This window comes from Paenibacillus sp. FSL R5-0749 (assembly GCF_038595085.1).
GTDB lineage: Bacteria > Bacillota > Bacilli > Paenibacillales > Paenibacillaceae > Paenibacillus.
Window position 1 is genome coordinate 461,371 of sequence record NZ_CP152005.1, and the last position, 115,343, is coordinate 576,713.

At 47.6% G+C, this 115,343-nt stretch carries 104 protein-coding genes, 1 pseudogene and 2 riboswitches (2 of these 107 only partly in view); of the genes and pseudogenes, 78 read left to right on the forward strand and 27 right to left on the reverse strand.

Annotated elements, in window-relative coordinates; all coding sequences use genetic code 11:
• Nucleotides 1–680, forward strand: partial view of a hypothetical protein gene (locus MKY85_RS02195; protein ID WP_339258493.1) — the 3' portion only. Its footprint begins 655 nt before the window's first position; 680 of the gene's 1,335 nt are visible here — the last part of the coding sequence; its start codon lies beyond the left edge, outside the window; the stop codon is at nucleotides 678–680.
• Nucleotides 681–731: 51 nt separating this feature from the next.
• Entirely contained in the window at nucleotides 732–1,004 is a 273-nt protein-coding gene (locus MKY85_RS02200; protein WP_091018402.1) for a hypothetical protein, read from the forward strand.
• A gap of 139 nt (nucleotides 1,005–1,143) precedes the next feature.
• Here the strand turns inward: MKY85_RS02200 and MKY85_RS02205 are convergent, their stop codons facing one another.
• The 4 genes from MKY85_RS02205 to MKY85_RS02220 all read right to left on the reverse strand — a co-directional run bounded on the left by MKY85_RS02205 (nucleotide 1,144) and on the right by MKY85_RS02220 (nucleotide 5,839).
• Nucleotides 1,144–1,920 (reverse strand): YcnI family protein, encoded by a 777-nt coding sequence (locus MKY85_RS02205; RefSeq protein ID WP_342571669.1) that lies wholly within the window; start codon nucleotides 1,918–1,920, stop codon nucleotides 1,144–1,146.
• 464 nt (nucleotides 1,921–2,384) lie between these two features.
• Nucleotides 2,385–4,100: a copper resistance protein CopC gene (locus MKY85_RS02210; RefSeq protein WP_342571670.1), complete on the reverse strand. Its 1,716-nt coding sequence runs from the start codon at nucleotides 4,098–4,100 to the stop codon at nucleotides 2,385–2,387.
• Between the two features lie 250 nt (nucleotides 4,101–4,350).
• On the reverse strand, nucleotides 4,351–5,007 hold the full coding sequence (locus MKY85_RS02215; protein ID WP_150365287.1) for a response regulator transcription factor: 657 nt from the start codon (nucleotides 5,005–5,007) through the stop codon (nucleotides 4,351–4,353).
• Between the two features lies 1 nt (nucleotide 5,008).
• Nucleotides 5,009–5,839 (reverse strand): histidine kinase, encoded by an 831-nt coding sequence (locus tag MKY85_RS02220; protein WP_342571671.1) that lies wholly within the window; start codon nucleotides 5,837–5,839, stop codon nucleotides 5,009–5,011.
• Nucleotides 5,840–6,143: 304 nt separating this feature from the next.
• On the opposite strand from MKY85_RS02220, the gene MKY85_RS02225 reads away from it, so the two are divergent.
• A complete protein-coding gene (locus tag MKY85_RS02225) occupies nucleotides 6,144–6,311 on the forward strand; it encodes a hypothetical protein (RefSeq protein ID WP_017691019.1) in 168 nt (55 codons plus the stop codon).
• A gap of 132 nt (nucleotides 6,312–6,443) precedes the next feature.
• On the opposite strand, the gene MKY85_RS02230 is transcribed toward MKY85_RS02225, so the two are convergent.
• The 3 genes from MKY85_RS02230 to MKY85_RS02240 form a co-directional block, all read right to left on the reverse strand.
• Complete coding sequence (locus tag MKY85_RS02230) at nucleotides 6,444–8,276, reverse strand: diguanylate cyclase (RefSeq protein WP_342571672.1); 1,833 nt, start codon at nucleotides 8,274–8,276, stop codon at nucleotides 6,444–6,446.
• A 311-nt stretch (nucleotides 8,277–8,587) separates the two neighbouring features.
• Nucleotides 8,588–9,178: a DUF5317 domain-containing protein gene (locus MKY85_RS02235; protein WP_339261285.1), complete on the reverse strand. Its 591-nt coding sequence runs from the start codon at nucleotides 9,176–9,178 to the stop codon at nucleotides 8,588–8,590.
• A 241-nt stretch (nucleotides 9,179–9,419) separates the two neighbouring features.
• Entirely contained in the window at nucleotides 9,420–10,841 is a 1,422-nt protein-coding gene (locus MKY85_RS02240; RefSeq protein ID WP_342571673.1) for a hypothetical protein, read from the reverse strand.
• A gap of 277 nt (nucleotides 10,842–11,118) precedes the next feature.
• Here MKY85_RS02240 and MKY85_RS02245 point away from each other — a divergent pair, with 277 nt between their 5' ends.
• The 14 genes from MKY85_RS02245 (at nucleotide 11,119) to nfsA (ending at nucleotide 25,251) form a co-directional block, all read left to right on the forward strand.
• Nucleotides 11,119–12,150: a BMP family protein gene (locus MKY85_RS02245; protein WP_017691014.1), complete on the forward strand. Its 1,032-nt coding sequence runs from the start codon at nucleotides 11,119–11,121 to the stop codon at nucleotides 12,148–12,150.
• Nucleotides 12,151–12,483: 333 nt separating this feature from the next.
• Entirely contained in the window at nucleotides 12,484–13,983 is a 1,500-nt protein-coding gene (locus MKY85_RS02250; protein ID WP_342571674.1) for an ABC transporter ATP-binding protein, read from the forward strand.
• On the forward strand, nucleotides 13,980–15,047 hold the full coding sequence (locus tag MKY85_RS02255) for an ABC transporter permease (protein WP_017691012.1): 1,068 nt from the start codon (nucleotides 13,980–13,982) through the stop codon (nucleotides 15,045–15,047). The genes MKY85_RS02250 and MKY85_RS02255 overlap by 4 nt, the downstream gene beginning before the upstream one ends.
• Nucleotides 15,031–15,954: an ABC transporter permease gene (locus MKY85_RS02260; RefSeq protein ID WP_074093220.1), complete on the forward strand. Its 924-nt coding sequence runs from the start codon at nucleotides 15,031–15,033 to the stop codon at nucleotides 15,952–15,954. Before MKY85_RS02255 ends, MKY85_RS02260 begins: the two co-directional genes overlap by 17 nt.
• 46 nt (nucleotides 15,955–16,000) lie before the next feature.
• The gene (locus MKY85_RS02265) at nucleotides 16,001–16,672 is read left to right on the forward strand and encodes a sulfite oxidase-like oxidoreductase (RefSeq protein WP_210109989.1); all 672 of its coding nucleotides are present in this window, start codon (nucleotides 16,001–16,003) and stop codon (nucleotides 16,670–16,672) included.
• 1 nt (nucleotide 16,673) lies between these two features.
• The gene (locus MKY85_RS02270) at nucleotides 16,674–17,441 is read left to right on the forward strand and encodes a nucleoside phosphorylase (protein WP_342571675.1); all 768 of its coding nucleotides are present in this window, start codon (nucleotides 16,674–16,676) and stop codon (nucleotides 17,439–17,441) included.
• Between the two features lie 502 nt (nucleotides 17,442–17,943).
• Nucleotides 17,944–18,129, forward strand: a complete 186-nt coding sequence (locus MKY85_RS02275; RefSeq protein ID WP_036616704.1) for a hypothetical protein — start codon at nucleotides 17,944–17,946, stop codon at nucleotides 18,127–18,129.
• A gap of 122 nt (nucleotides 18,130–18,251) precedes the next feature.
• On the forward strand, nucleotides 18,252–18,743 hold the full coding sequence (locus MKY85_RS02280; protein ID WP_342571676.1) for a GNAT family N-acetyltransferase: 492 nt from the start codon (nucleotides 18,252–18,254) through the stop codon (nucleotides 18,741–18,743).
• A gap of 167 nt (nucleotides 18,744–18,910) precedes the next feature.
• Nucleotides 18,911–19,267 (forward strand): metal-sensitive transcriptional regulator, encoded by a 357-nt coding sequence (locus tag MKY85_RS02285; RefSeq protein ID WP_342573253.1) that lies wholly within the window; start codon nucleotides 18,911–18,913, stop codon nucleotides 19,265–19,267.
• 60 nt (nucleotides 19,268–19,327) lie between these two features.
• Nucleotides 19,328–19,528 (forward strand): copper ion binding protein, encoded by a 201-nt coding sequence (locus tag MKY85_RS02290; RefSeq protein WP_339258509.1) that lies wholly within the window; start codon nucleotides 19,328–19,330, stop codon nucleotides 19,526–19,528.
• A gap of 227 nt (nucleotides 19,529–19,755) precedes the next feature.
• A complete protein-coding gene (locus MKY85_RS02295; protein WP_342573255.1) occupies nucleotides 19,756–22,233 on the forward strand; it encodes a heavy metal translocating P-type ATPase in 2,478 nt (825 codons plus the stop codon).
• Between the two features lie 353 nt (nucleotides 22,234–22,586).
• Nucleotides 22,587–23,747: an ABC transporter permease gene (locus MKY85_RS02300; protein ID WP_339304551.1), complete on the forward strand. Its 1,161-nt coding sequence runs from the start codon at nucleotides 22,587–22,589 to the stop codon at nucleotides 23,745–23,747.
• A 168-nt stretch (nucleotides 23,748–23,915) separates the two neighbouring features.
• A complete protein-coding gene (locus MKY85_RS02305) occupies nucleotides 23,916–24,515 on the forward strand; it encodes a TetR family transcriptional regulator (RefSeq protein ID WP_091018425.1) in 600 nt (199 codons plus the stop codon).
• Nucleotides 24,508–25,251, forward strand: a complete 744-nt coding sequence (gene nfsA / locus MKY85_RS02310) for an oxygen-insensitive NADPH nitroreductase (protein WP_339239237.1) — start codon at nucleotides 24,508–24,510, stop codon at nucleotides 25,249–25,251. Before MKY85_RS02305 ends, nfsA begins: the two co-directional genes overlap by 8 nt.
• 280 nt (nucleotides 25,252–25,531) lie before the next feature.
• Here nfsA and MKY85_RS02315 read toward each other — a convergent pair whose 3' ends face one another.
• The 5 genes from MKY85_RS02315 to MKY85_RS02335 form a co-directional block, all read right to left on the reverse strand.
• Nucleotides 25,532–26,338, reverse strand: a complete 807-nt coding sequence (locus tag MKY85_RS02315) for a TatD family hydrolase (protein WP_342571677.1) — start codon at nucleotides 26,336–26,338, stop codon at nucleotides 25,532–25,534.
• Between the two features lie 105 nt (nucleotides 26,339–26,443).
• Nucleotides 26,444–27,352, reverse strand: a complete 909-nt coding sequence (locus MKY85_RS02320; RefSeq protein WP_342571678.1) for an ABC transporter ATP-binding protein — start codon at nucleotides 27,350–27,352, stop codon at nucleotides 26,444–26,446.
• A 39-nt stretch (nucleotides 27,353–27,391) separates the two neighbouring features.
• The gene (locus tag MKY85_RS02325; RefSeq protein ID WP_342571679.1) at nucleotides 27,392–28,150 is read right to left on the reverse strand and encodes an ABC transporter permease; all 759 of its coding nucleotides are present in this window, start codon (nucleotides 28,148–28,150) and stop codon (nucleotides 27,392–27,394) included.
• On the reverse strand, nucleotides 28,150–28,440 hold the full coding sequence (locus MKY85_RS02330) for a thiamine-binding protein (protein WP_017690996.1): 291 nt from the start codon (nucleotides 28,438–28,440) through the stop codon (nucleotides 28,150–28,152). Before MKY85_RS02330 ends, MKY85_RS02325 begins: the two co-directional genes overlap by 1 nt.
• Nucleotides 28,441–28,664: 224 nt before the next feature.
• Nucleotides 28,665–29,705 (reverse strand): ABC transporter substrate-binding protein, encoded by a 1,041-nt coding sequence (locus tag MKY85_RS02335; protein WP_342571680.1) that lies wholly within the window; start codon nucleotides 29,703–29,705, stop codon nucleotides 28,665–28,667.
• A 219-nt stretch (nucleotides 29,706–29,924) separates the two neighbouring features.
• Nucleotides 29,925–30,037: riboswitch (TPP riboswitch) on the reverse strand.
• Nucleotides 30,038–30,281: 244 nt separating this feature from the next.
• Here MKY85_RS02335 and MKY85_RS02340 point away from each other — a divergent pair.
• Nucleotides 30,282–31,682, forward strand: a complete 1,401-nt coding sequence (locus MKY85_RS02340) for a phospholipase D family protein (RefSeq protein ID WP_342571681.1) — start codon at nucleotides 30,282–30,284, stop codon at nucleotides 31,680–31,682.
• 206 nt (nucleotides 31,683–31,888) lie between these two features.
• Complete coding sequence (locus MKY85_RS02345) at nucleotides 31,889–32,323, forward strand: hypothetical protein (RefSeq protein WP_342571682.1); 435 nt, start codon at nucleotides 31,889–31,891, stop codon at nucleotides 32,321–32,323.
• 360 nt (nucleotides 32,324–32,683) lie between these two features.
• On the opposite strand, the gene MKY85_RS02350 is transcribed toward MKY85_RS02345, so the two are convergent.
• Nucleotides 32,684–33,919 carry an MFS transporter gene (locus MKY85_RS02350; RefSeq protein ID WP_339239245.1) on the reverse strand — a complete coding sequence of 412 codons (1,236 nt, stop codon included), beginning with the start codon at nucleotides 33,917–33,919 and terminating at the stop codon, nucleotides 32,684–32,686.
• A 388-nt stretch (nucleotides 33,920–34,307) separates the two neighbouring features.
• Between MKY85_RS02350 and serS the strand changes: the two genes are divergently transcribed.
• Nucleotides 34,308–35,606, forward strand: coding sequence for a serine--tRNA ligase (serS, locus tag MKY85_RS02355; RefSeq protein ID WP_342571683.1), 1,299 nt, complete (start codon nucleotides 34,308–34,310; stop codon nucleotides 35,604–35,606).
• Between the two features lie 230 nt (nucleotides 35,607–35,836).
• Here serS and MKY85_RS02360 read toward each other — a convergent pair whose 3' ends face one another.
• Nucleotides 35,837–36,040, reverse strand: coding sequence for a hypothetical protein (locus tag MKY85_RS02360; RefSeq protein WP_339239248.1), 204 nt, complete (start codon nucleotides 36,038–36,040; stop codon nucleotides 35,837–35,839).
• Nucleotides 36,041–36,220: 180 nt separating this feature from the next.
• Here MKY85_RS02360 and MKY85_RS02365 point away from each other — a divergent pair, with 180 nt between their 5' ends.
• The 25 genes from MKY85_RS02365 to sdaAA all read left to right on the forward strand — a co-directional run bounded on the left by MKY85_RS02365 (nucleotide 36,221) and on the right by sdaAA (nucleotide 61,818).
• Entirely contained in the window at nucleotides 36,221–37,327 is a 1,107-nt protein-coding gene (locus MKY85_RS02365) for an Ig-like domain-containing protein (protein ID WP_342571684.1), read from the forward strand.
• Nucleotides 37,328–37,707: 380 nt separating this feature from the next.
• Nucleotides 37,708–38,259 (forward strand): GrpB family protein, encoded by a 552-nt coding sequence (locus tag MKY85_RS02370; protein WP_339258528.1) that lies wholly within the window; start codon nucleotides 37,708–37,710, stop codon nucleotides 38,257–38,259.
• A gap of 4 nt (nucleotides 38,260–38,263) precedes the next feature.
• Nucleotides 38,264–38,671, forward strand: a complete 408-nt coding sequence (locus MKY85_RS02375; protein WP_342571685.1) for a DUF2809 domain-containing protein — start codon at nucleotides 38,264–38,266, stop codon at nucleotides 38,669–38,671.
• Nucleotides 38,672–38,699: 28 nt separating this feature from the next.
• Nucleotides 38,700–39,257: a GNAT family N-acetyltransferase gene (locus tag MKY85_RS02380; protein WP_339258532.1), complete on the forward strand. Its 558-nt coding sequence runs from the start codon at nucleotides 38,700–38,702 to the stop codon at nucleotides 39,255–39,257.
• A gap of 51 nt (nucleotides 39,258–39,308) precedes the next feature.
• The gene (locus tag MKY85_RS02385; protein WP_339258533.1) at nucleotides 39,309–39,638 is read left to right on the forward strand and encodes a DUF952 domain-containing protein; all 330 of its coding nucleotides are present in this window, start codon (nucleotides 39,309–39,311) and stop codon (nucleotides 39,636–39,638) included.
• Between the two features lie 67 nt (nucleotides 39,639–39,705).
• Nucleotides 39,706–40,296, forward strand: a complete 591-nt coding sequence (locus tag MKY85_RS02390) for a DUF1572 family protein (RefSeq protein WP_342571686.1) — start codon at nucleotides 39,706–39,708, stop codon at nucleotides 40,294–40,296.
• Nucleotides 40,293–40,886, forward strand: coding sequence for a histidine phosphatase family protein (locus MKY85_RS02395; RefSeq protein ID WP_339239256.1), 594 nt, complete (start codon nucleotides 40,293–40,295; stop codon nucleotides 40,884–40,886). Before MKY85_RS02390 ends, MKY85_RS02395 begins: the two co-directional genes overlap by 4 nt.
• A complete protein-coding gene (locus MKY85_RS02400; protein ID WP_342571687.1) occupies nucleotides 40,887–41,720 on the forward strand; it encodes a DUF2785 domain-containing protein in 834 nt (277 codons plus the stop codon).
• Between the two features lie 37 nt (nucleotides 41,721–41,757).
• A complete protein-coding gene (gene pxpB, locus MKY85_RS02405) occupies nucleotides 41,758–42,474 on the forward strand; it encodes a 5-oxoprolinase subunit PxpB (protein ID WP_342571688.1) in 717 nt (238 codons plus the stop codon).
• Nucleotides 42,471–43,505 (forward strand): biotin-dependent carboxyltransferase family protein, encoded by a 1,035-nt coding sequence (locus MKY85_RS02410; protein WP_342571689.1) that lies wholly within the window; start codon nucleotides 42,471–42,473, stop codon nucleotides 43,503–43,505. The genes pxpB and MKY85_RS02410 overlap by 4 nt, the downstream gene beginning before the upstream one ends.
• Nucleotides 43,502–44,299: a 5-oxoprolinase subunit PxpA gene (locus MKY85_RS02415; protein WP_342571690.1), complete on the forward strand. Its 798-nt coding sequence runs from the start codon at nucleotides 43,502–43,504 to the stop codon at nucleotides 44,297–44,299. The genes MKY85_RS02410 and MKY85_RS02415 overlap by 4 nt, the downstream gene beginning before the upstream one ends.
• Nucleotides 44,296–44,754 carry an NUDIX domain-containing protein gene (locus MKY85_RS02420; RefSeq protein WP_339258540.1) on the forward strand — a complete coding sequence of 153 codons (459 nt, stop codon included), beginning with the start codon at nucleotides 44,296–44,298 and terminating at the stop codon, nucleotides 44,752–44,754. The genes MKY85_RS02415 and MKY85_RS02420 overlap by 4 nt, the downstream gene beginning before the upstream one ends.
• 641 nt (nucleotides 44,755–45,395) lie before the next feature.
• Complete coding sequence (locus MKY85_RS02425) at nucleotides 45,396–45,812, forward strand: pyridoxamine 5'-phosphate oxidase family protein (RefSeq protein WP_074093246.1); 417 nt, start codon at nucleotides 45,396–45,398, stop codon at nucleotides 45,810–45,812.
• 475 nt (nucleotides 45,813–46,287) lie between these two features.
• The gene (locus MKY85_RS02430; RefSeq protein ID WP_339239261.1) at nucleotides 46,288–48,537 is read left to right on the forward strand and encodes a bifunctional 2',3'-cyclic-nucleotide 2'-phosphodiesterase/3'-nucleotidase; all 2,250 of its coding nucleotides are present in this window, start codon (nucleotides 46,288–46,290) and stop codon (nucleotides 48,535–48,537) included.
• 216 nt (nucleotides 48,538–48,753) lie between these two features.
• Complete coding sequence (locus MKY85_RS02435) at nucleotides 48,754–49,812, forward strand: EAL domain-containing protein (protein ID WP_339239262.1); 1,059 nt, start codon at nucleotides 48,754–48,756, stop codon at nucleotides 49,810–49,812.
• 173 nt (nucleotides 49,813–49,985) lie between these two features.
• On the forward strand, nucleotides 49,986–52,076 hold the full coding sequence (locus tag MKY85_RS02440) for a methyl-accepting chemotaxis protein (protein WP_342571691.1): 2,091 nt from the start codon (nucleotides 49,986–49,988) through the stop codon (nucleotides 52,074–52,076).
• A gap of 187 nt (nucleotides 52,077–52,263) precedes the next feature.
• The gene (locus MKY85_RS02445) at nucleotides 52,264–53,556 is read left to right on the forward strand and encodes an arsenic transporter (protein ID WP_342571692.1); all 1,293 of its coding nucleotides are present in this window, start codon (nucleotides 52,264–52,266) and stop codon (nucleotides 53,554–53,556) included.
• Nucleotides 53,557–54,581: 1,025 nt separating this feature from the next.
• On the forward strand, nucleotides 54,582–55,508 hold the full coding sequence (locus MKY85_RS02450; protein WP_339258548.1) for a phosphate ABC transporter substrate-binding protein PstS family protein: 927 nt from the start codon (nucleotides 54,582–54,584) through the stop codon (nucleotides 55,506–55,508).
• Nucleotides 55,509–55,650: 142 nt separating this feature from the next.
• Nucleotides 55,651–56,559, forward strand: a complete 909-nt coding sequence (pstC, locus tag MKY85_RS02455; RefSeq protein WP_100528178.1) for a phosphate ABC transporter permease subunit PstC — start codon at nucleotides 55,651–55,653, stop codon at nucleotides 56,557–56,559.
• Nucleotides 56,560–56,561: 2 nt separating this feature from the next.
• The gene (gene pstA, locus MKY85_RS02460) at nucleotides 56,562–57,449 is read left to right on the forward strand and encodes a phosphate ABC transporter permease PstA (protein WP_339242887.1); all 888 of its coding nucleotides are present in this window, start codon (nucleotides 56,562–56,564) and stop codon (nucleotides 57,447–57,449) included.
• 12 nt (nucleotides 57,450–57,461) lie between these two features.
• Nucleotides 57,462–58,217 carry a phosphate ABC transporter ATP-binding protein PstB gene (gene pstB / locus MKY85_RS02465; protein WP_339239266.1) on the forward strand — a complete coding sequence of 252 codons (756 nt, stop codon included), beginning with the start codon at nucleotides 57,462–57,464 and terminating at the stop codon, nucleotides 58,215–58,217.
• Between the two features lie 185 nt (nucleotides 58,218–58,402).
• Nucleotides 58,403–59,434: a phosphotransferase gene (locus MKY85_RS02470; RefSeq protein WP_342571693.1), complete on the forward strand. Its 1,032-nt coding sequence runs from the start codon at nucleotides 58,403–58,405 to the stop codon at nucleotides 59,432–59,434.
• A 353-nt stretch (nucleotides 59,435–59,787) separates the two neighbouring features.
• Nucleotides 59,788–59,910, forward strand: a riboswitch (glycine riboswitch).
• Entirely contained in the window at nucleotides 59,905–60,099 is a 195-nt protein-coding gene (locus tag MKY85_RS02475) for a hypothetical protein (protein WP_339258552.1), read from the forward strand. It overlaps the preceding riboswitch by 6 nt.
• A gap of 62 nt (nucleotides 60,100–60,161) precedes the next feature.
• Nucleotides 60,162–60,851, forward strand: a complete 690-nt coding sequence (sdaAB, locus tag MKY85_RS02480) for an L-serine ammonia-lyase, iron-sulfur-dependent subunit beta (RefSeq protein WP_253429474.1) — start codon at nucleotides 60,162–60,164, stop codon at nucleotides 60,849–60,851.
• A complete protein-coding gene (gene sdaAA, locus MKY85_RS02485) occupies nucleotides 60,841–61,818 on the forward strand; it encodes an L-serine ammonia-lyase, iron-sulfur-dependent, subunit alpha (RefSeq protein WP_339239269.1) in 978 nt (325 codons plus the stop codon). The genes sdaAB and sdaAA overlap by 11 nt, the downstream gene beginning before the upstream one ends.
• A 173-nt stretch (nucleotides 61,819–61,991) precedes the next feature.
• Here sdaAA and MKY85_RS02490 read toward each other — a convergent pair whose 3' ends face one another.
• On the reverse strand, nucleotides 61,992–63,752 hold the full coding sequence (locus tag MKY85_RS02490; RefSeq protein ID WP_342571694.1) for an alpha-glycosidase: 1,761 nt from the start codon (nucleotides 63,750–63,752) through the stop codon (nucleotides 61,992–61,994).
• A 243-nt stretch (nucleotides 63,753–63,995) separates the two neighbouring features.
• Here MKY85_RS02490 and MKY85_RS02495 point away from each other — a divergent pair, with 243 nt between their 5' ends.
• From MKY85_RS02495 to MKY85_RS02515, 5 genes are all read left to right on the forward strand, one after another.
• Entirely contained in the window at nucleotides 63,996–64,679 is a 684-nt protein-coding gene (locus tag MKY85_RS02495) for a response regulator transcription factor (RefSeq protein WP_253429484.1), read from the forward strand.
• Between the two features lie 56 nt (nucleotides 64,680–64,735).
• The gene (locus MKY85_RS02500) at nucleotides 64,736–66,247 is read left to right on the forward strand and encodes a HAMP domain-containing sensor histidine kinase (protein WP_342571695.1); all 1,512 of its coding nucleotides are present in this window, start codon (nucleotides 64,736–64,738) and stop codon (nucleotides 66,245–66,247) included.
• Between the two features lie 85 nt (nucleotides 66,248–66,332).
• Nucleotides 66,333–67,247: an ABC transporter ATP-binding protein gene (locus MKY85_RS02505; RefSeq protein ID WP_339239272.1), complete on the forward strand. Its 915-nt coding sequence runs from the start codon at nucleotides 66,333–66,335 to the stop codon at nucleotides 67,245–67,247.
• Nucleotides 67,244–67,960 carry an ABC transporter permease gene (locus MKY85_RS02510; protein WP_339239273.1) on the forward strand — a complete coding sequence of 239 codons (717 nt, stop codon included), beginning with the start codon at nucleotides 67,244–67,246 and terminating at the stop codon, nucleotides 67,958–67,960. Before MKY85_RS02505 ends, MKY85_RS02510 begins: the two co-directional genes overlap by 4 nt.
• Nucleotide 67,961: 1 nt before the next feature.
• Nucleotides 67,962–68,696 (forward strand): ABC transporter permease, encoded by a 735-nt coding sequence (locus MKY85_RS02515; RefSeq protein WP_342571696.1) that lies wholly within the window; start codon nucleotides 67,962–67,964, stop codon nucleotides 68,694–68,696.
• Between the two features lie 95 nt (nucleotides 68,697–68,791).
• On the opposite strand, the gene MKY85_RS02520 is transcribed toward MKY85_RS02515, so the two are convergent.
• Entirely contained in the window at nucleotides 68,792–69,352 is a 561-nt protein-coding gene (locus MKY85_RS02520; protein WP_342571697.1) for a DapH/DapD/GlmU-related protein, read from the reverse strand.
• Nucleotides 69,353–69,692: 340 nt separating this feature from the next.
• Here MKY85_RS02520 and MKY85_RS02525 point away from each other — a divergent pair, with 340 nt between their 5' ends.
• Entirely contained in the window at nucleotides 69,693–72,401 is a 2,709-nt protein-coding gene (locus tag MKY85_RS02525) for a PAS domain S-box protein (RefSeq protein ID WP_342571698.1), read from the forward strand.
• Between the two features lie 155 nt (nucleotides 72,402–72,556).
• Here the strand turns inward: MKY85_RS02525 and MKY85_RS02530 are convergent, their stop codons facing one another.
• On the reverse strand, nucleotides 72,557–73,510 hold the full coding sequence (locus MKY85_RS02530) for an L-lactate dehydrogenase (RefSeq protein ID WP_339258566.1): 954 nt from the start codon (nucleotides 73,508–73,510) through the stop codon (nucleotides 72,557–72,559).
• 542 nt (nucleotides 73,511–74,052) lie between these two features.
• Here MKY85_RS02530 and MKY85_RS02535 point away from each other — a divergent pair.
• The 3 genes from MKY85_RS02535 to MKY85_RS02545 all read left to right on the forward strand — a co-directional run bounded on the left by MKY85_RS02535 (nucleotide 74,053) and on the right by MKY85_RS02545 (nucleotide 76,108).
• A complete protein-coding gene (locus MKY85_RS02535) occupies nucleotides 74,053–74,739 on the forward strand; it encodes a hypothetical protein (RefSeq protein ID WP_342571699.1) in 687 nt (228 codons plus the stop codon).
• A gap of 137 nt (nucleotides 74,740–74,876) precedes the next feature.
• The gene (locus MKY85_RS02540; RefSeq protein WP_342571700.1) at nucleotides 74,877–75,698 is read left to right on the forward strand and encodes a protein kinase; all 822 of its coding nucleotides are present in this window, start codon (nucleotides 74,877–74,879) and stop codon (nucleotides 75,696–75,698) included.
• A gap of 161 nt (nucleotides 75,699–75,859) precedes the next feature.
• The gene (locus MKY85_RS02545) at nucleotides 75,860–76,108 is read left to right on the forward strand and encodes a hypothetical protein (protein WP_342571701.1); all 249 of its coding nucleotides are present in this window, start codon (nucleotides 75,860–75,862) and stop codon (nucleotides 76,106–76,108) included.
• Between the two features lie 317 nt (nucleotides 76,109–76,425).
• On the opposite strand, the gene MKY85_RS02550 is transcribed toward MKY85_RS02545, so the two are convergent.
• A complete protein-coding gene (locus MKY85_RS02550) occupies nucleotides 76,426–76,635 on the reverse strand; it encodes a hypothetical protein (RefSeq protein ID WP_017690946.1) in 210 nt (69 codons plus the stop codon).
• A 206-nt stretch (nucleotides 76,636–76,841) separates the two neighbouring features.
• Between MKY85_RS02550 and map the strand changes: the two genes are divergently transcribed.
• Entirely contained in the window at nucleotides 76,842–77,588 is a 747-nt protein-coding gene (map, locus tag MKY85_RS02555; protein WP_342571702.1) for a type I methionyl aminopeptidase, read from the forward strand.
• Between the two features lie 174 nt (nucleotides 77,589–77,762).
• Nucleotides 77,763–78,776 (forward strand): NADP-dependent oxidoreductase, encoded by a 1,014-nt coding sequence (locus MKY85_RS02560; protein WP_342571703.1) that lies wholly within the window; start codon nucleotides 77,763–77,765, stop codon nucleotides 78,774–78,776.
• A gap of 120 nt (nucleotides 78,777–78,896) precedes the next feature.
• Here the strand turns inward: MKY85_RS02560 and MKY85_RS02565 are convergent, their stop codons facing one another.
• The gene (locus tag MKY85_RS02565) at nucleotides 78,897–79,382 is read right to left on the reverse strand and encodes a cytochrome c biogenesis protein CcdC (RefSeq protein WP_338590424.1); all 486 of its coding nucleotides are present in this window, start codon (nucleotides 79,380–79,382) and stop codon (nucleotides 78,897–78,899) included.
• Nucleotides 79,383–79,599: 217 nt separating this feature from the next.
• Between MKY85_RS02565 and MKY85_RS02570 the strand changes: the two genes are divergently transcribed.
• From MKY85_RS02570 to MKY85_RS02580, 3 genes are read left to right on the forward strand one after another with little or no spacing between them, the layout of a single operon-like run.
• Complete coding sequence (locus MKY85_RS02570; RefSeq protein WP_342571704.1) at nucleotides 79,600–80,754, forward strand: HEAT repeat domain-containing protein; 1,155 nt, start codon at nucleotides 79,600–79,602, stop codon at nucleotides 80,752–80,754.
• Nucleotides 80,735–82,177, forward strand: a complete 1,443-nt coding sequence (locus tag MKY85_RS02575) for a glycosyltransferase (RefSeq protein ID WP_342571705.1) — start codon at nucleotides 80,735–80,737, stop codon at nucleotides 82,175–82,177. Before MKY85_RS02570 ends, MKY85_RS02575 begins: the two co-directional genes overlap by 20 nt.
• 53 nt (nucleotides 82,178–82,230) lie before the next feature.
• A complete protein-coding gene (locus tag MKY85_RS02580) occupies nucleotides 82,231–83,361 on the forward strand; it encodes a hypothetical protein (protein WP_342571706.1) in 1,131 nt (376 codons plus the stop codon).
• An 818-nt stretch (nucleotides 83,362–84,179) separates the two neighbouring features.
• On the opposite strand, the gene MKY85_RS02585 is transcribed toward MKY85_RS02580, so the two are convergent.
• From MKY85_RS02585 to MKY85_RS02595, 3 genes and pseudogenes are all read right to left on the reverse strand, one after another.
• Nucleotides 84,180–84,572 (reverse strand): TetR-like C-terminal domain-containing protein, encoded by a 393-nt coding sequence (locus tag MKY85_RS02585; RefSeq protein ID WP_342573257.1) that lies wholly within the window; start codon nucleotides 84,570–84,572, stop codon nucleotides 84,180–84,182.
• 51 nt (nucleotides 84,573–84,623) lie between these two features.
• Nucleotides 84,624–84,752, reverse strand: a pseudogene (locus MKY85_RS02590) (TetR family transcriptional regulator); the annotation flags it as partial.
• Nucleotides 84,749–85,480: an MBL fold metallo-hydrolase gene (locus MKY85_RS02595; protein WP_339239287.1), complete on the reverse strand. Its 732-nt coding sequence runs from the start codon at nucleotides 85,478–85,480 to the stop codon at nucleotides 84,749–84,751. The gene MKY85_RS02595 and the pseudogene MKY85_RS02590, both read right to left, overlap by 4 nt.
• Nucleotides 85,481–85,911: 431 nt before the next feature.
• Between MKY85_RS02595 and MKY85_RS02600 the strand changes: the two genes are divergently transcribed.
• A complete protein-coding gene (locus MKY85_RS02600) occupies nucleotides 85,912–86,376 on the forward strand; it encodes an Rrf2 family transcriptional regulator (protein ID WP_339239288.1) in 465 nt (154 codons plus the stop codon).
• Nucleotides 86,377–86,654: 278 nt separating this feature from the next.
• Nucleotides 86,655–87,281 carry a nitroreductase family protein gene (locus MKY85_RS02605; RefSeq protein ID WP_339239289.1) on the forward strand — a complete coding sequence of 209 codons (627 nt, stop codon included), beginning with the start codon at nucleotides 86,655–86,657 and terminating at the stop codon, nucleotides 87,279–87,281.
• A 200-nt stretch (nucleotides 87,282–87,481) separates the two neighbouring features.
• On the opposite strand, the gene MKY85_RS02610 is transcribed toward MKY85_RS02605, so the two are convergent.
• Nucleotides 87,482–88,165: an S-layer homology domain-containing protein gene (locus MKY85_RS02610; protein WP_339239290.1), complete on the reverse strand. Its 684-nt coding sequence runs from the start codon at nucleotides 88,163–88,165 to the stop codon at nucleotides 87,482–87,484.
• A 159-nt stretch (nucleotides 88,166–88,324) separates the two neighbouring features.
• Nucleotides 88,325–89,185, reverse strand: a complete 861-nt coding sequence (locus MKY85_RS02615; RefSeq protein WP_342571707.1) for an AraC family transcriptional regulator — start codon at nucleotides 89,183–89,185, stop codon at nucleotides 88,325–88,327.
• A 235-nt stretch (nucleotides 89,186–89,420) separates the two neighbouring features.
• On the opposite strand from MKY85_RS02615, the gene MKY85_RS02620 reads away from it, so the two are divergent.
• The 6 genes from MKY85_RS02620 to MKY85_RS02645 all read left to right on the forward strand — a co-directional run bounded on the left by MKY85_RS02620 (nucleotide 89,421) and on the right by MKY85_RS02645 (nucleotide 96,338).
• Entirely contained in the window at nucleotides 89,421–90,476 is a 1,056-nt protein-coding gene (locus tag MKY85_RS02620; RefSeq protein WP_342571708.1) for a lactonase family protein, read from the forward strand.
• A 186-nt stretch (nucleotides 90,477–90,662) separates the two neighbouring features.
• On the forward strand, nucleotides 90,663–92,540 hold the full coding sequence (locus MKY85_RS02625) for a rhamnogalacturonan lyase (protein ID WP_342571709.1): 1,878 nt from the start codon (nucleotides 90,663–90,665) through the stop codon (nucleotides 92,538–92,540).
• 433 nt (nucleotides 92,541–92,973) lie between these two features.
• Nucleotides 92,974–94,053, forward strand: coding sequence for a sulfate ABC transporter substrate-binding protein (locus tag MKY85_RS02630; RefSeq protein ID WP_339258586.1), 1,080 nt, complete (start codon nucleotides 92,974–92,976; stop codon nucleotides 94,051–94,053).
• 87 nt (nucleotides 94,054–94,140) lie between these two features.
• Complete coding sequence (gene cysT / locus MKY85_RS02635) at nucleotides 94,141–94,977, forward strand: sulfate ABC transporter permease subunit CysT (protein WP_342571710.1); 837 nt, start codon at nucleotides 94,141–94,143, stop codon at nucleotides 94,975–94,977.
• 67 nt (nucleotides 94,978–95,044) lie between these two features.
• Nucleotides 95,045–95,920, forward strand: a complete 876-nt coding sequence (gene cysW, locus MKY85_RS02640) for a sulfate ABC transporter permease subunit CysW (RefSeq protein ID WP_105601479.1) — start codon at nucleotides 95,045–95,047, stop codon at nucleotides 95,918–95,920.
• A gap of 178 nt (nucleotides 95,921–96,098) precedes the next feature.
• Nucleotides 96,099–96,338, forward strand: coding sequence for a YezD family protein (locus MKY85_RS02645; RefSeq protein ID WP_342571711.1), 240 nt, complete (start codon nucleotides 96,099–96,101; stop codon nucleotides 96,336–96,338).
• Nucleotides 96,339–96,411: 73 nt separating this feature from the next.
• On the opposite strand, the gene MKY85_RS02650 is transcribed toward MKY85_RS02645, so the two are convergent.
• Both MKY85_RS02650 and MKY85_RS02655 read right to left on the reverse strand, forming a co-directional pair.
• On the reverse strand, nucleotides 96,412–97,947 hold the full coding sequence (locus MKY85_RS02650; protein WP_342571712.1) for an extracellular solute-binding protein: 1,536 nt from the start codon (nucleotides 97,945–97,947) through the stop codon (nucleotides 96,412–96,414).
• Nucleotides 97,948–98,154: 207 nt separating this feature from the next.
• On the reverse strand, nucleotides 98,155–100,467 hold the full coding sequence (locus MKY85_RS02655; protein WP_342571713.1) for an AraC family transcriptional regulator: 2,313 nt from the start codon (nucleotides 100,465–100,467) through the stop codon (nucleotides 98,155–98,157).
• A gap of 363 nt (nucleotides 100,468–100,830) precedes the next feature.
• Here MKY85_RS02655 and MKY85_RS02660 point away from each other — a divergent pair, with 363 nt between their 5' ends.
• Nucleotides 100,831–103,542 carry an S-layer homology domain-containing protein gene (locus MKY85_RS02660; RefSeq protein ID WP_342571714.1) on the forward strand — a complete coding sequence of 904 codons (2,712 nt, stop codon included), beginning with the start codon at nucleotides 100,831–100,833 and terminating at the stop codon, nucleotides 103,540–103,542.
• 238 nt (nucleotides 103,543–103,780) lie between these two features.
• Here MKY85_RS02660 and MKY85_RS02665 read toward each other — a convergent pair whose 3' ends face one another.
• A complete protein-coding gene (locus MKY85_RS02665; RefSeq protein WP_342571715.1) occupies nucleotides 103,781–104,668 on the reverse strand; it encodes a hypothetical protein in 888 nt (295 codons plus the stop codon).
• 111 nt (nucleotides 104,669–104,779) lie between these two features.
• Between MKY85_RS02665 and MKY85_RS02670 the strand changes: the two genes are divergently transcribed.
• From MKY85_RS02670 to MKY85_RS02715, 10 genes are all read left to right on the forward strand, one after another.
• Complete coding sequence (locus MKY85_RS02670) at nucleotides 104,780–105,193, forward strand: GNAT family N-acetyltransferase (RefSeq protein WP_339239304.1); 414 nt, start codon at nucleotides 104,780–104,782, stop codon at nucleotides 105,191–105,193.
• Between the two features lie 157 nt (nucleotides 105,194–105,350).
• Nucleotides 105,351–105,728, forward strand: coding sequence for a hypothetical protein (locus tag MKY85_RS02675; RefSeq protein ID WP_342571716.1), 378 nt, complete (start codon nucleotides 105,351–105,353; stop codon nucleotides 105,726–105,728).
• Nucleotides 105,718–106,989: an MFS transporter gene (locus tag MKY85_RS02680; protein ID WP_339261290.1), complete on the forward strand. Its 1,272-nt coding sequence runs from the start codon at nucleotides 105,718–105,720 to the stop codon at nucleotides 106,987–106,989. Before MKY85_RS02675 ends, MKY85_RS02680 begins: the two co-directional genes overlap by 11 nt.
• Before the next feature lie 185 nt (nucleotides 106,990–107,174).
• Nucleotides 107,175–107,312, forward strand: coding sequence for a hypothetical protein (locus tag MKY85_RS02685; protein ID WP_161799395.1), 138 nt, complete (start codon nucleotides 107,175–107,177; stop codon nucleotides 107,310–107,312).
• A 118-nt stretch (nucleotides 107,313–107,430) separates the two neighbouring features.
• On the forward strand, nucleotides 107,431–110,175 hold the full coding sequence (locus tag MKY85_RS02690; protein ID WP_342571717.1) for a lanthionine synthetase LanC family protein: 2,745 nt from the start codon (nucleotides 107,431–107,433) through the stop codon (nucleotides 110,173–110,175).
• The gene (locus MKY85_RS02695; RefSeq protein ID WP_342571718.1) at nucleotides 110,153–110,953 is read left to right on the forward strand and encodes a hypothetical protein; all 801 of its coding nucleotides are present in this window, start codon (nucleotides 110,153–110,155) and stop codon (nucleotides 110,951–110,953) included. The genes MKY85_RS02690 and MKY85_RS02695 overlap by 23 nt, the downstream gene beginning before the upstream one ends.
• Nucleotides 110,950–112,416 carry a hypothetical protein gene (locus MKY85_RS02700; RefSeq protein WP_342571719.1) on the forward strand — a complete coding sequence of 489 codons (1,467 nt, stop codon included), beginning with the start codon at nucleotides 110,950–110,952 and terminating at the stop codon, nucleotides 112,414–112,416. Before MKY85_RS02695 ends, MKY85_RS02700 begins: the two co-directional genes overlap by 4 nt.
• Nucleotides 112,398–114,155 (forward strand): prolyl oligopeptidase family serine peptidase, encoded by a 1,758-nt coding sequence (locus tag MKY85_RS02705; RefSeq protein ID WP_342571720.1) that lies wholly within the window; start codon nucleotides 112,398–112,400, stop codon nucleotides 114,153–114,155. The genes MKY85_RS02700 and MKY85_RS02705 overlap by 19 nt, the downstream gene beginning before the upstream one ends.
• A 262-nt stretch (nucleotides 114,156–114,417) precedes the next feature.
• Entirely contained in the window at nucleotides 114,418–115,050 is a 633-nt protein-coding gene (locus tag MKY85_RS02710) for an NAD(P)H-binding protein (protein WP_339239310.1), read from the forward strand.
• Between the two features lie 196 nt (nucleotides 115,051–115,246).
• Nucleotides 115,247–115,343, forward strand: partial view of an NAD(P)H-hydrate dehydratase gene (locus MKY85_RS02715; protein WP_342571721.1) — the beginning only. Its footprint extends 1,583 nt past the window's final position; 97 of the gene's 1,680 nt are visible here — the first part of the coding sequence; it begins with the start codon at nucleotides 115,247–115,249; its stop codon lies beyond the right edge, outside the window.

A 115,343-nucleotide genomic window follows, 5' to 3' on the forward strand; every position in this document is an offset into this window, starting at 1 on the left:
CGCCAGAAATGCGTCGCCGGGCTGAAGCGGGTGAGTTCGACGGGCAGGTTGTGAACTATGCCAATCCCAGTGATCTGGTAGCCAGCGGAACGCTGGGCGGATATGACCGACATGTGGGATCGACGTACTACATTAATTCCAATTATGAGGATGCAAACGATGGAGTGGGCATTATTGATAAAGCCAAGAACTCATTTGGCGGAGAGAACTATCACAGTCTGGATCAATATAATTTCAAAAATGGATACATATCCAATGATCTGTATGATCCGATTACTGGAGAGAGAGTCCGCTATTCACCACGCCTTATGGATCACATGGGGCCGTTCAGCAAGAACCTCGGTCCGTTAGGTTTCAGGTCTGGCGGCGGTATGGCTCTTGGGGCAGGTGCATCCGGCTTGATTCAGGTAACGCCAGAAGAACTGAAAAGTGTCGCCTCCCGGTGGAAGCAAAATGCACAGCAATGCAATGCTGAGCTGAATCAGGTACGAAGCCGCATGGCTCAATACCTGCATACAAGCCGAAGTCGCAGGCTGGAGCCCATTGTCACCCAACTGGACGCGTCGATTCAAGAACTTAGCACATGGCATATGAAACATACCAGCCAGTTCCTGAACTTTATTGATGAGAAAGCAGATGCCTTCCGGCAGGCGGACGAGAGTCCGGTTCATTTTAATTAGGAATCAGGTTGGTTAGTGTCGCTATCACGTACATGGGGGAGGGGAACGCAAGTGGGTGGACAATTGCTGGTGGAATTGAATGATCTTCGAATTGCGGAAAAAGAACTGACACAGCTGCTTGCCCGTCTGCAAGCCGATGAACAGGAAGCGAGGGCGCTATACAGTCGCCTGAACGATTGGAAAGGGCAGTCTGCTGATTATACAAGGCAGCAGATTGAAGAGTTTTTTGCGGGCCTGTCCAAACGTATTCAATCCATCGAAATGCAGAAGAAAAGCTTGCTGCAATATATTGAAATTATGATCCAGACGGATCAGGAACGCTAAAAGAGTGGTTGGCTGATGCCATATTGCGGATGGCAATCAGCATGGATAGACAAAAAAGAAGCCTATGGTACATCGGGGTTGATCCCGTATGCCATAGGCTTCTTAGTTATCTCAAGTTATCGCGTGCTGCATATCGTTCTTAACGTTTTTTGCGACGTGTCGCCAATGCAATTCCCAGGAAGGAGAGGATCAGGGCCAGAATGGATACAATCAATGTGGCCTGTTGAAGCTTCAATGTACCCGGGTCTGTATCCGTGTTATTCGGCTCACCTGTAACAGTGTCGTTAAGTGCATCGCCCAGCGTAGTGTCATCGTTTGCTTTGCTATCATCGGTAGCTGCATTATCACCAGTGCCTGTTTCTGTACCTGCACTATCATGTCCATCGTTGGCATGACCTCCACCTGCCGCAGCATTACCAACAGCAGCCGGATCTTCACTAATCGTTGTAATACTGTGTGGGTTGGCATCACTTGGCTGGCCTGTCCATTCTACAATACTGCCATCGCTGTAGTATTGGAAGGCATCCCAAGCGACTTCAGCTTCCGCCTTAGGGTTCTGTGCAACAAAGTTGAACTGTTGGAATTGTCCTGCGATGATACCCTCGTTATCGCCTTCAATTTCCCATGTGATCGATGTGACTTCATTGGAATCGTTCTTCTCTGTGGTGATTTTCCAGCCTGCCAGTGGTTGATATTGCTTGAATGCCACACCTTCGGGTACTTTCATGGTGATTTTGGTTGTAGGCAGATCTTTCTCGGATGGAATCTTAATCGTGTATGTCTGCCATGCGCTTGTCTGTGCAACGGATGGGCTAACAGTAACGTGAGCGCTAGCGAATCCGGCGAATAGCATGAATGCCGCGGTACCTGTTGCGATAGTGGATGTTAGTTTGGAAATCCATGATGTTTTCTTCAAAATAAATAACCCCTCTCAGTTCTTATCATATATGATGCGGCCCATTTTCTTAAATGAGTGTCCACGTTCTGCAAAGGTACCCTTTCGGTTACGAATTGTTCTATGGATCACCGTTATTCCCGGATTTTCTTATGCAACTATATCAATTAAACTAAATGAGGTTTACACATACACTCCGATGACAGAATAACCCTCCAATCGCTGTTATCCCCAGATTTTTTTGATTCCCTTTTCTCAAAGGGAAAATCCGGTGATAAAGGCGAACGCTTCGCTTTTTCAGGTTTTTTCTGTCCTCTCCGTTTCAGTGTAAACATTAGTTAAATTTATAATAAGTCAGTTCAAATCCGGGAATAAAGCAGAGAGCTTCGCTTTTCCAGAATCAATTTCGTTCCCTTCACTACACTTGCAGTTCGTAGAAACACTAATTTTAGATTGGGTCACTTTTCAATATCAACGTTGTGTAACTATGGTTTGGCAGTGTCGATCTCGAATTCGGCATCCAGTGCATCCAGCGTTTTGGTAAGCAGATGTACCTTGATATTCCAACGTCCAGGCATGGAGATGTAATCTTCAGCCTTGTATACACCGGTATCGTTTTTCGGAATGGTGATCTCATAGATCCCCATATCCATGTCCAGATGTGTAAGTGACAGTGTGATCTGTTCCAGATCATTAACGATACTGCCATCTGCACGTTTCACATCGACTTCGAATTGGTTCTCTCCTGTCACATTGGGACTCACCTGAAGTGTGATCGCTGAGCCATCTTCTGTAGTCTTCGTCTCCTGATACGGTCCGACTGCTGCTGGTTGCCCCGGTGACAGATGTGTCAATACGGCGGCTAGAGCGAGAATTACAGCACCAGTAACAAGCTCGGCTTTCAGGCTGCCGGATAATCTGCTCCCTGTTGCTGCTCTAGCGAGTCGCGCATGACGCCATGCCAAGATAACCATCACAATCAACAGGACGATCTTGCCGATCAGCACAAGACCATAGGCTGTAGTGAACAAGGAGGTCAGTACCGGCGCTGGTAGAATAATCAGACTGCTATATATTCCTGTAGCCACCAGAGCGGCTACGGCGCCGATCCCCCAAGCGGTGAATCTACGTATGGCAGTCCAGTAGACTTCTCCTCGCACCTTCGAAGGCAGCTTGTCGGCGAGTGGAGGCAGACATATCGCCATGGCAGTCAATGCACCAATCCAGAAAGCGGCACCGATCAGGTGCACGAAGTCCATGGCAATGGCGAGAGCGCGTTGATCCGCCGCAGCCGGATGTCCCGTCATGGCATGAGTGAACAGCCATCCAAGCACGAGCACGAGTGAGCCGTAAGAAGACCAGATGCGAGCACGGATGGATCGATCGCGATCATATCCGGAGAGAATCGTGACGGCCAATAGCATGACAATGAGCATCTGTAACATCCAGATTTGGCCAAAAGATGTCAGTTTGAGCGCACTCCCGATCAGTGCCCAGCTTAGTTCGCTCAGAGCCACACCAGATTCATATAACGTATTCAGTGGCAAGCTGACCAGAGCGGCAAAGGAAGCGGCAGCATAGCTGATCCATAACAATCTGTAGCTACCCGGAACGTCCATAGGTTCTCTTGTCATGGATGTTGGTGCGATTCGCAGCAGCAAGAATGCAAGTGTCCCCAGGATGACAGATAATCCGAGATACTGAATCCAGTCTGTCAGGGATACGATCCATTTCAGCGGTCCACCTGTTGAACCGGAACCAGATGTAAGATCACTGAGTCCGGCAGGAGAACCAGACGGTTCTCCGATATGGAAAACATAGGCGCCTTGAATCGGGTGCCCATCGGCAGATACCGCTTTCCAGTTGACGGCATAAGTCCCGTTCCCGAGTCCGGCCCGCAGGCCAGTCTCCAGAATATGAGGGCGTTCCGCATCGATCTGTACATTTCCATCGTCTGCCTGAGTACCGTCAGGCCCGGTAATTTTGATATCATAAAAAGCCGTCTGCAAGGATTCGTTGAACTCCAGCGTCAGCCGCTCCGGAGCCGTTACGAGTATCTCGTTCTCTCCTGGCGAAGCCTTAACAATATAAGCATGGGCAGATGCCCACTGTGGCATAACAAGGCAGCACACAAGCAACAGGCTGGTGATCAATGCCCAGTGCCGTTTGCCCCATTTCAGGGTAAAGCTTGTCAAAATCAAAAAATCATCACCCTCAGGTTATAGATTTGTAGTCATTCCTGGCCCTTTATACACAATCTATCCCATTATAACTTTGTCCAAAATGACTGCGTATGACTACATTGGGCTATAAAAAAACGATTTGGTCTTCATAATTGTGACAAAAGCATGAATGTGTATGGTGTAGAGCACCATCTCGTCTCATGTTACAAATCTCATATGGGTATGCGATACGTTCGTGCTACCATTCACATATCACCACGAAGCTGCGCTATTTGCGAAGCTTACGTCCCGCAAGCCCACTCTCTAGCGCATAGCGGGTGAGTTGTACCCGGTTTTCCAGCTGGAGCTTCTGCAAAATGTTTTTTAGGTGATTCTTCACCGTCTGGTCTGAAATACCGAGCTGATCAGCGATCTCCCGATTGGTGTATCCCGCGGATACCCATTGCAGAATCTCAAGTTCCCGCGCCGTAAGTGGATTATCTTGCACATCTTCACTGCGTGGTGCGGGAAACTCCTGCAAAATCCGGTAGGCCAGTTCCTTGCTGAGCGGTGCATCGTCGCTGACGATGGCGCGCAGGTATTCAAGCCAGGTAGAAGGCGTCAGATTTTTGAGCAAATAGCCTTGAGCACCTTGCTTTAGTGCTTCGAACAGGAAGGTCACATCATCCGATACCGTGACCATAACAACAATAACATAAGGGAATCGCAGCTTGATCTGACGGGTGGCTTCCAGCCCATCCATCTCCGGCATCTGCACGTCCATCAGGATCAGGTCAGGCATCCATTGTCCGGTAAGCTCCAACGCTTCCTGTCCATTCGAAGCTGTACCAATCACTTCAAACAGGCTGTCCTCGGATAAAATGCTACAGATTGCTTCACGCGCATGCGCATGATCGTCAACAACCAATACACGTACATGTTCCATACTAAGCATGCTCCTTTCCTATCGTCATTCGTGTATGCCCCGGTCTTGAATCGAGGGTAAAAGACCAACCCATCTCGGCAGCACGTTCCTTCGTAATTCGTAGTCCGTACCGATCCTTCAGATGAAGAGGATCTCCGCTTAGTCCATTCCCATTATCCTGAATATAAATGAACCAGGCAATTGGGTTACCCTCCGCATGAACCTGAACGCGGGTAGCCTGTGCATGTTTGCGTACATTCAGTAAACCCTCCCGGATACAGGCGAGCAGTTCCACTTGCTCCTTGGCAGAGAAGGTTACACCGTTCAGATCCCAGTGAATCTGTGCGCCGGGTACGGTTTCCTTCACGAGCACTTCGACCTGCGCATGCAGCGAGATAATCTCGGGTGCCGTGGTAGAGGAGGGAACATAGCGCAACTGGGCAATCGCTTGCCTTACATATGTATTGACTTCATGCACGGTTTTTTGAATCTCCTGGATCTCATGCTCATGTCCGCTCCCTGCCAGACTACGGCCCGCTTTATCGGTCTTCACGGACAGCAGGAAAAGAGACTGAGATATGCCATCATGAAGTTCCCGGGCCAATTGGTCACGAGCTTCCAGAGCTGCTTTCGCTGCGCGTTCCTGCTCCAGAGCAGCCCTGGCACCTTCGAGCATGTGGAACAATCGGCTGAGCAGTGTCACACTGACGAGATAAACAATGACGGGTGTTAACCAGTTCCCGGCGTCCATCGAAAGGTACGGCATCAGAAACTGATGGCGAATATATTCCCAGATGCCAACCGTGAATGTGGGGATCAGCAGAATCATCCATTTAATTTGTTTATAGGACATGAATGCAGAACTCCTTTGACCTAGGATTAGCTTAATAAGGTAATTTATTTATACAGGGATGGGATCATTATAACGCAAGCTTGTCCAAGACCCTAGTCTGTGTCTTTGGAGAAAGCTGGGGAGGATCAGGGAGTATTTAGAAGGATATCTAAGAATGACAAGGGGTGAAATGTTGTCACGCTAGGTGAGGGTTGGTGTGAACAGCTGAGGAAGGCTGAGTCCGTTTTCCCTATCGGAGAAGGTCCTCTATACTTATATAGAACGTGAATTCATTACAAAACATGTTAAGGAGTGAAGCAACAACATGAGTCAAGAAGTATTGGAACGTCGCAGTGAATTGCTCAAAAAGAACATTCACCAGATGCTTGTTCAAGACAATCAGCACGGTATCAGTCGCCAAGACAACATGTTTTTGCAGCAGATGATCAAAGAGCTGCATCAGACCTCACATGAACTGAATACCAAATCTTAATGTAGAATCTGCACGAGAATGAAGCTGTCTGGTGTACGATTCATTCCATGAAAATGAAAATGGCGCTATCTCCGATCAGACCGGGGATAGCGCTTTGACTTTTTAAGAGCATACATAGAAAGCTTCATTATCTTAAAGCAACTGTTGTTGAGCGGTTCTTTTCTCAATATATCGAATGAATAACTCGGCAAGCTCCGGATCAAACTGCGAACCCGAACATGCGCGCAGCTCCCGAATGGCTTCCTCCACGTTCTTGGTCTCCTGATACGGTCGCTCTGTCGTCATGGCATCAAAGGAGTCAATGACGGTCAACATCCGGCACAGCCGGGGAATCTCGTTACCCTTCAGGCCGTAAGGATAGCCCTTGCCATCATAGCGCTCGTGGTGAAGTTCAATATACGGAATCAGATCGGCGAAGCGATCGTTCGTGATCACCATTTTTTTACCCCAGGTGACATGTCCCTTGATCGTTTCCCATTCTTCTGCGGTGAGCTTGTCTTTCTTGTTCAGAATAGACCAGGGAATCTCCAGTTTGCCGATGTCATGAATCAGTGCTCCCAGCACGAAACGGCGTTTCTCCGCATTGTCCAGTGCAAGCAGTTCACTGATATCCAGTGCATATTTGTAGACCCGTTTGGAATGTTTAAACGTATCCATGTCCTTGTATCTGAACAGATTGAGCTGTTGCTCGATGTCACGAACGTCCTGTACCAGATCAATCTCGTGTTCCATGCCATCATTGCTTCCGTGGCGGTGCACGTTGTTTTTGCCCTGTTTCTTCGCATAATACAGTGCTTTATCCGCCTGATCCACGAGTTGGGATTTGTTATACATATCCACCTGATAGGGTGCGACGCCACCCGAGAAGGAGAGACAACCGTGCGGAAACACTTCAACGCCTTCAAACGGCGTGTCATTTAGTTGTTTGCGCAGCTTATTCATAAACTTGTAGGATTCGTCCAATTCCATTCCTGGCATGAGAAGTGTGAACTCTTCCCCTCCATAACGAAAGGCGGTAACAGGTGTACCTTCGGTCTTTCGCATTAGAAAATCCCCCAGCAGGGCCAGCAGGCTGTCGCCTTGGAGGTGGCCAAACCGATCGTTATACTTTTTGAAATCATCGATATCAATCAGTCCCAGACAGAGCGGTGTTCCCTGCGTACGAGCGGCGGTCAGTTCATTTTCCAACATACTTTCAAAATAACTATGGTTGAACAGACCTGTGCGTTGATCCGTGTTAGCTTTCTCCTCAATGGTCTGATACATGACAAACAATTGCTTGAATGCATGGGAGAGCAGAATACTGAGACTTAAGTACAACAACAGACCGAGCACGCCATTGTGTACAACCAGAATCGTCAGGACAAGCGCCAGAATCAGCGTACATAAATAAACCAGCAAGGATTCGGTAACAAATGCCCGCTTCATCTGCTGTAATGCATCTTTCGTTGAGAAATGAAAGAATAAGCCAAGTGTAATCGTGTTGATGATGAAATAGGCCGCAAGCGCTGCAAAATAAGGAAGCAGATTATAGCCGTCCAGCGTTCCCGATTGCCCGCCAGTCCACTCAAACACGGCAGCTGCTCCCGTAATCATGAGACTGTAGATGCTGAAATTGACAATGTGTTTCCACCAGGTGAGCTTGCGCTCTTTGATTAACAGAATGATGGAGACAGGAAGCAGTACAGATAAACTGAAAGCTCCTCCAAACATGAATATACAGGCAAGGTATACCGATGAATCCATGGATTGCTGATTGCCTTTGGGTGGAATCTGAAACGTGAAATAATCCAGAATTAGCGCCGCACCCAGCATGGTATAGACCATGACCCAATCCGCCGTGGTTAGATGAAGGTAAGACCACTTGTTCATGTACAGAAAAACACCGATCCCGGTACAACTAAGCAAAATAACATACAGACTGCTTCGATCTGCCTTATGGATAAGGTTACGAATAAAGTTCATAAAAAATCTCCTGCTTGGGTTTAGTCTACTCTTGATGTGTATATAATGGGTGTTCTTGTATAGGGATATACTATATAGACGTATAACATACCAATTTGCCTGGCAAAAATCCAGAAAGAAAAAACAGGCCGCTGGCAGCCTGTTTGTCTTGTTTGGCGGTATGGATACTAGCCGCCCAGCTTGTATCCCGAAGTTAGTGCTACAACGACAGAAGCCACGATGATTGCGTTGATGACAATGCGGGAATATTTCACACCTTCAAATTTTTTCATGGAGAAGACCTCCCTTCCTTGGAGTCTACCTGGTTCTCGTCAAGCCTGATGAGTTTTAGCAGGTTGCACAGCCTTTTTGTCCCGATTCACCATCATGTACTGGATAAAAAGGAATATGCCAACGTTCATGACTACATCACCGATGCTGATAACTTGAGTTCGTGGATAAGGGCTGGAGAGTGGGATGATATCACCGAGAAAAGGCAAACGTGTAGACGCATCCATCATAAAATGCTTCGATACGGCTCCGCCTTCCCGGAGCATATCTACATAGTAGGGTCCCAATACAGCGGAGGCTTCCACAGAAACCGGCATACGTCCACCGTTGACAGCCATCACGGCAAAATTGAGAAACACACCAATCCAGATGAGCATAAAACCGGTATGGTGCCTATTGAGCCACAAAAATGCGAGCCCTGTAATGTAGACGGCAGCAAAGAGATAACCATTAATAGATGCCACCCATTCGAATCGTTCCTGCAGATAGAAAATAAAGAACTGGATTAGAAGCAATACAGGGAAAATCCAGCCACTTCGCAACTTGAGTGATGCAAACTGATGGAGCCCATGCCGCAGCCCGCCTCGAAAAAATCCAACGATCAAGCCGAGTAAAATACCGTCATATACCATAAGTAACTCCTGTTCATGCGGAGATGTGCAATAGGATTGCGTGTTTGTGTACATAAAGGATTCGACCTGATATTGGTAATTCCTGCATGAGAAAAATGATTTTTTAGAAGAAATTTGCAAAATGCTGAACAAAAAACCGTCTTTACGAACCAAAGGGTCGAAAACCCTGATGAATTCAGTAAAGACGGTTACTTATAATGGCAAAATACGAGCTTTAATTCGGTTGGAAATGGAATTTATTTTATTCGGAACCACCGTTCAGATAGTTGAAGAAAGGCTGATCCACCCAGAAGTCATATGTTGTAATGTCTGCATCAGGAGCGAGTTTCAGGAAACCTTCCCGAATGGATTTGGCATTTTCCTTCAGAGAGAAGGACTGAGCATAGTAATTGCCAAGCGCGATCTTATTATTGGAAATGACCGGATAGTTGGCCAATGCCGTTGGTGAGTAATACAGTGGTTGCCACCAGGAACTGAGAATCAATGGTGATGTAGTGTCACTGTTCTTCTTGGCATATTTCAGAACAATATCATTGAAGCGGACTTTGTCTGCCACATTGTTGAACTCGAACTGAATATCATACTCCTTCGCAGAGGCAATATAGTTACCGTTCTCGATCTGTGTCACTTTATAGTCTGGTGTTTCCTTCGGCTCGCCCCATTCCTTCAAATAAATGAAGGCAGATGTCTTCGGCTGGAATTGTACATCGGCGTCAATGCCTTCGCTACGTAGCAAACCAACCAACTGTACAGCATGTTGAATGTTATCGTGACCGTAGGTAAGTGTCAGTTCATCGATAAAGTTGGAATCAAAACGGCTATCCTTCAGATTATAACCTGTGACGAGATCGTCTCGCAGGGCCTGATCCACAATCTTTCTCAGCTCAGGTGATTCGATCAGATCCGCTGTGCGATATGCAGCATACAGTTTGGAATAGATGTCCGCATCGCCGGAACGTCCAATCTCATGTTTGTATTTCCCTTGACTGACCAGAACACGTCCAAGCAAAGTATTAGCGAAATCTTTACTTGCTACGCCACCCTTTAGGAGAGCGGGGTACAGATTTTCGGGAATCAGGCCTGTATCGATCGCTGCAGCCAGTTCCTGTGCGGCTTGTCCCTGAACACGGTTCGGGCTAATGCCAACTTTGGCAAGTGCTTTGGCCGTTTTCTCGGCAGGATATGTATAAGCGAGTTCCTTGAATCCGGCTGCTTTCACCGCGATGAAGACGGCGGCATAAGTGCTCAGTTGATCCTTGGCACGTACTTCTGTACCTGTAATAACCCCACTATTGAATAAGGAAACGGCAGCATCATAAGAAGAATCACCAGAGGCCAGATCGGTAAAGACAGGAGCTTTGGCTTCACTGTCAATTGCTTGAGTGGCTTCCGTAACGGCTGCAATGGCTTGAATGAAATCACCTTTGGTTATCTGTTGCGGCAATTGAATATTGTACTTTGCTTGCAAGAATTGAGCAAAATCCGCTGCGCTTTCCGTATAAGCGACTGGAGCCTGAGCTAACGGTCCTTTGACACTTTGTGAAGTGGTTGGTTTAGCCGGAGTTGCAGATGCTGCAGAAGCAGAAGCGGGCAAGCTTAGACTGCCGAGTGTTACCGGAGCGGCGAGCAGGGCCGCCAACGTGATCTGGGTGATTTTTTTCAAATGAATAGCCTCCTTAAAATGGGTTGGAAAATGAGTAGCTTTCGGTTATAATTCTGACAAATCCTATCAGAATAGAATAATTGGATTGACTTTAGCACGGAGACGCGCTGGATGTCAACGGAAAAAAAGCTTGCTATAAAGCGGTTTCCAAAGCTTGGTAGAAAGCAAATCATCAAATATATTCTAATTGAGTGTATACGCTCAAAGATTTATTGACAAGGATCGACAGTATCCGCTAGGATAAGAAAAAAGAATATTGAAAAGGGGTATTTTCAAAATGAAAAGAGGTTTATCGTTCGTCTTATCGATCATCATGTTGGCTATTTTGTTGGCAGCTTGTGGGAATTCGGCTTCCAAAGACGAACAATCCGCCCAAGGCAGTGATTCGGAGAAATCTCTTCGGATGGCCCTCGTACTTCCCGAAAAAATAGGGGTTAACCCTTTCTTTGTACAGATGGATGAAGGCTTCAAAAAAGCAGGCGAAGAATTCAAAGTAGACACCAAGACAATTGAATCGACAGACCCGGCAGCATTTGAACAAAATCTGCGTGCTGCGGTTGCCGAGAATTATGATCTGATTATTACAGCAACTTTCCAGGCAGAAGATGCATTGAAGAAAGTCGCTGCAGAAAATCCGGATAAGTCCTTTGCAATTGTAGATACAACCGTGGATCTGCCTAACGTACGTAGCGTTGGTTTCCGTGAATATGAAGGGGCGTACCTGCTCGGTGCAGCCGCTGGATTGTCCACCAAAACAGACAAAGTCGGCATGATCGCAGCAATGGACGTACCATTGATTAAGAAATATACAGAAGGTTTCAAAGCGGGATTGGAATCCGTAAATCCGGATGCAGAATTCCTCGTGAACTATGTAGGTGGATTTAATGACCCGGCCAAAGCCAAAGAATTGGCACTCGTACAATTCGGCAAAGGCGCTGATTTCATCGCTGGCGCATCCGCTGTAGGTGATCTGGGTGTGTTCGAAGCAGCGAAAGAAAAAGGCTTCTATACTTCAGGTCAGGATACGGACCGTACGGTTGAAGACCCCGAACATATCGTATTATCTCAATTGAAATCAACCGATACCGTTGCTTATGAGACTGTGAAAGATTTTGTAGAAGGCAACTTCAAAGCAGGTGCAGTGAACTATGGCTTGAAAGAAGACGGTGTGGGCCTGACTTATGTTACACGTGATAGCGAATCCCCGCTGAATGCTTTTGTTGGACAAGAAGTAATCGACAAAGTGAAAGCAATCAAGGATGATATCGTATCCGGTAAAATCGTAGTCAAAGATCCATTGCAACAATAGTTTTGAATTGTTCTTTTCAATGAATGAGTGATGGAATGGATCAGCCGGCTGCCCGATCAGGCAGCCGGTTTTGCTGCTATTAAATGACCAGTATATGTTCAACTTATCGTTTACACGATAACGAAGAGGACAGAAATAACCTGAAGAAGCTAAGCTAAAAGCTTTCTGAAAGAAAGCTACTTCGGAAGCATACACCTCGCCTTTATCTCCGGATTTTCCCCTTTACATAAAGGGAATCGAAAAATCTGGGGATAACAGCGATCGGAAGGTTGTTCTGTCATCGTAGTGGCGAGTGTAACCTTTTAAGTTGAACTGAGAGGAGCGACGCGAGATATGCTGTTGGAGATGGAGCACATTACGAAGAAATACGGCGGCTTCACCGCGAACCGTGACATCCGTTTTAATTTGCGTGAGGGAGAGATTCATGCCCTTGTAGGTGAGAACGGGGCCGGTAAAACAACCTTGATGCGTATGCTGTACGGTATGGAACAGCCTACGTCAGGAACAATCAAAGTCCGTGGACGCGAAGTGAGCTTCGCTACGCCGTCCCAGGCGATGGCAAATGGCATCGGCATGGTGCACCAGCATTTCATGCTGTTCCCTTCCTTTACGGTGGCGGAGAACATCGTGATTGGACGCGAACCGGCAGCGGCAGGTGTATTTGACCGTAAAAAAGCAGCGGCCCAGGTGAATGAGCTTGGTAAACAATATGGCATGCCGGTTGACCCGTGGAAAAAAGTATCCGAGTGCCCGCTTGGCATGCAGCAGCGTGTTGAAATTCTCAAGGTGCTGCATCAGGGCGCAGACATCATTATATTGGATGAACCTTCGGCAGTACTGACGCCTCTGGAAGTAAAGGAACTGCTAACGAACATGAAATCACTCGCAAAGCTGGGCAAAACCTTTGTACTAATCACGCACAAGCTGCAAGAAGTCATGGATGTAGCCGACCGGATTACGGTACTTCGGGATGGTCAGGTAACGGGTACGCTCGAAGCCAAGGATACACATGTGGAGGAATTATCCCGTCTGATGGTTGGTCGTGAACTTGTGCGTATGGACAAGCAGCCATCGGTTCCTGCCGAAGCGGTGCTTCAGGTGGAAGGGGTCAATCTGTCTGGCGCCAAGGATCGTTCGGCGCTCAAGAAGATCCATATGGAGGTTCGTAAAGGCGAAGTCGTTGGCATAGCCGGTATCTCGGGTAACGGCCAGTCGGAATTGATTCAAGTGATTGCGGGACTGCGTAAGGCGGATAGTGGTCGCGTTGTGCTCTCCGGGCAGGATACAACCAATTGGCCTGTACGGCGCATTCGGGAGCATGGACTTGCTCATATCCCGGAAGATCGTTATATGTGGGGAGCGGCCAAGGATGCGAGCGTTCGTGAGAACGGGCTGATGGGACATCATCATCGCTTGCAATCACGTGGCATTATCAAAGCGAAAGCAGCAAGAACAATGGTAGAAAGTTGGATCAAACAGTTCAGCATCAAGACGGGTTCTGCGGAAACCAAGGCACAGTTTCTGTCTGGAGGTAATTTGCAGAAGCTGATTGCCGCTCGTGAATTCGCACAGGATACACCGTTTCTAATTGCAGCCGAACCGACTCGTGGTGTGGATATCGGAGCGATGGAGACGATTCATGCCGAATTGCTACGTAAACGCAGTGAGGGTGCAGGTATTCTTCTCATTTCATCGGAGTTGTCTGAGATTTTGCAATTATCGGATCGCATTATAGTGATGTATGAAGGCGAAATTGCCGGAGAACTGAGAGCAGAGGAAGCGACGGAGGAACAGATCAGTTTGTTAATGGCAGGAGGGAAAGAGCGGATATGAATCGGGTAAAAGAAACACTTCGCGGACTCGTACAGCCGCTGCTTGCCGTATTCATCGGTCTGATTGCAGGGGCTGTGGCGATTCTGATTGTTGGCGGTAATGTGGTGGATACGTATGCGGAGATGTGGAAAGGGGCCTTCGGCAACTTCTACTTCTTCACCAATACACTGGCTCGTTCCACACCGATCATCCTGGCGGGACTTGGCGTAGCCTTGGCATTTCGTGCCGGATTTTTCAATATGGGAGCCGAAGGCCAGATGATTCTTGGCGGGCTCAGTGCCGCGCTCACGGCGCTCTACCTGCCAGGCCCGGGCTGGTTCGTGTGTATTGCTGCGATTGTCGCAGGTATTGTTGCCGGGGGAATCTGGTCTCTGTTTGCAGGTTGGCTGGATGCTCGTTTCGGCATGAATCTATTGATTACAACCTTACTACTTAACTATATCGCTATTTATTTTGGCGGATACATGGTCTCCTATCCATTCAAGGATCGGACTGGATCTGCAGCGATGGCTCAGACACCTATGATTGATCAGAGTATCTGGTTGCCGAAGTTGTTCCAAGGTATGGGACTGCATGCCGGCTTCATCATTGCCATTGTCGCGGCTATTCTGATCTACTGGTTCACTCACAAAACGGTGACGGGTTACGAGATCCGCATGCTCGGCAGCAACCCGTCCTTTGCAACCTACGGCGGTGTTCGCCGCATTCGCATGATGATGCTGTCCATGGTCATCAGTGGTGGACTTGCTGGACTGGCAGGTGCGGGGGAAGTGCTCGGTACACAGTACCGTTTCCTTGATGGATCGCTATCTTCTGCAAGTTACGCCTGGAGCGGCATTATGGCCACGCTGCTTGCCCGCTCGCATCCACTCGGTACAGCTGTAGCAGCTATTTTGCTGGCTGCGTTACAGACAGGTGCCATGGGGATGGAACGGAATACGGATGTGCCGCTTGAAGTCGGCAGTGTCATCCAGGCCGTATTGACATTATTTGTATCAGCTCAGATCGGTTATTCATTCCTGAAGCGGAGAAAGGAGAAAAAGTCCAATGCAACAACTGTTTGATGCAGCCATGTTTGGCTCAACCTTGCGGATTATGACTCCAATCCTGCTTGCAGCGCTCGGTGGGGCTTTATGTTCCCGTGTCGGTCTGTTCAACGTGGGTCTCGAAGGACTGGTTTTGATCGGTGCATTCTCCGCCATTGTCGGTAATTATCTGTTTGGCAATGTGCTGCTGGCTGTACTCTTTTCCATTATTATTGTGATGTTATTCTCGGCGCTCTTTGCTTTTATAAGTATTAATCTCAAGGCCAACGCCATCGTGGTCGGGATCTCGCTCAACTTCCTGGCTGCGGGGGTGACGACCTTTGCACTGCGTGCGATTTTTGATGTAAAAGGTGCATACTACGACAAAGACATGGTGGGACTTCCCAAGTGGGATATTCCGCTGATTAAGGACATTCCGTGGTTGGGCGATGTATTATCGGGACATAGTCCCTTGGTTTACCTCGGTATTGTGCTCGTGATTGGACTGCAATTCTATCTGTTCAAAAGTGTATCCGGCTTCCGCCTGCGCTCTGTCGGTGAGAATCCGATTGCAGCACAGAGCATCGGGATCAAGGTACGCGGCATCCAGTATGGTGCGGTTCTAATGTGCGGTGTGTTGTGTGCTCTGGCTGGCGCGCAGTTGTCGCTCGGTCAGGTGACGATGTTCACCGAAGGCATGACCGCGGGTCGTGGCTTCATTGCACTCGTAGCAACGATGCTGGGACAAGCGAATCCGCTTGGCGTCATGGGCTCCAGTGTGTTGTTCGGCTTCATGGAGGCATTGAGTATTCGTCTGCAAGGCTTCTCCTTGCCAACCCATTTCACATTGATGTTGCCGTATATTGTGACGCTGGTCGCGATGTTCTTTTTCAAAGACCGTACCTATGCGCAGGATGCACTGAAAGCGGGCGGAAGCTCGCGTTAATTCCTGAATGCCGATGTAGAGGCAGCAAAAGAAGGAGGAATTCCACTTGCATAACAAGGCTGAACGTTTGAAAAAAGGAAAAGCCCCGGCACCCAAAGCGGGCAATGATTATGGAGATCGCTTGCCGCCGGGACAGATGTTGACGGAGAAATTTCCGATTCTGCATGAAGGGGAAGTGCCAGAATATGACCTGTCCACCTGGGACTTGAAGGTATTCGGCGAAGTGGAAGAAGAGAAGGTCTTCTCCCTGGCCGAGTTGCAGGCGATGCCTCAGGTGAACACGGTAAGTGATATTCACTGTGTCACACGCTGGTCGAAATTCGATACGCCGTGGGAAGGCATTCGCTTCTCTGATTTTGTGAAACTTCTTGGCGTTAAACCGGAAGCGAAATACGTCATGATCCATGCGGATCATGATTATGAGACAAATGTACCGCTCGAAGAATTGATGCATGACGATGTGCTGCTTGCATTCAAATATAACGGCGAGCCACTGACGCCCAAGCATGGTTTTCCGTTGCGCATGGTCGTGCCACAACTTTACTTCTGGAAGAGTGCGAAGTGGATACGTGGTTTGGAGTTTATGACCGAAGACCGTAACGGCTTCTGGGAAGTGAATGGTTTCCACCATTTTGCCGATCCGTTCAAGGAGCAGCGCTTCTCGGGTGAAGATCTGCCGATTCCGGAAGATGAGTGGACGAAGAAGGAGTTTGATTGATATGTTGATGCCTATTTTGCAGATTCATTCGGAAGACATGCCGGCATATGCCGTCGTCTGTGGTGATCCGGCACGTGCGGAGAAGATTTCCCGTAAGCTGGAGCAGGCGAGAGAACTGGCGTTCAGTCGGGAGTATCGCACGTTTGTTGGTCTGTACGGAGGGTTACAGATCGCTGTGGTCAGCCATGGTGTAGGGTCACCTGGAGCGGCTGTCTGCTTCGAGGAATTGATTCGAGCGGGTGTAACAACTCTGATTCGTGTAGGTACGGCGGGATCGTATACAGCGGATTTTCCGGCAGGTAGTGTGATTGTGAGTACAGCAGCCGTTCGTACAGATGGGTTGACTCGCCAACTGGTGCCGGATGGTTTCCCAGCGGTAGCGGATATTGGGGTGACGCAAGCGTTGATCGAAGCTGCTCGTGAGCAGGGGAACGCAGCAAATGCCGAATCTGCGACTGCAGCGGGTAAAGTTGGTGTGGGTATCACCGTAACGCTGGATGCGTTCTTTGCAGGCGTGGAAGAGATTCCACATCGCAAGTACAAGCAGGCTGGAGCACTTGCAGCCGAGATGGAAATTGCGGCACTCTACATCGTCAGCACCTTGCGTGGCGCTCGTGCCGGAGCCATTGTCGCGATTGACGGGTTCGCGGACAGCGACCTGGCTGCTGAGTATGATCCGCATACGGATGCGGTTGGACAAGCGGTGGAGCGTGAGATTAATGCAGCGCTACGTGCGCTAGTCGCGCTTGCTCGCCAGGATCAGGCGTAATACAAAGCTAGTAATTTAATCGGTTAAACGTCCACCTGAGGTGGACATAAGGAAAGAGGGCATTCCGTAGGGTCATGAAAATGGTCTGGGGGAATGCCCTTTTTTTGCGCCCAAAAAAGTTGGGGAATTTTATCGACGATAATTGTTTTAGGGATTTGTGAGTATAAGCTGATGTGAGAAGTGGAGGTTATGAATGGTGTACTGTTTCACCTAACGAACCCAGCACGTCTTATTCGAGGGGATATCGCAAGTATGAAAATCTAACGAATCGTTGGCACGCTAATGCCGGAATTAATGCCTGTTTTCAATCCATTATAATGAATTACCGTTAAATAACGTTTCTGAGATTCGTTAAATTTCCACTCCGTCTATATTTGCCAATATAAGGTGTGTAGGATTCGTTAGCCCTGATGTCTATCCCTCGCGAAGAATGATAATGCAGAAAATGGGCACGTTATATAAAGGAACATCACCATGAATACGAAAAAGGGAGGACTCTACGATGACACAGAACAATCAACCTCAGGATGAGGCGGAAATTCGCAACAAGCTGGATGAAGACGGGGATTCCTTGATGGAGAAAAAGAAAATCTTGAGCGGAGTAGACATTGAGCCACAGGCGGACGAATGGGCAGCGAAGCCATCACCTGTTGCTTTTAATGAAGGAAATACATCTTCGAAAAAATAATCAACATGAACATCCTATGGGCTTGATGGAAGGAAGATAAATTTAGCGAAGCAGGTACCCTTATGGTATCTGCTTTTTGGTTGTATAATAATGTAAAATTCAACAGACGAAAGAGTGATGGGATGAGCACGAAGGGGAATGTTAACATTCGAAAGGCAGAACTCAGGGACTACTCTGGCGTGTCATTGTTGATGGATGAACTGCACCAGATGCATGTCGAGGCGCGGCCGGATCTATACAGAGTGTTAGAGACTAGAATGGAGGAAAGGGAGTTTACCGAACTACTGGAAACGGACAAGCGATACCTGTATGTTGCCGAGTCTTTAGAAACAGGCTTGATTCTGGGTTACGGGAGTGCGCAGTTGAGTGTAATTCAGGATAACCCATTGATGGTGGATCGCAAGATGCTGTACATCCATGAACTTGTAGTGGATACCAAGCATCGGGGCCAAGGAACGGGCAAACAGTTGATCCAGGCATTCATCGAGCTAGGAAGAGAGCTTCAGGCAGACAGCGTGGAATTATCCGTGTCGACGTTTAACTGGGACGCACAGGCTTTCTATGAACAGATGGGTCTGGTCGTTCGCAGCAGCAGGATGGAATATACCTTGTAAGATGTACTGCTCTTTATCAATCGAACAAGCAATCATCTATTTTTAACAAAATATCAAAATGAACTTGAATACCCCCATGGGGTATGTTACTCTTAGAAAAGAACGAAAGAAAAGGGGTGTTCATGATGGATCATCAGAGCCATCCCGAGGAACCTTTGCAATCCTCCATGTCCGATTCGACGGAAGCTTCGGCTACAGTTCAAGAAGCAGTATCCTGTCATGTCGAAGGCAGTGATGGGAAGCATGTGCGCAAGAGTCATCATTCGCAGGAGATGAAGAGTAACCTGGTTTCTCGTTTGAACCGTGTGGAAGGTCAGATTCGCGGGATCAAGGGATTGATTGAGAAGGATACGTACTGTGATGATGTACTGACGCAGATTGCGGCGGCTCAGTCTGCTCTTAATTCAGTAGGCAAACTTCTTCTTGAAGGCCATATGAAGAGCTGTATTGTTGAGCGTATTCAAGCTGGTGAACATGAGGTTGTGGATGAACTGCTGGTTACGATGCGGAAGTTAATGAAGTAAGCTGAATCAATTCACCTAATTAATTTTATCATTTTAATATATCCCAAGGAGGAATTTACAATGTCTAATGTTACGTTGAACGTTACGGGAATGTCTTGCAATCACTGTGTGAAGTCGGTTGAAGAGGCTGTGAAGAATGCTGGGGCGAGTGGTCACGTGGATCTGGCAGCGGGAACGGTAGCTGTGGAATATGATGAGCAGAAAGTGAACGTGGATCAGATCAAAGCTGCAATTGAAGATCAGGGATACGATGTAGTCTAATGGCATTACAGGCTTAAACCGAACATGCTCTTGGGTAAAAAGAGGTCAGAGGTCTTTTTTCCTACGAGTCAGGTTTAAGCCTAATTTTCTGTCCGATACATACCCCTTGGGGGTATAATTGATTGCAACATATAATAATTTGAATCGACATGAAAGGAGCTGACATGATGGATAACTCAACGAATAAACCAATGGATACATCATCAGAACCTACACCTTTGCCCCCTATGGCAGACGCGCCTGGACTGAAGACAACACTTCACATCACGGGCATGACCTGTGCCGCATGTTCGACACGAGTGGAGAAAGGCTTGTCCCGCATGGAGGGTGTGCATCAGGCCAATGTGAACCTTGCGATTGAACAGGCAACCGTTTCATATGATCCGAAGACAACCAACGTGAATGCGTTGCGGGATAAAGTAGAGGCGCTTGGCTACGGTACGGTGTCCGAATCAGTAGATCTGAACATCACCGGTATGACGTGTGCTGCCTGTTCTGCGCGGATTGAAAAAGGTCTTTCCCGACTACCCGGGGTATCTCAGGCGAATGTGAATCTGGCGCTGGAGACCGGGCATATTGAATATGCCGCGGGCTCATTGAAACCTTCGGATATTACCGCCAAGATTAAGCAAATGGGCTACGGTGCTGAACTGCAATTGACGCAAGAACAGACTACATCGGTTCGTGAACGTGAGCTGCAACGCAAAAAGTGGAGATGGATGATATCGGCTTTGTTATCGATTCCGTTGCTGTGGGCCATGGTGGGGCATTTCTCGTTCACATCCGGAATCTATGTACCTGAGCTGTTCATGAACCCGTGGTTCCAACTGCTGCTGGCAACACCGGTACAGTTCGTGATTGGGTGGCAGTTCTATGTAGGAGCGTACAAAGCACTACGCAACCGCAGCGCGAATATGGATGTTCTTGTCGCACTGGGTACCAGCGCAGCGTTTTTCTACAGTCTGTATCTGACGTTATCCAGTGGGTACTTGCCTTTTGCGTCGGTGGATCATGGGGCAATGGGAACGGGCACAGCCGCCATGCCTTCGGTAGAACTCTATTATGAGACAAGTGCGATTCTAATTACGTTAATTTTACTGGGAAAATGGTTCGAAGCTGTGGCGAAAGGCCGCTCTTCACAGGCGATTAAAAGCTTGATTGAACTGGCTCCACGTGAAGCCCGTGTCATCCGGGATGGACAGGAAGTTATGGTTCCTGCTGCATATGTTGCGGTAGGGGAGCTCGTTCTGGTGAAGCCGGGTGACAGCATACCTGTAGATGGTGTCGTTGAGGAGGGGCAATCCTCTGTGGATGAATCCATGCTAAGCGGAGAGAGCCTTCCCGTGGATAAAAAACCGGGAGATGCCGTTACAGGTGCTACGTTGAACAAAAATGGCGTATTACGACTGCGTGCGACACGAGTGGGATCGGACACGGCGTTGTCCCAGATCATCAAAGTGGTAGAGCAGGCGCAGGGTTCCAAAGCACCGATTCAACGGATCGCAGATGTTATATCAGGCATATTTGTTCCGATCGTCGTTGGCATAGCCGCGCTGACATTCCTGATCTGGTATCTGTTTGCAAGTCCGGGTGACTTTGCGGGTTCCCTTGAAAAAGCGATTGCTGTGCTCGTCATTGCCTGTCCATGTGCACTTGGGCTGGCCACGCCGACCTCAGTCATGGCTGGATCAGGCCGTGCCGCTGAGTACGGCATTCTGTTCAAAGGCGGCGAACATCTGGAGTCCGCACAACAGATTCAGACCGTGGTGCTCGACAAAACAGGTACAGTGACTCAAGGTAAACCCGTGCTTACCGACGTTATCACGGCTCCGAATTGGACGGAATCCGATCTGCTTGAGCATGTGGGAGCGGCTGAACAGAGTTCGGAGCATCCGCTGGCAGAGGCGATTGTTGCAGGTATCCGTGCCAAGGGTCTGGAGCTGACCTCAACAGAGAAGTTCGAGAACATACCGGGATATGGTGTGCGAGCTTCAGTACAAGGGCAGGAGATCCTGGTTGGTACACGGCGATTGCTTGCGGATGCACAGGTCAATGTCTCTGAGGAAACCGTTCAGCAGATGAACCGACTGGAAGAGCAGGGGCGTACAGCGATGCTGGTAGCGGTAGATGGTCAGTGGGCAGGCATTGTGGCAGTGGCTGACACCATTAAGGATACCTCTCGTGAAGCGATCGGTCGTCTTCAGGCGATGGGGATTGATGTGATCATGATCACTGGAGACAATGAGCGGACTGCTCGAGCTGTAGCGGAACAGGCAGGGATCGGTAAAGTGCTGGCTGAGGTTCTTCCCGAAGGTAAAGCTGCAGAAGTGAAGAAACTTCAGGAGAGTGGCCTGAAAGTTGCGATGGTAGGTGACGGCATTAATGATGCTCCAGCACTCGCTACTGCTGATATTGGGATGGCCATTGGAACAGGAACGGATGTAGCGATGGAAGCGGCGGATATTACCTTGATGCGTGGTGATCTGAACAGCATTGCAGATGCGATTGAGATGAGCCGGCGCACGATGGGGAATATCAAACAAAACTTATTCTGGGCACTCGGATACAACGTTATTGGTATTCCCATTGCGGCAGTTGGCTTCTTGGCCCCATGGCTGGCAGGGGCGGCGATGGCGTTCAGTTCCGTGTCGGTTGTCCTGAATGCGCTGCGACTGCAACGCATGAAGCTGAATAGAAATGGCTGACCGGCCCATGTTTACAGAGATATTCAATGCCTCATTGTAACAAAGTGAGGATATTACATGCGCGGTTCGCTGCAGGCGGGCCGCGCTTTTTGTTGAGAAGAGACAGTTTGAATCGCCAGAGAAGTACGGCCTGAATCGTTGGTCTAGATGTCCTTTTCTATGGAGAAAAGTTGGTATTATGCTATTTTGTGAAAATGAATTAATTACATTCATGAATAAATCTTATATTTTCTGAATATTTCAAAAATGAGTTGACAATATGGTCATATTCACATAAAATTTAAACGATCGTTTGATTCAAACAACTGTTTAAATCAAATTAGAACTATTTTGAGTAATGGAGGACACCTTTTATGTTACAGGCTTTACGTACATTGTTTAAAAAACCGCCAGTGATTGTAGGGATCGTAACAGCACTTATGTTCCAAGTGATCTTTAGCGTGATCTGGATGACCGCATATTCTGGAGTAAATGACCGTACGAAAGAATTAACGGTTGCGATTGTGAACGAGGATGGTGAAATGTCCAAAGGAATTGCGGATTCGCTCGCAGGAACACTGCCTTTCCATACCGTATCCAATCTGAGTGCAGCTGAAGCGTTGGATCAGTTGAATCATCACAAAGTACACATGGTGCTGGATATTCCGGCTGGGTTCAACGAACTGCTTCAGACGGCTGGCTCAACCGCCGAGATTAAATACACCATTAATGAAGCGAACCCGGTTACGATTAAAAGCATGATGCAAGGTGTATCACAAAGTGTGACAAACACGATTAACAAACAAGCTACAGCACAAGGCGTTCAGACGGTGTTAACTGCTTCAGGTGCGCCTGCCGATCAGGCTGCTGAAGCTGCTGCGAACCTGGCTACCCGAGTGGAAGGAACAACAACGTCCATCAACCCAGTTAACGGGATGAATAATCAGATGGTGCCGATGATGATGGTACTGGCTTCCTATGTAGGTGCCATGATTATGGGGATGAACCTGCAGACAGCCATGGGTATGCTGTCATCTACCTATTCCCGCTTGACTTTGTTTGGCGCGAGAGTTGTCATTAACGTGGGTTCTGCATTGGTCGTTTCCTTGTTGGGATCATCGCTGATCGTTGCATTGGGCGGACAGATTGCACAAGGATTCGTTGCGTTCTGGTTGTTCCAGGCACTCTTCCTGTGTACGTTCATGTTCTTCTCCCAGTTCTTCCTGATCTGTTTCGGACCGGCAGGAAGTCTGTTCAACATCATCTCACTGTCCTTGCAACTGGTATCTTCCGGTGCTATGGTACCGCGTGAATTGCTGAACAGCTTCTATAGCGGCATTGGGCAGTACCTGCCTGCAACATACGCCGTTCAGGGTATTCTGAGCGTGCAATTGGGAGGCCCAGGAGTTCAGTCTGCTGCAGGATCTATCGTCATTGTACTGTTGGTTGCTGTTGCTCTGTCACTGGTTGTGACGTTGTTGAAAAAACAACGCATGCCAGCTGGTGCACCACGCCCGGTTCAAGCACACAACTAATACAACAGATACATGTAACGGCTTCATAAGATAGGACAATAGGATAGGACAAGCACCCCGATGATTTTCATCGGGGTGCTTGGTGTAATATAATAGACAGATGATTCGCTGGCTGCTGTCCTTGAGCTAGAGCGAATGAGATGAACGGACAAGAGGGAGCGGGACGGAATGACGGAACCGGAGTTGGATATCAAAACGAGGATATTGCTTGCAGCCAAGAAGCTTTTTGCACAGCAGGGGTATGACGGGACGAGTGTTCGTCAAATCTGTGATGAGGCGGGTGCGAATGTGTCGCTGGTGTCATACCATTTTGGCGGCAAAGAAAAGGTGTTCGAGGCATTATTTGAACATTTCTTCCCCGATCATATGATGAACTCGTTGGCGGAAGAGTCCATGTCCTCGCCTGTGGAAGGTATCCGACGAATTATTGGTGAAGTTGTGAAGTTCACGATGACAGATCGGGAGATGAGCGATATTGTGCAGCTTGAAATTACACTGCGTACACATCGCACAGCGACCGTATTTCGTTTTCTGGACCCCGTCTGGACACGCGTGAGGGAACTGCTGCAAGAAGGAAAGGACCAGGGATTGTTCCAAATCGAGTCCGTATCTTATGCAATGCTTCAGGTTATGGGTGTGGCTTTGGCACACAAACGGGCCAAGAATTCACGATTTGGCTTTGATTATCAACATATGAATACAGACGAGCTCGCGGAGCAGACCATTGAGTTCGTACTTCGAGGATTGGGAGTGAACCGCCATGAATGAAACCATTGAGTTGATGATGAAACACCGCTCTGTACGAAAATTTAAGCCTGACCCGGTAAGTGATGAGCAGCTTGCAGCCATTGTATCGGCAGGGCAGATGGCTTCTTCTTCAAGCAGTGTACAAGCTTACACCGTGATTGCCGTGACTGAATCGGAGCAAAAAGCCAAGCTGGCTGAATTGGCAGGCAATCAGGCCTACGTCAATGAATGTCCCGTGTTTCTCGTGTGGTGTGCTGACCTATATCGGCTGAGTGATGCTGCGAAACGTCATCTTCCTGAGAAGGAATCGTATGCCGATTCGACCGAGAATTTCATGGTAGCCACGATTGATGCTGCTCTGGCTTCCCAGAATGCCGCTCTTGCAGCCGAATCTCTTGGCTTCGGAATTGTATATATCGGCGGGCTTCGTACTCGGATTGAAGAAGTCGCTGAGCTGTTGGGATTGCCGGAAGGCGTATATCCGGTGTACGGCATGTGTATTGGTGTTGCAGATCAGGAAACAGGAATTCGGCCACGCCTGCCATTGAAAGCCGTTCTGCATCATAATCGCTATAATGCCGAGCAGAGCCTTCAAGGTGTTGAGCAGTATGATGAGACTACAACTGCGTACATGAAAGAACGGACCAATGGAGAACGAACGACCCCATGGTCCGAACTGATGGCGAAGCGCCTGACTGAGCCGGCACGGTTGCAGGTGAGACCGTTCCTGGAAGGCAAAGGATTCCTGAAGCGTTAAGTTGAACGGAAGGTAGTTACACCTGCTACTCCGATGACAGAACAACCCTCCGATCGCTGTTATCCCCAGATTTTTCAATCCACTTTTAAAAAGGTGAAAATCTGGTTATAAAGGCGAACGCGTTGCTTCCTCGGGTTATTTCTGTCCTCTACGTTCCTGTGTAAAAATTTTGTTCAACTTATATCTATGTAAATTAGAAGTCAGTCGGGGAAAAGTCGACTGGCTTCTTTGTGTTGTGCTGGCAGGGCAAGCGAGTGCGCTTGCTTCTACCAGATTGTAATCAAGTTAAGCCATAGAAACGCTTTGTATTCTGATAAAAGAGACGGGCGGCCCGGTCGGTTCCCATGCCGGTGATCTCACTCCATGCTTGAATGACTTGTCTGGTCATTGCAGGGTGTGTCATTCGTCCCTGAAACGGCCCTTCGAAGGGCCAAGGGCCGTCGGTCTCGGCCATGACTTGTTCTGCTGGATATTGCCGGGCGAGTTCACGAATCTCATCTTCATAACGAATATCCGGCGTGAAAGAGATGAAATAACCGTTGTCTGCCATGCGTTTTACCGTTTCGCGGGACCCTTTGAACCAGTGGAAATGAGCACGTCGGAAATGATTTTGCTCCAGCAGATCACAGACGATATCCGCATCTTCGTATACAGCATGAAGGACAAGCGGTTTGTTGTGCTTTTTCGCGAGTTGGATGAAACGTTCAAGCAGCTCGATATACCCGCTCTGATCGAAGCTCTTTCCTGCTTGCTCAGCCTCCAGTCGATTGTAATAGGGAAGGCCGACTTCTCCGATAGCTGTGGCTTGTCCCATATGCTGCTCAATCCATTGGAAGAACAGGTCCATCTCTGCGGTGGATGGCAGTTCCTGTTCCGGATGGAAACCGAAGGCCGGATATATAGTGCGTGGATATTGATTAGCAAGCTCCAGATTGGCCTGGGCAGAAGCCAGATTCATGGATACCGCAATGACCGCTTCCACCTGCTGAGACGAAAATGATAGCAACATCTCACGTTGTTCATCAGGGGTATACTGATCCAAGTGAATATGAGCATCGATCAATGGTGCAAAAGCTTGAGAATGCACGAGGGAATTCCTCCTTGTGTTCCTATATATTTTAACTATGTTACGCAGAATTTCTTGTGGTGGATCACCCATTAAAGGAAAATAATAACTTTAAAACCCGCGCTATCAAGATAGGCGGGCTTTCTGCTGTTCTTCTCTCATCCACTGTGCAATCTGCCGTTTACGCTCCAGAAAGGCGGATTCCTCCGTAATTTCTTCTCGTCTAGGGCGATCAAAAGGAACATGTACCTCATGCAACACCGTTGCAGGCCGGTTGGATAATACATAGACCCGATCCGCAAGCAGCAATGCTTCTTCGATATTATGGGTGATGAACAGCACCGAACGACGGTTCTGTTCCCAGATATCGAGCAGCCAGCGCTGCATGTCGCTACGTGTGAGTGCATCCAGCGCGCTGAAGGGTTCGTCCAGCAGCATCAACTCCTGCGGACTAAGCAGGGCGCGCAGGAATGCAGCGCGTTGCTGCATACCGCCCGACAGCATATGCGGGTATGCCTGCTCGAATCCGGCAAGACCCACGCTACTTAACCATTTTCGAGCCTCCGCAAGTGCTTCAGCCCGGGGAGGAGTATCCATAGCTACTTCACCAGCAAGCAGTACATTGTCTTCAATGGTACGCCAAGGGAAAAGGGCAGACTGTTGTGGCATATAACTGATCCTGCCACGTTGGCCCGTAACATCGTGACCGTTCATGAGCACTTGCCCTTCCTGTGGCTTCAGCAGACCACCGATGATATGGAACAGGGTGCTTTTGCCACAGCCGGATGGCCCAACGATAGCGACAAACTCACCTTGCTTCACAGTCAGGGACAGGCCGTTCAACACCGGTAGCCTGCTCCGTCGTTCACGAAATGATGCATGAACATCCACGACGTCCAGTGCAGGTGGAACCGAAGCAGCAGTCGTATATGTCGGTAGCCCGGAATTAGTCGAGTAAATTTTTTCACCGTGCTTTGGTTCCAATGTGCGTGCTCCCCGTTCAGGCTGGACGTGTTCGTCCTGTTGCTGATTCATATGCTGATCACTTCCTAATATATAGACTTACATGCTTTGTTATCGCTTCTGTGGCCGCCAGCGCACGAGCAGCTTCTCCAGCAGCGCGATGAGCAGGAAGAGCAGCAAGCTGAGCGCAACAATAATCATGATCGCCACGAATAAGCGATCTGTGCGATAAGCTGATTTTTGCAGCATCATATAATAACCAATACCCTTGTCTGCACCAATCCATTCGGCAATGATGGCGCCCATCACGCTATAGGTAGCGGCGATTTTGATACCGGAGAATACTGATGGTAGTGCATGGGGAAGCTCCAGCTTCCAGAAGATATGACGACGTTTGGCACCAGCCATGCGCATATAGTTCATCATCGCTGCATCTGTACGGGTCAAGCCGTCCATGGCCGCCACCGCAACGGGGAAAAAGCAGACTAATATGATGGTAATCAGCTTGGGCAACAGCCCGAATCCGAACCAGATTAACAGGAGCGGTGCGAGCGCGATGGTCGGTATATTTTGACTAAGAATAAGTAAAGGATACAGGGCTGACTTGAGAAAAGGAACCAAATGCAGCACCATTGCAATCAATAATCCAACCGCTGTTCCAGCGGCGAATCCGATCAGCGTTAACTGAATGGTTGCGGAGGCATGCATGCCCAGTCGCTCCGCTTGGGATGCCGCTTCGCGGGCGATATCGGACGGTGCGGGCAGCATCCATTTCTCGATGTGGAACAGGGATACAGCTCCCTGCCATATCGCTATAAAGAGAATAACCGCCACGAAGGGCGGCCATACACTTTTGAAATAGGCATTCATTAGCGGTACTTCTCCGTCAGGGTATCCATGCTGAAGCCAGTAGGGCTATGGGCGATTTTAATCTGGGAGATGATGCTTGGGCTGCCAGCCTCGACGAGTACTTCGTGCATTTTGCGGACAACCTCCAGCAGTTCCTCCAGTTCCCCTTCCATCGTGGTGTCGAGCGCGTTCACCTGATATTTTAGGCCGGATTGCTGAATAACTTCAATGGCGCGATCTACATAAGGGTAAGAGTTCTCGCCATTTGGCGTTTTTGGAATAACCTGAATGCTAAGTAATGTGCTTGCCATGAGAGATCACGGCTCCTTTCGTGATATATAAAATGAACTAATGACGGTTACACTTGCCACTTCGATGACAGAATAACCTTCCAATCGCTGTTATCCCCAGATTTTTTTGATTCCCTTTCTCTAAAGGGAAAATCCGGTGATAAAGGCGACCGCTTCGCTATTTCACGTTATTTCTGTCCTCTCCGTCCTCGTGTAAATATTAAGTTCGTTTTATATGAGAAATTTTATTGGGGTAAAAACGCGTTCGTATATGCTTTGCTCACGTCGACCTGTTCATCCAGCAGTTTTTTGCTAAACATCCAGTCAGTGTAGTTCTGCCACACTTCCTGTTTCTGTTCTCCCCAGCGTGGGGCGTCATCCGTGTACTTCGGACTCAACCATTTCTGGCTTGCCAGTACCAATTCCTTGTCCAAATCCGGTACAGCCTTGATTAGAATGTTTGCGGCGTCTTCAGGATGATCAATTGCGTATTGATATCCTTCTGAAGTGGCTTTCAGGAATGCTGTCACCAGCTCAGGATCGTTCTGAATGGTCTGCTCGTTCGTTACGAGCACAGGCGTGTAGTAATCCAGTGCATCTGAATAATCCTTCACATATAACATGTCGATCGGTTCCCCGCGCAGTTCAGCTTCAATCCCCGTCCAGGCGTAGAAAATCCATGCAAAATCAATATCCCGTTTCACAGCGGTGAAAAAGTCGGCATCACCCATGTTAATGTTTTTCACTTTGGATACGTCGGCGCCTTCGCCTTCCATAATGGATTGCATCACGGCTTCTTCCACAGGGGAACCCCAGCCGCCATAGGTTTTGCCTTCAAAATCTTTCGGTGATTTAATATTCCGATCTGCCGGAGCAGCAAATCCGGATGTATTATGCTGAATAACCGCTGCGATGGAGACGAGTGGAACCCCTTGTGTACGGGCTTGAGTTACACTTTCCTGATAACTTACGCCAAATGGCACTTCATTGGAAGCAACCATCGTATCGGCGCCGCCGGCACCTGGCTGAACAATCTCCACGTTCAAACCTTCAGCCTTATAAAAACCTTGATCTACGGCCGCATACAAGCCGGTATGATTCGTATTTGGTGTCCAGTCGAGCACCACTTTAACATCCTTGAGGGCTGCGTTGTCACCTTCATTGCTGCTCTCCGTATTCGTGCTGCCGTTCTGTTCAGCCGGGGCAGCTTCTTTACCGCCACATGCGACCACAGTCACCAGTAGTACACATAAGAGCAACAGTCCCATTGTTTTACGCCATTTCATCTGTGATTCTCTCCTTCGGTATGTCCGGCCAGTGGCACGGGTACTCCTTGGCTTCATATCCAAGCTTCTTGCATAAATCGACAGATTTATACCAGCTATGATCCGGATAACGTCACTTTTTTTAGCTCTCTGGCTATATAAAAGAACATTAAAAAAGCGCCCCGTAATCCGGGACGCGTGCAGGCGTTAGAGAGGTGGCGTTCAGCCATAGGGCTGTGCCATTTCGATATACTCCGATTCCTACGCTGGCATGATCCAGATCAGGTCTAAGGGTTAGTATCTTGGTGGGATACACTCTCAGCCGGCCAATTCCGACTCCCCTGGGAAACTATGAAGTTACGGGCATTACTAGGTGTAATTATAGGCCAGAGGCCCAGTCGTGTCCAGTCAGGAACTGGATGGGAACGGATTTCCGGTCATCGTCTATTTGCTTCTAAGCCGCTTCGGTGATTAGTTTTTGATCGTTTGGCCTTGAGCCGAGCAGCTTGATTCATTTAAACAACATAATTTAGGTACAAAAGGAGATAGTACTGCTATACCAATAAATACTTTTACATAAAAATGGGGGAGTACTGAATGATCCTTAAAACCATAATCGCAATGATTCTGTGTTATAGTGCCTACATTTTTTTCACAGCCTACCTTTTATTTTTGGTTCCGTCTCCATCTGCTATTGAAAATACGGATATGCAAAAATCGTTAACAAGAGGAAGTACAACAGATCGCGTAATGCTCCTGGAGGACGGCTTTCAATCGGGTCAGGTGAGAATCCAGACCATTCGAGAGGCAAAAACAAGCATCGACCTGGCCTATTACTCCATTCAAAAAGGAAAAACATCTCAGCTTTTTTTTGCTGCTTTATTCGATGCGGCTGATCGGGGTGTTCAAGTTCGAATCATTTTAGACGGGATTTTTCACAGCATGCGCGGAGGATTGCGTGATATTCCAGATGCCATTGCAGCTCATCCCAATGTCGAATTAAGATATTATGAACCACTCCACCTATTTATGCCATGGACATGGCATAATCGTCTGCATGACAAGATCCTTCTTGTCGACAACACATATGGAATCATTGGCGGCCAAAATATTGGTGATAAATATATGGCATTGCAACCCCCAAAAGACTATGTTTTTGATCGCGATGTCCTTGTTTACAATGCAAACGATAATACGAACAGCACGGTTGTTGAAATGAAACAATATCTAGATCAGTTATGGAACCATCCATTCACCAAACCAGAAAAACATGCAAAACGTCAGCATCATGCAAAAGGGTTAAAAGAGCTGGCTCAGCTGGCTGATTTATATCAAAAAGCCCAGGCTCAGAGTGATCCTTTTGTGAAAGTGTTGCCCAAGGAATGGGTTCGAGGAGCTCTTCATTCCGACCACGTTGCTTTCATTCACAATCCAATTAAAAGGCTGTATAAAGACCCCATCATGTGGAGGACATTTGTTCATTTCGCCAATGAAGCAAAGTCGAAAGTGTACCTTCAGACGCCATATGCCATTCCCACCAAGAAAATGGAGAAAGCCGTACATCTGTCGATGAATCCAAAAGCAGAATGGGTCATGCTAACCAATTCAATCCAACAGACCCCTAACCCTTTGGCTTTCGCGGGATACTTAAGCTCTAAAAAACGGTTGCTTGATACCAGTCTGGCCATATATGAATACGAAGGCCCTTATTCCATACACGGCAAATCATTTGTCATGGATGATTACCTCAGCATGGTTGGTTCGTATAATCTTGATCCCAGATCTGCCTTCCTCAATACCGAATCCGCTGTAGTCATTTCCGGTTCTGCATTTGCCAACCAACTAACAGAGGCTATGGATATCAAACGTGCACATAGTACACTTGCGGTTAAAGATGAACATCCAGCAGAATCTACGAATCAGAAAGGCTCTGTTTTCAAACGAATAGCAATCACAGCGTTATCCAAACTGTCTTTTCTCTGGAAATTTATGTTGTAGAAAAAAACGTATTCTCTTGAGCTTAACTTTTTCTCCGGTTTATCAAAACTTGAAAATCAGATTTGTTCACGGAATGTTCACTTATGTGGTGGGGGTCATCATCTCTATAATTACGAAGGTAAACAGAGAGGATGAGAGAATTGCCAACGAGCAAGAAGGAACAAATTATTTTCGGCTTAATGATGTGTACAGGAATGGTCCTGGTGATGATGACTTTCAATTTGTGGCACACTGGGATACTTGGCAAGTTGTCCCCGCTTGAGATCCTGTTTCAATTCCTATTGTGTTTTGTCATCGCTTTTCTGGTAGAGTCCTTCATTGTTGGCCCAGTAGCGAGAAAAATTGCATTTTCCTTACCTTTTGACAAGTCCAACAAGATCCTTGGTGTGCTGGTCATGTCATTTTTTATGGTGATTGGTATGGTTCTGATCATGTCCTTGTATGGAATGATCTCGGCGTATCTTGCGGACCAATTAAATGGGGTATCCGTACTTGGTACGTACCTGCATACAATCGCTCGTAATTTCAGTCTGGCACTTCCATATCAGTTGATCATTCTAGGGCCGCTCGTACGATATGTATTCGGTAAATTCATCAAGAGCAACGGGCCTATAATGCCTACTGTTAACAAAAGTGTGTAATTCCGATGGCCTTAAAGTATTTCCTGGGCAATCTTGTGCAAATGAATAGATCGTAACGAATCGAGAACACTTTATTAAGTCGGTTCTTGGGGAATGAAAAATCTAACGAATCTTAGCGGCGTTAATATGCCAAAAAAATGCAACAAGACCTTGATTTGAAGCTAATTATCTACAATAACTTCTCTAAGGTTCGTTAGATTTCGAACATACAGAAATGGAGCAGAATAGCGTGTGCTGGGTTCGTAAAAAACAGAGTAACGCTACCAAAAATGTCTACCGTCAAGTCATGACAGTAGACATTTCGATTTCTTTAATAGGTAATTCTGATTCTATCGCTCTGGACTGTATCACCCATAGCTGTTAAGTCGCTGGATCGACCAAATGTTTGTTCTGCCACTGGTACGTGATCACGCTAATGACAAGCAGGCCAACTGCAAAGATAGCAAGCATCCATGCGGATTGATTAACCGCCAGATGATCAAGACTCCATCCCGTGGTCAAAGGCAAAATGGCACCGCCAACCCCACCTGAGGCAATCAAAATGCTAGGTGTGGATTCTTCGGTTCCAGGCAGCAGTTTACTGGCGAAGACTAGGGCAATCGAGAAAATGCCTGACATGGCAAGTCCGAGTAGCAAGATGATGAGAAACGCAGACCAGATTTGGTCTGTAAATGGAAACACCATTAACAAAAGCACAGATGCAAGACAACTGTACAGCACATAGACGCGGTACTGGAATTTCTCTGCAATATATCCCGCGAAGAGTCGTCCTACAGACATGGCAATCCAGAAGCAGGTGACACTAAGCGCTGCTCCGGCTTCCTTCATGTTCATTTTCTCAATCAGGATCGCTGGCATGAAGTTTGCAAGGCTCATCTCGGTGCCAACATAAAGGAAGAAGAACAGGACGAACAGAACCAGAAGAGTCAGGTTGCGTCCACGATAGGTTGGGCCGGGTATACGGGTATCTGCGGAATGCGGTTCACCTGATGCACTGGCAGTGTGAGTGTGTCTCGAAGCATCGGCTGGCTTCCGTCGCTCCAGAACCTTGTCCAGCTCACCGAATGATCCTTTCGCCCAGAAAGCAAAGGTCAGCGCTGCGCAGATCGCAACAACGAGAAAGGATAAACGCCAGTATCCGGCAGCAATCAGACCGCTGGCCATGAGCGGCATGACCATCGCTCCGATCCCGAATAACACTTCCAGTCGGCTCATGGCAACAGCCGTATTGTCTTTGATTGCAGCGATGATAATGGTGCCAATGACAGCTTCAACCATTCCGAATCCGAAACCGGCAGCGGGTGCGATGACGTACATCCAGCCCCATGGCGGCAACAGCATGTAGGATAATTCTGCGATACAGAGCAATGCTGTCGCGATTAACAGGCCTCCCCTTTTACCAAAGCGTCGGTTCAGCCACGGAGATAACAATACACCGCCCAGGAATCCGGCAAATTGAGCGAAGATCAATGTCCCGCCCTGGCTATAATCTTTGCCGTAATGTTCCAGTGCAACGGGCAGAATGGAACCAAGCACAACGTGGGCAAGTCCAATGAGGAAATAGGAGAGACACCCGATCCAAAGTAATTTTTTCATAAAGAACTCCTTCTACATATATACATAAATTGAGGATCACAATAAAGCGCAACCATGAAGACAAAGTCTATCATAACAGGACAGGTTACGTTGTGCCATGAATTCCTGATCGATACAAAAGGTTGCAATCTGGTCTATCGTTCGTATATACTGAGACACAACAATTACAGATCGGACCATGCCGTTGATGAGCATCCAACTCGGAGGCGTTTTCGCCAGGGGAGCGATATTTCCCCAAGTTAACCGGAACCGCCCGTTATCGCGGACCAAGAGGCTGGAAGCAGGATATCCTGATTCAGCAAGTTGGGTGGCACCGCGAGCAGAGCGCTCCTCGTCCCAAGGGATGAGGGCGCTCTTTGTATTTTTACAGCCAAAGGAGACGGTGACCATGTTGGAAATGAAGTGGATTCGGGCACACGCAGAAGAGGTTCAGGCGGCAGCAGACGGGAAAAAAATCAAGATTAACATTCGCACATTGCTGGAGCGGGATGAGGAACGCAGAGCACTTTTGCAGGAATCGGAAGAAGGGCGCAGATTACGCAATACGTTATCCGCAGACATCGGCAGACTCATGCAAGCCGGGAATCGGGAAGAGGCCGATGGTTTGCGGGCGCAGGTGAAACAGATCAATGAACAGTTGGAACAGGTGGAAGCGAAGCTCGCCCCTGTGCAGGAGGAAGTAACCAGGCTGCAATGGCTGGTACCTAATATCGTATCCCCGGATACCCCGAAAGGCACGTCGGATGCGGATAATGTGGAATTGCGACGTGTGGGAGAGGTTCCAACGTTCGAGTATACCACCAAAGATCACGTGGAACTTGGGGAGTTGCATGATCTGATCGATATTCCCCGTGGCGTTAAGATTGGTGGTACAAGAAGCTATGTATTGAAAGGCGCTGGCCTGTTATTACATCGGGCAGTACAGCAACTGGCGCTGGATCTGTTGCTGAAGCACGGCTTTACACCAATGGAGGTTCCGCTGATGGTCAGGGAGGATGCGCTGGTGAACACCGGATTCTTCCCAACGGGTCGGGATCAGGTCTACGAACTCAAAGGGGAGAACAAGTGGCTGGTGGGGACTTCTGAAGTGCCGCTTGTCTCGTATTATGCGGATGAGATTGTCGATGTGAAGGAGCCGGTGAAGCTGGCCGCGGTATCGACGTGTTTCCGTAGTGAGGTTGGCTCCGGCGGACGTGATGTACGCGGATTGTACCGTGTGCATCAGTTTGCCAAAGTCGAGCAGGTCATTCTCTGTGCCCCTGATGCGGAAGAATCGGAGCGCATGCTGCAAGAGATTACGGGACACGCTGAGGAATTGCTGCAATTACTTGAACTGCCGTATCGTGTTGTCGCCGTGTGCACCGGAGATATGTCGCAGAAAACGTACAAACAGTATGACATCGAGACCTGGATGCCGAGCCGTGGTGCATATGGGGAAACCCATTCGTCGTCGAATCTGCATGATTTTCAGGCTCGCCGTTCGAATATTCGTTGCCTGGATGCCGAGGGTAAGTTGGCCTATTGTCACACGCTGAATAATACGGCGGTGGCATCGCCGCGTATCCTGATTCCGTTGCTTGAGAATCATCAGCAAGAGGATGGAAGCATTCGCATTCCGGTAGCCCTGCGGCCCTATATGGGAGGCGTGGAGAGCTTGATTTTGCCAGAGCAGGATGAAGTGAAGTAGAGAGGTTATGTGACGCTTTAGGCAGTAGAAAAGGGGATGTTCCACACGTCAAGTTACATGTGACGAGGGACATCCCCTTTTAAACGGTAACGCTATTGAATCAACCAATCCCCTAAAAATTTGTGCCAAATTTAACAGATTTGGTTAGTGCTCGGACCTAAGGTATAGCTTACTTTCTTGATCACAAATTTCTTCGTTATATGTAAGTAAATGAAATTATTTCTTAAATGTTAACGCAGCTTCCATTCACGCTCGTTAATGATTTCAATTTGTCCAGATTCAAGGGCCTTTTTGAAACGATTGCGGGCTGTTTTCATCAATAGAACCATTTCGTCTTCAGGACGAATCATGGTGGATGTCGAAGTGACGATAGCTTTCATACGTTTACGATTATTTTTAGGTGAAACCATATCAAGCAAATTCTTTTCGATCATACATATCCCACCCCCATCTTTTAGGTTTATTAAAACAGTATTACGCGACCTTCCCATATTATACAATGAAAATCATGAATTGTTCCAAGACTCCCACTTACGTTATTCAACTTTATGCTAATCGTATCCGATATAATATAATAGAAGTAAAATATTGGATTATGGGAGATGGAGATAGAAATGAGTAGAATCAAACTGGCGCTTCGAGGCACGCTTGCTCTAATTATGACATTAACAATACTTGTCCCTTCGTTGGCCTTGGCGGCTACAGGTGATGTGACATCGATTGAAATAACCAATAACAGTCCGCAGAAGATGAGTGTATCCGAAACAGCTACACTTCAGGTGATGGCCACGGTAGAAGGTTTTGATAATAAGCAGGATGTTACCGAAGGCGTGACTTGGTCCACCAGTAATGCAGCAGTTGCAACGATGGTGAAAGGCAAAGTCAAGGCTGTGGCCGCAGGCGAAGCAACCATTTTTGCAGAAGTAGACGGGGTTAAGGCCCAGTTGGTTGTGCAAGTTCAGGAGAAGATTAAAAGCATCAAAGCTTCACCAAACTCCTATAATTTTGTTAAAGGCAGTGAAAACACCCTCCCGAAAGTAAGCATTACCCGTGCGAACGGAAAGGTAGAGGATGTGACGTCTGAGATTGTATGGTCGGTATCAAGTAGCGCGGCTGTGCTGGAAAACGGTAAAATCAAAGGCGTTACGCCAGGCAGAGTATTGCTTCAAGGCAAATACGGAACAACGATTGTGAAAGTGCCCGTTGCTGTGACGGACGAAATTACCAAAGTTGAGGTTACACCTGCATCCATGCAGCTGAATATCAAGAAGTCAAAAGCATTGAAGGTGATTGGCACCTATGCAAACGGCAAGACGATCAACCTTTCAAAACAAGTGATATGGACCTCTTCCAATACAAATGTAGCTATCGTAAAAAATGGAGCAGTCAAAACGCTGACTGAAGGAAAAGCCACCTTGACAGGAACTTATCAAAATCAGACAATAAAGGCAGAGGTTACCGTTGTACCTTTGCTCAAAAAGCTGATTACAGGTCAGAAAAAACTGGTTTTATCCCCACAGGGAAGTACAACGCTGAGTGTGATGGCCCAGTATGATACGGGTAAAACCACTGTTGTGACTGACAGTGCGGTGTGGAGTAGCACAAAGCCGAGCGTAGCGACAGTAACGAATGGCAAGATTGTAGCTGTAGGCAAAGGTAAAACATCCATAACGGCTAAGTGGGGCAACAAAAAAGTGACCATCCCTGTTACGGTAAAATAAATTTATATATAATGAAGCACTTTGCATCAATCCAAAAATTCAGTACATCATCACGTTAACAGCATTATATGATCAAGGGTATCAGACAATTAGGGGCGTAGACATACGCTCCTTTTTGGATATATAGAAATAGGGATCTGGAATGCCTTCTGTTTTAACAACAATATAACGGGAATGGGTGGGATGAATATGAAAGCTTCGATTATCAGCTCGGACCCTAACTCTAGTGATCTGGCTTACCTGAAATATCTTCTTCTATCCCTAAGTTCCATACTTACATTTCAACGGAGTACTACGATTGAATGCATGAAGCAACGCACCTATGAAAAATACAGAGAAGGTTACCATTTAAGATGTCATGTGGAAGAGGAGATACCTGAATGACAGATCCAATGCAACCGGAAAACTGGCCTGCCTGGGCGACAGAGTCGGTAGAGATCGCTCCGCCCAATCCGAATTGGGACTTGCAGGCTCAGGAAGAAATTCGGCAACTTCAACACCTTTTAGAGCAATTTAATATCCATCAATTCGAACATATTGGAAGTACATCCATACCAGGGTTACCCGCCAAACCCATTATTGATCTGATGGCAGAGGTTCAGTCATGGGATGACATGGATCGGATTGCCGATCAGTTGAATCCGTTGGGCTGGAACTACGTTCCGCCTGAACTGGATGGTCGGGATTATAGACGATTCTGGGTGAAGGTTAAGGATGGCAAGAGATCTGTACACCTTCATCTGATGCGCCCGGGAGAAGAACGTTGGAATCGTCAAATGCAGTTTCGGGATGTGCTCAGAAAACGCCCAGATCTGGTGGAAGCTTACGCCGCCCTTAAGATGAAGCTTGCTGATGAGAATAAGGAAGACAGGGAATCGTATACCGCTGCCAAAACGCAATTTATTTTACAAGTGCTTGATGAAGGCGTGTGATTGATTGAAAATCGTACTTATCAGAGACAGGCTGATCTATTTCTTCGCAGTCATGATGACCATGGCGGCAGGACTCGCATCCAGACACTATGGTGAACGATTGCCGGGTTGGGTGTACGAACATTTCGGGGATGCATGTTGGGCGGGTATGATTTATTTCGGAGTACGCATGGTGTGGCCTCGTCGCAGTTTGGTATGGGCGATGTGTTTGAGCTGTGCATTCAGCTGGATGATTGAGTTCACACAGTTGATTCAGACGCCTTGGCTGATTGAAATACGTTCAACCGTATGGGGTGCACTTATTTTGGGACATGGTTTTCTGGTGATCGATCTGATTCGATATACGGTCGGTATTCTATGCATGGTTATGATCGATCGTTATTTCCTGAGAAATAAGATGGGTGGAACCTGAACTCAAGTGAATCATGGAGGTATGCTGAATGAATGTAGAAAAACTTTTTGCCGAATCACCCGAATTCGAAACACAGCGCTTAAGACTGAGACGTCTTACGATGGATGATCTCGACGAATATTATGCGTTTGCCTCTGATCCAAGGGTGAGTCAGCAAAGCTTGTGGAATTGCCATGAGACGGTTGAAGATTCAATGCAATATATTCAGCGGGTACTGGATAATTATGAACGGAAAACGGTCCATATCTGGGCTTTTGTCCTGAAGGAAACAGGGACGTTAATCGGGAGAGGTGGCATTTTTCATCTCAACGAAGACATGCAAAGTGCTGAATTGGGATACGCGATAGCCAGCAGTCAATGGGGCAAGGGGCTTGCTGTAGAAGCGATGCAACCCATCGTGGATTATTGTTTTCAGGAACTGGACTGCAACCGGCTGGAAGGGAAATGTAATGCAGGCAACATAGGCTCAGCACGTGTCATGGAGAAACTGGGCATGTCGTATGAAGGTTTGCTGCGTAAACAGTTGAAGATCAAAGGTATCTTTACAGATCAAAAAATGTACTCCCGTATCCGGGATGATCTATAATATTTCCAACGACACATAGGGTACATCGCAGAAAATGAAGGAGGCGGAACCATGATCTACAGTATTATTTCCCGTTCATTGTGGGAGGAAGTGTCCAAGGGCAGTGAGTATGCACCAGACAGCCTGGAGACAGACGGATTCATTCATTGTTCCACCAAGGAACAGATTCCATGGGTAGCCGGGCAATATTATGCAGGTCGCACGGATCTGTTATTGCTTAGTATTGATGAGAAGGCGTTAAAGCCGGAACTGGTGTATGAAGATCTATACGAATTGAATGAACTATTTCCACATATTTATGGAGAACTTAATTTGGATGCAGTACGTAAAGTCATTCCATTTGAACCGAATGCTGATGGTACATTCTCATTTCCTGAATAAAGGCAAGTGACGTATCGGGATGAACGTGATCAGGGCGATATTACTTTTTTCGAAGGGTGGTTAACGGATGGATATGAATCAGGTTTTTCTGGAAACGGCGGAGAAGCAATTTCTGTATTACAAGCAGCTCGGGGAAAAAGCTATGGCGCAACTGGAGTCCGAGCAGTTGTTTCAATCCTGGAATGAAGACGCGAACAGCATCGCGGTGATTGTAAAACATCTCTGGGGCAATATGCTGTCCCGTTGGACAGATGTACTGACAACAGATGGAGAGAAACCTTGGCGTGAACGGGATGCCGAATTCGTGAATGATATTGCTTCCCGGGAAGAGTTGATTGCCAAATGGGAGGAAGGCTGGACATGCCTGCTCGAAGCCATTCGTTCATTTACCCCGGAACAATTGTCTCATATCATATATATTCGCAATGAAGGGCATACCGTCATGGAGGCCATTATTCGGCAATTGGCGCACTATCCATATCATATCGGACAGATTGTATTTGCCGCAAAAATGCTTAAAGAAACAGCGTGGGACAGTCTCTCGATCCCGAGAAATGGATCTGCTCAATATAACGGCGGCAAATTTGCCAAGCCAAAGGCACGCAAACATTTTACAGAAGATGAACTTCATATCGAAAAAGGTGAGGAACAACAATGACTGAAATTGCACTGATTCGCCATGGAAGCACAGCGTGGAATAAGGAAAAACGTTCTCAGGGCCAGACGGACAATCCGCTGGATCAGGAGGGAAGGGAACAAGCGGTTTTACTTGCAACGAGACTGGCAGAGGAATCATGGGATGCCATCTATGCAAGTGACTTGGAACGTGCAAGTGAGACGGCTCGCATCATTGGTGATCGCTTGGGCATTCAGGAGATCCATCTGGACTCCAGACTTCGCGAGATGGGCGGAGGACAGGTCGAAGGAACGACGGAAGAGGAACGGTTAGCCAAGTGGGGAGCGGACTGGAGTACCCTGGATCTGGGACGGGAGCTTGCAGATGCAGGGACTGTTCGAGGCAGTGCAGTGCTTGAAGAGATTGTACAGCAGCATCCTGATGGCAAAGTAATCGTGGTCAGTCACGGAGCCGTCCTGCGGAATACATTACGAGGTCTGGTGCCTGAGCTTGATATTAGTGTGAAGCTGTCCAATACATCCATTACGCGGATTGCCAAGAAAGATGATACATGGCAATGCGAACTGTACAATTGCAGCGTGCATTTGAATTCGTCCAAGGATGCACAATAGATGGATGCTCTGACGTTAAAGCAAAAATTGCAGCATATCCAGTCAGCTAATCGGTCCATAAACCATGTGGAACAACCTTACGAATTGGCGCTGCATATGATGAAACATATTGGCAGTCCTGACCCTGTCCTGCGGGATGAATTGATCTATATTACGTTTGCAACCTGGATTGGAAAGGGTGTATTTACGGAAGACGAGCTGAGGCATCTGTTGCAGTTGGCTCTGGATGACCAGCACCTCTTCCATGGCATCGGAGAGCAGGGAACGGACAGTGTGTTTACACGGACGTTCTCCATATTGTTACTGCCTCCAATCCTGAATGTGGATCGAGAGAAACCTTTCCTGAACAAGGTGGATATCGCAGGGATTCATCAACGGTTAATTACATATCTGGCATGTGAAAAAGATCTTCGCGGCTATGTCGATGATAAGGGCTGGGCGCATGCCCCCGCACATGCGGCGGATGCGGTTGAAGACCTGGCTCAGTCACCATATCTGGAGCGAATGGAACTGCTGGAACTTCTGCATGCAATCAGTCGGAAAATAACCGAATCAAGTGACGTTTACATCCATGATGAAGATCAGCGAATAGCGCATGCTGTAGTGACCATTCTTCGTCGCAATCTGCTGGAGCAAAAAGATATTACGTTGTGGATCGATTCCCTTCATCAAGAAACTAAGGCAGTAAACAGATCATTTCTGGATACCAGTCATAGGGACCTGAATGTGCGTCTGTTTTTGCAGACACTGTATCTTGCGATACGTACAGAAGAAGACGAGCCGTTTCCGGCGGTTCGTTCACTAGTATTGCTGACATTGGAGAGAGATAAATAACGATACGCTAAACGTGTGGACAGAGGGGAGATCGCGAATGAGCGAATTACCGTATGCTTGGACAAAGGAGATTTTGTTTCCGCTGGGTGAGACAGCCGTTATCATCGATTGCGGGGATCACTTGTCTGTCGCGGTACAGCGCAGAGTGGCGTCTGTATGTGCTTTGCTGGAAAAAAGAACTCTGCCTGCCATGATCGAATGGGTGCCTTCATACACATCCGTTACACTATTTTATAATCCGTTCATCTCCCCGTACCCCGAGTTGTGCCGCGCTCTGCTTCAACAGTTGAACCAATTGAAGGAATCCGTACAAGACAAGCCCAGAACGGTCACGATTCCCGTATGTTACGGTGGCGAATGGGGGCCTGATCTGGACTATGTTGCCAGTGAGCATGGACTGACCTCAGAGGACGTTATTGCAATTCATACATCCGGGGATTATCTGGTCCATATGATTGGATTTGCCCCAGGTTTTCCGTATCTCGGTGGGTTATCTGAACGGATTGCTACGCCCAGACGGGCAACGCCAAGGCTTCGGGTAGAGGCCGGTACAGTAGGGATTGGGGGCAAACAGACGGGAATCTATCCGGTAGATACACCCGGAGGATGGCAATGTATTGGACGAACGCCCCTCCGGTTGTTTCGGCCGGATGAGAAGGTACCAAGTTTGCTGGCAGCAGGTGATCGGGTTCGATTTGAACAGATTACGAAGCAGGACTATCTGGCGTTGAAGCGGATGGAGGATGAACGATGAGTGTTGAAGTGATTCGTCCTGGGCTGTTATCTACCATTCAGGATGAAGGCAGAACCGGCTATCGCCGGTATGGTATTCATCCTGGCGGGGTCATGGACACCTTTGCAGCCAGAGCCGCCAATATGCTTGTGGGCAATCCCCGAAATGCAGCACTGCTGGAGATGACGATGACGGGGCCGGAGCTTCGATTTCAGGAGAGCCAGCTAGTCTCATTATGTGGGGGGGATCTGACAGCAACGGTGGATCATCTGCCTGTACCTTTGTGGCGTCCTGTGCTGGTGCGGGCTGGAAGTGTAATGAAATTTGGCCCGTGTCGTCATGGCTTGCGTTGTTATCTGGCGTTAGCGGGTGGAATAGCTGCACCGGAAGTGATGGGCAGTCGAAGTACAGATCTTAAGACAGGTATTGGCGGTGTGGAAGGAAGAGCCCTGCGTGCGGCAGACCTGTTATCTACAGGTGAACCTTCTGGTGAAGCACAAGTATGGATGAAACGTATGGAGCAGCAGGTAGAAGAAAGTGAGCGGGGCCGCCGAATATTGGCACCTGCGTGGTTCTTATCTGAACGTGAAAGACCTGACTATTATGGGAGAGCTGTTATTCGTGTGATGGAGAGCAAGGACAGCTCGCTGTTCAGCGAGGCAAGTCTGGGACATTTCTATGCCGAAAAATACGTAATCTCTCCGCAATCCGATCGGATGGGCTATCGCCTGCAAGGCTCCAGACTGGAGCTGAATCAGCCGCTGGATCGGCTGTCAGAAGCCGTTACCTATGGCACGGTGCAGGTGCCACCCGATGGTCAGCCGATCATCTTGATGGCAGACCATCAGACGATTGGAGGTTATCCTGTCATAGCACAGGTAGCTCAGGTGGATATGCCAATCCTGGCTCAGGCTAGGCCGGGAACCCGAATTTCTTTTGCACAGATTACGCATGATCAAGCCCGACAGTTGTACATGGAACAGGAGATCAATATGCAGCTCATGGATAAGCTGATACGCAGAAGAATGGCAAGAATGGAGGGCGCTCAATGAATACCTCAAAAACCTTGGATATCAATTGTGATCTGGGCGAAAGTTATGGTATATATCGCACGTTATCGGACGAAGCCATTCTGCCCTTAATTACGTCAGCCAATATAGCCTGCGGGTTTCATGCAGGGGACCCGGCTACGATGCGGATCACGGTGGAGAAGGCATTGGAGCATCAGGTGGCAATTGGCGCTCACCCCGGATTACCGGATCTGCAAGGGTTTGGCAGAAGACGTATGGACATTACGCCACGGGAAGCATATGACATGGTGGTGTATCAGATCGGTGCGCTGGATGCCTTTGTCCGTGCAAGTGGGGGGCGAATGCATCACGTGAAACCGCACGGCGCCTTATACAATATGGCTGCAGAAGATACGAAGCTTGCTGAAGCCATCGTGGAGGCGATCTATCAAGTACAACCCGAGCTATATTTGTATGGTCTGGCGGGCAGTAAGCTGATTCACGCTGCGGATCGCATCGGTCTGCGCAGTGTGAGCGAGGTGTTTGCGGATCGAACCTATGGGGCGGATGGTAAGCTAACCCCTCGAAGCCAAGCGGGGGCTGTCATTGAAGAGTCTGGACAAGCGATTGCTCAAGTGCTCCAGATGGTGAAAGACGGCGTGGTTGTACACACGGATGGCACGCGGGTTTCCATGAAGGCAGAGACGGTCTGCATCCACGGTGACGGAGCGAATGCTCTAGCATTTGCTCAAGAGATTCGTCGTGTGCTGGAATCGGAAGGCATTCAGTTATCCGCGCATAATTTTGAAATGACAAGGAGTGAAAGAACAGAATGAAACCCATACGCAACTCGGCGAAGGCCGTTATTGTGCAGGATGGACGACTGCTGGTCATTCGGCTGGAAGACCAATATGGTACCGCTTATGTGTTCCCGGGTGGAGGACAGGAGAAAGGTGAAGAACTCAAGGATGCGGTCGCACGTGAATGTCTGGAGGAGATTGGCCAGGCTGTGAACGTGGGAGAGTTGTTGCATATTCGAGAGTATATCGGAAAAAATCATGAATTCGCCGAGTGGGATGCAGATATCCACCAGGTTGAATTTTATTTTGCGTGCAGCCTGATCAATCCGGAGGCAACTATTTTTGAAGGCTCCAATCCTGACGACCATCAAGTCGCCGTGGAATGGATTGCTCTGGAAGAGCTGTCTCAGGTTCGTTTATATCCAAAAACCATTGGTGAGCTACTGCTTCAATTAGGCTCATCTTCTATTTATCTTGGAGATTTGAATTAAAATGATCATAGGAGCCATAAGGGCTAATCCCTGTATGTAAACATTTTCATAAAGGACTTTTCCAATTTTGTCACGTTTGCAAACAGGTTCATGGGATTCACCATAGGTGAGGTGGGTACACTATAAGTACAGGCTTATTACAGAGCAGCATTAAGCTGGCGCTAGTGATAAGCGATTAATGAACTGTCATTAAACAAAAGAGAGAGTAACAACTACACTTCTCTTGTACTTTTTATTATTCACCCTTAATTGGGAGAACGGTAGACGTAGTGGAGGGGACGGAATCGATTCTGAGGAAGCGAAGCGTTCGCATGTATCTTGAATTTTTATTCATATATCCTTTGGAATTAAGCATTCACACGATAACGGAGAGGACAGAAGAAACCTGAAAAAGCGAAGCGCTCGCCTTTATCACCGGATTTTTCCCTTTGAGAGAAGGGAATCAGAAAATCTGGGGGTAACAGCGATTGGAAGGTTGTTCTGTCATCGTAGTGCCAGTGTGAATCGGTTTTAATCCAATGTATATGAGGAAGAGATCAGGATCATCGTGAGATAACAGCGATCCAAAGAACGATCCGTACCCGGAACGGCCGCCTACATAGTCCTCCCAATATTCCCCCAAACCGAAAGGAGCACTTCCCATGAACCAGACTGAATTGGAACAAAACATTGTAAAAGCATTGGAAAACAACCCTTTTTGCAGCTTCTCGACTGTAGAGAATGGTAAACCGAAATCCCGCTATATGGCGCTTTTCAACGATGGACTGAACATTCATCTGGCAACGAACCGCCGTACACACAAAGTAGAGGAACTGGAGAATAATCCGAATGTTAGCCTGCTGCTTGGTTATGAGGCTGGTGGTTCCAAGGAAGTCGTTGAGATTGAAGGAACCTGTGAAGTGACCAAGAACGAAGGTTTGCGTGAGCAAGTATGGAATGACGAACTGAAGGCGTGGTTCGATGGACCTAATGATCCGAACTATGTCATTCTGGACATCACTCCGACTCGTATTGAATATACAGGGAAAGATCATGAACATCATGTGTGGGAACAATAATCCAACGATGAAAATAACCTCTGCCAAATAGCGTCCTTATGCGGAATGCGCGCAGAGTTCACTCCAACCGTGAAAGCCTTTAAGGTTTCACGGTTTTTGATATGAGTGAATAATGATGAATGGATATACATGTAAGAAACATGTAATATACGTATTTTAAAGCTAGTGAGCACTAAATACCTACTAAAATGTTGAAAAAAATGTCGAAATCACGCATGATAATGTAAACCGGCCTAGATATGTGCGGGTAATGTAAAAAATAATGCTTTTCAATGGCTGAACATTGCGTTATGATTTGGAATGTAAACGACAAGCACAGACATAAATAGATGTTCATGTGAGATAAACTTACCTGAAATTCGGATGCATGTCATCAGAGCGTCAGTACGCACAACCCATGAAATCTATCTTTTTTCTGCGCTCTTCGTTTGCCCAATAATGCATGATTCAATGTACATAACCGGGAGGGGTTATTTTGAAAACGAGTAAAAAAGTATTATCAAGCCTGACTGCCGCTTTGGTTGCATTAAACGTGCTTGCGGTGTTTCCGGTACCTGTATCGGCTGCGGATGCTGCCAAAGTTAAACTGCGGATCATGGAGACAACAGACATTCATGACAATCTGATTAACTACGACTACTATTCCGACAAAGAGACAGACCAGTATGGACTTGCCAAAACAGCTACACTGATCAAGAAAGCGCGTGATGAAGCCAAGAACAGCTTGCTGTTCGACAATGGTGATCTGATTCAGGGTAACCCGCTGGGAGACTATGTGGCGAAGATTGATCCACTGAAAAAGGGTGAGACTCACCCTGTATATAAAGCGATGAATCTGCTCGATTATGATGCAGGTAACATCGGTAACCATGAGTTCAACTATGGTCTGGACTTCCTGGACATGACGCTGGAGGGAGCGAACTTCCCTTACATTAATGCCAATGTCTATGTAGACGATGGTGATGATGATGAGACGAATGACAAGAATTACTTCACACCGTATGAGATTTTGGATAAAAAAGTAACGGACGAGACTGGCAAGGAACATACGATCAAAGTGGGTGTGATCGGATTTGTACCGCCACAAGTCATGCAGTGGGACAGTGCTAACCTTGAAGGTAAAGTCATCGCCAAGGATATTATTGCTACCGCTAAAAAATTCATTCCAAAAATGAAGGCCGAAGGTGCGGACATTATTGTAGCTATTCCTCACTCCGGATTTGAGGATATCCCTCAAACGGACCTGATGGAGAACTCCGTACTGTACCTGAGTCAGGTAGAAGGCATTAATGCCATTCTGTTTGGACATGCTCACAAAGTATTCCCAAGTGCTGATTTTGCCGGCAAAAAAGGGGTAGACCTTGAGAAAGGCACAATCAATGGCGTTCCTGCTGTTGAGCCAGGTTTCTGGGGTGATCATCTGGGTATTATCGATCTGGATCTGGAGCTGGTAGATGGCAAATGGAAAGTGGTGGATTCCAAAACGGAAGCACGCCCGATCTATGACACTGAGAACAAAAAGCCACTGGTAGATGCGGATAAAGACATCATTGATGCGGTTCATGAAGAGCATGAAGGTACATTGGAGTATGTTCGTGGTCCAGTAGGCGAAACGACAGCACCGATCAACAGCTTCTTCGCTCTGGTTCAGGATGACCCATCCATTCAGATCGTAACGAATGCACAGAAATGGTATGTCGAAAAACATATGCAAGGTACGGAGTATGAGAAAATTCCTGTATTGTCTGCAGGTGCTCCATTCAAGGCCGGTGGACGTTCAGGCGCTTCATATTACACGAATATTCCTAAAGGCACCATTGCGATCAAAAACGTTGCTGACCTGTACGTGTATCCAAATACGGTACATGCTGTAATGGTTAACGGCGCAGAACTGAAAGAATGGCTGGAATGGTCTGCAGGCCAGTTCAACCAGATCGACCCGGCTAAAGGTGGACAACAGCAACTGATCAATAATGACTTCCCAACTTACAACTTCGATGTTATCGATGGGGTAACGTATCAGATTGATGTGACCCAACCAGCCAAATACGATGGCAAAGCTGCGATCGTTAATGCATCTGCAAGCCGGATTAAGGACCTGAGCTTTAACGGCAAACCGGTTGACCCAGCGCAAAAATTCATTGTAGCGACAAATAACTACCGTGCTTCTTCATCCAAACTGGCTAACCCGGACGGCAAACGGATCGTTCTGGCTGCACCGGATGAGAACCGTCAAGTGATTATCGACTACATCCGTGAAAACAAAACGATTAATCCGGCAGCGGACGGTAACTGGTCCCTGGCACCAATCAAACCATCTGCGGGTGTAACTGCAGCGGCGTTGAACGATCTTGAAGTTGTGTTTGCTTCTTCCCCGGATGCGAAAGGCCTGGTTGAAGCGAATCCGGCGATGTCGTTCATCGGTACGAACAAAGAAGGTTTTGCAGAGTATGGCTTGAAACTGACAGGTGAAGCAACGACAACACCTGAAACAGGTACGGAGCCAGCACCGACGCCTAAACCAACTCCAACACCAACGCCTAAGCCACAACCTGAGAAACCGGCAACTAGCAACAAGGTTGTATACGTGGTGAAAAAAGGGGATAACCTGTACCGCATCGGTTTGAAATATGGTGTGGACTGGCGCAAGCTGGCAACAGCTAACAAAATCTCAAATGTGCATAACCTGAAAGTTGGACAGAAAATCGTGATTCCCGCTTCATAACGTTTAATAAGCGGAGAGGAGGAGACCGACAGTCATCAGACTGTCGGTCTTTTTTCTGCAAATTTTGAATATATTTGTTTCAACAACCGTCATATACGAAGTCATCAAAACAGTAGAGATTAATTTTAAGACCCATGATATAATATTTACAAACTTTGGGTATATAACAGTAATCATTAATGGACATGGAATCATAAATTGGCAAGGGGGTCCTACATGAATTGCAGTGGCTGCAGTCCAATCTATCCTATAGAGGGCCAAGGTACCTTGTACCTGCGTCCCATTTCCCCCGCTTTGCTGGAAGCGCTGCAAACGCCGGGAAGACTTATCGAGACGTCGGATGATATGATGTGGATGCATTTTTCGAATCTTGAGGCGGTTCAGAGCTTAATAGAAAAGATCAGCGAAATGGATTCGACATTACGTGATTCCCTAACCGTTCAGATTATGCCTTTATACGAACAGGCGAATGAAGAAAGCTGGATTAGTCTAAGCATGCAGGAGTCACGTTTCAGGCATGCGGAGCTTGTTTCCATTATTCTGGAGCATGAATTCAGCAGTCATATGCAGCCCATCGTTGATGCATCGGAGCAGATTATCGGATACGAGTTTTTGCTTCGTCCTGCTGAGAATGGAAAATCCTTCAGTTCCTATGAATTATTTGAAGTCGCACGCGAGACTGGACTACATTCTTTTCTGGATCGAATGGCGCGAATTACTGCCATTGAGACCAGTGCTGTTTTTTTGCCGCATGGTGTGAAACGCTTCGTAAATTTCCTGCCTTCCTCCATATATAATCCCGAATATTGTCTGACACATACGTTTGAAGCGATTGAACGTCTTTCGCTGGACCCTAAAGATTTTGTGTTTGAAGTCGTGGAAACAGAGCAGATCCAACATATGCCCATCTTGCAGCAGATATTTGAGGTGTATCGTTCCCGTGGAATGTCGGTTGCACTGGATGATGTGGGTGCTGGATATTCAACAATAGAGTTGATGAATCGGTTAGAACCGGATTTTGTCAAAATAGATCGAAGTCTTATTGATCGTTGTGATCAGGATTCGACCAAACAACAGCAAATTCTTCATATTGTTGAGATGTCGAGTCGATTTGGAGGTCAAGTCCTTGCCGAGGGGATCGAACGGATGGAAGAGTTTGAATTCTGTCGCTCCATAGGTATTGAACTTGCACAGGGCTACTATTTTGGTAAACCCTCGGCACAACCTCCAGGCGATCCGTACTCTAATACTTCATCTAATACATGGAATAATTAGTAATCCGTACCTTGTACAAGTCACTTCTGATCAGAGGTGGCTTGTTTGGCGTGCCTGCACATTTTTCTCTCAAATAAATCCCCTCATTTAGCCGATATATAAGATAAGCCTTTTAGATTGATTCATACATACAAAGAAAGAGGGCATTTTTACATTTAGAGGGGGATAAAGACATGAGTGAAACTCAGGATAATACACCAATGAAAGCAGCGAAACCTGCTAAACCAAAACATAATCAAAATAAAAAGAAGAAGAAAAAGAAAGGTTTCGTCTGGAATATAAGGAACAAACTATTGGTCTCCTTCCTGGCCGTTCTGCTCCTGCCAAGCTTGGCGATCGGCTTGATCACACTAACGATGGCTGAAGATGGCGTACAAGGACAATTAGTGGATAGTGCCAAGCAAAGTGTGAGTACGGCCAATACCATTGTAGAAAGCCAAGTGAACTACAAGATCCATGACATTAACTATTTTGCGGATGCCCTTGATCCGAGCTTGGTCAAAGGGGAGAACGATAGTCCAGAGCTTCAGTTGAAGCTGGAGCAATATCTGGGCTTGCATCCCGATGCCATGAACATTTTTGTGGGAACAACGGAAGGAGTCATGGTTCGGGGTAAAGCAACAGCAAGCAGTACGCGGGGAGATGCATATGATCCTAGGGAGCGGGAGTGGTACAAACTAGCGATGGAAAAGCCGGGTACAGCCGTTGTATCCGCTGTGTCTGTTAATACCGATGGCGTTGCCGTTGTATTTATCTCCAAAACATTAAAGGACCAATCCGGTGTTGTCGGTTTGTCTCTGGATCTAACAGACCTGCAAGAGCAAGCATCCATTAAGGTGGGTAAAGAGGGCTACGTCATTATTTTGGATGCAAACAAAAATTATGTCGTATCGCCTGTAGCAGATGCAGGTACACAGGAAGCTAGTGGTTTGCTGGATGAAATGTATGAGGGTAAAGAAGGTCAATTCGATTATGTATTCAATGAGCAACCGAAAATGATGATCTTTGCTACCAATGAAGCAACGGGCTGGAAAATTGCCGGCACGATGTTCAAAAACGAAATAACCAATGCGAGCAAGGACATTCGCATGATTACATTTATAGTGATCCTGGCGGCCACGTTCCTTACGCTCATCTTCATTATCTGGTTTACACGCTCCATGCTGCGTCCAATCAAACGACTTCAGGAATCGGCCAGAGCGGTAAGTAAAGGTGACTTGACCGTGAAAATGGAAACTGGACGTAAAGATGAAGTCGGGGAACTGGCAAAATATTTTGAACGTATGGTCGATAACCTGCGAATGATGATTCTTGGTGTACAGGAAACGACAGAGCAAGTATCTGCTTCTTCTCAAGAATTGTCTGCCAGTGCTGAACAAACCACCAAAGCGATTGAACATTCAACACAGGCCATTCAGGAACTGGCCGAAGGTGCTGAGCAGCAGGTAAACAGTGTGAAAGATGGATCGGGACAGATGAGCCGAATGGCCGAAGATGTTCGGATGATGTCGGAGCGTGTGCAATCCATTACGGCGAATATGCGGAATACGTCCGGAGCGGCTTCTTCTGGTAATGAGGCAGCAGGACAAGCTGTAGAGCAGATGAACAGCATTCAGGAAACCGTAGAGCAGCTAGGGACGGTGGTTCAATCTCTGAATGCCCGTTCCGTTGAGATTGGTAGCATGGTGGATGTCATTGCATCCATCTCCAAACAAACGAACTTGCTCGCATTGAATGCTTCCATTGAAGCGGCCAGAGCGGGTGATTCGGGGCGTGGGTTTGCTGTTGTAGCCGGAGAAGTTCGCAAATTGGCAGAAGAATCCGGAAGTTCGGCAGCGCAGATCGGCGAGGTCGTTCATAATATCCGTCAGGACATGGATGCCGCTCTAATCGCCATGAATGCGGCTCAGACGCGTGTGGGAGAAGGGATTCAGGCCGTGAATACGTCTGGACAATCCTTTGCCCAGATTCGGGAGGCGGTGGAAGAGGCGGTTCATACCTTGGATGACTTGTCTGAAACAACGAAACAACTGGAGAGTGGGGCATCCCACGTTGCCAAGGCGATGAGCGATATCTCGAATGTGACCCAGGAATCGGCTGCGAATACAGAATCCGTATCTGCATCTTCGCAAGAACAACTGGCATCGGTAGAAGAGATTGCATCCTCATCGGCACATCTGAACAGTATGGCGGAACAACTGCAGGGATTGCTTGGTATGTTCAAGATGGTAGAGGATACGCCGAAAGATAAAGGCAAAGAATAAATCCCAACACTTTAAACCATAATTTACCACAATTTTTATAATAGAAGAAAAATAAAGATAGACAATGTTCCTGTAGCCCTGTATAAATATATCGTCTGGTTATTCCGAGCATATAGCGGTGTAATCTAACAACATAAGATTGAATAAACGAAATAATATATGAATACAGGGTACAGCAGGAGGCTTTATGGTATACGTAGCAATACTGATTTTTGTAGTGACAATCACTTTGGTGATCTGGCAACCTCGTGGGTTGGGAATTGGTTGGACTGCATCGGGTGGGGCTTTGGTTGCCTTGCTGTGTGGAGTCGTAAGCTTGAACGATGCCTCGGATGTAGCGTCCATTGTATGGAATGCAACGTTGGCCTTTGTCGGTATTATTATGATTTCTCTCATTCTCGACGAGACGGGTTTCTTCGAATGGGCCGCTCTTCACATGGCTAGACTCGCTGGAGGAGACGGTCGCAGATTGTTCTTCTACTCCATTTTACTCGGTGCTGCAGTGTCGGCCCTGTTCGCAAATGATGGTGCAGCGCTCATCCTGACACCAATTGTGCTGGCGATGGTGCGTGCATTAAAGTTTGATGAGCGGATGGTACTGGCTTTTGTAATGGCGAGTGGATTTATCGCAGATACCACATCGTTGCCGCTGGTCGTCAGCAATTTGGTTAACATTGTGTCTGCCGATTTCTTTGGTATTACCTTTGTGGAGTATGCGGTACGCATGGCCGTGCCGAATCTGATCTCGATTGTAGCGAGTACGGGAATGTTATTTTTGTTCTATCGCAAAAGCATCCCCCTTCGCTATGACATCTCTGCGGCTCGCGACCCGAAAGAGGCAATACGTGATCCACGGATGTTTCGCATTGCCTGGTTCATGCTAGGGCTGCTATTGGTGGCTTACGCATCCAGTGAGTTCCTGCCGATTCCCGTGTCGGTGATTGTGGGCTCGGTTGCACTGCTGTTCGCTTTACTGGCACGCAAGAGCGAGGCAGTTGATCTGAAACGGGTCATCAAGGAAGCACCGTGGTCGATTGTGGTGTTCTCCGTGGGTATGTACATCGTCGTATATGGACTGCGTAATGCAGGATTAACGGCTCATCTGAGCCGCTGGCTAGATGCCATAGCAGAGCATGGCCTGCTGGCCGCTTCGCTCGGAATGGGCATTATAGCGGCCGTATTGTCATCGCTGATGAACAACTTGCCTACCGTATTGATTAACCTGCTAGCCATCCAGGGTGCGCACACCGAAGGGATCATCCAAGAGGCATTCATCTATGCCAATGTCATTGGTTCCGATCTAGGTCCCAAAATGACGCCGATTGGTTCACTTGCCACATTGCTATGGCTGCATGTGTTATCCCGTAAAGGTGTGAAGATCACATGGAGGTATTATTTCAAAGCAGGTATCATCCTGACCATTCCAACCTTGTTCATTACCCTAGCAGGTCTGGCATTGTGGTTATGGATTCTGGGTTAGAAAAAGTAGTTTTACAATAGGAACATCTAATAATCATTCAATGTATTGTAAAAGGCTGCTCTCCAGCTGGTGCTACGCACTGGCAGCGAGGCAGTTTTTTTGTTCCTCTTCTGTTTCTTCTATAGAAGGAATGAAAATTCTCTATTTCTATTATGCACCTAACCAATTACATAAAGGGCTGTCTCAAAAGGAATTCTGCTTCGCTCCAAGCGCTAATGAACCTACCGCACCTTAAAAGGCGGATCATCAACGGTTGCGAGATTTAACGAACTTCAGTAACGCTATTTCGTCATAAAAGGACTTCAAATCCTAAAAAATCAACTAAATCGACGAAATAACGTGTCTGAGATTCGTTAGTTTTTAGATCTGGGCAAATGGGAGCGAATAGCGTGTGTCAGGTTCATTACAATAACACGAAATGAGGATGTCCCCCCGTCATATTCATGACGTATGGGACATCCTCTTTTTTGCATACTAGCCAGGCAGATCATTGATATGCCTGAGATACAACGAGCGCTGACACAGCGCAGGGAACGGAACGATTGTATTGCGTTTTTGCCTGTAAGAAAAGAATGATATGTTCCTTGAATCTTAATGTGCAGATAAAACCACGAGCGTAGTGGAGGGGACGGAATCGATTCTGAAGAAGCGAAGCGTTCGCCTTTGTCTCCAAATTTCAACAATCAAATTGTTGATCAGAGAAATTTGGAGACAACAGCGATCAGAAGAACGATCCGTAACCGGAACGGCCACTCATGGTATCAGCTACTTTATATATCTATAAGTAAATTTCTTTCTTGTGAATCTGGACATAATACGGATTGAAACAACGTCCGTTACCGAAGCGCCCGCTTCAGCGCAAATTTGTCTCAAATGATTTTCAATATACAGCCGATATTTTTAACATTGCGTTTACAAAACACTGATTTTAAGATGACATACCGAAACTACAATGATTAAAGAGTTGATGGTGAACAAACAAATTCACAAAACGCCATCACTACATTGGGGGAGGAAAACAAAACATGTTTAAAAAGTTGCCGTTTATTTTGATGACCTTAACGTTCGTACTGGTGCTCGCTGCATGCGGATCGAAAAATGACGCGGGTACAGAGGGTGCTGCAAGCAATGGTTCAGGGGAAGCTACTGCTGAGCTTAGCGGTAACATTCTGGCAGTCGGATCGACAGCATTGTTACCTCTGGTAGAACAAGCTGGACAGAAATTTATGGCAGTTGATGAATATAAAAACGTAACGGTTCAAGTTCAAGGTGGCGGTAGTGGTACTGGTTTGACACAAGTATCTGACGGACAAGCTACAATCGGTAACTCTGATGTATTCGCAGAAGAGAAGCTGGAGGACGAAGCCAAAGTAAAAGAACTGGTTGACCATCAAGTAGCCGTAGTAGCTATGGCTCCAGTTAGCAACAAAGATGCAGGTGTAGAAGATTTGACGAAGCAACAACTGGTCGACATTTTCTCCGGTAAAGTGACGAACTGGAAAGACGTTGGTGGCGCGGATAAAGCAATTGTTATTGTAAACCGTCCAAGTAGTTCCGGTACGCGTGCAACGTTCGAGAAGTATGCATTGGGTGCAAAAATGGATGATATCCAAGGTTCGATTCAAGAAGATTCTTCTGGTAACGTAAAAAAATTGGTAGCTGAAACACCAGGTGCTATTGGTTACCTTGCCCTGTCTTACTTGGATGACAGCTTGCAAGTGTTGAAATACGAAGGTGTAGAAGCAACAGTTGAGAACGTAGAAGCAGGAACTTATCCAGTGTGGGCTTACGAGCACATGTACACCAAAGGTGAGCCGGATGCGGCAACAAAAGCGTTCCTGGACTATATCTTGAGTGACGAAATTCAACAAAACGACGTGACAGAACTTGGATACATTCCAATGTCAGGCATGAAAGTAAAACGCGATGCAGCAGGTAATGTGGTTCAATAATCTTTGAACTTGCGCATACAGCGAAAGAGGCGGACTTAGGTCCCGCCTCTTTACGCGGTTTGCTCTGAAATAATCCCATATTTTGCATTAATTCTACTATAGAAGGATGGTTGTTATGGAACAGACCGAAGGGGGAACGGTAATGAATAACAAGTTGAAACCGCGCCGGCCCTTAAAAGAAAAACATTATTGGGAAGAGTGGACGGGACGGATCTATACGTCGATTTGTGTCGTTTTCCTGATCGTTGTCATGTTTTCCATTGTTTATTTTGTAGCGTCCAAGGGACTGTCCACATTTTTCCAAAATGGAATAAGCATAAGCGAATTCCTTGGTGGAAAGACGTGGAATCCAACTGGAGAACCTGCGTTCTACGGGGCATTGCCGTTCATTACAGGTTCTTTCATTACAACCTTGCTTGCAGCATTGATTGCTAGTCCACTTGGTCTGTGTGCAGCACTCTTCATGACAGAGATTGTACCCGGTAAAGGGAAAAAGATATTGCAACCTGCGATTGAGCTCTTGTCCGGAATTCCGTCCGTTGTGTATGGATTTATCGGTCTGAGTGTCATCGTACCTTTGCTGCGCAGTATCTTTGGTGGAACAGGCGTCGGGATTGCAGCCGGATGTCTTGTTCTCGCGGTAATGATTCTTCCTACGGTAACAAGCATTATGGCAGACGCTTTGTCCGCGTTGCCTAAAGGATTGCGTGAATCCTCGTACGCACTGGGTGCCACTCGCTGGCAAACCATCTACCGTGTCATCATTCCAACGACTTTGCCAGCTTTGTTGACAGGTGTCGTATTGGGTATGGCCCGTGCTTTTGGTGAGGCCCTTGCTGTGCAGATGGTTATCGGTAATGCACCGCATGTTCCAACATCCTTGCTTGAATCGGCTTCAACATTAACAAGTGTAATTACACTCAGCATGGGTAACACCACGATGGGTTCTGTTCATAACAATGCACTGTGGAGTATGGCGCTTGTCCTGCTGGTGATGACATTTGTCTTCGTCATTCTGGTTCGCCTGCTTGAAAGGAGGAACCGGGTATGAAAATGAAGGCAAAGACGGTAGATAAAATTGCAACATCCGTTATCGTTGTATTGGCCCTGTTCATTGTTATTATATTGCTCGGTCTGCTTGGCTTCATCATGTATAGAGGCATTGGACATATTAGCTGGAACTTCCTGACGAGCGCACCCCAGTTGCTTAAAGGTGGCGGGGGGATTGGTCCACAGCTCTTTAACTCCGTATTCCTGTTGATTCTGACGTTGATTGTGACCATTCCACTCGGATGGGGTGGTGGGATTTACATGGCGGAATACGCCAAGCCAGGCAAGATCACCAGCTTCATTCGTCTTGTCGTTGAAGTGTTGTCATCATTCCCTTCCATCGTTATCGGTTTGTTTGGTCTCTTGTTGCTAGTCAATCAATTTGGTCTTGGTTTCTCCCTGATCTCGGGTGCCCTGGCTCTGGCGATCTTTAACTTGCCACTGATGGTGCGGACAACGGAGCAGGCCTTCCGGGCCGTTCCGAAGGAACAGAAGGAAGCAGGTCTGGCACTTGGACTATCCAAGTGGAAGATTATCACTTCCATTCTGCTGCCTGTGGCATTGCCGAGCTTGATTACGGGTACGATTCTGGCATCGGGCCGGATCTTCGGTGAGGCGGCAGCATTGATGTTCACCGCAGGTATGAGTAGTCCGCCATTGGACTTTACAGATTGGAATCCGACGAGTCCGAGATCACCGCTTAATCCGTTCCGTCCGGCAGAGACACTTGCTGTCCATATCTGGAAAGTGAACAGTGAAGGCATTGGACCAGATTCCAAAGAGGTGGCAGCAGGGGCATCCGCCGTGCTTGTCATTCTCGTGCTGGCGTTCAATCTAAGTGCGCGCTGGATCGGTCGGGTTGTATTCCGCCGCATGACAGCTTCGAAATAAGGAGGAACCAACATGGCCATACCTTTTGGTACGGAACAGTTAAGCATATATTATGGACATTTTCAGGCGGTCAAGCAGATCAGTCTGACGTTTCCGGAATCGAGCGTAACGGCGCTCATCGGGCCGTCTGGGTGTGGTAAATCTACGTTCCTGCGGTCGCTTAACCGAATGAACGACGAGATCGCCGGTTCCCGCACAGAGGGACATATCTGGATGGACGGTAACGATCTGAATGAGCCTGGAACCGATGTAATCAAGCTTCGCCAGAAGATTGGCATGGTGTGGCAGAAGCCGAATCCTTTTCATAAGTCCATCTACAACAATATCGCGTTTGGCCCCCGCTACCGTGGTACGAAGAGTAAGAAGGCACTGGATGAGATTGTGGAAAAAAGCTTGCGTCGTGCTGCGCTTTGGGACGAAGTGAAAGACAGGCTGAATGAATCAGCCTTGTCTCTCTCAGGTGGACAACAGCAGCGGTTATGTATCGCCCGCGCCCTGTCTGTTGATCCGCAGATTCTGCTACTCGATGAGCCTGCATCTGCACTAGACCCGGTATCCACGGGTAAAGTTGAAGAATTGATTACCGAGCTCAAGAAGGAGCTGCGGATTGTTATTGTTACCCATAACATGCAGCAGGCAGCACGTATTTCGGATTATACAGCTTACTTCTATCTGGGCAGCATGATTGAGCACGGGGATACAGAGCATATTTTCACGAACCCGGACAATCGTCTGACGCAAGAATACATTATGGGGCGTTTCGGATAATTGGATCATGGAGTGGAGTGTCACATAGAGCAACAGACAGAGAGATGAAGAAATAAATAGAGACAGAAGCACAATGCCTGGACGTTTGTTCGGGGGTTGTGCTTTTTATTTTATAATTACAGTGGGGTTTTCTGTATGCAGGATCAACATTATGCTACGATATTTAGTACAAAGATAGCGTTTACATGAATTTAAAGGAGATGTTGATAATCACTACGGATCAGAGGTCTTACGACCATGTGGCAGCACAGGTCATACAGAATTACGCGATTGAAAAACCTGTCGTTTCCTATATTCGTCATAACGAGAATCTGACGTATCATGTCGTTGATGAAGCAAGCGGGCAGGAGTATCTGCTCCGTATCCATCAAGCAGCATATGCAAGTATGTCAGGCATTCAGCACACGCCTTCTGCATTGGAGGCAGAGATGGACCTGCTTCATGAGTTAAATGCAACAACAGCATTACGCGTCCAACATCCGGTACGCAATGTATCGGGAGATTGGGTCACGTTATGGACAAGTGAAGAAGGTAAAGAAATCTGCTGTACAGTACTGGAATGGATTGAGGGCAGGGACATCCAACAGGGAGAACGCCTGACAACAGAGCAGATATATGATCTTGGTGCTCAGCTGCAGATGCTTCATCAATATGGACGTGTGCAGAATCAGACAGATCGAACTAAGGTACGCCCGGCATATGGTAATGTCCATGAGAATTTGGTCATGCTAGGGCAGCTGGAAGAGGGAGTTCGATTGGGAATTTTTACAACGGAAGACTTCGATCTGCTTCGGGAGACGTTTGAGAACATTAACGAGCAGTTAGGAGCGTACCCTCTCCATGAAAAGACCTGGGGCGTTATTCATGGAGATATTACTCGCAATAATCTGCTGATCACGGATCAGGGGATGTCCATGATTGATTTTTGTCTACACGGTTATGGTTATTATCTTTTCGATGCCGGAGGGGCAGCGCTTATGTTCAGTCGGGAGGAACGTGACATATTCTTATCTGGATACACCAAACAGATCGCACCACTGACGAATCGAGATATCCGTTTAATGGAAGGGTTCATGCTGATCTTTACACTTGGTTATTATGCTTTTCAGATGGCGAACGAGTCTAGGCACGAATGGATGAAAGATCGCATGCCGAAGTTATGCAGCAAGTATTGCAGACCTTATGTACAGAACGAGAGTATCTTCTACGAACTGTGAATTATAATTCAGATGTGCAGATCCGGAAGGGCTATGAACAGGTAGTGCAAAAATTATGGTTGCCTGAATACCCGAACAGTTTCGTGGATAATATCATAAATAGTAGTAAGCGCTTTATGAATTGAAGGGAAATGAAATAATCTGTTTAAAAAGTTTATTTTACCGAATTAATGTGATGAAAGCTGACAAAATATTCTGGTTTTCATCGAATCAATCGAAAATGAAGGAAATACATCCAAAGAAATCGTTAAGTTTGTTGACACTGATCTTCCGGTCGATTAATCTTAATGAAGAAGAATGAACGATTTCCATTACTGTTCTGACATACGCTCAGAATGGTTCCATACAGCGGATGATAACGAGCGGGAGAGACCTGAGTTAGCCGAGCAATGGCTAGTGTTCAGGCACCGAAGGAGCAAGCTGCTGCGCACCCGGCCCAGTGGTTAATCTCTCAGGTAAATGTACCATCGTTGGACGCAACTCTGGAGAGTGCGCGAACTGCGCCACCCAAGGGGTATATGATCAGTCAGTCTGGTGACTTGTCTGCAATTGCAGGGCATGCACCTTGTCGTGAGACACTGCTGATCGTGAAACTCTCAGGTATCGAGGACAGAGAGAGGGCCTGTGGCCTTCTTCTGTCCTTTTTTGATGTCATCATTCAGTAATAAAGGAACATTATGGCATGGGATCTGGATGGAAATGACGAATACAATTGGAGGGTTATGAGGTGCGATTTAAAGATGTTTTCTCAATTATTGGTCCGTCGATGACGGGGCCTTCAAGTTCACATACAGCTGGAGCAGCAAGACTGGGAAGAATTGCGCGTCAGTGGCTAGGTTGTACGCCTGAACGTGCCCGGCTGACGCTCTACGGTTCATTTGCTGATACGTATCAGGGCCACGGAACAGATCTGGCACTGATCGGCGGTCTGCTGGATTATGTTACAGACGATCCGCGCATCCCAGATGCGGAGCAATACGCAGAGGAAGCGGGTATGGAGGTTGAGTTTTATACAAGCGGTCTGCCTGCTCCTCATCCCAATACGGTCAAAATTGAGTTGTGGCATGAAGGGCGTACATGTTCCTTAATCGGTGCTTCTATTGGTGGTGGTAGTGTGTCGGTGCATGCGATGAATGATTTTCGTGTCCAGATTAGTGGTGAGTTTCCGACACTCGTGCTGCGACATGCAGACAAGGCAGGGGTGCTTGCCTCGGTAACGTCCACGATCAGTTCATCTGGGGTTAACATCGGGTATATGCAGGTGGATCGTAAAGCCCGTGATGGCGAAGCACTTACTGCGATGGAGATGGACGGCGTGCCGAATCCTGATATGCTCAAGCGTCTAAAAGAGCTGGATCATGTACTGGACATTCGTGTCATCGATTTGAAGAGAGGAGTTGATTCGGATGCGATTTAAACATTTACATGAACTGAATACGATCTGTACAGCGGAATCCAAAACGATTGCTCAATTGATGATCGAGGAGCAGGTTCAGGAGACCAATACACCGGAAGCGGATGTTGTGAAACAGATGTCTGAATATTATCAGGTGATGAAGGAAGCGGTGCGTAAAGGGTTAACGGAAGATACCACATCACGTAGTGGATTAACGGGTGGAGACGGTAAAAAAATGGCCGAGTACATTCGCAAAGGTGAGACTTGCTCAGGAGATGCTTCCGCACTTGCCATGGCGTATGCCCTGTGTGTATCTGAAGTGAATGCCTCTATGGGCCGGATTGTGGCAACACCTACAGCCGGTTCCTGCGGCATCATCCCTGGTGTTTTTATCAGCTCACAGGAGCGATTTGGCTGGACGGACGAACATTTGGTGAATGGGTTGTTCTGCGCGGGAGCGATTGGTTATGTTATTGCCAACAATTCATTTATCTCTGGTGCAGAAGGTGGCTGTCAGGCAGAAGTGGGTTCCGCGATCGGCATGGCTGCGGGTGCCATGGTTGAACTGCGTGGAGGTACACCGGAACAGGTCGTTCATGCCGTTGGTCTAGCGTTAAAAAATACACTGGGCCTGATCTGCGATCCGGTCGCAGGTCTCGTTGAAATTCCATGCATCGTACGTAACGGACTGGGTGCCGTTACGGCGCTGGCTGCGGCCGACATGGCATTGGCCGGAGTGCGTAGTGCTATTCCGTCAGATGAAGTCATCGACGTGATGCTGGAAGTAGGCAGTGCGATGCCGAGCCGCCACCGGGAGACAGCCCAAGGTGGGTTGGCTCAGACACCAACGGGTCGCAAAATGATGCAGAAGCTGGCTAAACCGAAGGCCAAGCGTGCAGAGCCTGAGACGGAGTCGAAGCCAGCGGATGCTGACACAACTACAAGTGGGACGGATACTGTTCAAGCGGAAACGGATCCTCAGGTTTAATCTGAACGGGGGTCACCGAGGAATAACCAGTGACATGATGATGTATAACGGCGATATAAAAACAAGCGTCCGCGAACCCGAATTCGGGTTCTGCAGGACGCTTGTTTAATGCCGCCAAATGATGTGAAGCTAGGCTACTTATAAGTGACTTCAGATATATTTGTATTATGAATCTAGTCCTGGCTTACAGCCGTACTCAGTACGGCATATCCATACGCGGGCAATTCAATGGCAAACACGCCATCATCCTTGGCGGTACGATGGTTTCCACCGAATAGCTCGGTCCATTCCTCGTCACCCGCCTCCAGCTCGACAATAGCCGTCTCTTCCGAGCGATTGAACAGAACCAGAATGCGTTCCTCTTCATTCTGCCGTTCGAATACCAATTGGCTGCCATCCGAGCGAGCCTGCAGGAAACGAACGGTGCCTTCTGCACGCAGGGCAGGATGAGCATGACGCAGGGAGATCAGTTTCTGATAAAAGTCGAGCAGCTCACGGTCCTGCTTCGCTTCATCCCATTCCATGCATTTACGGCAGCCCGGATCATGGTCACCGTCCATGCCAATCTCGTCTCCGTAATAGATGCACGGCGCGCCCATGTAACTGAACTGGAATAACGCAGCTAGCTTCATCTTGCGCTGGTCGCCTTCACATAGCGTGAGCAGCCGCGGGGTATCGTGACTGTCCAGCAGGTTGAATGCAACTTCGCTGGCTTGAAGCGGATAACGGGATAATTGCCGACCGATGGAGTTCGCGAACTGTTCGGCATGCATTGTATTTTTTACAAAGAAAGCATTCACGGCATCGGTAAACGGATAGTTCATGGACGCATCGAACTGGTCGCCTTGTAGCCAGGAAGAAGACTCGTTCCATACTTCGCCCAGAATGTAGGCATCCGGATTAGCGGCTTTGACCACACGGCGGAAATCACGCCAGAAGGCATCATCCACTTCGTCGGCAACATCCAGTCGCCATCCGTCTGCACCCACTTCCTTAATCCAGTACTCGGCAACCTCCAGCAGATAGGCCTTAACCTCGGGATTCTCCGTATTCAACTTAGGCATGTGCGCTTCGAATCCGAAAGTCTCATACGTAGGAATGCCGTCTTTCACGTCCAGCGGGAATTCATGTACATGGAACCAGTCCTTGTATTTGGATTGTTCTCCGTTCTTCTGCACATCCACAAACGGGGCAAACGTCTTCCCGGAATGGTTGAACACAGCATCCAGCAAGACGCGAATTCCACGTGCGTGGCACAGCTCGACCAGTCGCTTCACGGTATCTGCGTCACCAAAATGCCGGTCTACCCGCAGGTAGTCTTCGGTATCGTATTTGTGATTGGTGGTAGCTTCAAAGATGGGTGTGAAGTAGATCGCATTAATGCCCAGATCACTGATGTAATCCAGATGGTCGATCACACCCTGAAGGTCACCGCCGAAGAAATTGAAAGGTGTCGGCTCGCCACCCCACGGTTCCACCTTTTCCGGACTAATATCCGGGTTGCCGTTCGCGAATCGTTCAGGGAAAATCTGATAGAACACGGCATCCTTAACCCATGCAGGGGGTGTGAATACAGCTCCTGCATGAATATAAGGGAACTGGAACATACGACCCGGATCGTCCGGTTCTTCTTCCTGGAAGTCCGTCTCGGTCATCCAGATCTGTTCATCTCCACTTTTGAGAAGAAAAGAGTATTTTAGTCGGTGGTAGGGAGGTTTCACCTCGCCCTCGAAGTAATCGAACATCGAGTCAGAGGTGAACTTTGTTAAAGGAACCAGCGCTTTGGTTGCATCCCATGCATATTTGTCTCCAGTCAGGGCATGTACCTCAGTCAGATCATTCTTTTTGGCGCGCAGGCGCAGATGAATTGTGTCTTGGTCATAGGCATAGGCCCAATTGCGTTTCGGTTGATGATAGATGGCTTCCAGCAGCATAATGAAATTCCTCCCGTCAGGTGTAGGTATAATATGTACTTGGTCGATTTGATTGATATAACATTCCCCACGTTAATGGATAAGCTATAATTAGAATGTGTGGTAACGTAAAGGAATTCAACATGGCTTCAACAAGATAACAAGATAACAAGATTTGAATCCATCTGTTATAGATAGCTTTTTTATGATGATGCTCAGATATATCATTAACCCAATGGGGGCGGAAAGGAAACGAATATTCGAATGAAAACCAAACTGTTATACATTGAAGATGATACGGAGATTGCAACTTGGGTCAGAGCCGATCTGGAGGAGCGTGGTTATGAGGTGGTATGGCTCGGCAGTGGTGAAGGTGCAGCGGAGGCTGCTGTTGGTTGCTCACTCATTATTCTGGATGTCATGCTGCCCGGGCTGGATGGATTTACGGTGGGCCAGCGACTGAAAAAAGAACATCCAGCCGTGCCCATTGTCATGCTCTCGGCGAGAACGTCCATTGACGACAAGTTGCACGGTCTCGATTTTGCCGATGACTATGTAACGAAACCATTTCACCCCGATGAACTGGCTGCCCGGATTGAGGTCCAACTGCGTAAGGCGGGAACTGCGGTCTCATCGGATACAGCTCTGAAGCTGGATCATCTCTCCATCTATGAGAAGGACAACCGCATCGTCAATGAGGAGACGGGGGATGAAATTGTTTTATCGGGGAAACAGTTCCACATCTTCGCTTACCTGCTACGACATATGGGCATGATTCGAACCAAAGAGCAGATCTATGAAGCCGTCTGGAACGAGCCTTATCTGGATGGGGACAAGACTTTAATGGTACATATTCGACATCTTCGCGAGAAGCTGGAGCTTGACCCGGCCAATCCAGTCGTTATTCAGACGGTCCGCGGTGTGGGATATCGTGTGAAGAAGCCATGATCCGACGGTTCAGAGCACGGAAGACGATGAATGGAGAACGCAAAGGAGAACCGCGCATGGTTCCTAAGCATAAGCAAACCAGGCAGGGCAAGCTACGCTTTGGGCGGTCCTTGATGTCCAGATATATCATCCTGATTCTGGCGGCCGTATTATTCGTGCCCGTCGTTCTGCCGATCATATCCATCATATATGTTGTCGTAGTGAACAACACAAATACGAATCAAGCGGCACCGTACGGTGATGTTACCCGGATCAGTAACCTATGGTCGCGTGAAGCGGTGAACCTGAATGGTGCTTCAGATGAGGAGATTAAGGCCCGTTTGGAGCAATTACATGCATCGTACCCCAAGTCTTCCATGTATCGTGTGAATGCGAGCGGTGAGACCCTCTTTATTCTCGGTGGTGAAGATGTAACGCTTCTGAATTCCACATCGCCGGATGGCGGGACAGACACGACATTGAGATGGTCACTGGATTCCGGGAAAACGGCAGAGACTCGAATTCCGGCCATATGGAATGTGAGCAACACGGTTCAATTCATGAAAGAAGCTTCCTATCGAGATCCGCTAACCGTAGTTACATACATCGGTGGAGGTGAAAAGGACAAGGGACAGGGCTTCATGATCATAGAAGTGCCGCGATCACTTCTGCAAACGACACAGAGTAACTGGCCGATGGAGCTCCTGTATCTTGGCATTGTGATGACGATCATCTTCATGATTTTCATCATCATGTCGATTCTCTTCTTCGCGCGCATTCGCAAACGACTTATTCGCTTACAGACGGCGATGATGACCCCGGGCAAGGAGGGCATTCCGCTTCCGGTTGATATCCGCCGGTCAGATGAGATCGGTCAACTGGAGGAATCATTTAACCAGATGGTGCATCAACTGTCCGATAGCCGCCAGCGTGAGCGTGAGGAAGAACAATTGCGCAAACGTCTGATTGCGGGGCTTTCCCACGATCTACGCACCCCGCTAACGGTGATTCGTGGACATATGCATGCTTTGCATAAGGAAGCGCTAAGCGAGCAAGGTGACCGTTCATTACATCGCATGGAAGCGAAGATGGAGGATCTCGGCGGGCTCATTGACAACATGTTATCCTATAATTTGCTCACGAGCGGTAAATATACGCTGAAGCTGGAAGAGAAAGATATGCTGCGGATTGTCAGAGAAACGGCAGCGGCCTGGTATCCGGTCTGGGAGAAAGAGCAATTCGAAATTGATATTGATCTGCCGGATGAACCGTTGATCTGGCATATGGATGAACAAGGCATGCGCCGTATTCTGGATAATCTGTTCCAGAACGTGATCCGCCATGCCGCCAGCGGGAAATATATTGGCATCTCAACCCGGGAGATTCAGGGGGAGACGGCTATCGTTATTCAGGATCTCGGTCCGGGAATGCAGCAGGATTCCGACACCAAAGGCACAGGTCTGGGTTTATCCATTGTAGACCTGTTAATTCGTGAGATGGGACTGCGCAAGCGGGTAGACAGTTCCGATACGGGCGTTCGGACATACATCTACAGTGGTAAGGGAAGTAAGGACACAACGAACCCTTAAGATCTCTTTTTTAAACTAAACTTAAACTGGAGACCACCTTGGCTTTAACCTTGGAAGGTTACGATAGTTCCGAGGTGATCATACAGTGAGTGAAAATATTATTCAAACAGCGAATCTATGGAAAACATACCGGGACCGTGCAGCGGTCCGTGAACTTGATCTGCATATTAAAAAGGGAGATATCTACGGCTTCCTCGGTCCCAACGGTGCCGGCAAAACAACAACGATTCGCATGCTTCTCGGCTTGATTAAACCAACCAAAGGCGTGATCCGTGTCTTTGACAAGGATATCCGCAAGGAGCGCATGGACATTCTGCGCCGTGTGGGTTCCCTAGTGGAATACCCTTCTTATTACGGACATCTGAATGCGGTAGAGAATCTCGAAACTTTGCGCCGCATCCTCAATGTCCCGAAATCAAGAATTGCTGAAGTGCTGTCCATTGTAGATCTGACTAAGGATGCCAAACGTTCAGTGAAGGGGTATTCCCTTGGCATGAAGCAACGTCTGGGTATTGCCAGCGCTTTGCTGGGTGAACCGGAGCTGCTGATTCTGGACGAACCAACGAATGGGCTTGATCCGGCCGGTATTCAGGAGATTCGTGAACTGATCAAACGCATGCCTCTGGAACATGGCATTACCGTTCTCGTTTCCAGCCACTTGTTGAGTGAAGTCGAACAGATGGCAAGTCGTGTCGGCATTATCCGTGAAGGCAAGATGGTGCTCCAGGATACCATTGCGAGTCTGCATAGTCAGACGGGTAGTTCTATCCGCTTAACGGTTTCCGAGCCGGAAGAGGCCATGAAACTGGCGAGAGAGCAGGGGCAATTTGGTCAGCGACAAGGTTCTGCGTTAACGTTCCCTTATATGGATAACCCTTCGGTTGCACTGCTTGTGCGCCGATTAATTGAACAGGATCATGATGTGTATCGTGTTGAGGAACAGCGTCAGTCGCTGGAAGATCTGTTTATGCGGGTCATTGGCGAGGGGGCTTCCATATGACCGGACGTGCATTATCCTCGGACTGGCTCAAGATTCGGGGCAAGGGAATTTGGTTTCTCGTTTTTCTGGCCCCGTTTGGATTGACAGCGATGCAGGCGCTTAATTTTGGCTTACGGTTGGACTATCTGAAAGAACAGTATGCGGATAACCTGTGGGGCGGATTGCTCGGCAATGTAGTTGTCTTTGTACCGTTGTCCCTGATGCTGGGAGCAACCATTCTCAGCTCCATGATCGCGAGTGTCGAGCATGAACAAGGATCGTGGAAACAGTTGCTAGCGATGCCAATTTCAAGACCGGCCGTGTATCTGGCCAAGTTCTTGCTGGCTTGTCTGCTGCTGGTAATCTCCTGCCTACTACTAACCGCAGGAATTATAGGTCTGGGTCTGATCCTCGGATTCCATGCCAGTGAGATCCCTTGGACGCATGCCATCAAGCTGGGGCTGTTGCCATTAGCTGGTGCGCTTCCCGTGTTGTCGTTGGAGTTATGGCTCACAATGGTCAATAAAAATCAGGCGCTTCCCGTCACTCTGGGAATTGTTCTCGCGATAACAGGCATGTTCGCGCTCAGTATCTCACCGTATTTTCCACTTGCTTGGGCACAGATGGCTTGGAATGGACCTAATCCATATCTGTATGCAGGCATGGGGGCAGGTCTGGGTCTCTTGATCCTGTTGTTGGGTATGGTGCATTTTAGCCGGAAGGATGTGGCCTGATATGAGCTTTGCGACAACGTATTTTCGCATTCTATCGGCTGAGCGCTTGAAGATGGGCAAGTCACCCATATGGCTCCTGATTCTGTTAAGTCCACTTATTGCACTGCTCATCGGACTGTTGTCCACTCCATCAGGGAGTTGGCAGGTTTTGATGGGCACCATGGTCTTCTTGCACGGATTACTCCTGTTGCCGATGCTGACTGGCGTGTTTACGTCCTTTGTCTGTCGTTTCGAACATGCAGGAGGAGGGTGGAAGCAGATGCTGGTTCTGCCGCTCACACGTTCAGGTGTATACGCAGGCAAACTGACGATTGTACTTATGCTTCTGGCGGGTACACAAGTGTTGTTGTTGATATCCATTCTGCTGGCAGGCATGATCCATGGCATTACGATGCCAATACCTTGGGGATTCTTGGCGAGCAAACTGCTGCTTGGGCTGTTGGCCTGTGTACCACTGGCTGCCCTGCAGATGTTCGTTTCTCTCGTGTGGAGCAGCTTTGCTGCACCGCTCGCATTGAATTTTGCACTGACCGTGCCCAATATCCTCATCGTCAACTCAGCGGCATATGGACCGTATTATCCTTGGGCGCAACCGATGATTCTGATGACACCCGTAGACGGCGGAGGTTTCGGAGCCTATAACGTACCGCTGCTGACGCTGTTGTCAGTCGTTGGGGGCAGTGCTGTCATTTTCATAGGAATTGGTATGCTGTATTTTGCGAAGAAAGAAATCTGAATAATTGAATATATCCCTAGTTATCCTATGGCCAAGATCCTCTTTTAAGCAAAACATGCAACGTTCTATTGTATGTGAGCTTGAGGGGATTTTTTCTAATGTCTTACCCAACCGTCATGAATGGTCAGTTCCCGAATGATTTTGGCCGGCGCTCCGGCTACAAGTGTATTCTCGGGTACATCTTTGGTCACCGTGCTTCCAGCTGCCACGACGGCATTCCTGCCAATTGTCACGCCGGGCAGAATGAGCGCGCCTGTACCAATCCAGGCATTATCCTGAATGACAATTCGCTTGGCAGTCTGGCTCCCATCATCCAGTGAATCAATTCGGTGATAAGCACTGTCAAATATGCTTGTTCGAGGCCCGATCATGACGTTATTACCGATGGTCACCTCTACGTTGGCGGCGATCCCCACACCGGCATTAATCATGACGTCATCGCCAATCGTTAATCGCGCCCCTTTGACCACAGTTAGTTGGGTTCCCCAAGGTTTACCTATGATGTTAAGCCGCTTTCCCACCTGCAAATCACCATGTTTATTGAGATATACTTTTCCCCTGATCCGTGGCAGTAGGCCCATTGAGGGCTGAATTTTACCAAAAATGGTCAAGCCTCTTAATTTGCCATAGGCAATTTTAACTCTGTTGGGCAGCATGATTCATTCATCCTCACCTTCGTCAAAAACGTTTTTTAACGATTATAGCCTGTTTGATACAAAATGTATCGTTAATTTTATGTCGTGGCTTTCTACCTTATATAACTTACATGCATTAGGAAACGCCTTCTAAGCAAAAATTAAAATTCCAAGTATTACATCACACAACATGTGAATTAAATCATAGATTGTAAGCAAAATGAGACGAGAATCTGGTAAAATAAAAAAAGCTGTTTCTAGGCAGGCTTACATGGTTATTCGAGGGTAGGCCCATTTCGGCAAGGGATAATATATCCCTGTTGTTAGATGAAGATATTGGCTGAGAAAAGAGGGGTAAGCCTTGGATATTAATAAAACGGAAACCCTGAAGCGCATTATTTCTGAGGGAAGTTCTTACCAATCACTGTTTTTTAACCACCCGGATGCCATTTATGTGATGGACATCCATGGAAATTATATTGATGCTAATCCCTCGGTGGAGCGGATGTCGGGGTATACACTGGATGGCTTGATTCGTATGAATCAGAATCAGCTCTGTCCTCCGGACAGTGCAAATTTACGCAATGAATATATTAAAGAGGTACTGGCTGGACGTTCAGTCAGTAATTCCATTACCTTTTATCATAAAGATGGTTCCCTGAAACAAGCAGAGATCACGTATGTGCCTATAACGGATGGAAACGAAGTTGTAGGAATCTATGGTATTGCCAAAGATGTTACCGATATCCTGAGAGTGCAACGTGAGCTTAAGGAGGCACAGGAGAAATATCAGGTGCTGGCTGACCATGCACAAGATCTGATTACGACTTGTGCTATAGATGGAGAGTTGTTATATGTCTCACCTTCTGTGCACACCTTGCTGGGTTATAAGCCGGAGGAAGTCACAGGAAAGTCCTTCAAGGATTATTGTTATCCGGGAGATTACCCGGACCCTATGGATCTTTCCAAGATCGGCAATGGCTGCAAGATGCGTGTGTTGCACAAGAAGGGACACTATATCTGGATGGAGACCTTGGCGAAGCCTGTGACCGAAGAGCGTGGCAAGAGTGTCCAGATTGTAAGCATCAGCAGGGATATTACCCAGCATAAGGATGCGGACAGACGTCTTCGGGAAAGTCGTCAGCGATACAGATCGCTGTTCGAACATAATCCGGCAGCTGTGTATTCGTTGAATCTGGAAGGCAAGTATAGTGCTGTGAACAGCAAACTTGTGCAAATGCTGGATATTCCGCGTAATAAGCTGATTGGCAAATCTTTTCTATCCAATCTGGATAAATGTGAAGTGCAGTACGGCGAACACTATTTTGAAATGGTGAAGAAGGGTGAACCTCAGTATTATGAGACCCGAATCGTCAATTCCAGAGGTCGGAAGATTGAAGTATCCGTTACGAATGTGCCCATTATTGTGGATAAGGAAATGGTAGGCGTCTATGGTATCGTGTCCGATATTACCGAACGTAAGGAATACACGGAACGGATTCAGGAGCTAAGCAAGCAACATGAGCTGATCCTTAACACGGTGACAGAAGGAATATATGGTTTGGATGCGGATGGAGTCACCATGTTTATGAACCCTGCAGCAGCCTCCATGTTCGGTTATGAGGCGCAAGAGTTCATTGGCAAGAATTCACATCCGATTATCCATTGCACTCGTGCAGATGGAAGTCATTTCCCAATAGAAGAGTGCCCGATCCACATGACCGTGCTGGATGGACAAAGTCGTTCAATCAAAGAAGATGTGTTCTGGCGTAAAGATGGCAGCAGCTTTCTGGTGCAGTACCAGGTGACGCCGATTATTGAACAGGGACAGATTCAGGGCGCGGTGGTTGTGTTTAATGACGTGACTGGCGAGCGTGAAATTGTACGTGCTAAAGAGACGGCTGAGCTGGCAGCTCAGGCCAAGTCGGAATTTCTGTCGATGGTCAGCCATGAGATCCGGACACCGATGAACGGGATTGTGGGGATGACCGAATTATTGATCGGTACCGATCTGTCGGAAGAACAGCGTGAATATGCCGAGATTATTCAGGATAGTGGTGATGCACTGCTGAACATCCTTAATGATATTTTGGACTTTAGTAAGCTGGAATCCGGGAAAATGGCCTTGGCTTATGAGCCGTTTGCATTACGTAAGATGCTGGAACAGGTTGCCGAACTGTTTAAACCCCGCGCAGATGAGAAACATCTGGAAATCAGATATCGTCTCAATCCAAGCATCCCTGAATTCATGGTTGGTGACGCCATACGTATCCGGCAGATTCTGGTGAACTTGGTTGGCAATGCGCTTAAGTTCACGGATCAGGGAAGCATTGATGTTACCGTGGATATTATCAAAGGCAGAAAGCCTGAAGATAGCGTGCTTGATTTTGCTGTGCAAGATACGGGAATTGGCATCCCGGCTGACAAGCTGGATCAGTTGTTCCAGTCCTTCTCTCAACTGCATCCGGTGATTAACCGTAAATATGGTGGTACGGGGCTGGGACTGGTCATCTCCAAGCGACTCGTGGAGATCATGGGAGGTAGTATTAGTGTCGAGAGTACAGAAGGGGAAGGCTCAACCTTCCGATTTGCTGTTCCTGCGGCAAGTGTAGATGCTTCAGCCGAACAGACAGCAAGTCAGTTCCATCATGATCGTACACGTCAGAGTGACAAGGTCGCCATGCGTATTCTGGTGGCAGAGGATCATCCAGTGAACCGCAAGATTTTGCGAGAATATCTGGAGAAGCTGGGGTACCAGGCAGATGTGTGTACCAACGGCGTAGAAGCAATTGATGCCATCTCTCAGAATGCTTATGATATTGTTCTGATGGATATTCATATGCCGGTGATGGATGGACTTAAGGCGACAGACCTGTTACACCGCCTGATTCCAAGGGATCGTATACCTCCAATCATTGCAGTTACAGGCAATGCCAAACGTGAGGATAAGGAAGCTTGTCTGGAGATTGGTATGCGTGATTTTATTAGCAAACCGGTCATGCTAAGTGAGTTGAAACGGGTGTTACAGCAATGGGGGCCAAGGGACGAACCCCAGCTTGCACCGAACTGAATAACGATCTGTTAACGATAACGATGTAGCTGTGAAAATAACAAACGCAAACACGCCAATCATACTCCTCAGATGGAGTGTGATTGGCGTGTTTGCGTTGACAGGCTTTTCAAGATGAGCCGAAGCATATCGAAGTAGAGTGGTACACGAATGAGTTATGCTAATGTGAGACGATTGATATTGCCGGATAGTATCTCACAGGAATTATTGAATTTTTGGCGTTCCGCCGCATCCAGATTCAATTCAATCACCTCTTGAATGCCATCTCCTCCGATGATTGCAGGAACACCGACGCAGACATTATGTTGATTGTACTCACCATCCAGAATAGCGGATACGGCGATGATCTTGTGTTCATCATTGAGGATTGAACGGGTAATGTGCGCGAGGGCATTGCCGATTCCGAATTGAGTAGAGCCTTTACGGGTAAAGATCTCCCAACCGGCATCCTTCGTTTTGCGGGCAATATCGTCCAGATCCAGATGTTTGAAGCGCTCCTTGTGCTGATCCAAAATGTGCATAATCGGTTTGCCACCAATGGTCACATGTGACCAGGCCACGAACTGGGATTCTCCATGCTCCCCGAGCGCATAACCATGCACACTGCGTGGATCGATGGAGAAGACTTCAGACAGCAGCGTTTTGAGTCGTGAAGAGTCAATGGACGTCCCTGTGCCGATAACATGCTCACGGGGAAGACCTGATAACTTCCATACCATATAAGTTACTATGTCAACCGGATTAGCAGCGACGACAAAAATCCCGTTAAATCCACTGTTCATGATGGGAACCACGATGTCTTTGGCGATGGACTCTGCTTCCTCCAAAATATCCAGCCGTGTCTGTCCTGGCTTCGGATTCGCCCCTGCGGTTAAGATAATCACATCCATATTGCCACAATCCGCGTACGTGCCCGCATATACTTTGGTTCGGTTATGTGTAAAGTCCATACAATGGGAGAAATCCAGTGCCTGTGCTACGGCACGGTCATACGTCCGGTCAACCATCATAATTTCTCTGCATATGGATTGATTGATCATGGAATACGCACAACTTGAACCGACAAGGCCCGCCCCGATCACCGCTACTTTACCTGATTTGCCTAACACTTCCGTTCAGCCCCCAATTAGATTGATATTTTCCGTTACTAACGCGTTCTATGTTAAGTATAGTTCTTTATTTTATGCCGGAATGCACTTCTACGTTACATAAGATAACACACGAAAAAGCAGTACAGCAATGATATCCGCTATCGCGGGAGCGTATTGGAGTAACGGAGTTAACAAAATTGACATGAATAATTCATAATCATATGATTTGACGGCATTTGCACCTGTGTCATTCGACATGACAGCATTCATGCTCGTTGTCGGATTCGGGGTTATTTGTGCGGAATATATACCTGACAAAACTTCTTAGGAATCCGCAGAAACAGAACAAAACCGTCAAAGGGATCTGCCGAGAAGCCGACGAATACATACGGACAAGCAAAAGATTAACATACTTGATCCATGAGACAGGTTGCCCCGATCCGATGACGGTTCCAAAAAGGAACGCTGAAGCCGTAATGTTTTATCCAAGAGTCCATTCATAACTCACTAAAGGTATTATGAAATGGATTCCCAAAAGACTTCATTCCGGGAGGGAATTAATGATGATTGAAGAAGCAGGAGCAACGACGGAAACGGCCAAGAGCCTGGGCATAGGTGCCAGTACTCTTCGTAAATATGCGGCGGCACTGGAAGAGCAGGGATACCGGTTCGAACGTTCCGCCAACAAATCCAGACTATTCAAGTCCGACGACATCGAGTGCATTGAACGCCTCATGACCGAACTCAGAGAGCATAATCTGCCCTTGGCTGATGCTGTGGTGACTGTCTTGGCCCCAGAGGCACCTGTAGCTGTAGCGGAAATAGATGTACCTGTGGTGGGGATTGAAGGTCTTTCAGAGTCCGAATGTGCAGCGACAGTCATGCCATCAACATCTCCTGAGGGCCCGGAATCCATCGGCAATCTGAGATCCTATGAGGGTCTGGGACAACTGGTAAGTGAGGTAACATACGGTGCTGTAGAACAGCAGCAGGACGATCGGGTACAGTTGCTGCAACAGCGGGTTGATGAATTGGAGTTGACACTTCAGCACTTGGCAGAGACGCATATGGCCCTGCAGGAACAGATGGAGAAACAACGCCTATGGATGAATGAGAAGCTGGAGGAAGAGCGAGATCGCGAACTCGTGACCAATCTGCGCAGTTTCCAGGGAAGAAAACGCAAACCCAAAGGAGTATCCCTGCGTATGTTGTTTGGATTCCTGCCCAAGAAGCATAAGGAAGCTTAAGCAACGGACTATGGCTCATCGTGATTTTGCATGATCGGCCTGATATAATAAGCTCCATACAACATGAAGACTGGCCATGGATCGCTCGGTATAGAAACAGACCGGGATGAGTTCGGAAAGCTGGTGTGGGAGGATCTGTGGAGCTGCGACGAATTTGGCAAAGATTGCTCGGACTGTGGACAGACCGTCCTCGTCGGAAAGGGACGGCCCTTGCTGAGCGATATACAATACAGGAATTGCTGGGTATGGGGAGCTATGGGCTGACATACCTGTGTACAGATGAGCAGAACGGCAGGGAAGTGGCGTTGAAGGAGTCCAAGCCCAGCAAGGGAAGACTCGCTGCACATCTGCTGGAGCGGGAGGCGGACGTGATGAAACTTCTGCATCATCCGGCGATTCCCGATCTATTGGATGTGTTCACATTCGGGAGACGAAGTTATATCGTTACCGAGTATATTCGTGGCCAGACGCTGGAAGATTGCATATTTGAGCAAGGTCTTCGATATACGGAGCGGGAATGTCTGGAATTGGCTGGTCAACTACTGGCGCCAGTGGCTCATGTGCATGAGCAGGGATATATTCATGGAGATGTGCGGATTCCCAATGTTATTTTACGTGAAGGGAAGGTGCATCTAATTGACTTTGGCCTGGCGAGACGCTTGGGGGAGCCGTTGTTGCCGGAGTTAAAGCGACGTATGCGTGAAGTCCCTGAGCCTGAAGATGAACCCGCTACACCGGATCATGACTTGCAGGATATCGGCCACTTTCTTCTCTTTATGCTGTATTCGGCTTACGAGCCAGAGAAGGGTCGTGAACCTGCCAGCTGGCAGGAGGAACTTAAGCTTACGCCGGAATTGCACCAGATGCTGGAGCGGCTCCTGGGACTTCGCCCGGGTTATGAAGGCGGAGCAATGGAGTTACGGGCAGAGATGGAACGTGTGTTGATGAAGGTAAGATGAATAAGTTCTATAGGCGGACCTATATTGGTTATTCGTGACCTCTTCGTATGATATCTGTAGGGGTCTTTTTCCTTTTTACTGATACATGCATAACGTATCAGAACAGTGGGTTGAATGATATAATGAATAACAATTATACGTTGAAGGAGGCGATTCATCATATGCTTAAAAAACTGGAAGGCGATCATGCCGAATTATTCAAAACGTGGTTTCATAGCAAAAAAGATACCATTGTGGATATCGAAGGAAAGCATTATTTAATCAAGTCGCTGGAAAACGTCGTTCAGGAAGAAATAGAAAGTGATCACGAACTCAAAACTTTAATTTTACATGCCAAGAAGGATATCTCTTCGGGTAGGGTCTACTCCACAGATGATATAATTGACGCAATTGAAAAAGGGAATTTATAGATGTTGATCCAGTGGACACCTTCAGCAAGACAGGCTCTCGCTCAAATCGGCAGTGTTCGTTTCACTCAGGAAGAAACAAAGCTCTATTTAAAGTGTATTACTCGTTCTCGGTGGATAAGCGAATTTGCTTCATTGAGGCATTAAGACATCAAAATCAGCAAAATTGATACATACATATAAAGAAACAATAAAGGGGTGTTCTGTTAGCCGTGTGTATGGCTAGCGAACACCCCTTTATTTTTGTTACATCATTGATATATGGACCTGTCCACTGAGCAGGCTGATGATTACTTTTTAGTAGCAGGAGTAAAGGCCGCTTAGCTGGAGCTGTATTTTCTGCTTTTGTAATACCCGGAGCCACTGCGGCTGTCCCTATATTTCACATCCGAAGAAGAATAGCGCTTGTAGGAACGCTTGCCGGAGGAACTGCTGTGACGTTTATATGAGCGTCTGTCCGAAGAACTGTAACGTTTGCGGTGAGATGAAGATTTGGAATCGATAAGTTTACCGATGATTTTTTTGAACATGAGCTTTCACCCTTTCGACTTCAACTGTTTTAACCATATACGTGGCCAGATCCGAAGGGGTTTCGAGTTTTTCATGGATAATTGTATTCATTGGACAGGAGCTTGGCGTATAATAGGATGTTGCTGTTGCACGACATTTTTTATTTTGCGCGTTTAGCGTTACAATAGAGGACAGGATAAGATTTTAACGGACAGGAGTAGTTGTTATGATTACGTTGAAGACCAAAGAGCAGATTGAATATATGAAAAAAGCCGGAGAAATTCTCGCCGCGTGCCATAGAGAAATTGCAAAGATGATTCGTCCGGGCATTACGACACAGGAGATCGACCAGTTTGCAGAGGCTTTTATGAAGAAAAATGGCGCTACGCCGGAACAAAAGGGATATAACGGATACCAATATGCGACATGTGCGTCGGTTAATGATGTGATCTGTCATGGGTTTCCGGGAAAATATGCACTGAAAGACGGCGATATCGTTACCATCGACATGGTGGTTAATCTGAATGGCTGGCTCGCCGATTCGGCTTGGTCATATGCTGTAGGTGAAGTAACCCCAGAAGCGCAACATCTGCTGGATGTAACCAAAAAGTCACTGTACAAAGGTATTGAATTGGCCGTGGTGGGTAACCGGATCGGCGATATCTCCCATGCCATTCAAGTCTATGCAGAGGGTGAAGGTATGTCGGTTGTACGCGAGTTTATTGGACACGGCATTGGTGAGAAGATGCATGAGGAACCACAAGTCCCTCACTATGGTCCGCCACATCGGGGTCCACGTCTGAAGGAAGGTATGGTTATTACGATTGAACCGATGTTGAACATTGGTACGTATCGCAGCAAGCTGGATTCGGATGGATGGACTGCACGTACTATGGATGGAAGTCTGTCTGCCCAGTATGAACATACGATTGCGATCACAGCAGACGGTCCTGTGATTTTGACAGCACAATAATAGCTAAAAGCAGCTACAATGTGACGATATTTGCATATTTCAAGGCGGCCCACGTTTGTGATCCGCCTGTTTCGGTTTAAACTAATAAGAAGTGATAACACAGAGCCAGTGGTGAGGGATCTCAGCTGACAAGGGTTAACCTTGCGTCCACTTGGCAACAAGGAGGTAATTTTGGTGTCTGTAAATAAACAGATCGTACTTGCGTCTCGTCCCGAAGGTGCCCCATCCAGAGGAAATTTCAAATTTATTGATGCACCTCTTCCTGAACCGGAAGCTGGGCAAGTCCTGGTACGTACATTATATTTGTCGGTCGATCCGTACATGCGGGGCCGCATGAAAGATACAAAGTCCTATGCTGCACCGTACGCGTTGAATGAAGTGATTAAGGGTGGAGCCATTGGGCAGGTTGTGGAATCTTCGGAACCTAATCTGCGCAAAGGAGATCTCGTATCCGGCATGTGGGGCTGGCAACAATACGCCGCAGTGAATACAACGGATTTGTCGCTGATTGATACCGAAGAGGCACCAATCACGGCATACCTGGGCGCACTGGGCCTGACGGGTCTGACAGCTTATTTTGGCATGGAAGATATTGGAAAGCCGAAGGACGGCGAAACGGTTGTTGTATCGGGAGCAGCCGGAGCGGTAGGCATGATCGCAGGTCAGATTGGTAAAATCGTAGGAGCACGCGTAGTCGGTATTGCAGGCTCTGATGAGAAATGCGTCTATTTGAAAGAAAAACTGGGCTTCGACGTGGTATTGAACTACAAGAAAGAGCCGGATATATCAGCGGCCATTGAACGGGCTTGCCCGGATGGCGTGGACGTCTACTTCGACAATGTGGGCGGCGACATCTCGGATGCAGTCTTGCGCCACATTAATCGGAATGCACGTATTCCGTTATGCGGTCAGATCTCGTCTTATAATCTGGAGAAACCGGATATCGGGATGCGTCCACAGACGTTGCTCTTAACCAATACAGCATTAATGAAAGGGTTCCTGTTGGGTGACTACACCAAATCCTTCAAGGAAGGCCGCGCCAAGTTGGCGAAATGGATCAAGGAAGGTCATCTCCAGTATGAAGAAAACATTGTGGACGGGTTTGAACAGACGCCAGAAGCATTCATGGGCCTATTCTCTGGAGATAATCTGGGCAAGCAGCTGGTTAAGGTTGCAGATCCAGAATAGATATCGCATGGTTTTACAATTTAATAAGTAGATGAAAACGAAAAGACACGTTCTGCACACCGATGGTGTATCAGAACGTGTCTTTTTTCTGTAGATCTGTGTGTGGGCTGCTTATGATGACTAGTGTTCGGCAACCAGCACTTCTTTGTAGTGTTTGTACATATATACACGCCAGCGTACAATCATGCCGAAGGCCAATAGGAAGAATAGTCCGCCTGTTTGCGGAATGCTTACATATCGCTGAATGACTTCATGCAGAATTAAGCGTACGGCCAGCAATCCAAGCAGAATGAAAGCAAAGCTGCGGGAGCGCGTGGCGAAAATCTCTTCACCTACTCGTTCAAACCGTGTACTGCGAATGAGGGGATAGGAGAAAAGGAACCAGCCCACCAGAAATGCAATGAATGCCCAGAGTAAAGGAATATGTGTCTCCGGTACAACAAACATAAGAAATCCTGTGCTCATGCCGAGCGGGGGAATAAGGATTTTGCGAATGGTCACCGGTCTGTGACTGGCTTTCATGCGGATGAAGATGGCAAGCAGTGCCATGACGAGCATGCCCACGGTTGCTCCAATTTGCAGGTAGTACGGACTGATTTGAGCCACGTAGAACTCCCTCTTTCTGGAATAATATATTATCCGTAGATCCGGAACCCAGTACGAATTGCCGGAATTTTCAGTTCCTATTATATCACAAACGCATATAGCCGATAGAAAGCTTAGTGTATCATATACCCGATATGTATTCACAGGGTTTATTTGAAATTTTTGTATTATTGTGCCCGTTGTAAGGCCGTTTATTCGATTAAGGGGAAATCATACAATGATTGGACAACAATGGATGTATACTAAGCTCATCGGTTCACATCATACGGGATGGCTTGCAGGTAATACAGATTGGCTGGTACATGTGGTTAGCCTCATATGTGCAAGTGTACTGATTCTTTTGCTGGTTATCTATAGTTATATTTTATGGTTGAAGTATAACAGCAAACGCAGGGAAAAAGTTAAGACAACACTGAGGCAGGAATTACTTGCAGAAGGTTCATATCTACAGCAATATCTGAACAACGGAGAAATCGGTGTAGATGTATTGAATATGACTGGAGATCAACAGATCGTTTTGCAGCAGTTGTTATTGGAAAGGCTCGCTCAAGGTCCGGTAGAGCAGGAGATTCTGCGAATTCGTCTATTATCCTGGCAAGTCTTCGGAAGTTCATACCGGTCCGTTCTGAAGACGGGAAAGTGGAGTGAATGGGTCAACACGTTGTTATATATTGAACAGTTTCATATGGTGGAGCTTCTGCCGAGGTTAGAGGATATGCTCCGTGTTACCTCCTGCACACCGCTTGAACGCTTCATCATTTTGCGCATATATGCCAGAACCGGTTATTTCCGAATTGTGAAGGAATTGATGCGTGAGCAATGTGTATGGTCCAATTCGCAGGTTCTGCAGATTCTGCTGCTGCTTACCGATTCGTCCTGGACTCGTCTGAAGGATCATTTCAAGAATGTACCTTATCAGGTCCAGTCCAATATCGTCCATGCCATTCGTATTCGGGATGACCAGACGGAGAGTGCTTTTATTTTGCTGGATAAGCTCATTCTTGAAGAGGATGCACTGCTGCGTACCCATGCTTATCAGGCATTGGCTCAAGTGGGCAGATGCCGTGAAGATATGCTGAAGGGTCTATTGCTGGTATGGAACGAAGCTGGCGAGGAAAGACAACGTTCTGAAAGACTAACAGTGACCCGGCTTATGGGCGATATTCATGCGGATGCTTTTATTCCTCGACTGAAGGTGATGATGGGTGATCCTTCTTTTCAGATCAGACAGGAGGCGGCGAATTCCCTCGCCCGTTACGACCAGGGACTTGAAGAACTCCGGGATACAGCTGTAAACCATCCGGATAGATATGCAAGGCAGATAGCGGAAGAAACGCTGGAAAGGATGCAGTATGGACGAAAGATGGATTGAGATGCTGCGGAGTTTTGTTTTGGCATGTTACGAGGGGATATTTGTCTATCTGGTGCTAGCGATTGTGATGTGCAGTGTTCTGGTAGTTGCTGCCGCTCGCACAATGATCCTGAGAAGGGATCTGGACCCGCTGCAATATCATGAGATGTTGGACGAAGAATTGGCTCCGGCGGTATCTCTGCTTGTTCCGACGCGTAATAGCGAGAATACGATCGTGCAGCGAATTAACGGTCTATTGGAGATTCAATATGCACGCTATGAAGTTATTATCATTAATGACGGATCAGAGGATGGAACAATGCCGCGGTTAATGGAAACCTATGATCTGATGCCCATTCGGAGTAAAGTTCATTACTCGGGACTCGGTCAGGAGACGGCTCAGATTAAAGGTGTCTACCAATCCAGGCTGCATCATCGTCTGATTGTGATCGACAAGGCGTATGGAGGACGAATGGACTCCTTAAATGCAGGTCTGAATATCTCGCAATATCCTTATATCGCCTCTGTTGGACCCCGGACATTTCTGGAACGGGATGCACTGGTGAAGATTATGAAACCCGTTATGGATGCTCTACCAGGAGAAGAGGTCGTTGCTTGTAGTGGACGAGTAGATCTTATGGTTCCTAGAAATACGGCTCATGCGGAATTGACGGATAATAGCACAACACCGACGGGCAGTACGTTGTATGTGATGCAAAGCATTGAATACGTGCGTGCTTTTTTAATTGGCGGTGTGGGACTCGTTCGTTACAATATTAATGTGCTTTTATTTACGGCTCAAGTATTCGGTGTATTCAAAAAGAACCGGGTGATGGAAGTCGGTGGTTATAGGCGCGGTGATCAGGCCGGTCACATGGAACTTGTGATGCGGTTGCAAAAACATATGAAGCGAATTCGGGAACGGGGTCGTATTATATACATTCCCGATCCGATCTGCAGGGTAGAAGTACCGGGTACATGGCGTCAGCTGCGCAGACAGCGAACCCGCTGGTATATGCAGCTTGCGAGCAGTCTATGGGCCCAGCGGAGCATGATTTTTAATCCAGCCTTCGGCTGGATGGGGATGGTATCCATCCCGTATTTTATTCTGATCGAATTGCTGGGACCTGTGATGGAACTGGGAGCGTTATTGCTGTTCATCTCAGGCATAGGACTTCAGTTGGTAGATATCAACCTGTGCATCATTATTGCTCTACTGCTGATGCTCTACGGTTCACTGTTTTCCGCAGGTATGGTCATGTTCGAAATATGGTGTTCACGCAAAGCGTACACGTCCAGAGAGGTGACGCGTCTGCTAGTATACGCTTGTTCGGAGACGTTCTGGTTCAGACCGCTGAACAATATATTTCGTATGATTGGCATCTTGCATGCTATGGGATTGAGGAAGGCAGAGGAGAAGGAGATCAGGAATGGATTGGGGTAATCTAACGGTAACTTGGGCCATACCTTGGAACAAAGCAAGGAGGAAGATGCTTCATGAAAAAAAGTTACAGGCCAGCCACGATGTGGACGCTGGCTTGTTTTACAGTGGTATCGGTGGTGCTGGTTGTCCCCTGGATTATGTGGCAATCTCAGGCCCCTGTCCCGCTGAACATCATGATTATTGACAAAAGCAGACCAGACTCGTCCTATCAGGGGCATAAGGGATTAGTCTGGCTTCTGAATCAGCAGAAGATTGTACAGCACACAGGGGAATACTACTCATACGAAGAGGATTATTACGGCTATGATATTCAGAACGGGCTTCCCCGGATGAAGCAACTGCTGCCAGATGAGGTCACTGATACGGATCTGATCTATCTGACGGCGAACCGGAGTAGTCTGTCTGCACAGAAGAAGGGACGGAAACAAGACGGAATCTATGAAGGACTAACGATATATGATACCCAGAAGATTCGCGAGGCTGCGTATAAAGGGGTAACGATTGTTGCCGAATACAGTGCAATGGCGAATACGGCTTCGAAGATGACGAGAGAGCAGCTGTATCCCATCTTGGGGGTGAACAGCAGTGGATGGCAAGGGAAATCGGTATCTAATCTGCAAAGCATGGAAGAAGTCCCTCAGTGGGTTCAGGCGAGTTATGAGCAGCGAGAGAAGAAAAAATGGCCTTATTCCGGAGCCGGTATTCTGCTAGTTGGTTCAGATGGGCAGGTTATCGTGCTGGAGAAAGGCACGGACGTAAAGACAGGAGATGTACAGGTTGCATTTACACAGGAAGGCAGAGATTGGAGTGGCATAAGCCAGGACATTCAATACAGTGGCTGGTTTGATATCATTTTGCCGCAACAACAGGATTCCATATTGGCTTGGTATAAGACTGATCTGACGGAGGCAGGCCAGCAGAAGCTGGCGAATGCAGGAATACCTGCGGAATTTGCTGCACTTGTGCGCTACGACGACTATAATCGATCGTATTACATGGCAGGGTCATTCGGAGAGATGAAGCATTATTCCTTCTGGCGCCGAATTCGGGGATGGGAGGTCGTCCGGTCCAAACTTACGCCAGATCAGAAAGATATTCCTGACATGTTCTACTGGAAGGTGTATGTGCCCGTGATGAAGCATATTTTAGAGGAAGTGCAGGATGGACGGCAGCAATGGCCATAGGATGGTTGTAAAGAAAAAACGTTCGGATGGGGAACAGACGGCGAAAGGCCGTTCTACCCGACTGAGGAACGGGAGATGTACATATTAGAGAAGGTGCGTAGATGTAAGGCGTAAAAGTGTAGTTGAGTGCCAAGGCGGATTAAGCAAGGGTCAGTTTGCGAAGTGAAATGGGACTGGGAAACTTACATTTATTTCAGCCGCTCATTGCCATGAGTGAGTAATGAAACTTGTTGCGGGGTTGGTAAAAAGAATCATCCCACTGCGGGCGGCGTGAGCTATAGCAGAAATGGTATTAAAAAAGTGGTACTACTTACTGTGTGCATTATGATCAGAAGTACCGTACGTAGCACGATCTAACGAACCCAGCACATCTTATTCGGCCCAATGGGGTACATTGGCAGATCTAACGAATCACAGACACGTTAAATGACGGAATATGCTCATTTTTACTATTCAACTGCGAGTTTTCTGCGAAATAAGACGTGTGGAGTTCGTTAGTTTTTGTTAATTACTCTAATCGTCGTTATAGAGTGTCCTCGGTTCGTTAGATTTCAGTTACAGGTTAGTCAGAGGCACCATTCAAGGTATCTCGCAACCAAAACGCTCTTTTTCTTTGGTATCAACAGAAATGGTAAATAACGCAATGCGATGAAAGTCGAGTTCAAAGTGGGTGTTACTGTGTTGAAAGTACTTAGCGTAATTGGCGTAACTATAACATTATGATTGTCGAATTCATGGGGGATACCCGTAGTACACAGCAATGCAATAAGGACTGCAGCGGATCTGCAGTCCTTTTTCATGATGAAATGCTTGCTTTGTTAGTCCTGATGAAGATGTCGGAGTCCATGCAGGAAGGCGGATACGGTCAGACGCAGACTTTCGTCTGGATCAAAATTCATGCCGAAGCCGCCCTGTGCCTCAATGGAAGCAAATCCATGGCAGAGGCTCCGCAAACCACGAACAGCGTGCAAGGCGTCTGCTTCGGTTAGCGGGTAGGGCTGCAAGCTGTGCAGCAGCAGCTCCAGTGTGGCTGTGCTGGCCGCAGCGAGCTGTGGCTCCTCGCGGTCCGGAGCATGAAATGAGGCTTCGTAGAGCCCAGGGTGCTCGCGAACGAAGCCAATGTATGCCGCAGCGATGGCCTGGATGGCATCGTCGCCTGTGCGGTCAGCCGTAGCCGTGGTTAATGCTCGGCTGAGCTGTTGTACGGACATCAGCGCCATTTCCTGGCGAAGCCCGGGAAGTCCGCTGATGTGGTTGTAGAGCGATGGCGAGCGCACATCCAGACGCTGGGCGAGTGCGGCCAGTGTCAGCGCCTGAAAGCCGTCGCTGTCAGCAAGCTGGGCGGCGGCGCTGAGCAGAGCGCCGCGATCCAGCCCTTGCCGGGGGCTCATAATTGCCCCCCGGCAAGACCGAACCGCTGCTGAGCATCAGCGGTTGCCGCGCGCATGGCGGCCGCGGGCTGGCGCAGCATCCGTCCGTGGCCTACAGCCAGTACGGACGGTTCCAGCTCCGCCAGGCGCTTCGCGCTGGCCAGAGCCGCTTCGCGGTTCCACGTCGCCAGCGCGGGGAACGGGAAGAGCGGGCGCATGCGGCCGGATACGGCAAGGCCGCCTTGCAGCTGGTACGCGTCGCCAGCAATAAGCACACGGCTGCGCGTATCCATGAAGGACATATGCCCCGGCGTATGTCCTGGTGAGGCAATGGCAGCCAGCGAACCAATCTGGTCACCATCATCCAGCAAGTGGTCTGGCTGGGTGCGTACTGCTTTGGGCTTGGGCACGCCGCCGCGTACCGGGGTTTGAGACTCACCGGGAAGAAGGGAAGTATCTCCCTCCAATAGCCGAACATCCCGTCTGGAGATGTAGACCTCGGCTTGGGGCAGTGCTTCTTTGAGAAGATCCAATGCACCAATATGATCGCTATGAGCATGAGTCAGAATGATCCTGGTAATGGGCTTACCAAGGGACTGGGCAGTTGCCAAGATGCCCTTAAGACTGAATGGTATTCCGGCATCAATCAGGGTTAATCCATCTTCCTCTTCAACCAGGTATACGTTCACAGGGAAGAGTCTCGGAAAAAACGTAATCTGAACGACATCAAATTCTCGGGTAATGCGCATCGAGGAATCCTCCTTAAAACTAATGATATTAGTATAATAACTAATGACATTAGTTTTGGCAATAGCCAGAGTTTACTTTGTTCTAAAAAATATTTTTTTAAATAATGAGTCACTTTACAAAAAAAGCGTTTTCAAAATGAAGATTACCGATTATAATAATCACGTAAGCCCTTTCATATGTCTATCTTATTGGAGCCCTTCGCCTAGCGAAAGGCTCACTTTTTTTGTTCTTTTTGGATTAAAACGCAGATGAGAACTTGATCCAAGCTTAATGGTGTGGATGAGCTGTAAGTATTGGTATAACAGGAAAAATCATATGTGATCCCCATCCTGGGTGAAAGTTGACAAACATAACTGTTATTCATATAATGACAGTTATACTTACCTTGGGTGAAGTTCATCGGTGTTGTAAGCCGGGAAGGGAGTAAGTAATGAACAGCGAATTTACCATAGCGGTGCATTGTCTTGTTTTTCTGTCGATGAGAGATGAGTGTATGGCCAATAGTGAAGATTTGTCCCAGAGTGTGGGTACACACCCGGCCAGAGTCCGTAAGGTACTAAGCGTTCTGCGCAAGCATGGTTACCTGACGACCAAGGAAGGTGCTCATGGTGGGTACTTGCTTAGCCGTGCAAGTGAAGAGATTAAGCTTGGTGAATTGTACAGACTGGTAGCCGGCGGTTCACTCGGTCCAAGCTGGTGTTCAGGAGAGTCCGGTTCATCGTGCGTGGTATCTTCCAATATGCAGGATGTGATGGGGAACATATATAACGGGGGCGAAGAGGCGCTAAGCGCTTATTTTGACCGTATATCCATTCAGGACGTAAAAGAACGTATAGGTCGTGGCGATGCATGTGACTTATCACTAGACGGATTGTCTGTAAAAGAGAAGTCCTGACAGATTCCATAATCAAAGGTCTTTCGAGATATGGCTTTGGTTTAGTCAGGCATGGTGGTAAGGTTCATATGGTCGACTGGTTATGGTATGGGCTTATGCTCCGGTGAAAGATCCATCGATGGTTTTAAAGCGATTCCGGGCATAACGTGAACACAGATGAGGAGAGAGCGTCTGCGCTGATGTTATTTTCGGAAGGCAATACTCGGTAGAGTTGACTTCAAGATCCTTTGCGAAAGTAGAAGAAAAACACAAAAAATAGATTCTGGGGAGTGGAACACATGTCAGGCATTGAAAAAAATGAAACACTTCGCGTCATTAGCGAACGCCATGCTGTCAAAAAGTACGAAAAAGGGTTTGTATTGCCTGAAGCTGATCTCAATGCGATTTTGACAGCAGCTGCGGAAGCACCATCTTCATGGAACCTGCAACACTGGAGATTCCTCGTCATTGAATCCGAAGCAGACAAAGCGAAATTGCTGCCAGTTGCTTACGGTCAAAGTCAAATCGTGGAAAGCTCAGTTACCATTGCTGTTCTCGGAGATTTGGAAGCGAACCGTAACACCGTAATCTACGATCAAGCTGTTGAAGCAGGCGCACTGACTGCTGAGGTTCGTGACGCATTGGTTGGACAGATCAACGGTGCTTACCAAAGCCCGCAAATCGCTCGCGATGAAGCGATCCGCAATGCATCCTTTGCTTCCCAAAATATCATGCTTGCTGCACGCTCCCTGGGTTACGATACTTGTCCAATCGGTGGATATAATCCACAAAAACTGATTGAAACCTTCAACATTCCTGCACGGTTTGTGCCAACGTTGCTGATCACTGTAGGTAAAGCAGCGCAGCCAGCTCGCCCGTCAGGACGTTTACCGTTGTCTGAGGTTGTTGTTAAAGGTTCTTTCTAAGTCAGAACTTTCTAAGTTATAAAGCTACAATCTGATGATCGCATCAGTGATATAGGTATAATACAAACAGCCGCGCTTTCCTGCTGAGGGAAGGTGCGGCTGTTTGGCATATGGGGGCTGTATGGAAAAGTCCACTCACGGTGACTCCACTTGAGCGGATTCACTACTCAAGTGAATTCGTGGTTTCCACCATGAAATGATTACTTTTCAGGTATTTCCGGGATTTGCGGTGCATGGAACGATTCCATGTATTCAATTGCGTTATACATCATCACTGCTGCTTCGGCACGAGTAATCGTTTGTTTCGGTTTGAAGTTGCCGTCGGCATCCAGTTCATTAATTTTGAGAACGAGTGAACGCTGAATGGCGCCTTGATACGCAGGGGTAAGTTCCTTTTCATCGGTAATGTCCACAGGTTTGATATTAATCATCGGCAGACCGCCTTTGGCCTCGATGCCTTGCATCAGGAACAGGGTGAATTGTTCACGAGTGAGTGGTTTGGACGGATCGATATCCTGTGACATCTGAATGCCATTATATTGGGCGCGGATAAATGCGTCACTATACCACACGCCATCTTTTACAGCAGAGAAGTAGTCACTTGGTACCGGCATTTTGATAAACCGAATCGTATCTAGATTCAGATTCAGTCCGTCCGCAATCAGTTGAATGCCCTGGGCGTTATTTAACTCCAGTTCAGGTTTGAACAAGCTGTCGCTCACACCTTTGATGAATCCATCCTGATGGAGAGATTCGATTTTGTCTGCTCCTGTGATACCTTGAATATCCGTGAATTGGGCCTGCGCAGCGTTGATCGGGCCTGCACTTAGAGACAGTGTGAGCAGAGCTCCCGCAGTTAATGTAGCCAGTATATTTTTTTTCATAATAGGTTCGCCTCACTTTTCCAGGGATGATCCCTTTATATAAAAGTTATTTGCCCCTATAGACGACCCTACTGTTCAAAAGGTTGCTGAAATTTTCCAATGGAGTAGATAACCATTCCAAAAGATTTTAGTTGAAAGCACTTGTGAAGCATACGGCACCTATCCTTTGGATTTATTTCGATAATCCGTGGGTGAACGTCCCATCATTTTGCTGAACAGACGGGAGAAGTAGTATGGGTCCTTGAATCCAAGCTCGGAACTGATCTGCTTCACAGTCCAATCGGTAAAATCCAGATAGCGGCAGGAATGCTGGATCTTGAGCCGCAGGAAATAATCGATAGGCGAATGCCCGGTCGCTTGCTTGAACAACTGTGAGTAATGAGGGACAGACAGCCGGGCATGTGCCGCCAGTTCCTTGAGGGTGATTCCGTTCTCCAGGTGCTCCAGCATGTATTGAACGGATTGTTCTGCCGCACGTTTGCTGCTCACAATCCCACCATCTGTTCCTGTCGTCTCCGGTCCATAAGCAAGCATACCAAGCATATAACCGATAATCTGGGAGGCATATGTCATCGTCTGCATGGAGTAACCCGTCTCTAGCGCGCCGTAACATTCATGGAACAGCTCGAGCCATTTTTGGGCCTTGGTCGGTGGCATCGTAGTAATATGATGGGTTAGCAATGGTTCTATGTAGGTTAAAGCGTGTTCCCCGCGCAGATGAATCCAGAAGATACTCCATGGTTCAGCTACGTTGGCACCATACACATGAGGAATATTTGCAGGCAATACGACAAGGTTTCCCGGGCGGACATCATATGTCTTGCTGCCCTCCATCGTATACCAACCTGTGCCTTGGGCACAGTACATCAGAATGTGTGATTCACAACCATCGGGACGGTCACGGTAATGATGTTCCGCTTCGTGAAAGTAACCGATATCGGTAACGTATAATCCGGACGTGGCCGGATAAGCTGCGGTTTCTTGCAGCAGTGAGTCTGGAAGCACCATGAGTTTTTGCATACGAAATCCGTCAGATTTACGCTGTAGGGGTGGTCTGTTGTTAGGTCTCATACTTTGTATTATGGTGAGCGGGGGTAAGGGAGTCAATGACAGATATGAGAGCGCTGAGCGGAGTTATTCTGAATATAGAAAGCCACGTTACAGGAAGTGAAGCAGTTGCCCGTGAATTGGGTAAGTACATCATAGTGGGAAGAATGAGACCAGAGAATATATAGGATAAGGGAGAGATTGAGATATGGAACCAGTCACAACTCAGGAAACACTTTTCTATACAGGTACGTATGCGTCAGCGGAAGAACCAGGAATATTTCTATGTGCGTTGAATACGGATACAGGAGAGATGCGAATCGTCAATCACATGGATGGTGTGAATAATCCGTCTTATCTGGCGCTATGCCCGGATGGCAACTGTCTGTATGTGGCGAGTGAGATGGACGAGGGAGAGGTGTTGGTGTATCGCAGAGATGCGGCTACGAGTGAACTGCACCTGATGGATCGAAAGCAGACCCGTGGAGCTTCTCCATGTTATGTGTCTGTCTCGAAGGATGGTCAGTGGGTGTTCTCATCCAACTATAGCAGCGGCAGTGTCAATGTATTTCCGGTAGGCGACCAGGGGACGCTTGGTGAGATGAGTGCATGGGTGGAGCACACGGGAAGTGGAATCAACGAAGATCGCCAGGAAGGGCCGCATGCACACTCCATTCAGCCAGATCCGTCCGGACAGTATGCTGTCGTATGTGACCTCGGTCTGGATCAGATCATTGTGTATCGGTTGGAAGAAGGACGTCTGGTAACCCATCGTGAGATGGATCAGCCACCAGGCGCAGGGCCAAGGCATCTTGTGTTCCATCCCAACTCGAAGTGGGCATATGTCATCAATGAATTAAACAACACGGTTACGGCATTCCTATACGATGAGCGCAGAGGGGAATTCACTACGGTGCAGCACATATCCACACTTCCAGAAGGGCATAAAGGCGAGGGTACCGCTGCGGACATCCGTGTATCTCCATGTGGACGTTTCCTGTATGCATCCAATCGGGGAGATGACAGCATCGTACTCTACCATATTGACCAAGAGAGCGGTGAGCTGGAAGCCGTAGAGTGGACGTCCACGATTGGGCAGACACCGCGTAACTTCAATATTTTGCCGGGTGGGATTCTGGTCGTGGCGAATCAGGATAGCAATAATCTCGTAGGTTTCCAGATCAGCGAAGAAGACGGACGTTTGACACATAACGGGTTCAAGCTGGAACTGCCTCGTCCGGTATGTGTTGCGCCTGTGGTATAAGTTGTAATTATATAAGTCGAAGGAGAAATCCTTCGGCTTTTTTATATGCCATCCATTTAATTACTAAATTAGACCTATAGATGGAATTATATGTTTAATTTAAAATAAATATATTAAAGCGCTTACACAAAAAATGGCGCTACAAGGGCAGCGGGCTTACCACTACAATTGGGGAGGCAATTGTTTATGGGAAAAGGATCATCATTGTGGAAGCGCACATTACGTACAGCCGGAGTATCCCTGCTGAGTTCCGCGTTACTGGTCACTTCGCTAGGCCTTGGCAACACGCCAGTAACACATGCAGCGGGTGCAAGACAGATGGAATATCTCGATCGCGGTGTGGTGGCTGTGAAGACGGGGACAGGTGTTTTTGTCAGTTGGCGGCTTCTGGGTACGGAAGGTTCGAATGTATCGTTTAACGTCTATCGGGACGGAACCAAGGTGAACGCTACACCCATAACGAACAGCACGAACCTTCAGGATGCAAGCGGGACAAGCAGTTCCAAATACACAGTTCGCGCTGTAGTCAGTGGAACGGAGCAGGCTGCTTCAGCGGCAGCAAGCGTATGGGGCAACAACTATCTATCTGTACCGCTCAGTGTACCCGCTGGTGGGACAACACCTGATGGAGTAGCCTACACTTACAGTGCCAACGATGCCAGTGCAGGTGACCTGGATGGTGATGGTGAGTATGAATTGATCGTGAAGTGGGATCCCTCCAACTCCAAGGATAACTCTCAGAGCGGTTATACCGGGGAAGTGTTTATCGATGCCTACAAATTGAATGGAACACGCCTCTGGCGAATTGGTTTGGGCAAAAATATCCGTGCCGGCGCTCACTACACCCAGTTCATGGTGTACGATCTCGACGGTGATGGCAAAGCCGAAGTTGCCATGAAAACAGCCGATGGCACCAAGGATGGCACTGGCGTGGTCATCGGGGATGCCAGCAAGGATTACCGCAATTCCAGCGGTTATGTATTATCTGGCCCCGAATTCCTGACGGTCTTCAATGGGCAGACTGGCAAAGCGCTCTCCACGGTGAACTACGAACCAGCTCGTGGCAATGTGTCCGACTGGGGAGATAACTATGGCAACCGGGTGGACCGATTCCTTGCTGCCATTGCTTATCTGGATGGGGAGCGCCCAAGCCTGGTCATGGCCCGTGGATACTACACCCGCACAGTACTGGTGGCGTATAACTGGCGGAATGGACAGCTGACCAAACAGTGGACATTTGATTCCAATACCTCGGGCAATTCGGGTTATGCCGGACAGGGCAATCACAATCTGAGTGTGGCGGACGTAGATGGAGATGGGAAAGACGAGATTGTCTATGGCGCCATGGCGGTGGATGATAACGGCAAAGGCTTATATACGACAGGGCTTCATCATGGCGATGCCATGCATCTGAGTGACTTGGACCCTGACCGCCCTGGACTTGAGGTGTTTCAGGTCCATGAGACACCGTCCAATGCCGGAGTGGAATTCCGTGATGCGGGTACAGGCCAATTAATCTGGGGAGTCAAAACAACGAAGGATATTGGACGCGGCATGGCAGCAGATATTGATCCAAGATATAAAGGTGCCGAAGTGTGGGCAGACGGCAGCCTGTACACAGCCAAAGGGCAGAAACTCGGGACAACCCTGCCTTCCTCCACGAATTTTGGGATCTGGTGGGATGGCGACCTGCTCCGTGAACTGTTGGACAGCAACCGAATCGACAAGTGGAATTATACCAACAGCACAACGATGAACCTGCTCACCGCATCCGGCGTTTCTTCCAACAACGGAACCAAGTCTACACCGAATCTGCAGGCCGATCTCTTCGGGGACTGGAGAGAGGAAGTCGTGTGGCGGACCAATGACAGCTCAGCACTGCGGATCTATACCACAACAGCAGTTACCGACAAACGCATCTACACGCTGATGCATGATCCGGTGTACCGTCTTGGCGTCGCTTGGCAAAATGTAGCCTATAATCAGCCGCCGCACACCGGCTTTTATCTGGGCGAAGGCATGAACCCACCACCGGTACCGAATATCCGGTATGCGGGCAGATGAGGAATGGACAAGGTGTGGCTGACCAACTCCGCACATGTTTATCGTAAACAGCGAAGCATGGGATTCGCTGAAGGGAACAACGGCCGATGGTTCGTTGTTCCTCTTTTTTTGCCAATGGTGCAGAAATCCGGTAAAAATCGGAAAAAACGTTTGACAGGTATATAGACTGCCTTTATTATACGTATATAACTTACTAAACAGGTAGGAATAATAAAACATGCAACCTGAACAGAATAACGTTCTCACCGTATAGACGGAGGAACACCGCAGCGCATCCTTTCCGGATGAAAGCATACACGGCCCAGGGCCGGCATGACTTTATGGGGAGAAGTGCGCGGGGGTTCCTCCGTCTTCTTGTTTTTTTACGGGGCGTTCGATCCTGTTCAGCCGGCCTGGGGTAGTCATGCAGATTGATATCGGGGGAGTGTTTTTGATGAAAAAGAGAATTCACAAGGGTATTCTGGTTGGTCTGGCACTGGTGTTAACAGGGGTACTGGCAGCATGCGGGTCGGATAGCGGCGGGTCCAGTGCAGCAGGAACATCAGGGGGAGCGGAAGGTGGCAAGGAAGGGACTAAGCCTATCGAACTGCTGAATGTTTCCTACGATCCAACACGGGAACTCTATGAGCAATATAACAAAGCGTTTGCGGCGCATTGGTTGAAAGAGAAGGGCCAGGAAGTGACGATCAAGCAATCCCACGGGGGATCGGGCAAACAGAGTCGTTCGGTTATCGACGGACTGGATGCAGACGTGGTGACACTGGCATTGGGATACGATATTGATGCGATTGAAGATAAAGGTCTGATTAACGAAGGTTGGCAGGACAAATACGAGCATAACAGCTCTCCGTATACCTCTACGATTGTATTCCTTGTACGTAAAGGCAATCCCAAAGGCATCAAGGACTGGGATGATCTGATCAAAGGGGATACCCAAGTCATCACCCCGAATCCCAAAACGTCCGGCGGGGCACGCTGGAATTATCTGGCGGCATGGGGGTATGCCCTTAAGCACAATAACAATGATGAAGAGAAAGCGAAGGAATTCGTTGGTGAATTGTTCAAACATGCGCCTGTGCTGGATTCGGGTGCTCGCGGATCTACGACAACGTTTGTTGAACGTGGCATTGGGGATGTGCTACTTGCCTGGGAGAATGAAGCTTTCCTATCGGTAAAAGAGCTGGGTCCGGACAAATTCGATATTGTCGTGCCTTCGGTTAGTATCTTAGCAGAACCCCCGGTTGCGATTGTGGACAAAAATGCAGACAAAAAAGGAAGCCGCGACGTGGCGGATGCCTACCTGAAATATTTGTACAGTGAAGAAGGACAGACGATTGCCGCTGAAAATTATTACCGCCCAACGCTGGACAGCGTGGAGGAAAAATTCAAAGATCAGTTCCCGGCGCTTGAACTGTTCACATTGAAAGATGTATTCGGTACATGGCGGGATACTCAGGCCAAACATTTCAATGATGGTGGTATCTTCGACCAGATCTATGTTCCAGGCAGCTAAGATTGCTTTGTTCATAGAAGACCCGATCAATCGCGCTGTAAGCGGCCAACCAGCCTTACCGGCTGAAGGCAGAGAGGATGAACGTACATGAGCAAGGTGATGTTGGCGAGGAGACGCACATTGCCGGGATTCGGATTAACGATGGGTTACAGTGTGCTCTACCTGAGCCTGGTTGTACTTATTCCATTGGCGGCGCTGTTGTTTAACTCAACAGGGCTGACGTGGGCAACCATGATTGAGGTTGCGACCAATCCCAGGGTATTTGCTTCCTTCCAGGTCAGCTTTCTGACCGCAGGTGCAGCGGCTCTGATTGATCTCGTGCTGGGGCTACTCCTGGCATGGGTGCTTGTTCGGTATGAATTTCCTGGCAAACGGCTCTTCGATGCGGTCATTGATCTGCCTTTTGCCTTGCCAACGGCGGTAGCGGGGGTTGCCCTCACAGCGATCTATGCCGGCAATGGCTGGATTGGACAGTTTGTAGAGCCTTTGGGCATTAAGCTCGCTTACTCCCAGGCTGGGATTACGCTGGCGCTGATGTTTATCGGCATTCCGTTCGTGGTTCGTACGGTGCAACCGGTATTGGAGGAGCTGGAGGCGGAGGTGGAAGAAGCGGCTGCCACACTGGGCGCAGGAAGATGGCGGATATTCCGTACGATTCTGCTGCCGGATCTGATCCCCCCGTTGTTAACGGGGTTTGCTCTGGCCTTTGCCCGGGGCATTGGTGAATACGGCTCTGTTGTATTTATTTCAGGTAATATGCCGATGAAAACGGAGATTGCCCCCTTGCTGATCATGGCCAAGCTGGAGCAGTTCGATTATGCAGGCGCTACAGCGGTAGCTTTGCTGCTGCTTCTGGTTTCTTTCATCCTGCTGCTGATCATTAATTCCTTGCAACGCTGGAGTCGGAAGGCGGGCAGGGCATGACGATGAAGCATGATGGAATAAGGATAGTTAAAGACGTCACTTACCCATACCAAAGGAGGTGCAGCATATGGCGGGTTCCGTTCCACTGAGTCCTGTTCCACCCGTACGAGCTGGCCGCGGAACCAACCGTGCAACAACGGAAGCTCCATGGGTCAAATGGTTGTTAATTGGACTGGCGAGTCTTGTACTCTTATGGCTGCTTATTCTGCCGCTGGTGATCGTGCTCATGGAGGCCCTGAAACAGGGCTGGGGCGTATACATTGCGGCTCTTACCGAGCCGGATGCCATGTCTGCACTGAAACTCACGTTATTGGTTGCGGCGATTACCGTGCCGCTGAATACGATATTTGGTGTGGCTGCTGCCTGGGTCATTACCAAGTTCCAGTTCAAAGGCAAGGGACTCATGATCACCCTGATTGATCTTCCCTTTTCGATCTCACCTGTGGTGGGCGGCTTGATCTTTGTGTTGGTCTTTGGTTCGAATGGGTGGTTTGGGCCATGGCTGTCCGAACATGATATCAAAATCATTTTTGCGCTGCCAGGCATCGTCATTGCAACGCTGTTTATTACGTTCCCCTTTGTAGCGAGGGAGTTAATTCCACTCATGGAGGACCAGGGAACCCGGGAAGAGGAAGCAGCGGTTACGCTAGGTGCTTCCGGGTGGCGAATCTTCTGGAGTGTAACCTTGCCCAACATCAAATGGGGGCTGCTGTACGGTATTATTCTGTGTAATGCCCGTGCCATGGGCGAGTTCGGAGCGGTATCTGTGGTGTCCGGACATATCCGCGGAGAGACCAATACGCTGCCGCTGCATGTGGAAATTTTGTATAACGAATATCAATTCTCGGCTTCATTTGCCGTAGCTTCCCTGCTCCTGATTTTGGCTCTCGCCACGTTGTTACTCAAGAGCTGGCTTGGACACAAAGCGGTTTCGGAAAAGTGATACAAAGCGGATCAATTATATATTATGGGATGAAGAAAATACAGATTGACAGCTACTGGAAGCCCTGATAATGTATAAACCAAGTATATAGGTTGGATAAGAATGATTTATAAATAAGTTGGATGAAAACGGACTTAGGAATATGGCGGGCAGCAGCCCGAGAAGAGGAGGCGGCTCTATGGCTAAGCCGTTAAAAGTGGATGAGGTATGGTTGGACCGAATTGCCGGACAACTGAATGACATGGAGTTTGGTTCTCTACACATCGTGGTGCACGAAGGTCAGATTGTACAGATGGAGCGGACCGAACGCAAGCGTTTTGAGAACACGCCCTCAGGCAACGCCTCCAAAACTGGAAGCACGGCACGAAGCAATTCAGCCCGTCCACTTCGCGGATCGAATGCGAGTGCGAAGGGATAGAGAGTGCGTTGCGTCAGGGAAGCAAGGATGGTAGTGTAGTGGCTTTTTGATGTGACGCTTCCCATATGTCCTCCTATTGCGTGCGACTTGTTTCCTTACGCGCCTTATACCATTGATTCGCTTCAAGCAGCACCTGTTGCCCACCTGCATCCATGAATTCTTCCACAAAGATATCGAAATACCCCACAGGCTGATCGCCGGTGATGATGGAGATATATGCTCTGTCTCTCATACGAATTAACTCCGATGAATATTGAATCAGGGCAGGGGTTGCAACCTCCAGGCGATTATAGATACCATTCTCGGTCAACCCTGCAGATGCAGCCCATTGTTCACGTTTGTCCGAGGGGGCACCTGGAACCATCATGCCAATACTTGAGCCGATCATATTCGTGTAATTCTCCATTCGGTTGTATGGGCGAAGCAAGTGGAACGATTTTGAATCTGCAGCACTCCAGTCCCAGTGCTTTCCTGGGAGGCCATACTCCATTTTGATCTGCTCGACCGGATCGGGGTTGGCACTTACATAATCAAGTATCTCCAAGATTTTCTCCAGTTTTCCCGGCTCGTTTGCAGCCTCAGCACCTATAGCAATAAAATTCATGAGCAGATTATTCCCTTTGGAACCGCTATGTCCATCAGGACCTATAACCGGTGAACCGAATACTATCCTGGCGGCTGCATTCTTCTGTAGTAGCTCACTGACGTTGAACGAGGGCTCCACCGGAGTTTCCTCGCCATTTTCATTGAGGACACTGTAATCTCCCGCTTGATTCCAATGATAGTAATTTCCCATCGACGTCATCCCGATTTTGCCATTAATAAAAGTGTGGGACAGATGTTTATAGCCGCCTTTATTCTCTCCCGTGATAAACTCAGGATCAATAATTCCATCCCGATACCATTTCTGTATATACTCCAAGGCTTGTTTCATCTCAGGCTCCAAAGCGCCGATCACGAGTTGGTTGTTTTTTTCATTAAAATAAAGTTGCTCGGTAAAAACAGATTGTCCAAAGGCGCCAAATACGACATTTAAGCCTTCTCTGGATAGCCCATACGTATCCTGTTTACCATTACCGTCCGGATCACCTTTGGCAAAAGCATACATGACCGTTTCAAATTCATCTAATGTTTTAGGAACGTCCAGACCCAGCTTCTTAAGCCAGTCCTCCCGGTATACGACAGGAGTCCGATAGATGTTGGTCTGATTGATGACCGGAATTCCATAGATGCTGCCATTTATTTTTCCGTACTCCAAATAACGTGAGTCATAATCACGAATTCGCTGTACAATATTGGGCGCATATTGTTCAAGTGCTTCAGGGGGAATCTCCGCTAACACGCCTTGCATTTGATACTTCAGCAGATCATGCGGTTGCCTGATCCGGAACAGATCCGGTATTTTTCCCTGAGCCAGCTCCAGGTCCAGCAGTTCCTCGTACCGCTTGTTCTCAAGGTTCCACACCTCCAGATCGATATCAAACCGATCCTCAATATAGGCAATCATCTCCGCGTCCTCAGGAACAGGGATATTCTGATGCATGGTCCAGGATATCGTATACTGTGGTACTGTATTCTTCTCAGCGCTTGCTAGATGGTCCTGCTGCACTTGTGCTGTTTCTCTCCCTAGAAAGGTACACCCACTCATCAATCCTATAAGAATAGATGCAGCAATCAATAGACATAACTTTCTTGAAAGGTTTATGTTCATAGCAGCTCCTTTCCTAATTTTAAATTCTATATAGGTTCAATCAAGGAATATTTACATGGACACTTCGATGACAGAACAACCTTCTTAAAATTCAACCTATATAGATTACTGCTCCATTAGACTGCGCATGAAGTTTTTTGGCGTACAGCCGTGAATTTCTTTGAACTTCTTAATGAAATAGGCAGGAGTACGGTAACCGACTGTGCTTGCGACCTGCTCAACCGTAATTTCACGCTGTGTCATGAGTTCCCGGGCGCGTTCCATTCGCTGATTTGTAACATATTCGGAATAGACAATCCCGGTTTCTTCTTTGAAGAGTTTACTGAGATATTTAGGGCTGATGAATACTTGCTCTGAGACATGATCCAGCGTGAGATCGCCCGACAAGTGCTCGTGAATATAGGCTTTGACCGCCGATATGGTATCCACACTCCGTACCTCGCTTCGTTTCTCCATGTGCATCACAAATTCAGTCACGAGATGAATCATCCATTCCGAATAGCGATTGATATTGTAGAACAATGAAAATTGCTTGTACAAATTCAATGAACTCGCCTCGGCAGGTTGCAGGCGCATCTGTTGAATACATTCAGCGTATATAGATACCGTTTTTAATAAGATGATACGACTGTATTCGGCTGAATAGGAGCCTTCCTTTATTATCGCTACCAATTCCTGAATGACCTGAACCGAACCTTGCATATCCCGAGTCTGCAATTTTTTCTCGAAGTTAATGAGATATGATTCCGGAATCTCCAGACCGCTGGCTTCCCTGTTCAGCAGATCAAGATCCTGAATGGCGGACTGATCGGGAAAGAAGTAGCTGTATCGAATCAAGGCATTCGCCTGATGATAGCTTGTGTGAATCATCGTGAAGTGCTCTACCCAGCCGCCTAACGAAAGTACAAATTCAAGGCCAAATCTGCTTCTTGCCTCCGTGTGAATAAAGTTAATAATGTGATCAGAGAGAGGTTCCTCGGATTGATTGGTACAGATGATTACACCGATTTTGTGATCCTGCAATTCCTCTGCGAGCAGCTTTGTTTCTTCCATGTCTGCCATCTCAAGTTGCTGAATCATCGTGTACAACGTATGCTGCAACTGTCGTGGCTGTAGATCTTTCCACTTCTCATTGACGGGGTCAATGACGATGCAGCGGAAGCGGGAGTAATCCATTGAAATATGCACAGATTGCAGTTGCTCTGTCAGCTCTTCCGGTGTAAATCGGTTATTCAACATGTTCAGCATGATACTATGCTTAATCATCTTATGATTGGCCTGCAAGGTTTCTTCAAGACTATCAACTTTATTGGACAGACTGTTAAACGTTGTATCGATGAACCGGTATTCGTCCTGCTTGAGGCTGGTTGGGCTATCCATCCGGCTCCTGATGTTATTCAGGATTTGTTTTAGTGGACTATAGTTGGCCCTGGTGAAGATGGACGACATCGCGATCCCAACCGCTACAGCCAATAAGCCTAGTAGAACTGAAATTTCCTTCAAGCTATCCAGCTTATAGTAGAAGCTCTCATTAGGCGTGGTCGTATAGATTCGCCATGCATTTCCTTTAAATTGATCTTGCGTAACGACAGAAGAGTCATGGTTAAATACAGGCGCGAAGTTCTCATCTGAAGAATGAAGAGAGAGCAGTGACTGAGTCAGATTCTCTTCCGTTGCACTGCCTATTAACGTTTTGTCTGCGGCAGAGATGACAGTTCCATCCTGATCGATAATTAATGTATTCGCATAATCAGCAGGGAGCATATTTTTAATGATCTGACTGATTGCTGACTCTTTGATATCAATCGCAATCATGACCTTGCTGTCTTTTCCAGAAGATTGAAACGGGTAACTGTGGACATAGGAAATGATAGGGCTCATGTTGCTCTGTCCCCGCGATTCGATATATGCATCCTGAGGAACCATGCGAGTCTGCATCCATAAGGAGCTTTCTTCGGTTTCTTTCATCGCAGCAATCCATTCCGTCGTATGATCCGCACTTGAAGGCGTGTCCCCATAGAGCATCAGCCCATATATAGATGAGACAACGAAGTGGTTCTTAGCATCGTACACATGAATAGCTTCAATGAGATCGGAATAATTTTGCACCATATTTATGAGGGACTGTTCGATGTCCAAAATTTTGCTGTGGTTTCCTTTTAAGCTATCCAAATTGATATTTGCAGCGTTACCGAGTACCAGGGACAGGTAGACCTGATTCACCTTCTGGATTACGGAGCTCTCAATAGTATTAACCGTGCTTTTCAGCGACAATTGATTATTGATTCGGATCTCTTTGCTGTATTGATGGGAGAAGAAGAGATAGAAAATGGAGCCGAAAAGAAGCGCAATGACAAGAACGACAGCGAGGTAGGAAAGAACCATCTTGGATCTCACAGACTGAAATGGCGTACGCATCCTTTTTCCCCCTTCAATTCCTCATTTCTAGACAACTTCATCATTATATAGCAGGCCGAGGACGAGAAATCATGTTGACCGAAATTTAACAAACGTCTTGCTCATATTTTACACCAATTTAATAAAGCGTTTACATAAAAAGATATCTTAATTAACGAAACTAGTATTTCTTCTGTTTTTTGGGGGTGGAAATCATCGGAACGTACGATTTTGATATAAAACGGAATATGTTCTATAGATGCGAAATGCTCCCTAATGCTACATTAACGGCAGATCAGACATCTGGATAGAGACTTTCGTCCTCATATGCTGACGCAGAAGTGAAAATGAATTTACGATTAGGGGAGCGTGTATTAGTAAGCCATGAGAAAACCACTTAAAAAGTCACTGGCACTACTTCTAATGTTGTCTATGGTAGGTCCGACGTTTGCAGAGAAGAGTTTTGCAGCCGATCAGAAGATTCAGTTCTCCGATATTAAGGGACACTGGGCGGAAGCAAATATTCAAGCATGGGGCGATGAAGGATTAATTCGGGGCTACCTGGATCGTTCATTCAAACCGAACACGTATATTACCAGAGCAGAATTTATGAATTTGGTAAATGGAGCGTTTGGATATTCCGGACAAGCTGAAGTTACCTTTAACGATGTGTCGGAGAGTGCGTGGTATTACGAAGCAGTTTCGATCGCAAATGCGAATGGATATATAGATGGATATGCGGATGGCACCATGAAGCCGCAAGATCCGATTACACGTCAGGAAGCAGCTAAAGTCATTGCTGGTATTCTAAATTTGGAGTCGAATGAAACAGCAGCAAATGTCTTTAGCGATTCATCTTCTATTGCGGCATGGAGCAAGGGGGCTGTAGGTGGAACTGCTGCAGCGAAAATTATTGCCGGATATGCAGATGGAAGCTTCAAACCGCTTGATTCCATTACTCGTGCCGAAGCCGTGTCAGCACTCGTTAAGGCGGTAGAAGCAGATGCGACTACGGCTGCCAAACCAGCTAAGCCAAAAGGAACGGCAGCCGTACTGAATGTTAATCCTCCAGCAGATGAAGCCCGGTTGTCCGCCGTGAAGGACGGAGCCAATGCTGGAGACGACACCTTGAAAAATATTGCGGAAACCAATCCGTTTATTGATATTTTGGACGGTTTTGATCAAGTATGGTCCATGAATCAAGCAGATTGGAGAGACGGAACAGCGGCAACCAAAATTGGGGCTGATGGGAAGAATGCAAAGTATGGAGATGGACCGTCCCCCTATTATGACGGCTTTAAGAATGATCCAACCGTACCCGTCGCTGATCAGAAAACATATGCAAATGAAGAGATCCGAAACAAAGCGACTTGGGAAGCCAATATCAGATATGTAGAGAAGGTCACACAAAACCGCACGGATGAGGAGGCTTTGGCAGCCTATTATGATGATCAAAGGGATAAGATTTATAGTGTGATGGAGGGCTTTGGTCCGTTGGCTAACACGTATGTAGATATCATCAAGCCAAAGACAAACGTTGAACGAACGGTGGACGATATGAATAAGGTGTTGACCGAAGAAACGGTGGAAGATGAAAGCCAAGGTATTGGAGATTGGGATGCAAAAACGGAGCTTTCAGACCTGGTTAATTTGGTTGATCTGGTTCGATTCAAAATTCCTGCCTCATCTAATCCCTCTAAATATTTCTACTCTTCCCCAAGACCGTGGAGAATGAATTCCAATGGAGAAGTGAAAGAGGTTGTCGATAGCAAAGGTCTGCCTGTATGGGAAACCATGGGCGAAGGTGAGAAAAAAGAAGTACCTCTGGCTTCAGGCGGCACCAAATCAACCGGAGAAAAACATTACCAGCAATACGAAACTAACGTTAAGCTTATTCCTGCCTTAACTTATGTCAAACGAATTGCTGAGGATGGAAGAGGAAAAGATGGCGGATTCCCGAGCGGACATACCAGTGCAGCTTACTTATCCGTATTTCCTTTGGCATACGCTACGCCAGAACGATTCGCTGAATTGTTAACGAGAGCAGCTCAGTTGGGAGAGAATCGAGTCGTAACGGGGATGCACTCACCGCTTGATGTTATAGGCGGAAGAATACAATCCACAGCCATGGCGGCATATGCACTTAATAAGGCTGAGAACAAAGATGTGTTAGAGAAAGGCTATGAGAATGCAGGTGAAGTATTTGGAGCTGCAGCCAAGGAAAAAAATATGAGTCTGTATGAATATGCACACACCGTAACAGAGGATTACACATTTAAGAGTGCTTATGATGTACACAAATGGGAAGATTATGATGCCAATAAAGCCTTCTATAGAGAGAAGATGACATATGGTCTACCACAAACAGGAACTAAAGGTTTGGCTCCCGTTGTACCGCAAGGAGCAGAAGCGCTGTTGGAAACACGTCAACCGTATTTAACAGATGAGCAGCGTAGACAAGTATTGTATACAACATCCATTGACTCTGGATATCCTGTACTGGATGAATCCAAGGGCTGGGGTAGAATTGATCTGGTCACGGCTGCGGATGGATACGGTGCATTCTTAAACAATGTAACTGTGGATATGGATGCTTCCAAAGGACGATTTAATGCAGAAGACTGGTGGAGAAATGATATCACCGGCAGTGGAATGCTCACGAAAAAGGGAACAGGAACACTTACACTAACAGGAAAAAATAGCTACACAGGCGGAACCTTACTGCAAGCAGGAACACTGGTAGCTGAATCTGCAACGGCTTTTGGTACAGGTGATCTGTATGTAGAGAATGGAACGGTTGTTGTGAATGTGGATGGAGCATTAAACTTGAATAGAAACTTCACCATGGATAAGGGCACGCTGGAATTGGTTGTCGCTAATGGCAACAGTCAACTGAATGTCGGCAGAAAGCTCTACATTGATGGAGGAAGCCTGAATCTGGACTTGTCCAACCATAAGATTGAAGGCTCCAAAGATATTACGTTAATCACCGCGAATGGAATTACAGGTGAATTCGACAGTGTAACGGCAGATGGTTATAACGTTACGGTCACCTATGAAAAAGGACGTATCATTGCACATGTTGCAGCCAAATAAGCAAAGTAATTAGTGCTAGCGTTCAATTCTTCGCAAGACAAAATTAGTAATATAGAAAAGGGCTGAAACTACAACGTAGCTTCAGCCCTTTTTGCGTACAGACTTGCAGAATGAAGATCGTGACGTCAAACCTACTGAAAGCCAAGGCGTACATGATCGGCTTTTTTAGCGTTTTTGTCGATAGATTTTGGGAAATAACGTGTCTGATGTTCCTTAGAAAATCGGCTGAATGCGTTAGTTATTCGTCGGTATTGGGAACTGATTTACGACGTGTATTCACTTCCATCTCCGTAGAGGGTTGCTTCGTTGGTTCCAGCTCCGTATGCCCTGCATAAGGGCGATCACTGCGAGAGCGTGTTCCGGTCAGACTGAAGCCTGAAGTGAACAAGATTAACTGTAATGCAAGAGCGTAGGGCGCAGCAACAATTCCAATCAGGTGGAGTAAGGAGCACAGCGCGATCACCAAGGAGAGTAATTTGAATACTGTACGTGGCTTATCCCGACGTGGGCTGGCCCAGAGCAGGTAACCATATATGATGGTGATCATTAGGGAAACTGCGCGAATCCATGGCAATATGCTCTCCCATGAGTCTACAGGCACATCCAACATCCGTTGACCTAATACCAGATCTGTAACCAGAAACCCTGTAGCCGCTAATGCGGCTGGTTCGGCTACCGGCCGAAGGATGGTCCAGACCGCTGTGCCCCAATGATCTGCATGTGTATCCCGGCTGAGTTCATCTGATAATACGGTGCATTCTCGTTCCAGTGCTCTGTGCATAAGGCCGAGTTTGGCAGGGTCATGTTCCTTGATACAGTCACGAATCTGATCCTGTAGTTGAGGGGATAGGTAAGATGCGGCTTTGCAGGCTAACATTGCTGTGATCAGATCGTTATGTTCGGGTTCCGATGGTTCATAATTCCGATTTTCCTGGATGGTAAGTTGTCCCAAGAGGGCTGTACTTATGTATAATGTATCTCGTATCCTTCGCATTCGCCTTTCGTGGCTGCGGCGAACTTCAGTGGCAGACCATATGTATATCCCCAGAAGCACAGCCATGACGCCAAGCAGCACAGCCACAGCACCTGGGCGCGATGTTAGATCTTCAATCCCACGTTGAAACACACTTGTTCCTCCTTTGCAGCAACTTCACGTATCATGAAACACGCTTCACGTAAGCTTTCTCTCACTATTACACAGGAAGTAGATGAATTCAAGCAGAAAGGGGCACAATTCATGGATCATGTGAATATTGAACACACACCACCCGCAGCTGGGGAGTATCTTTCCCTGCGACAGATTGCCGGCCTTAGTCCGATGAGCAGGGAAGGGGCGGAGATTGGACTACCGAATAGCCTGTTTGCCGTATGTCTGCGTGAAGAGGATATGCTGGTAGGTATGGGGCGAGTGATTGGAGATGGAGGTTGCTTTTTTCAGGTCGTCGATATTGCTGTACACCCGGATCTTCAGGGAATGGGTTATGGAAAACTGATCATGAGCGAGATCATGAATTATCTGCGTGACGTTGTGCCTGCTCGAGGTTTGGTCAGTTTGCTGGCGGATGTTCCTGCGGATCGCCTGTATGCTCAGTTTGGATTTGAGTATACCAGTCCGAAATCGGAGGGTATGTGGTGGAGACAGGGAGAGTAGCGAACTAATTAAATAACCTATTCAGCGAACCTTTGGATATCCAAAGGTTTTTTTGCTTTACAACCATTTATTTACAGGTATAATGTAAATAATAACCAATTTACGATTTACAAATTACAATATACAGATGCGCTTGTGAAGAATGGAGGAAATGAATATGTACAATGACCAGAAAGCTCAGTTTAACCAGATGGTGGAACGATCTGTAGAGCAGGCGAACAAAAACCTTTCGGGAGCCAAGGGGGTAGTTTCCGTTCGATTAAGTCAGGAAGAGATTGATATTATTGATCAGCTTGTATTTCTTGAGTTAGCCAAAAACCGTTCTGACGCAACTGCGATGCTGATTAGGGAAGGAATACGAACACATCAGACCTTATTAAACGAGATACGCGAGTATACGGCCGAACTGGAACGGGTAAAAGCCAAGATACAACAAACCATTCGAGATTCTGGTTTAGTAGCGCGTCTGCATCGTAATAGTGATGATGAATCTGTTACGTACGAGGGAGAGGTGCGTGAAAAAGATGAAAAGTGAAATTCGCGGCGACAGCTATCGAGCGGTTTTACGCCTTCCTTCTTTTGTAGTGCTTCTTGTTGGCAGATTGATTTCCGGGGCAGGACAGATTTTATTTTCTATGGCGACGATGTGGTATATCCTGCAATTAACGGAGTCGGCACTCGCTGCTGCACTGATTCCGATGCTGCCTTATCTGATCTATGCATTTCTAGGCATCCCCCTGGCTACGATCAGCGATCGCCTGCCGAAGAAACAACTTTTGATCTGGACAGATATACTGCGCGCAGGTATAGCCTGTCTTCTAGCGCTTTTGTTCATGACAGGTTCCATGCTTCCTTGGCATATTTACGCAGCCAATCTGCTCATTGCCATCCTTGGATTTTTGTTTAATCCCGCTACCCAGACAGTCATCCCCGCAATTTTGCCAGAACCTACAAAACAATTAGCTCCAGCTAATGCATTACTGAACTCTTCCTCCAAAACGATTGAATTGCTTGGATACGCCATGGGGGGGATATTGATTGCGCTCATCTCCGTTCAGTCCATCTTGTTTATCTATGCAGTTACGTTTCTGTTATCCGCCATATCCATTTTCTTTATCCGCATCCCTGTAACCAAAGTCGTTAAACAAAAAGGAGTCTCTGGTTTTGTCAAAGATAGCATGCAGGGAATTACCTTCCTGTTTTCCCGTAAAATTTTGGCCTGCTGCATTATCTTTGGAGCCATTATCAATTTTGCGGGTGCACCACTGCACATTTTTACGCCGATTTTTGCCAATATGGTGCTGCAAGCCGGACCACAAGGCTACGGTCTTCTTCAGTCAGCCTTTGCCGCTGGCAGTATTGCAGGCTCTCTGCTCAGTGGCAAATATGCCAAAAGGCTCTCGCTCGCTCACTGGTTTTTGATTAGTTATCTTATCTCAGGTACAAGTTTGCTGCTCATGCCGATGTTTCCTAACCTGTATATCGCTATTGCGTGTTCATTTTTGTTGATGCTGGGACTTGCTCTTGTGAACGTACCTTTGGTTACATCGATTCTTTTATCCACACCGGAAGAAAAAAGAGGACGTGTCATGAACAGCATGGGTGTTTTGATGAGTGGTGTTAGTAATCCGCTTGGTTTGTTACTGGGAGGATGGTTCATTGAAACGTACAACCCTTCATGGGTGTACATGGGGATTGGTACATTTGTTATTTGTATGGGCATGGCAAGCCTGTTTGTTCGACCTTTCCGTGAAGAACGGAGCAAGCGCACGAGGCAACAAACGACCTCTATGTAGTACGGAATCTGATGTCATACTGCACCTCTTTTTAGTCCGAGGAAACAAGTAATTTGACATAGTCAGGCGAATAAATGGATTCAATGAATAATTTATGTAAAATAATTCAATTAAAAAGAAGGAAATTCAAAATTTATGTAGAATTTGGTTTATAAGAGGGGGAGACAAATGGGAGGTAATTTATCATGGAAAACAAGGAAATTTTATCTGTACAGGATTTGATGGCACTAGAGGTTGAAGAGGATAACAACATGTTTGAGGAAACAAGCTTGTGTACAGTGTGCAGCTGGACTAGCTCACAAACAATCGTTGTCGAGAGCTAGGAACTTCTTTACACGCTCTATTCACTGAATCATTTGAAAGATAAGTCTTTGGTTTTCGCGCATTACTAAAATAATTGTACCTCCCCCTCTTACTTTATCCAAAAAGGAGTGATTCTCATTGAAATTCGCAAGCGTAACCCCCAAGAAGGACGCCTTTGAGAACGCTTTGGAACATATAATCCGGGAACTTCCCCAATCCATCCAATGGTCGAATGACGGCCATTGGATTTGTTTTAGACCGAAGGAATTAAGGCTTCCCGCGCAGGGATGGAAAATCCATATATCGGTTATTCCTGTGGAAGGAGCTGAATTGCTGCGCCGTATTGCACCTGTTCTCACAGAAAATGAAGTGCAATGGAAAGTAGTGAGCAGTGGGCTGAAACTGATTGAAACATCTAACGGTTCCATACCTCTCCCTCAGACTGGGAAATGTGTCACCATCTACGCACGAGACGAAGAACAGTTCTTGAAGTTACTTGAATTAATGCATTCATGTACAGGTGATCTGGAAGGACCGGCTATTCCGACAGATCGGGCATACCTCGGCAGCCAGTGTGTATTTTACCGTTATGGTGCATTCACGGATCGTTTCTACTATGACCGTTATTCGGGTGCAAAAGTGTATGCTATCCAGAATCCAGAAGGTGAGCTGGAGGAGGATCGAAGAGCGCCCGGCAGATATAAGCCGGATTGGGTGAATGAACCCGAGGAATTGCTGCGGATTCAGGACATGGAGACAAATCAGGTGACTTCTCGTCATGCCGATTCCAATAACAATGAGTTTGGTATACGAAACATTCGTGTAAGGCGTGTACTCAAGAAATCCGGCAAGGGCGGAGTATTTCTTATCTCTGGCACATCGTATGAACAGGCTGTCATGAAAGAAGCAGTCTACCGTATGCGTGTAGACGGTGGTGGGCGGTCTGCGCATGACTATCTGGATAATGAATATCGGGTGCTTGATCTGATGAAGGATACGGGGGTTACCCCACGACCGTTTGATCTGTTTAGTACTGAAAATAACCGCTACCTGATTCTGGAGTATTTTGAAAGTATCAGCTTGCGTGAATATATCCATCGCAGACATGTAGCTGTAGATTACAACCGGGCGGATATGTATCAGATGGGTGTACATATTCTGGATATGGTACAGCAATGTCACGATAAAGGGATTGTGATCAATGATCTGACGCCCAACAATATTGTTGTGCTGACGGACGGAAGTGTACGCCTGATTGATCTTGAACTGGCTTATGTTAGAAGTGATGAGACCCATGCCGATCCATTGACTGGTCATACTCCGGGTTATGTGCCACGAGGGCGTGAGCACAGCAGGCGCTCCAGTTATGGGGATGATCTGTATGCACTGGGAGCCGTCTTTTATTACATGGCTTCATCCATTGACCCCTATCTGAAATATCGGCAATCTCATCTGGAAGCTGCACAAGCTTATCTGGATCATCAAAGTAATACACAACTTCGTGGCTTGGGAAGTCTGGGTATTGAGATCATGTCTGGCGGATATGTGAAGTTATCAGAAATTCGTAAAACGTTGGTTGCATTACTGGAGCAGCAAGAGGTCCGATCAGGAGGAAGCAGGGATGTAATAGAGAAGGATGAATGCAATATGGAGCCAGAAGAAGTGCTCCGTCAGGCGGAGCGTATGGTAAACACACTGTATACTTCTCTTGATTTCAATAGTCCCCATCAACTGTTCCCGGAAAACAGCATGAGCAAGATGTTCCATCCGGCGAATTTTAACTTTGGCTGGACAGGGATGATTTTTGGTTTTAATCAGCTTGGTCAGATTACAGAGAACAGACAATACCATCAATATGCGTATGAAGTGTTGGAATGGATTTTGACGAATCACCCTTACGTTCCAGATGAGACACCTGTAGCATTATACTTTGGATATGGCGCTGTACCCTGGGCAATGGCAGAGACGGCTGAACGAATAAATGATCCATCGCTGCTTCAACGTGCAGAGGATCTGGCATTGGAAATCGCCCTACATGATCCGGTGCAGACCAATATTAGTCATGGAGCTGCGGGTTTGGGACTGATGCTGCTTGAAATATACCGTATTGGAGGCCGCCCTGAACTTCTGACAAGAGCGGAGGAACTGGGTGTCTATATTTTGGAACAAGAAGAGCAGACAGACGAATCATTGAGTTTGTGGAAAGTAAAAGATAAATCGGACAAAAAAGGTCATCATTCCCTTGGATTCTCTCATGGCATTGCAGGCATCGGGTATTATCTACTCGCCTTGGCAGAGCGTACAGGGAAGGAAGCGTACTATTCTGCTGTGAAGCGAATTGTACATACACTTGATCGTACAAGTCATGGAGGGCAGAATGGCGTGAGTCTGTGGCCCGCATCGCCGGAAAAACCGGATACACTCTGGGTGCACTGGTGTAATGGATCGGCGGGTATTGGTCGATTTCTAATGGCAGCGGCTGATATTTTGCAAGATCCCCTCTGTACCAGACTGGGACTTCAAGCAGCAGATGCAGTGGCACAGGCGACGGTATTTGCTTCTTTTGGGCAGTGTCACGGAATTGCAGGTAACGGAGATTTTCTGCTCTTGGCCAATCGCAGGTTCCCAGGCAGGTATGAAACCAAACTAGCGGAATACACACAGAGCTTGCATGTATTGCGCAGTGATCAACGGGAGGACATATGGATGTGGCCTTTGGAGGACATGGAGTCCTTCTCCCCGGATTATATGACAGGTTATATGGGGATCTATACATTCCTGCTACGCCGGTTTTATCCGTCTGTTGCATCCGAACCACTGGTTTATTCAGGTTTTGATTATGACAGGGAGGGAAAAGTGTATGATGCTAACATCCATGTCTGAACTTCTGCCGCAATGTCAGCATGAATCGGGAAAGGCGGGTGATCGCTATTATGCCGTTGAACCTGAAAATGAGGATATCCTGTCTTCGCTCATGGTAATTGATCAGGGAGAAGGGCAGTATACACTGGATTTATGGAGTGAAACGCATTCCAATTCTTATTGGGAAGATCGAATGTTATCCGTTTTGGACAATATGACATGGTCCTCTCTCTATGCGACCACGCCTGCTTCATTTCCGTGGGAGAAGCTTGGATACCGGGCAGATGTTCTGGCTCATCGATACCGGTTTTTCGGCAAGCTGAAGGACGTTCCTGTGCCGGCTATGCCTAATGAAGACGCGGTTTGGATGTCTGCGGAGGGGCAGGCGGATTCTCTGGCACACTTGCTCCAGGACAGTGATCCTACCTGTCCAAGTTGGGAAGCTGCTCACCAAGCTATCCGAGATATTGATGAGGGGGTGTACGGCAAGTTGCTGAAGGGTTCCGGCCTTGTGGAACTGGAGGGAAGGAAGATCGGGGGCTGCCTGTTAAGCGATGAGTTCGGCAGTATACTCCTTGCTCATATCTTCACGATACCTGAAGCGAAACGTCAAGGTTGGGCCCGTTGGCTTGCTGCCTATGGCTTCCATCGGTGCAGTTCAGATCCGGATCAGCGGATTAAAGCCTCACTGGATGCAAACAACCGGGGCAGTTATCAATTGATGAAGGCACTGAATTTACAACAGGTGCCTGGACTTATACATGTATGCCGGATCACGAAAGTGAGTGAGCTTTCATGATGCCTCTCCCCCTGGAAAGTACGGATTATCACGATCTGAGAAGTAAATGGTTTCGTGTGAGTCATGAACCCGGGTTGTTTGTCGTTGAAGGGGCATCGGATGCAGTTAAAGATGAAATTCAAAAATTGAGAATGCATTGGCAAGATAAAGCTATTCAAATTGTGGTTGATGATCCGTATGCTACTCTCCCGCTGATCTATCAATTAAATCCGGTTAAACCCATAGATGACCTTGTAGCATGTAAAAATGCGTTATTGAGATTCCAAAGATCAGGGTGGACACCTGGCAATAGGAGATGGGTTCTGGTTGAAGTATCTTCCTACCTCCACCCTGCGGATCTGGGAGCCATCCACTATATCCTGTATCGACAGAAATTAAGGGGAGTAAGTGTCGTACTTTTTTTTCATCGATATCCAACCATAGCGAGCAATCCTGAGGACATAGCCAAACTTCCGGTATCCCTTGTCAGGGATACACCTGATCAGACCCGACGTTTGTTAGAGGAACATTTACAGACGGTAAGCAAGGATAAAGGGAAGAAGAAAGAGGCCGCATTGGCGCTCTATAACAGGCTGGCCTGGATTTTGTTGTCCAAATCGGATAATCCGGCCCGTTACATGTCCTGTTTTCAATTCTTTGAACATAATTCGTTATTTCAACGGTTGTCAGTGACACAGCAGGCAGTGCTCTGGTTTGAGCTGGGGCAGCTGTTGACCAAAAACGGGAAGCATTATGCCGAAGCACGACACTGTTATTCGAAAGCAAGGGAAATCGTTGCCCAAGAAGAACTAACGGAAACGTATCGTACCGGAAAATGGGCTGCGCTTGATAATGGTGAAGCATTAATTGAGATGCAGGAGGGCAATGTAGAACGTGCAATTACGTTGGAGCGTCAGGCCGGACAGCGTATACGACAGCTTCCTGAGGGACCTGATCAGCGAGTTTTTCAGATTCAGACACTACTCAATATTGCGGGGTTGCAGCTCCGGGCGGGGCACTATGCAGAGGCAGGTAAGACGTTGCTGGCTGCGGAGAAGCGATGTGTTGATACGTACGCAGATTGGCTGGGGCATGTGCTGCAATTAAAAATGGTATTACATCAACAGCTTGGTGAGCAGGAGCAGGAATATGAACTGTTGATTCAAGTGTTACGTATGAAGACAAACACGGTTCATTCCAAACTGCTTGGTCGTGCGGTGGAAATCGCCGGGGCGCTCATTACTCAAGGGTTAGAGGAACAGGCATCCCGGGTGTACCGTCTGTTGATGAAGGGGCTACCGGTTGCCAGTCTGCCACAGATCAGGTTGATTCGGGAAACGTTAGACAGATTGGGGACAGTTACACCTATAGATGCATACACGCAAGATCAGTATATCAATCAACTGGAATTACAGTTGGAGGGATGGGGGCAGTTAAAGCACTGGAATGAGAGGAGGAAATCGGGTTGGGCGATCCATTCCTGACACGGATGAGTGTGAATAAGGAACGCACTAGTATGCTTTTGGGCTATGATGACAATACATGCGAATGGTGCAGTATTGATGATAGAGGCCGCATTGATGGCAGGCAGAGCCTTTCTGAACACGAGACAGCATCAGAGCGGCACACGCAGCATATGCAGTTCATTGGCAAGAATCAGGTTCTGGTGATTACACAGGACAAGGCGGGGAAATGGCTTCATATATACGAGAATGAGGAGCATGCAATTCTGGTTCAGAGCCGATATGTGAAGTTTCCATTTCCTGTGATGCAAGCTGCTCGGCAAGAGGACCGATTACTCCTGCTGTTTTCCATTAGACATCGGTCTGGGTCTGTTCGTATAGGTCTTTATGATCCGGACAAGGATGAAGCGAGATGGGTTACTCCTGATCTGCATCAGCCGCAATTTGTATTCTGGTCTGCAACCACACGAGAGGTTGGCGTAAACGTTGGTGGATTCGGAAGAGTGTATTCGTATTCCGAAGACATCCTTCCATCATCCGAAATACCCTATACGGAATATGCCTACCCTGTGATGGATAAGCAGGGTGACCTCGTAGCGGTATCCATTCCTGTGGAACATGGTTTTCAGCCCGGGTGGATCAGGCAAGGAGAGGGTACGGTACACGTATGTTCTAGGGATAACGAACCCTTCTCTGAACTGATCAGAATGCAACTCGATCCAGATCAACCGCTCGTGCTCTGTGAAGGGATAACCTCTGGCAGATGGCAATATGTTCAATATACATTGGACAGAGAGAAGAGATTTGAGCTACGTGATTATCCGGGAATCCTGACACAGGCTGTGCTCAGCAGGGACAGGCAGGGATTGATCGGAAAATATGAATCTATCGTCCGCCCTCCAGCGCCGGGATTATACCGATTTTCAGAGCAAATCAGTACGATTACCCCTTTTCCGGTTGAGAGAGATGAGAGAATTGGCAACCATCTCGACGAGGAACCAGATGTAATCTATGGAAGGATTCGTTATGGACAGGACGTGATTCCGTATATGGACATGCACCCGGAGGGTGCTGAACAGGTGGCTATCTATCTTCATGGGGGGCCTCATAATTGCCTGTTTGACAGTTTTAGTCCGGTCATCAGAGGATTATATCAGGCAGGAGTGAGGGTCATCGGGTTGAACTATCCCGGCAGCTCAGGGTTTGGCACGGATTACAAGATGCTCATTCAGAACGACTGGGGCGGCGTGGATGCAGATGTCATCCAGTTCATGCGGGAGCAGATGTTATCTTCCTATTCAAACATCTCTCTCTATGGCGTGAGCTATGGGGCTTATCTGGCATTGCTTGTAGCAGGTAAAAGTCCGGCGCTATGGAGTAATGTGGTTGCCTGTGCACCTTTCACGGATCTGGAAGGACTATACAACGGTGGCGGAGCGAAGCTGAGATCATTCTTGCAAACGGAAATTGGTGAGCTGTTGCATGATCCATCTGCTCTGCGGGATCGAAGTCCAATAGCTTATATATCCGGGCTCAGTAAGGTGGATATTCAATTTATTCATGGGCAGGAGGATCAATTGTGCCCTGTAGAGCAGACGGAAAGATTGTATCGGGACATTATGGAAAACAAGCGGTTGTCTGGAGCTGAAGGCAGGATTGAGCTTCATATTGTACAGGATATGGCACATGAGGCTTATTCGGAGCGAATCTGGGCGCAGAAGGCTGTTGATTTTCTAACCTACAGTAGAGTCTCTACGTAAGATAAATACGTGATGTTGAAGCCGCAAATGCGGCTTTTTTGGCGATGGTTAAGGTAATGATATGAAATGGAAAAGAGGTTGGTGACGTGTTGTTCGTGGCCTGGTGCATAGTATCAGAGGTTAAATGAATAACATTAACGTTTACAAGATGTCACATCCGGTTTAAGATGGCGTGAGCCGTTTAAGGTATATAACAATGGGATTAAGTATTAAAATAACGGTAAGTTGTTGAGATAATATCTATAGAAAAGAGGGAATTGATATGAAAGTAGCCATTTTTGGAGCAACCGGTGCGATTGGCAAGACGATACTGTGGGAGCTGATGGATCGTGGACATGAAGTGACAGCAGTGGTACGTGATCCATCCAAAATTGAGATGGTGCATGAGCGTTTGCGTGTAGAACAGGGAGATCTGCTTAACCCGGATCAGGTGGCTGATTTTGCAGCGGGTCAGGAAGCGGTTGTGAGTGCATATGGGCCGAAATTCGGTGGAGAAGAAGAGATGCTGGAAGTGACACGTTCGTTGATCGAGGGTGTGCGCCGGGCAAAAGCAGGACGTTTGGTAGTGGTTGGTGGAGCGGGAAGTTTGCTCACGGATTCCGGTGATATGCTGATGGATACGCCGGGATTCCCGGAAGAAGTCAAACCGCTGGCGAAAGCACATGCAGATGCATATGAGCTGATTGAAGCATCGGGTATTCACTGGACCTACATGAGCCCTGCTGCGACAATCACAACAGGACGTCGGACAGGTCAGTTCCGAGTAGGGATGAACCGTGTGATCACGGATGATATCGGGGAAAGCTCGATTTCCGTTGGTGATTTTGCAGCAGCTTTGGTGGACGAACTGGACGATCCGCAGTTTATTCAGGCACGGTTTACGGTGGGGTATTAAGCGTAGACAAATAGTCTGGGGCTGAATCTTAAGATTTCGTAAACGGGATCGATAAAGCTTCAGATGAGGCGTGGAGTACATCACGGTAACTGGATGAGGGAAAGGGCAAGATATCCGGACACATACAGGATGCAGGTTTCAGGTGCGAAATTGTTGCTTTTAGGTATGAGATAAGCTTGCACGGGAGGGATGAGCGTTGTTTATCGTGACTGCTGAACAGATGAGAGCTGTGGACGAGCATACGATTCATCAGCTTGGTATTCCAGCAGCCAGTCTGATGGAGAATGCGGGCC

Coding starts and splice junctions, on each gene's coding strand:
- MKY85_RS02215 (WP_150365287.1), bottom strand. CDS start 5,007: ATGGAACATGTACGTGTATTGGTTGTTGACGATCATGCGCATGCGCGT.
- MKY85_RS02220 (WP_342571671.1), bottom strand. CDS start 5,839: ATGTCCTATAAACAAATTAAATGGATGATTCTGCTGATCCCCACATTC.
- MKY85_RS02225 (WP_017691019.1), top strand. CDS start 6,144: ATGAGTCAAGAAGTATTGGAACGTCGCAGTGAATTGCTCAAAAAGAAC.
- MKY85_RS02230 (WP_342571672.1), bottom strand. CDS start 8,276: ATGAACTTTATTCGTAACCTTATCCATAAGGCAGATCGAAGCAGTCTG.
- MKY85_RS02235 (WP_339261285.1), bottom strand. CDS start 9,178: ATGGTATATGACGGTATTTTACTCGGCTTGATCGTTGGATTTTTTCGA.
- MKY85_RS02245 (WP_017691014.1), top strand. CDS start 11,119: ATGAAAAGAGGTTTATCGTTCGTCTTATCGATCATCATGTTGGCTATT.
- MKY85_RS02250 (WP_342571674.1), top strand. CDS start 12,484: ATGCTGTTGGAGATGGAGCACATTACGAAGAAATACGGCGGCTTCACC.
- MKY85_RS02255 (WP_017691012.1), top strand. CDS start 13,980: ATGAATCGGGTAAAAGAAACACTTCGCGGACTCGTACAGCCGCTGCTT.
- MKY85_RS02260 (WP_074093220.1), top strand. CDS start 15,031: ATGCAACAACTGTTTGATGCAGCCATGTTTGGCTCAACCTTGCGGATT.
- MKY85_RS02270 (WP_342571675.1), top strand. CDS start 16,674: ATGTTGATGCCTATTTTGCAGATTCATTCGGAAGACATGCCGGCATAT.
- MKY85_RS02275 (WP_036616704.1), top strand. CDS start 17,944: ATGACACAGAACAATCAACCTCAGGATGAGGCGGAAATTCGCAACAAG.
- MKY85_RS02280 (WP_342571676.1), top strand. CDS start 18,252: ATGAGCACGAAGGGGAATGTTAACATTCGAAAGGCAGAACTCAGGGAC.
- MKY85_RS02285 (WP_342573253.1), top strand. CDS start 18,911: ATGTCCGATTCGACGGAAGCTTCGGCTACAGTTCAAGAAGCAGTATCC.
- MKY85_RS02290 (WP_339258509.1), top strand. CDS start 19,328: ATGTCTAATGTTACGTTGAACGTTACGGGAATGTCTTGCAATCACTGT.
- MKY85_RS02295 (WP_342573255.1), top strand. CDS start 19,756: ATGGCAGACGCGCCTGGACTGAAGACAACACTTCACATCACGGGCATG.
- MKY85_RS02300 (WP_339304551.1), top strand. CDS start 22,587: ATGTTACAGGCTTTACGTACATTGTTTAAAAAACCGCCAGTGATTGTA.
- MKY85_RS02305 (WP_091018425.1), top strand. CDS start 23,916: ATGACGGAACCGGAGTTGGATATCAAAACGAGGATATTGCTTGCAGCC.
- nfsA (WP_339239237.1), top strand. CDS start 24,508: ATGAATGAAACCATTGAGTTGATGATGAAACACCGCTCTGTACGAAAA.
- MKY85_RS02320 (WP_342571678.1), bottom strand. CDS start 27,352: ATGAATCAGCAACAGGACGAACACGTCCAGCCTGAACGGGGAGCACGC.
- MKY85_RS02325 (WP_342571679.1), bottom strand. CDS start 28,150: ATGAATGCCTATTTCAAAAGTGTATGGCCGCCCTTCGTGGCGGTTATT.
- MKY85_RS02330 (WP_017690996.1), bottom strand. CDS start 28,440: ATGGCAAGCACATTACTTAGCATTCAGGTTATTCCAAAAACGCCAAAT.
- MKY85_RS02335 (WP_342571680.1), bottom strand. CDS start 29,705: ATGAAATGGCGTAAAACAATGGGACTGTTGCTCTTATGTGTACTACTG.
- MKY85_RS02340 (WP_342571681.1), top strand. CDS start 30,282: ATGATCCTTAAAACCATAATCGCAATGATTCTGTGTTATAGTGCCTAC.
- MKY85_RS02345 (WP_342571682.1), top strand. CDS start 31,889: ATGATGACTTTCAATTTGTGGCACACTGGGATACTTGGCAAGTTGTCC.
- MKY85_RS02350 (WP_339239245.1), bottom strand. CDS start 33,919: ATGAAAAAATTACTTTGGATCGGGTGTCTCTCCTATTTCCTCATTGGA.
- serS (WP_342571683.1), top strand. CDS start 34,308: ATGTTGGAAATGAAGTGGATTCGGGCACACGCAGAAGAGGTTCAGGCG.
- MKY85_RS02360 (WP_339239248.1), bottom strand. CDS start 36,040: ATGATCGAAAAGAATTTGCTTGATATGGTTTCACCTAAAAATAATCGT.
- MKY85_RS02365 (WP_342571684.1), top strand. CDS start 36,221: ATGAGTAGAATCAAACTGGCGCTTCGAGGCACGCTTGCTCTAATTATG.
- MKY85_RS02370 (WP_339258528.1), top strand. CDS start 37,708: ATGACAGATCCAATGCAACCGGAAAACTGGCCTGCCTGGGCGACAGAG.
- MKY85_RS02380 (WP_339258532.1), top strand. CDS start 38,700: ATGAATGTAGAAAAACTTTTTGCCGAATCACCCGAATTCGAAACACAG.
- MKY85_RS02385 (WP_339258533.1), top strand. CDS start 39,309: ATGATCTACAGTATTATTTCCCGTTCATTGTGGGAGGAAGTGTCCAAG.
- MKY85_RS02390 (WP_342571686.1), top strand. CDS start 39,706: ATGGATATGAATCAGGTTTTTCTGGAAACGGCGGAGAAGCAATTTCTG.
- MKY85_RS02395 (WP_339239256.1), top strand. CDS start 40,293: ATGACTGAAATTGCACTGATTCGCCATGGAAGCACAGCGTGGAATAAG.
- MKY85_RS02400 (WP_342571687.1), top strand. CDS start 40,887: ATGGATGCTCTGACGTTAAAGCAAAAATTGCAGCATATCCAGTCAGCT.
- pxpB (WP_342571688.1), top strand. CDS start 41,758: ATGAGCGAATTACCGTATGCTTGGACAAAGGAGATTTTGTTTCCGCTG.
- MKY85_RS02410 (WP_342571689.1), top strand. CDS start 42,471: ATGAGTGTTGAAGTGATTCGTCCTGGGCTGTTATCTACCATTCAGGAT.
- MKY85_RS02415 (WP_342571690.1), top strand. CDS start 43,502: ATGAATACCTCAAAAACCTTGGATATCAATTGTGATCTGGGCGAAAGT.
- MKY85_RS02420 (WP_339258540.1), top strand. CDS start 44,296: ATGAAACCCATACGCAACTCGGCGAAGGCCGTTATTGTGCAGGATGGA.
- MKY85_RS02425 (WP_074093246.1), top strand. CDS start 45,396: ATGAACCAGACTGAATTGGAACAAAACATTGTAAAAGCATTGGAAAAC.
- MKY85_RS02435 (WP_339239262.1), top strand. CDS start 48,754: ATGAATTGCAGTGGCTGCAGTCCAATCTATCCTATAGAGGGCCAAGGT.
- MKY85_RS02440 (WP_342571691.1), top strand. CDS start 49,986: ATGAGTGAAACTCAGGATAATACACCAATGAAAGCAGCGAAACCTGCT.
- MKY85_RS02445 (WP_342571692.1), top strand. CDS start 52,264: ATGGTATACGTAGCAATACTGATTTTTGTAGTGACAATCACTTTGGTG.
- MKY85_RS02450 (WP_339258548.1), top strand. CDS start 54,582: ATGTTTAAAAAGTTGCCGTTTATTTTGATGACCTTAACGTTCGTACTG.
- pstC (WP_100528178.1), top strand. CDS start 55,651: ATGAATAACAAGTTGAAACCGCGCCGGCCCTTAAAAGAAAAACATTAT.
- pstA (WP_339242887.1), top strand. CDS start 56,562: ATGAAGGCAAAGACGGTAGATAAAATTGCAACATCCGTTATCGTTGTA.
- pstB (WP_339239266.1), top strand. CDS start 57,462: ATGGCCATACCTTTTGGTACGGAACAGTTAAGCATATATTATGGACAT.
- MKY85_RS02470 (WP_342571693.1), top strand. CDS start 58,403: ATGAATTTAAAGGAGATGTTGATAATCACTACGGATCAGAGGTCTTAC.
- sdaAA (WP_339239269.1), top strand. CDS start 60,841: ATGCGATTTAAACATTTACATGAACTGAATACGATCTGTACAGCGGAA.
- MKY85_RS02490 (WP_342571694.1), bottom strand. CDS start 63,752: ATGCTGCTGGAAGCCATCTATCATCAACCGAAACGCAATTGGGCCTAT.
- MKY85_RS02495 (WP_253429484.1), top strand. CDS start 63,996: ATGAAAACCAAACTGTTATACATTGAAGATGATACGGAGATTGCAACT.
- MKY85_RS02500 (WP_342571695.1), top strand. CDS start 64,736: ATGGTTCCTAAGCATAAGCAAACCAGGCAGGGCAAGCTACGCTTTGGG.
- MKY85_RS02510 (WP_339239273.1), top strand. CDS start 67,244: ATGACCGGACGTGCATTATCCTCGGACTGGCTCAAGATTCGGGGCAAG.
- MKY85_RS02515 (WP_342571696.1), top strand. CDS start 67,962: ATGAGCTTTGCGACAACGTATTTTCGCATTCTATCGGCTGAGCGCTTG.
- MKY85_RS02520 (WP_342571697.1), bottom strand. CDS start 69,352: ATGCTGCCCAACAGAGTTAAAATTGCCTATGGCAAATTAAGAGGCTTG.
- MKY85_RS02535 (WP_342571699.1), top strand. CDS start 74,053: ATGATGATTGAAGAAGCAGGAGCAACGACGGAAACGGCCAAGAGCCTG.
- MKY85_RS02545 (WP_342571701.1), top strand. CDS start 75,860: ATGCTTAAAAAACTGGAAGGCGATCATGCCGAATTATTCAAAACGTGG.
- MKY85_RS02550 (WP_017690946.1), bottom strand. CDS start 76,635: ATGTTCAAAAAAATCATCGGTAAACTTATCGATTCCAAATCTTCATCT.
- map (WP_342571702.1), top strand. CDS start 76,842: ATGATTACGTTGAAGACCAAAGAGCAGATTGAATATATGAAAAAAGCC.
- MKY85_RS02570 (WP_342571704.1), top strand. CDS start 79,600: ATGATTGGACAACAATGGATGTATACTAAGCTCATCGGTTCACATCAT.
- MKY85_RS02575 (WP_342571705.1), top strand. CDS start 80,735: ATGGACGAAAGATGGATTGAGATGCTGCGGAGTTTTGTTTTGGCATGT.
- MKY85_RS02580 (WP_342571706.1), top strand. CDS start 82,231: ATGAAAAAAAGTTACAGGCCAGCCACGATGTGGACGCTGGCTTGTTTT.
- MKY85_RS02585 (WP_342573257.1), bottom strand. CDS start 84,572: ATGTCCGTACAACAGCTCAGCCGAGCATTAACCACGGCTACGGCTGAC.
- MKY85_RS02595 (WP_339239287.1), bottom strand. CDS start 85,480: ATGCGCATTACCCGAGAATTTGATGTCGTTCAGATTACGTTTTTTCCG.
- MKY85_RS02600 (WP_339239288.1), top strand. CDS start 85,912: ATGAACAGCGAATTTACCATAGCGGTGCATTGTCTTGTTTTTCTGTCG.
- MKY85_RS02605 (WP_339239289.1), top strand. CDS start 86,655: ATGTCAGGCATTGAAAAAAATGAAACACTTCGCGTCATTAGCGAACGC.
- MKY85_RS02610 (WP_339239290.1), bottom strand. CDS start 88,165: ATGAAAAAAAATATACTGGCTACATTAACTGCGGGAGCTCTGCTCACA.
- MKY85_RS02615 (WP_342571707.1), bottom strand. CDS start 89,185: ATGCAAAAACTCATGGTGCTTCCAGACTCACTGCTGCAAGAAACCGCA.
- MKY85_RS02620 (WP_342571708.1), top strand. CDS start 89,421: ATGGAACCAGTCACAACTCAGGAAACACTTTTCTATACAGGTACGTAT.
- MKY85_RS02625 (WP_342571709.1), top strand. CDS start 90,663: ATGGGAAAAGGATCATCATTGTGGAAGCGCACATTACGTACAGCCGGA.
- MKY85_RS02630 (WP_339258586.1), top strand. CDS start 92,974: ATGAAAAAGAGAATTCACAAGGGTATTCTGGTTGGTCTGGCACTGGTG.
- cysT (WP_342571710.1), top strand. CDS start 94,141: ATGAGCAAGGTGATGTTGGCGAGGAGACGCACATTGCCGGGATTCGGA.
- cysW (WP_105601479.1), top strand. CDS start 95,045: ATGGCGGGTTCCGTTCCACTGAGTCCTGTTCCACCCGTACGAGCTGGC.
- MKY85_RS02645 (WP_342571711.1), top strand. CDS start 96,099: ATGGCTAAGCCGTTAAAAGTGGATGAGGTATGGTTGGACCGAATTGCC.
- MKY85_RS02655 (WP_342571713.1), bottom strand. CDS start 100,467: ATGCGTACGCCATTTCAGTCTGTGAGATCCAAGATGGTTCTTTCCTAC.
- MKY85_RS02660 (WP_342571714.1), top strand. CDS start 100,831: ATGAGAAAACCACTTAAAAAGTCACTGGCACTACTTCTAATGTTGTCT.
- MKY85_RS02670 (WP_339239304.1), top strand. CDS start 104,780: ATGGATCATGTGAATATTGAACACACACCACCCGCAGCTGGGGAGTAT.
- MKY85_RS02675 (WP_342571716.1), top strand. CDS start 105,351: ATGTACAATGACCAGAAAGCTCAGTTTAACCAGATGGTGGAACGATCT.
- MKY85_RS02680 (WP_339261290.1), top strand. CDS start 105,718: ATGAAAAGTGAAATTCGCGGCGACAGCTATCGAGCGGTTTTACGCCTT.
- MKY85_RS02685 (WP_161799395.1), top strand. CDS start 107,175: ATGGAAAACAAGGAAATTTTATCTGTACAGGATTTGATGGCACTAGAG.
- MKY85_RS02695 (WP_342571718.1), top strand. CDS start 110,153: ATGATGCTAACATCCATGTCTGAACTTCTGCCGCAATGTCAGCATGAA.
- MKY85_RS02700 (WP_342571719.1), top strand. CDS start 110,950: ATGATGCCTCTCCCCCTGGAAAGTACGGATTATCACGATCTGAGAAGT.
- MKY85_RS02710 (WP_339239310.1), top strand. CDS start 114,418: ATGAAAGTAGCCATTTTTGGAGCAACCGGTGCGATTGGCAAGACGATA.